General features: G+C 46.1%; 86 protein-coding genes, 2 tRNA genes and 1 pseudogene. 50 read left to right on the forward strand and 39 right to left on the reverse strand.

What is annotated here, in order from left to right; translation table 11 throughout:
• Positions 1–517: 517 nt before the first annotated feature.
• From F0P94_RS06735 to rsmI, 3 genes are read right to left on the reverse strand one after another with little or no spacing between them, the layout of a single operon-like run.
• Positions 518–1,306 (reverse strand): inositol monophosphatase family protein, encoded by a 789-nt coding sequence (locus F0P94_RS06735; protein WP_150903108.1) that lies wholly within the window; start codon positions 1,304–1,306, stop codon positions 518–520.
• Positions 1,303–2,931 (reverse strand): apolipoprotein N-acyltransferase, encoded by a 1,629-nt coding sequence (gene lnt / locus F0P94_RS06740; protein WP_225307140.1) that lies wholly within the window; start codon positions 2,929–2,931, stop codon positions 1,303–1,305. The genes F0P94_RS06735 and lnt overlap by 4 nt, the downstream gene beginning before the upstream one ends.
• Positions 2,909–3,589: a 16S rRNA (cytidine(1402)-2'-O)-methyltransferase gene (rsmI, locus tag F0P94_RS06745; RefSeq protein ID WP_150903110.1), complete on the reverse strand. Its 681-nt coding sequence runs from the start codon at positions 3,587–3,589 to the stop codon at positions 2,909–2,911. The genes lnt and rsmI overlap by 23 nt, the downstream gene beginning before the upstream one ends.
• A gap of 744 nt (positions 3,590–4,333) precedes the next feature.
• Between rsmI and F0P94_RS06750 the strand changes: the two genes are divergently transcribed.
• Together F0P94_RS06750 and F0P94_RS06755 are read left to right on the forward strand one after the other, a co-directional pair.
• A complete protein-coding gene (locus F0P94_RS06750) occupies positions 4,334–5,194 on the forward strand; it encodes an SDR family oxidoreductase (protein ID WP_150903112.1) in 861 nt (286 codons plus the stop codon).
• Positions 5,195–5,281: 87 nt separating this feature from the next.
• Positions 5,282–5,668, forward strand: coding sequence for a hypothetical protein (locus F0P94_RS06755; protein ID WP_150903113.1), 387 nt, complete (start codon positions 5,282–5,284; stop codon positions 5,666–5,668).
• Between the two features lie 68 nt (positions 5,669–5,736).
• Here F0P94_RS06755 and ligD read toward each other — a convergent pair whose 3' ends face one another.
• Positions 5,737–6,645, reverse strand: coding sequence for a non-homologous end-joining DNA ligase (gene ligD, locus F0P94_RS06760; RefSeq protein ID WP_150903115.1), 909 nt, complete (start codon positions 6,643–6,645; stop codon positions 5,737–5,739).
• Positions 6,646–6,843: 198 nt separating this feature from the next.
• Between ligD and F0P94_RS06765 the strand changes: the two genes are divergently transcribed.
• The 7 genes from F0P94_RS06765 to rpiB all read left to right on the forward strand — a co-directional run bounded on the left by F0P94_RS06765 (position 6,844) and on the right by rpiB (position 32,916).
• Positions 6,844–7,080 (forward strand): hypothetical protein, encoded by a 237-nt coding sequence (locus tag F0P94_RS06765; RefSeq protein ID WP_150903117.1) that lies wholly within the window; start codon positions 6,844–6,846, stop codon positions 7,078–7,080.
• A gap of 489 nt (positions 7,081–7,569) precedes the next feature.
• Positions 7,570–10,731, forward strand: coding sequence for a T9SS type A sorting domain-containing protein (locus F0P94_RS06770; RefSeq protein WP_150903119.1), 3,162 nt, complete (start codon positions 7,570–7,572; stop codon positions 10,729–10,731).
• Between the two features lie 645 nt (positions 10,732–11,376).
• Positions 11,377–14,571 carry a T9SS type A sorting domain-containing protein gene (locus tag F0P94_RS06775; protein WP_191906947.1) on the forward strand — a complete coding sequence of 1,065 codons (3,195 nt, stop codon included), beginning with the start codon at positions 11,377–11,379 and terminating at the stop codon, positions 14,569–14,571.
• A gap of 1,794 nt (positions 14,572–16,365) precedes the next feature.
• A complete protein-coding gene (locus tag F0P94_RS06780) occupies positions 16,366–30,129 on the forward strand; it encodes a BNR-repeat neuraminidase N-terminal domain-containing protein (RefSeq protein ID WP_191906948.1) in 13,764 nt (4,587 codons plus the stop codon).
• Positions 30,130–30,335: 206 nt separating this feature from the next.
• Entirely contained in the window at positions 30,336–31,607 is a 1,272-nt protein-coding gene (glyA, locus tag F0P94_RS06785) for a serine hydroxymethyltransferase (protein WP_150903122.1), read from the forward strand.
• A 27-nt stretch (positions 31,608–31,634) separates the two neighbouring features.
• The gene (gene tatC, locus F0P94_RS06790; protein ID WP_225307141.1) at positions 31,635–32,489 is read left to right on the forward strand and encodes a twin-arginine translocase subunit TatC; all 855 of its coding nucleotides are present in this window, start codon (positions 31,635–31,637) and stop codon (positions 32,487–32,489) included.
• Positions 32,482–32,916, forward strand: coding sequence for a ribose 5-phosphate isomerase B (gene rpiB, locus F0P94_RS06795; RefSeq protein WP_150903123.1), 435 nt, complete (start codon positions 32,482–32,484; stop codon positions 32,914–32,916). Before tatC ends, rpiB begins: the two co-directional genes overlap by 8 nt.
• Positions 32,917–33,030: 114 nt before the next feature.
• Here the strand turns inward: rpiB and F0P94_RS06800 are convergent, their stop codons facing one another.
• From F0P94_RS06800 to gpmI, 5 genes are all read right to left on the reverse strand, one after another.
• Positions 33,031–33,585 (reverse strand): O-acetyl-ADP-ribose deacetylase, encoded by a 555-nt coding sequence (locus F0P94_RS06800; RefSeq protein ID WP_150903124.1) that lies wholly within the window; start codon positions 33,583–33,585, stop codon positions 33,031–33,033.
• 49 nt (positions 33,586–33,634) lie between these two features.
• Positions 33,635–35,125 (reverse strand): M43 family zinc metalloprotease, encoded by a 1,491-nt coding sequence (locus tag F0P94_RS06805; protein ID WP_191906949.1) that lies wholly within the window; start codon positions 35,123–35,125, stop codon positions 33,635–33,637.
• 178 nt (positions 35,126–35,303) lie between these two features.
• A complete protein-coding gene (locus F0P94_RS06810) occupies positions 35,304–37,598 on the reverse strand; it encodes a PKD domain-containing protein (RefSeq protein WP_150903126.1) in 2,295 nt (764 codons plus the stop codon).
• A 326-nt stretch (positions 37,599–37,924) separates the two neighbouring features.
• Positions 37,925–38,509 (reverse strand): hypothetical protein, encoded by a 585-nt coding sequence (locus tag F0P94_RS06815; RefSeq protein WP_150903127.1) that lies wholly within the window; start codon positions 38,507–38,509, stop codon positions 37,925–37,927.
• Between the two features lie 160 nt (positions 38,510–38,669).
• The gene (gene gpmI, locus F0P94_RS06820) at positions 38,670–40,202 is read right to left on the reverse strand and encodes a 2,3-bisphosphoglycerate-independent phosphoglycerate mutase (RefSeq protein WP_150903128.1); all 1,533 of its coding nucleotides are present in this window, start codon (positions 40,200–40,202) and stop codon (positions 38,670–38,672) included.
• A 137-nt stretch (positions 40,203–40,339) separates the two neighbouring features.
• Here gpmI and F0P94_RS06825 point away from each other — a divergent pair, with 137 nt between their 5' ends.
• Positions 40,340–40,753, forward strand: coding sequence for a DUF4783 domain-containing protein (locus tag F0P94_RS06825; RefSeq protein ID WP_150903129.1), 414 nt, complete (start codon positions 40,340–40,342; stop codon positions 40,751–40,753).
• A gap of 90 nt (positions 40,754–40,843) precedes the next feature.
• Here F0P94_RS06825 and F0P94_RS06830 read toward each other — a convergent pair whose 3' ends face one another.
• Genes F0P94_RS06830 through F0P94_RS06840 form a run of 3 tightly spaced genes read right to left on the reverse strand, consistent with a single transcriptional unit; the run spans position 40,844 to position 45,438 of the window.
• Positions 40,844–42,412 (reverse strand): T9SS type A sorting domain-containing protein, encoded by a 1,569-nt coding sequence (locus tag F0P94_RS06830; RefSeq protein ID WP_150903130.1) that lies wholly within the window; start codon positions 42,410–42,412, stop codon positions 40,844–40,846.
• Between the two features lie 10 nt (positions 42,413–42,422).
• A complete protein-coding gene (locus F0P94_RS06835; protein ID WP_150903131.1) occupies positions 42,423–43,994 on the reverse strand; it encodes a T9SS type A sorting domain-containing protein in 1,572 nt (523 codons plus the stop codon).
• 10 nt (positions 43,995–44,004) lie between these two features.
• Positions 44,005–45,438: a T9SS type A sorting domain-containing protein gene (locus F0P94_RS06840; protein ID WP_150903132.1), complete on the reverse strand. Its 1,434-nt coding sequence runs from the start codon at positions 45,436–45,438 to the stop codon at positions 44,005–44,007.
• A gap of 177 nt (positions 45,439–45,615) precedes the next feature.
• On the opposite strand from F0P94_RS06840, the gene nadC reads away from it, so the two are divergent.
• From nadC to F0P94_RS06885, 9 genes are all read left to right on the forward strand, one after another.
• Complete coding sequence (gene nadC, locus F0P94_RS06845) at positions 45,616–46,479, forward strand: carboxylating nicotinate-nucleotide diphosphorylase (RefSeq protein ID WP_150903133.1); 864 nt, start codon at positions 45,616–45,618, stop codon at positions 46,477–46,479.
• A 401-nt stretch (positions 46,480–46,880) separates the two neighbouring features.
• Positions 46,881–47,381 (forward strand): YcxB family protein, encoded by a 501-nt coding sequence (locus tag F0P94_RS06850; RefSeq protein ID WP_150903134.1) that lies wholly within the window; start codon positions 46,881–46,883, stop codon positions 47,379–47,381.
• A 35-nt stretch (positions 47,382–47,416) separates the two neighbouring features.
• Entirely contained in the window at positions 47,417–47,755 is a 339-nt protein-coding gene (locus F0P94_RS06855; RefSeq protein WP_150903135.1) for a hypothetical protein, read from the forward strand.
• A gap of 89 nt (positions 47,756–47,844) precedes the next feature.
• The gene (locus F0P94_RS06860; protein WP_150903136.1) at positions 47,845–48,135 is read left to right on the forward strand and encodes a heavy metal-binding domain-containing protein; all 291 of its coding nucleotides are present in this window, start codon (positions 47,845–47,847) and stop codon (positions 48,133–48,135) included.
• A gap of 123 nt (positions 48,136–48,258) precedes the next feature.
• The gene (locus tag F0P94_RS06865) at positions 48,259–48,993 is read left to right on the forward strand and encodes a class I SAM-dependent methyltransferase (RefSeq protein WP_150903137.1); all 735 of its coding nucleotides are present in this window, start codon (positions 48,259–48,261) and stop codon (positions 48,991–48,993) included.
• 101 nt (positions 48,994–49,094) lie between these two features.
• Positions 49,095–49,859 carry a ZIP family metal transporter gene (locus F0P94_RS06870; RefSeq protein WP_150903138.1) on the forward strand — a complete coding sequence of 255 codons (765 nt, stop codon included), beginning with the start codon at positions 49,095–49,097 and terminating at the stop codon, positions 49,857–49,859.
• 479 nt (positions 49,860–50,338) lie between these two features.
• Entirely contained in the window at positions 50,339–50,839 is a 501-nt protein-coding gene (locus F0P94_RS06875; protein ID WP_225307142.1) for an RNA polymerase sigma factor, read from the forward strand.
• Positions 50,823–52,694 (forward strand): outer membrane beta-barrel protein, encoded by a 1,872-nt coding sequence (locus tag F0P94_RS06880; RefSeq protein WP_150903140.1) that lies wholly within the window; start codon positions 50,823–50,825, stop codon positions 52,692–52,694. The genes F0P94_RS06875 and F0P94_RS06880 overlap by 17 nt, the downstream gene beginning before the upstream one ends.
• Positions 52,695–52,926: 232 nt before the next feature.
• Complete coding sequence (locus tag F0P94_RS06885; protein WP_150903141.1) at positions 52,927–53,370, forward strand: hypothetical protein; 444 nt, start codon at positions 52,927–52,929, stop codon at positions 53,368–53,370.
• A 274-nt stretch (positions 53,371–53,644) separates the two neighbouring features.
• Here F0P94_RS06885 and F0P94_RS06890 read toward each other — a convergent pair whose 3' ends face one another.
• The 5 genes from F0P94_RS06890 to F0P94_RS06910 form a co-directional block, all read right to left on the reverse strand.
• Complete coding sequence (locus F0P94_RS06890; protein WP_191906950.1) at positions 53,645–57,184, reverse strand: DUF7948 domain-containing protein; 3,540 nt, start codon at positions 57,182–57,184, stop codon at positions 53,645–53,647.
• 371 nt (positions 57,185–57,555) lie between these two features.
• Positions 57,556–61,083: a DUF7948 domain-containing protein gene (locus tag F0P94_RS06895; RefSeq protein WP_150903143.1), complete on the reverse strand. Its 3,528-nt coding sequence runs from the start codon at positions 61,081–61,083 to the stop codon at positions 57,556–57,558.
• A 184-nt stretch (positions 61,084–61,267) separates the two neighbouring features.
• Positions 61,268–61,633: a hypothetical protein gene (locus F0P94_RS06900; protein WP_150903144.1), complete on the reverse strand. Its 366-nt coding sequence runs from the start codon at positions 61,631–61,633 to the stop codon at positions 61,268–61,270.
• Positions 61,634–61,836: 203 nt separating this feature from the next.
• Positions 61,837–62,208, reverse strand: a complete 372-nt coding sequence (locus tag F0P94_RS06905; RefSeq protein ID WP_150903145.1) for a septal ring lytic transglycosylase RlpA family protein — start codon at positions 62,206–62,208, stop codon at positions 61,837–61,839.
• Between the two features lie 51 nt (positions 62,209–62,259).
• Entirely contained in the window at positions 62,260–62,763 is a 504-nt protein-coding gene (locus tag F0P94_RS06910; protein WP_150903146.1) for a thioredoxin family protein, read from the reverse strand.
• A gap of 552 nt (positions 62,764–63,315) precedes the next feature.
• Here F0P94_RS06910 and F0P94_RS06915 point away from each other — a divergent pair.
• The 4 genes from F0P94_RS06915 (at position 63,316) to F0P94_RS06930 (ending at position 65,395) form a co-directional block, all read left to right on the forward strand.
• The gene (locus tag F0P94_RS06915; protein WP_150903147.1) at positions 63,316–63,600 is read left to right on the forward strand and encodes an SH3 domain-containing protein; all 285 of its coding nucleotides are present in this window, start codon (positions 63,316–63,318) and stop codon (positions 63,598–63,600) included.
• Positions 63,601–64,354: 754 nt separating this feature from the next.
• Complete coding sequence (locus F0P94_RS06920; protein WP_150903148.1) at positions 64,355–64,630, forward strand: hypothetical protein; 276 nt, start codon at positions 64,355–64,357, stop codon at positions 64,628–64,630.
• A 205-nt stretch (positions 64,631–64,835) separates the two neighbouring features.
• Positions 64,836–65,051 (forward strand): hypothetical protein, encoded by a 216-nt coding sequence (locus F0P94_RS06925; protein ID WP_150903149.1) that lies wholly within the window; start codon positions 64,836–64,838, stop codon positions 65,049–65,051.
• 83 nt (positions 65,052–65,134) lie between these two features.
• Positions 65,135–65,395, forward strand: coding sequence for a hypothetical protein (locus F0P94_RS06930; protein ID WP_150903150.1), 261 nt, complete (start codon positions 65,135–65,137; stop codon positions 65,393–65,395).
• On the opposite strand, the gene F0P94_RS06935 is transcribed toward F0P94_RS06930, so the two are convergent.
• The 3 genes from F0P94_RS06935 to F0P94_RS06945 all read right to left on the reverse strand — a co-directional run bounded on the left by F0P94_RS06935 (position 65,392) and on the right by F0P94_RS06945 (position 66,918).
• Complete coding sequence (locus tag F0P94_RS06935; RefSeq protein WP_150903151.1) at positions 65,392–65,793, reverse strand: hypothetical protein; 402 nt, start codon at positions 65,791–65,793, stop codon at positions 65,392–65,394. The two genes, F0P94_RS06930 and F0P94_RS06935, sit on opposite strands and share 4 nt — an antisense overlap.
• Positions 65,766–66,110, reverse strand: coding sequence for a hypothetical protein (locus F0P94_RS06940; protein ID WP_150903152.1), 345 nt, complete (start codon positions 66,108–66,110; stop codon positions 65,766–65,768). Before F0P94_RS06940 ends, F0P94_RS06935 begins: the two co-directional genes overlap by 28 nt.
• Positions 66,111–66,537: 427 nt before the next feature.
• Complete coding sequence (locus tag F0P94_RS06945) at positions 66,538–66,918, reverse strand: Hsp20/alpha crystallin family protein (protein ID WP_150903153.1); 381 nt, start codon at positions 66,916–66,918, stop codon at positions 66,538–66,540.
• 272 nt (positions 66,919–67,190) lie between these two features.
• On the opposite strand from F0P94_RS06945, the gene F0P94_RS06950 reads away from it, so the two are divergent.
• Complete coding sequence (locus F0P94_RS06950; RefSeq protein WP_150903154.1) at positions 67,191–67,397, forward strand: hypothetical protein; 207 nt, start codon at positions 67,191–67,193, stop codon at positions 67,395–67,397.
• 42 nt (positions 67,398–67,439) lie between these two features.
• Here F0P94_RS06950 and F0P94_RS06955 read toward each other — a convergent pair whose 3' ends face one another.
• A complete protein-coding gene (locus tag F0P94_RS06955) occupies positions 67,440–68,723 on the reverse strand; it encodes a T9SS type A sorting domain-containing protein (protein WP_150903155.1) in 1,284 nt (427 codons plus the stop codon).
• A gap of 190 nt (positions 68,724–68,913) precedes the next feature.
• On the opposite strand from F0P94_RS06955, the gene F0P94_RS06960 reads away from it, so the two are divergent.
• The gene (locus F0P94_RS06960; RefSeq protein WP_150903156.1) at positions 68,914–69,393 is read left to right on the forward strand and encodes a thioredoxin family protein; all 480 of its coding nucleotides are present in this window, start codon (positions 68,914–68,916) and stop codon (positions 69,391–69,393) included.
• A 201-nt stretch (positions 69,394–69,594) separates the two neighbouring features.
• On the opposite strand, the gene F0P94_RS06965 is transcribed toward F0P94_RS06960, so the two are convergent.
• Entirely contained in the window at positions 69,595–70,593 is a 999-nt protein-coding gene (locus F0P94_RS06965; RefSeq protein ID WP_150903157.1) for an NADP-dependent oxidoreductase, read from the reverse strand.
• Between the two features lie 214 nt (positions 70,594–70,807).
• Here F0P94_RS06965 and F0P94_RS06970 point away from each other — a divergent pair, with 214 nt between their 5' ends.
• From F0P94_RS06970 to F0P94_RS06995, 6 genes are all read left to right on the forward strand, one after another.
• Positions 70,808–71,215, forward strand: a complete 408-nt coding sequence (locus F0P94_RS06970; protein WP_150903158.1) for an RrF2 family transcriptional regulator — start codon at positions 70,808–70,810, stop codon at positions 71,213–71,215.
• Positions 71,216–71,286: 71 nt separating this feature from the next.
• Positions 71,287–71,940 carry an NAD(P)-dependent oxidoreductase gene (locus F0P94_RS06975; RefSeq protein WP_150903159.1) on the forward strand — a complete coding sequence of 218 codons (654 nt, stop codon included), beginning with the start codon at positions 71,287–71,289 and terminating at the stop codon, positions 71,938–71,940.
• A gap of 319 nt (positions 71,941–72,259) precedes the next feature.
• Positions 72,260–72,937: a response regulator transcription factor gene (locus F0P94_RS06980; RefSeq protein WP_150903160.1), complete on the forward strand. Its 678-nt coding sequence runs from the start codon at positions 72,260–72,262 to the stop codon at positions 72,935–72,937.
• 9 nt (positions 72,938–72,946) lie between these two features.
• Positions 72,947–74,275, forward strand: coding sequence for a sensor histidine kinase (locus F0P94_RS06985; RefSeq protein WP_150903161.1), 1,329 nt, complete (start codon positions 72,947–72,949; stop codon positions 74,273–74,275).
• Between the two features lie 524 nt (positions 74,276–74,799).
• Positions 74,800–75,234, forward strand: coding sequence for a PepSY-like domain-containing protein (locus F0P94_RS06990; protein ID WP_150903162.1), 435 nt, complete (start codon positions 74,800–74,802; stop codon positions 75,232–75,234).
• 89 nt (positions 75,235–75,323) lie between these two features.
• Positions 75,324–76,223, forward strand: a complete 900-nt coding sequence (locus tag F0P94_RS06995; protein WP_150903163.1) for an SdiA-regulated domain-containing protein — start codon at positions 75,324–75,326, stop codon at positions 76,221–76,223.
• A 90-nt stretch (positions 76,224–76,313) separates the two neighbouring features.
• Here the strand turns inward: F0P94_RS06995 and F0P94_RS07000 are convergent, their stop codons facing one another.
• From F0P94_RS07000 to F0P94_RS07040, 11 genes are all read right to left on the reverse strand, one after another.
• On the reverse strand, positions 76,314–77,588 hold the full coding sequence (locus F0P94_RS07000; RefSeq protein ID WP_150903164.1) for a T9SS type A sorting domain-containing protein: 1,275 nt from the start codon (positions 77,586–77,588) through the stop codon (positions 76,314–76,316).
• A gap of 196 nt (positions 77,589–77,784) precedes the next feature.
• On the reverse strand, positions 77,785–79,068 hold the full coding sequence (locus F0P94_RS07005; protein ID WP_191906951.1) for a T9SS type A sorting domain-containing protein: 1,284 nt from the start codon (positions 79,066–79,068) through the stop codon (positions 77,785–77,787).
• 189 nt (positions 79,069–79,257) lie between these two features.
• Entirely contained in the window at positions 79,258–80,565 is a 1,308-nt protein-coding gene (locus F0P94_RS07010; protein WP_191906952.1) for a T9SS type A sorting domain-containing protein, read from the reverse strand.
• Positions 80,566–80,821: 256 nt separating this feature from the next.
• The gene (locus F0P94_RS19620) at positions 80,822–80,971 is read right to left on the reverse strand and encodes a hypothetical protein (protein WP_191906953.1); all 150 of its coding nucleotides are present in this window, start codon (positions 80,969–80,971) and stop codon (positions 80,822–80,824) included.
• A gap of 244 nt (positions 80,972–81,215) precedes the next feature.
• Entirely contained in the window at positions 81,216–81,356 is a 141-nt protein-coding gene (locus F0P94_RS19625; RefSeq protein WP_191906954.1) for a hypothetical protein, read from the reverse strand.
• Between the two features lie 113 nt (positions 81,357–81,469).
• Positions 81,470–82,183, reverse strand: coding sequence for a hypothetical protein (locus F0P94_RS07015; RefSeq protein ID WP_150903167.1), 714 nt, complete (start codon positions 82,181–82,183; stop codon positions 81,470–81,472).
• A gap of 270 nt (positions 82,184–82,453) precedes the next feature.
• The gene (locus tag F0P94_RS07020; protein ID WP_150903168.1) at positions 82,454–82,780 is read right to left on the reverse strand and encodes a hypothetical protein; all 327 of its coding nucleotides are present in this window, start codon (positions 82,778–82,780) and stop codon (positions 82,454–82,456) included.
• Between the two features lie 11 nt (positions 82,781–82,791).
• On the reverse strand, positions 82,792–85,197 hold the full coding sequence (locus F0P94_RS07025) for a ribonucleoside-diphosphate reductase subunit alpha (RefSeq protein WP_150903169.1): 2,406 nt from the start codon (positions 85,195–85,197) through the stop codon (positions 82,792–82,794).
• A 192-nt stretch (positions 85,198–85,389) separates the two neighbouring features.
• Entirely contained in the window at positions 85,390–85,746 is a 357-nt protein-coding gene (locus F0P94_RS07030) for a hypothetical protein (RefSeq protein ID WP_150903170.1), read from the reverse strand.
• A 1-nt stretch (position 85,747) separates the two neighbouring features.
• On the reverse strand, positions 85,748–85,927 hold the full coding sequence (locus F0P94_RS07035) for a hypothetical protein (protein ID WP_150903171.1): 180 nt from the start codon (positions 85,925–85,927) through the stop codon (positions 85,748–85,750).
• Positions 85,928–86,309: 382 nt separating this feature from the next.
• Positions 86,310–87,269, reverse strand: coding sequence for a ribonucleoside-diphosphate reductase small subunit (locus F0P94_RS07040; protein WP_150903172.1), 960 nt, complete (start codon positions 87,267–87,269; stop codon positions 86,310–86,312).
• 402 nt (positions 87,270–87,671) lie between these two features.
• Here F0P94_RS07040 and rplU point away from each other — a divergent pair, with 402 nt between their 5' ends.
• Together rplU and rpmA are read left to right on the forward strand one after the other, a co-directional pair.
• A complete protein-coding gene (gene rplU / locus F0P94_RS07045) occupies positions 87,672–87,977 on the forward strand; it encodes a 50S ribosomal protein L21 (RefSeq protein ID WP_150903173.1) in 306 nt (101 codons plus the stop codon).
• Positions 87,978–88,048: 71 nt separating this feature from the next.
• Positions 88,049–88,321, forward strand: coding sequence for a 50S ribosomal protein L27 (gene rpmA / locus F0P94_RS07050; protein WP_150903174.1), 273 nt, complete (start codon positions 88,049–88,051; stop codon positions 88,319–88,321).
• A gap of 749 nt (positions 88,322–89,070) precedes the next feature.
• On the opposite strand, the gene F0P94_RS07055 is transcribed toward rpmA, so the two are convergent.
• The 4 genes from F0P94_RS07055 to hemW all read right to left on the reverse strand — a co-directional run bounded on the left by F0P94_RS07055 (position 89,071) and on the right by hemW (position 92,796).
• Positions 89,071–89,418, reverse strand: a complete 348-nt coding sequence (locus F0P94_RS07055) for a hypothetical protein (RefSeq protein ID WP_150903175.1) — start codon at positions 89,416–89,418, stop codon at positions 89,071–89,073.
• Positions 89,419–89,425: 7 nt separating this feature from the next.
• The gene (locus F0P94_RS07060) at positions 89,426–89,932 is read right to left on the reverse strand and encodes a hypothetical protein (protein WP_150903176.1); all 507 of its coding nucleotides are present in this window, start codon (positions 89,930–89,932) and stop codon (positions 89,426–89,428) included.
• 738 nt (positions 89,933–90,670) lie between these two features.
• The gene (locus tag F0P94_RS07065; RefSeq protein WP_150903177.1) at positions 90,671–91,438 is read right to left on the reverse strand and encodes a cyclase family protein; all 768 of its coding nucleotides are present in this window, start codon (positions 91,436–91,438) and stop codon (positions 90,671–90,673) included.
• A gap of 227 nt (positions 91,439–91,665) precedes the next feature.
• Positions 91,666–92,796 carry a radical SAM family heme chaperone HemW gene (gene hemW, locus F0P94_RS07070; RefSeq protein WP_150903178.1) on the reverse strand — a complete coding sequence of 377 codons (1,131 nt, stop codon included), beginning with the start codon at positions 92,794–92,796 and terminating at the stop codon, positions 91,666–91,668.
• A 139-nt stretch (positions 92,797–92,935) separates the two neighbouring features.
• Here hemW and F0P94_RS07075 point away from each other — a divergent pair, with 139 nt between their 5' ends.
• The 3 genes from F0P94_RS07075 to F0P94_RS07085 all read left to right on the forward strand — a co-directional run bounded on the left by F0P94_RS07075 (position 92,936) and on the right by F0P94_RS07085 (position 95,150).
• Positions 92,936–94,864 (forward strand): BamA/TamA family outer membrane protein, encoded by a 1,929-nt coding sequence (locus tag F0P94_RS07075; RefSeq protein WP_150903179.1) that lies wholly within the window; start codon positions 92,936–92,938, stop codon positions 94,862–94,864.
• Between the two features lie 71 nt (positions 94,865–94,935).
• Positions 94,936–95,008 (forward strand) — tRNA-Met (locus tag F0P94_RS07080).
• Between the two features lie 70 nt (positions 95,009–95,078).
• Positions 95,079–95,150, forward strand: a tRNA-Glu gene (locus tag F0P94_RS07085).
• 114 nt (positions 95,151–95,264) lie between these two features.
• Here F0P94_RS07085 and F0P94_RS07090 read toward each other — a convergent pair.
• Positions 95,265–95,687: a hypothetical protein gene (locus F0P94_RS07090; RefSeq protein WP_150903180.1), complete on the reverse strand. Its 423-nt coding sequence runs from the start codon at positions 95,685–95,687 to the stop codon at positions 95,265–95,267.
• Between the two features lie 217 nt (positions 95,688–95,904).
• Between F0P94_RS07090 and F0P94_RS07095 the strand changes: the two are divergent.
• From F0P94_RS07095 to F0P94_RS07120, 6 genes and pseudogenes are all read left to right on the forward strand, one after another.
• A pseudogene (locus F0P94_RS07095) lies at positions 95,905–96,375 on the forward strand (tyrosine-type recombinase/integrase); the annotation flags it as partial.
• A gap of 160 nt (positions 96,376–96,535) precedes the next feature.
• Positions 96,536–98,017 (forward strand): P-loop ATPase, Sll1717 family, encoded by a 1,482-nt coding sequence (locus F0P94_RS07100; protein WP_150903181.1) that lies wholly within the window; start codon positions 96,536–96,538, stop codon positions 98,015–98,017.
• Positions 98,018–98,128: 111 nt separating this feature from the next.
• Positions 98,129–98,785: a hypothetical protein gene (locus F0P94_RS07105; protein ID WP_191906955.1), complete on the forward strand. Its 657-nt coding sequence runs from the start codon at positions 98,129–98,131 to the stop codon at positions 98,783–98,785.
• Positions 98,786–98,987: 202 nt separating this feature from the next.
• Positions 98,988–99,503: a hypothetical protein gene (locus tag F0P94_RS07110; RefSeq protein WP_150903183.1), complete on the forward strand. Its 516-nt coding sequence runs from the start codon at positions 98,988–98,990 to the stop codon at positions 99,501–99,503.
• Positions 99,504–99,606: 103 nt separating this feature from the next.
• The gene (locus F0P94_RS07115; RefSeq protein ID WP_150903184.1) at positions 99,607–100,245 is read left to right on the forward strand and encodes a hypothetical protein; all 639 of its coding nucleotides are present in this window, start codon (positions 99,607–99,609) and stop codon (positions 100,243–100,245) included.
• Between the two features lie 319 nt (positions 100,246–100,564).
• Positions 100,565–101,650, forward strand: coding sequence for a hypothetical protein (locus F0P94_RS07120; RefSeq protein WP_150903185.1), 1,086 nt, complete (start codon positions 100,565–100,567; stop codon positions 101,648–101,650).
• A 396-nt stretch (positions 101,651–102,046) separates the two neighbouring features.
• Here the strand turns inward: F0P94_RS07120 and F0P94_RS07125 are convergent.
• Positions 102,047–103,194 (reverse strand): IS3 family transposase gene (locus tag F0P94_RS07125; protein ID WP_317133058.1). Its coding sequence is split into 2 segments (ribosomal slippage): positions 102,047–102,933 and positions 102,933–103,194, totalling 1,149 coding nucleotides; the frame shifts between segments, so codons are not numbered across the junction.
• A gap of 149 nt (positions 103,195–103,343) precedes the next feature.
• On the opposite strand from F0P94_RS07125, the gene F0P94_RS07130 reads away from it, so the two are divergent.
• From F0P94_RS07130 to F0P94_RS07160, 8 genes are all read left to right on the forward strand, one after another.
• On the forward strand, positions 103,344–103,943 hold the full coding sequence (locus F0P94_RS07130; protein WP_191906956.1) for a PH domain-containing protein: 600 nt from the start codon (positions 103,344–103,346) through the stop codon (positions 103,941–103,943).
• A gap of 145 nt (positions 103,944–104,088) precedes the next feature.
• Complete coding sequence (locus tag F0P94_RS07135; protein ID WP_150903187.1) at positions 104,089–104,439, forward strand: cyclic-phosphate processing receiver domain-containing protein; 351 nt, start codon at positions 104,089–104,091, stop codon at positions 104,437–104,439.
• Positions 104,440–105,382: 943 nt separating this feature from the next.
• Positions 105,383–107,245 carry a KAP family P-loop NTPase fold protein gene (locus tag F0P94_RS07140; RefSeq protein WP_150903188.1) on the forward strand — a complete coding sequence of 621 codons (1,863 nt, stop codon included), beginning with the start codon at positions 105,383–105,385 and terminating at the stop codon, positions 107,243–107,245.
• 159 nt (positions 107,246–107,404) lie between these two features.
• The gene (qatB, locus tag F0P94_RS07145; RefSeq protein ID WP_191906957.1) at positions 107,405–108,121 is read left to right on the forward strand and encodes a Qat anti-phage system associated protein QatB; all 717 of its coding nucleotides are present in this window, start codon (positions 107,405–107,407) and stop codon (positions 108,119–108,121) included.
• A gap of 1 nt (position 108,122) precedes the next feature.
• Positions 108,123–109,454 carry a Qat anti-phage system QueC-like protein QatC gene (gene qatC / locus F0P94_RS07150; RefSeq protein ID WP_150903190.1) on the forward strand — a complete coding sequence of 444 codons (1,332 nt, stop codon included), beginning with the start codon at positions 108,123–108,125 and terminating at the stop codon, positions 109,452–109,454.
• Positions 109,455–109,458: 4 nt separating this feature from the next.
• Entirely contained in the window at positions 109,459–110,187 is a 729-nt protein-coding gene (qatD, locus tag F0P94_RS07155; RefSeq protein ID WP_150903191.1) for a Qat anti-phage system TatD family nuclease QatD, read from the forward strand.
• 292 nt (positions 110,188–110,479) lie between these two features.
• Positions 110,480–110,800: a DUF6660 family protein gene (locus F0P94_RS20025; protein ID WP_394349673.1), complete on the forward strand. Its 321-nt coding sequence runs from the start codon at positions 110,480–110,482 to the stop codon at positions 110,798–110,800.
• A gap of 97 nt (positions 110,801–110,897) precedes the next feature.
• Positions 110,898–115,277, forward strand: coding sequence for a CusA/CzcA family heavy metal efflux RND transporter (locus tag F0P94_RS07160; RefSeq protein ID WP_150903192.1), 4,380 nt, complete (start codon positions 110,898–110,900; stop codon positions 115,275–115,277).
• The last annotated feature ends 66 nt before the right edge of the window (positions 115,278–115,343 follow it).

Consider the following 115,343-nt stretch of genomic DNA (forward strand, 5'->3'; position numbering starts at 1 on the left):
TTTTCGTGATGAGGCCTGGCGTATTCAAATTGTAGGGACAGGTCGCGACCTGTCCGCACATTATCCGATCAATTCAATATTTGATTGGAATAGTCTGAATCAGAATTCTCAGAATTATAGAATTAGCAGAATTTCTCTAAATCAGATTTCACGCATATCGCCAGCGCAGCGCCCCTGAAAACCACGTTAGTTGATAAAAACTAAATAAAAAGAAAGCCTGCAACGGAGGAATGCTGACACCAGTTTCTGTGAGAGCGGCCTCCAAGCTTATCGGTGCCGACGCAGGAGGCAGCCCGGTAGGGCAGGTAAGGTTGCAGCCGCGAACGCAGAAACGAAGCCACCCGGCTTGAGGGAGAAGCTAAATTAAAAGCAGAAAGCCGTGAGTTAAGAGTTGAAGCTTGTTTGAAATCGAAATAAAAAAATAGCTATAGCAAACCAGACTACCAACTTGATGGGATCTCTCCTATCGTCGAGATAACCGTGAAAAAATAAAAGGCACCTCTATCAACAAAAAGCTTTACCAATTCTCTCCAATAACCGCCAGCATCTCCGCATGCACCGCCGTATTACTCGCTACAATCTCCCGCCCGAAAACCGGATCACCGCCCTCTTTAAACGTAGTAACCTTCCCGCCCGCTTCCTGCACAATTAAAACCCCGGCCGCTACATCCCAAGCATTCAGATTAAACTCGAAAAAGCTTTCAAAACGTCCGCAAGCCACATATGCCAGATCAACCGCGGCAGAACCCAAACGCCGTACGCCATGCGATTTGGCCATGAAGGCGCCCAGCACTTTCAGGTAATCATTCGTTTTGCCGAAATCGGTGTAAGGAAAGCCGGTGGCAACCAAAGAATTAGCCAGTTTGGGCGCTTTGGAAACAGAGATCTTCTTATCGTTCAGGAAAGCGCCGCCGTTTTTCCAGGCATAGAACGCTTCGTCTTTGTTTATTTCGTAGATCATGCCCAATACCAGTTCCTGCTTTTGCATGAGCGCAATGCTGATGGAAAAAACCGGCAAACCGTGCATGAAATTAGTGGTGCCGTCCAATGGGTCTATGATCCAGTTGAATTCTTCGGCTTTGGTGGAATCGGTACCTTCTTCGGTAATAAAACCCGCCTCCGGCAAGAGCGTTTTCAGGGCATCCACCAACTGCTTTTCGGCTTCCTTATCTACGTAAGAAACCAAGTCGTTAAAGCCTTTGTGCTCGATTTTAGAAGCATCGAATTCCTGGCCTTCCTTCCGGATAAAAGCGCCGGTGCAACGGGCCTCGGCCACTACCTGCTTACAAAGATTCTCTAAATTCATACGGTTCGTTTGCGGTAAATAAGTTTGTGAATAATGAGCGCCAGCAACAGCAGCCCGGCCAGTATTTGCGCCGCCGGACCGATCAGTTCGCCGGTGCGGCTGTAAAGGGTAAGGTCGGTATTCAGGAGCACGGTATCGCGCAAAGCCGCCTGTTTCCACCATTCCGATTTTTGCACGAAGTCGCCGCGCTGGCTTATAAAGCCCGAAATACCGGTATTAGCGGCCCGGGCCACGCTCCGGCGGTTTTCAATGGCGCGAAGCACGGCGTACTGCAAATGCTGCTTGTAGCCCGGCGAATCGCTCCACCAGCCGTCGTTCGTAATAATGCAGATCAGCGAAGCGCCGTTCCGGACATACTCACTTACGTAGCCGCCATAAATTGATTCGTAGCAGATCACGGGGGCGGAAGCCGGTTGTTTATCGCCGCTGTGAAAGAATACCGTACGTTCTTCCTGGGTGCCGTGCGTGCCCACCATGCCGCCTAAGTCAATTGCCAAGGGGCCTAAAAACTTGAAGAACTGTGGATACGGCAATTTTTCCACCCCCGGCACCAGTTTCGATTTATGGTAAAGCTCGATCTGGCCCTGATTGGTCAGGTACATGCCCGTATTGAAAACATCGTAATAACCCAGGTCTTCCCGAAAACGCGCCGAAACGGTAGCTGCTTCTTTATTCGGGTAAAGCTGGTAGGAGTTGATGCCGGTAAGTAAGTCCAGGCCCGGATGCTTCGCTACAAAGGCCTTCAGTTGCGCAATGTCCGGGTAAAGATGAATCTGGTCTTCCTGGTAATTCGAGCCGATCGCCGTTTCCGGCCACACTACCAGTTTGGTTTTCGGCGTGATCTGACTTTCGGAAAGCACCAGTAAACGGGCCAGCTGCTGCTCGATGGGAATGTAATTTTCGCCGTCGCGGAATTTTTCTTTGTACGGATCGATGTTCGGCTGCACCACCACTACTTCCGCCGGCTGGCCTTTTTCCTCATAACTGAAATACATGCCGTAGGAAATTGCTATCGGAATTACGATCAAAAGTACCGGTGCCAGGTAAGGTTTCCAGTTTTTTGTGGGGTTGTCGGCAAGGGCTTTAAAGAACAGGATATTCACCAGAATGAGCCACACGGAGCCGCCCATAAAACCGGTAAATTCATACCACTGCACCCATTCCGGACGTTGGGCAAAACCGTTTCCGAAGGTGAGCCACGGCCAGGTCAGGTCCCAACCCAAATGGAAATGCTCGAAAGCAAGCCAGTAAACCAGGAACGACGGATACCCGATCTTCGGCCCGAAGCGGCGCTTGGTGAAAAAGAACAGCATGGCCGGAATACACATCAGCAGCGCATTGCAAAGCACGGCCGCAATGCCGCCCGGCAAGGTAGAATACGATACCCAGTAGGTGGTAAAAGCATTCCAGAGCAGAAACGTAAAGTAGGAATACTTAAAGAACGTAGCTGCCGGGCGGGTAAATGAAGGGTGCTCGATGATGCGTTCCGTTAAAAACAGCGGCACCAGCCCCACGAACAGAAACAACGGAATGGGTTTGGTCGGCCAACCGAGCCACAGCAGAAACGCCGCAACGATGGCCAGTAACGGTAAATACTTGCGGTTATTTGCGGCCTTCCACAACAAGAACAAATTCTCCTTTTATAGCTTTGGTGGTAAATATTTTAACCAGTTCTTCCAGCGAACCATTAATTGTTTCCTCGAACATTTTGGTTAGTTCCCGCGAAACGGATGCCTGGCGTTCCGGGCCGAAGTATTCGGCAAACTGGGTCAGGGTTTTTAAAATGCGGTGCGGCGATTCGTAAAAGATCATCGTTCGTTCTTCCTCTTTCAGACTTTCCAGGCGCGTTTGCCGGCCTTTTTTTACCGGCAGAAACCCTTCGAACGTAAACCTTTCGGAACTGAACCCGGACTTTACCAAGGCTGGCACAAACGCCGTTGCGCCCGGCAGACATTCCACTTTAATGCCTTCCTGCAAACAAGCCCGCACGAGTAAAAAACCCGGATCGGAAATGCCCGGCGTACCTGCATCGGAAACCAACGCCATTTTCTCGCCGCCTTTTAACCGTTCTACCAGATGCCCCACGGCTTTGTGTTCGTTGTGCAAATGGTGACTGTGCATCCGTTTATCGATGCCCAGGTGGTGCAAAAGTTTGCCGCTGGTGCGCGTATCTTCGGCCAGCACCACATCCACTTCCTTTAAAACGCGGATTGCCCGTAAGGTAATATCCTCGAGGTTGCCGATGGGCGTTGGCACTAAAAAAAGGCTGGTTTCTTCCTGCATAATGGCCAAAGTTACGCAAAATGATTTAACTCCGTTGGGTGGTTTTTATTGCAGGAATTATAGCGTTTGCCGCCTTCTTTAATCCCGTCATTTTATACCATTTTGTCATCCTGAGCGACAGCGAAGGACCTCGTCGGCTCTAAGTAGTTTTTCAGCCTGAATTGCTACTGTTTTAATTGTTTCAAAAGTAAACCCTCTTTTGTTTTAGCTGTAGAAAAGAGCACCACCTTTGCTCCTTTCAAGGTTAGTTCTAACCATCAGTAATTTCTTATTCAAATTTCATTGCCGTCTGGTTTAGCTGACGGAAAAGTGGTTGCTCAAATAGAGGCTTGAGGCAAAGCATCTAATTTAATAAGATAGAAATTTGGCTAAAGCCGGAATACAGGCTGCTTTAAACCGTCAGCTAAAGCAGACGGCAATGAAACCGCATATTTCAAATTTAACCTGTAAGCCAAATTTCGCTACGCTCGCTTTGCCATAGAAGTATGAATAAGTTTCCTCGGCGTTGCTCGGAATGACGCAAATTGTATGGCTGGTTTCCCTAAGTTGACGGCATTGGGGTAAGCCCTGTCCGCACATTTTCATAGAAATCAGAAAAATCAAATAAATCATAGTTCCGACAAATGTCCTGTAAATCCTTAAATCCCGTAAATCCTGATTCTGAAAACACCCTGCCCGAAGCTTCGTATAGCAGAATTCTGATCCGAACAACGATTAATGAACAACGATTAACAAAACAAAATCATGGCCGAAAAACCAAAGAACCTTCCTCCGCAATCCCAGAAAAAGCAGCCAGGCGATGAGCATCGAATGACCCCGGAACCGGAAGTGATTCGCAAGAACTATCGCGGCAGCGGCAAACTGCAAAACAAAGTGGCTTTGATAACGGGCGGCGACAGTGGTATTGGCCGGGCCGTGGCCGTACATTTTGCCCGCGAAGGTGCCGATGTGGCCATTGTGTACCTGAACGAAGACACCGATGCCGAAGATACAAAGCAAATGATCGAGGCGGAAGGCCGGGAGTGTATCCTGATTAAAGGCGATGTAGGCAAGGAGGATTTTTGTAAAAAAGCGGTACAGCGCACCGTAAAAGCCCTTGGCCGGATAAATGTGCTGGTAAACAATGCGGCCGAACAGCACGAGCAGGAAAGCGTGGAAGATATTTCGGAAGAACAGCTGGAAAAAACCTTCCGTACGAATATTTTCGGCTATTTCTTCCTGACCAAAGCCGTAATGGAACACCTCAAAAAAGGCGATTCTATTATCAATACCACATCCGTAACATCTTTTCGGGGCTCCGACCATTTAATGGATTATTCGGCTACTAAAGGCGCCATTACTACGTTTACCCGTTCCCTCTCCCAAAACCTGGCCGAAAAAGGCATTCGCGTAAACGGTGTGGCTCCCGGCCCGATCTGGACGCCCCTGATTCCGGCTTCTTTTGGCCCGCGGCAGGTAAGTAAATTCGGGAAGAGTACGCCCATGAAACGTGCCGGTCAGCCTTCGGAAGTAGCCCCGGCCTATGTATTTCTGGCATGTGAAGACGCTTCTTACATTACCGGACAAATAATTCATGTAAACGGCGGCGAAATGGTGGCCGGTTAAACCTTAACATGCTGAAATCAGTACAAGTGAAGTATACAGTTGCCGGTTGCAGTGCCAGCCGGTAAGGTTTAATTAAAGAATAGCATTATGGCAACCGATAAGAAAAATAATAACCACAACGGCAACGACCGCCCGGTAAGGGTGATCGACAGTACGGGCGAAGATATGACCGAAATGCAGGCCGGACACCTGGTACCGGGCGCTGATCCGCCAAAGAATGAACAGGCCCGCGGCGGCTTTGGCGACCGCGACGGCCGCACCGGCTACGGCAGCGACAGCAGCGAAGGCTCAACCGCCACCACCACGAATGAAAATTCCGAAGAAAGCGGCCACATTATTCCCGACGGGATTCCTACCGCGGCGCACGCCGATATTGTAGACGACCCGATCGTGGAATTGCCTTCTACCGATCACATGCAACAGGATGTATCCCAAATCCCGCCGGAAGCGTTGGAAGAAGATAACGAACGTTAGCAGTAAATTCAAACTAAAAAGGTCTTCCCCCCGGAAGACCTTTTTTGGTGCTTTTTTATCTCTTTTTCCTAGCCTTTTGCCTTTTCCTCCTCCTGAATATTAAGTGCTTTCTTCAGGCTTTTAGCCATTTTCCGGAAATCCGCCCAGGGGTTGCCAACCTCCTGAAGCCGTTTCGGCATGGTTTCGATGGTGTACATTTGTGCTTTCAGGTTTTTGTCTTTTAGTTCTTCCCAGAAAAGCGGTGCGGCAACCGGTGCGCCCGGTAAAGCCCGAACAGCATAAGGCGCCACGGCAGTCTGGGCGTAGGAATTCCGCATATAATCCACGAATAAACGCCCTTTCCGGTCTTCAATGCGCTGCTCGGTGGTAAATTCCTCCGGGTGTTGCACCGATAGTTCCTGCCCTACTGCCAGCGCAAAGGGTCTTACTTCGTCGAAGGTTTGTTCAGCTTTTATGGGAATGGTAACGTGCAACCCGCTGGAGCCCGTAGTCATTACAAAGCAGTTCAGGCCGTATTTTTTCTCCAGTAATTCGCGCAAAAGCAAAGCACCCTTTACCGCCGTTTTAAATTGCCCTTCTGCCGGATCCAGGTCGAAGATCAGTTTATCAGGCTTGTGCAGATCCTCTACCGTGCTGAGCCAGGGATGCAGCACAATGGTATTCTGGTTGATGGTATAAAGCAGCGCCGCCTTGTTGTTTATTACGGCCTGATCGATGGGCTCTTGTTTTTCGCGTTCTACCGAAACCCTGTCGATCCACTCCGGAAAAGAGGCTCCGACATCTTTCTGGTAGAAGCCATGGTGGCCGATGCCTTGCGGGAATCGATGTAGCATCAGTGGCCGGTTTTTCAGGAAAGGTAAAAGGTGGGGAGAAACCTCGCTGTAATAATTTACCAGGTCCTGTTTGGTGTATTGCTGTTCCGGGAAAAGCACTTTCTCCGGATGGGAAATTTCTACTGTTTGCGTACCGATCTTCATAGCTGAATTTTTGCTGCTGTTTACGCACCCTTGTACATTCCGGTTAATAACGCTATAATTTTTGAAGAGAAAAGTATTTCGGCTGAAATATAGAAAACTTAAAATGCAGAGAATGAGTATGTAATAAGCCCTGCGGACAGGTAATGGCCGGAAAACGGGGGTGAAAATAATTATCACTTAAACAAAAAGGAGGTTGTTATGCCGTACAAAAGCAATTCCACCAACAAACAGTCGAGAGGTCATTTAGGCGACCCAGCCGGTAAAGGTATTGGGGGTATGAAAGATGCCAACATCGAAAATTTCGACGATCAGTACAATGAGCTGGAGGCCCGTTATACCGACGATGTGGATGAACCGACAATTGATACCCGTTTGGGAAGTCACCCAAACCGGAACACGAATAAACCAAATATCGATAAACCGAGATACAGCTAATGGCTGAATTGTATAGATAAAAAGGCGCTTTTAAGGCGCCTTTTTTTATGCCTGTCAGCGAAGCTCTTTAAAGCCACAATCATATACAGAACGCTATATAGGAACAGGTAAAAAGTGCATTTTTCACCCACCCCTCTTCGGGTTTAACCCCTTGGTCGGTGCCCTTCACAGATTAATCCGAATACAAGTCCTTGGGGAAGCAACAAAAGCGAATCTTAGCCCTTGTTGCATTGTATCTCTGCTAATAAATCGCTGTAAATAAAAAATGAAAGATCGACCAATATTTACCTGAACACCTGACCATTTTCCTGGCATAAGTAATTTATAACGCCTGATTCAGGGCCCGGACAGGCGTTATGAATTCTCTAAAAAAGGCTTAAAAAATTAGCCCTGGTACCCTATTGCCTATTGCTTTCTGCTTTAGGCCTGAAACCCTGAAAATTTTTCCTGTTTAACCGCTCAGCCAATTACGTTCTAAACTATTGCTAAATGAAAAACATAAACGTGAACCCTATCTCTGAACTTTTGCTAAAATTATGTTGTGTCGTCAGAAGCACTTCGGTTGAAGCTTATAAACCCAGGCCGCTGCCTGTCTTTCTTCTGCTCCTGCTTTTACTTGCCGGAAACCAAAGCTTTGCCGATAGCTTTACTTCAGCTAGTGGCGGTACTTGGAACGGCAGCACCGGAACGGCAACTTGGAGCAAAACGGCTGGCACGAGTATCCGTACTTTTCCGAACTCGACGGATGCCGTTGAAATTGCTGCGGGGCATACTATCACCATCACAACAAGTATAGCCTGGCAATCCGTATCTGTTCCGACAGGCGTATCAAATTCAACATTGGCTGTTAATAGTGGCGTTACGTTAACCGTTGGGACTATTACTGTAACTGGTGCCAGTAATGGGAACAGTGTAACCCAGTTAAAAACGGAGGGGCCCGGAACCATTTCAGCCGGTGCTATTTCTATTACCGGTGGTGGCGGGGGGAGAACAGCTACTCTGCTGCTTAATACAGGTATATTGAATCTGACTGGCGCAATAACGTATGGAGGTACTGTTACCAACGCTTTTTTTACAGTGGAAACCGCTACTTTAGGTGTTAATACTGCTACCCTAACTACTCACGCTTCAAATACTCAAAGATTAACCCTGAATGCCGGAAGCACGGTGAATTTCAACGGGGCAAATCAAACTATTCCGGCTATAACGTACAGTAATTTACGGATAAGCGGTACCGGAATCAAAACTCTGGGCGGCAATGTTACAGCCACTAATATAACGCTTAGCAATACCAGCAGTCTGAATGTGACTTCGGGACAGACAGTGGCCGTTAGCGGAAGCCTGGGTACGGGCATTTTAACGTTGGATCAGGCCAGTACGGTAAACTTTAACGGGGCGGCGCAAACCATTCCGATTTTCAACTATGGAACTTTGCTGGTTAGCAGCTCCGGCACCAAAACCTTAGCCGGCAATGTGGCTGCCAAAGATGTAACGGTAAGCGCCGGTTCTTTAACAGTTACTAGTGGCCAGACGTTGAGCGTAAGCGGCGTTTTAAGCGGAGCCGGAGCAACAAACTTTAATACGGGCAGCACGGTGAATTTCAACGGCACATCTGCGCAAACCATTCCAAACCGGACTTACAGTAATATAAAAATAAACAACGTATCTGCTGCCGGAGCCACCTTCGGAATGAGTGTGACCGCCAGCAACGTTACCGGTAACATAACTGTGGAAAGCGGTACTCTTACACTTAGCAATGCCACCACCCTTACCGGAGCTCCGCTCACGGTCAATAATAATGCTTCGCTGGTGGTAGGCGGCGCTTTCCCGGCATCTGCTGCCACGTTTCAGGCGGGCAGTAATTTGGTTCTGAATGGTACGGCTTTGCAAACGCTGCCTGCCAATACCTACGGAAATATCCGCATAACCAATGCTGCCGGCGCTATTTTATTCGGCCCGGTAACGGTTGCAGGCAATTTGCTGGTTGAAGGAGGAATTCTGAACAACGGCGGGTATACCATTACGGGAAGCACCGGCAAAGTTTTTCAGGTAAATAACGGCGCTTCCTTCAGTTTAACCGGAGCTACTGCTTTCCCAACCGGATTCAGTACCTACACTTTTTCGCCGGGCAGCACGGTTTCTTTCGGGCAAACCATTGCGCCTGCTATTCCGGGCTATACCTTTGGTAATTTAGCGATTAACCTGTCCACCAGCAACCTTACGGCCACTGCTTCCGGCGCCTTAACCTTAGCCGGCGACCTGCTCATTCAAAAAGGAACGTTAGATAATAACGGTTTTGCCATTACCGGTGCGGCCGGCAAAATGCTGCAGATAGGAAACGAGGCGGCGCTGGCCTTAGGCGGAGCTTCTTCATTTCCGGACGGCTTTAGTGCGGTTTCCCTGGCAGGCACCAGTAAAGTCATTTATAAAGGTACCGATCAGGTTATTGCCGCTTTAGATTATCCCCAGTTACAGATTCTAAGCACCGGTACTAAAACGCTGGCAGGTAACGCCAGTATTTCATCGCTGCTCGATCTTTCCGGTGGCAGTATTTCTATTGGGGCTAATGCGCTTACCATTAAATCTACCGGGGTTATAACCAATGCTTCTGCCGGAAACTACATTGTTCAATCGGGAAGCGGCAAGCTGATCGTGGAAAATATCGGTTTGGGCGGATTAACTTCCGAAGTTGCTTTCCCGGTGGGGACGGCTACTTCTTACACCCCGGCTTATATTACCAATTCCGGTGCGGCCAATTCCTTTTCTGTAAACGTAACCGATGGCGTGCGCGATTCCTGGAATAACCCGGTTTTCTCGAACGTAGTAAAGAAAACCTGGAATGTGCATAACGAAACCGCAAACGGAACCCCAATGGTAACGCTACGCTTAAGCTGGAACGCTGCCGACGAAGCTGTTGTGCCGGAAGATGCCACTAAAAACTTCGACCGTTCCCGAAGCACGATCAGCCATTACGAGAACGGCCTCTGGAACCGGACCGGCACCTTTGAAGCAGCAGCCGGCAACGGTCCTTACAGCGTATCCCGTTCCGGAATCAGCAGTTTTTCGCCTTTTGGCGTTGGCGATGCCGGCAGTCCTTTACCGGTAGCGCTGCTGCACTTTACGGTAGCCCGGGAAAGCAAGAGTACCCGTTTGAAATGGGCGACTGCCACCGAAAGAAACAACCAGGGCTTCGATGTGCAGGTTTCCAGGAACGGAAAAACGTTTGAAACCATCAGCCATGTGTCCAGCAAAAATCCTCATTCCAGCACCCGCCTCGATTATGAATTTACCGATACCCAGATCCGCACCGGCGTATGGTACTACCGCCTGAAACAGCTCGATTTCGACGGATCGGTTAATTACAGCAACGTACGGGCTATAAGCCTGGAAAAAGAAAAGGAAGCCTCTGCAACAGCCTGGCCCAATCCGTTTACAAACCATTTTACGGTTTCTATGCAGCCGGAGAAAGGGCAGCAGGCTTTTTATGAACTTACTGATCTTTCCGGGAAAACGGTATGCAAGGGCGCCCTGAAAGAAAACGCAGACGGTAAAACGGTAGCCATAGCCACCGAAAAACTGCCTGAAGGGCTCTATATGCTTAAGGTTAAGGCTGGAGCTGAAGTACAATATTTCAGAATGCTGAAACGGTAACAGATTCCGATAAAAAACACCAACAGGAAAAGGGAGGCAATAGCTTCCCTTTTTTTGTTTACCTGCCTTTTTAAAGCCTCCAGTTATTCCCTGGGTTTAAGGCTCTCCTAACCCATTTTACACCTCCGTTTTTCCCGCCTTACCTGTAAGGATTATTTCTGCCAGCGTGGTTTTTGCCGGAGAAAGAGCGCCGTTCTCTAGTGTTTTAATTGTATGATTCCAATAGTCGCTTTAAGGGTAAAATGAATTCTTGAATTACAGTGGTTTTATATTTCCTTTAAAATGCCAATGTTTAGCCCGGAAAAATACTGTATATCCCAAATTTCATTCTTGATTTAAATTATTTTGCAACTATGTTGAATTATTTGGGTATAAAGTTATAAATAAAGTGGTAAAAATTATAAATATTGTCGCTCTAACCACTTTTCCTAAACTATTATTTCTATTTCTACTCTTCCGGGGCTGTATTTCATCAGGAGATCGGCAGTTATTTGGCTTAAGGTAATCGCTTTCAGGGCCTTCTTATGTATCAATTCCATGCCTACTTTCCCTTTTCTCCCTTCAAAAAATGCTTCTTTCGAAGTCCTCTCGCCCCGTTGGCCAAAAAAACTACCTTCGGGGCTCCTGCTTTGCTGCTTTGTACTTTTGCTGGTTTCTCCAGCCAGGGCCATTACCTATGCCAGCATTGGAAACGGCGACTGGAACAACGCGCTGATCTGGTCGCCGGCGGGCATTCCCGGCCCCGGCGACGATGTAATTATAAACGGGCATGCAATTGGGATTAGCAACGACCTGAACTGCCGGAGCCTGACACTTGCCAGTGCCGTAAATCCTTCGTCGCTGAGTGTGCTGGGAACAAGTAAAATTACTGTAGCCCAAACCGTAACGGTAAACCAGCCTGGGGGTAACTTCCTGAACGTTTTGAATATTGGAAAAGGACAGTTAATTGCCGCCGGCCTGGTAATTAACGGGGGCAACAGTCAAAGGGAAAGCGTGGTTAAAGCCGAAGACGGAATTATTGAAATATCGGGAAGCATAACCCTGAACAATACAAGCGCCAGAATCATCTTCACCGGGCCCGGGAACCTGAAAGTAAGCGGCGCTTTGGGGGTAAACGGATCGCTGGATTTTGGTACTTCCGCAACCATAATTTTTAGCGGGAAAGCCATGCAGACCATGCCGGTTTACACCTACCGCGATATAATTATCGAAAACCCGGTGGGAGTAAAATTAGGCGGAGACCTGAATCCCGTGTATGGGAACGTAACGGTAAAAGGCCTGCTGGACCTGAACGGGTATTCCTTGATTGGAAGCGCCCCAAATACCTTTACCATGGAAAATGGTGCCACCATGCTGGTATCCGGCAACAGCGCCTTTCCGGCCGGTTTTACAACGGTAAATTTAAACCCGATAAGCGAAGTTATTTACCAGGGAAACAACCAGGATATTGCCGGGGTAAATTACAGCCGCTTAACCTTAAAAGGAACCGGAACTACCAAAACCCTGAAAGGGAATTGTGCCATCAGCAGCACCATGAACCTAGACAACGGCGTTACGTTCGATCTGGGCGCTTTTCAGGTGAACGGCATTGGGGCGGCAGCCATTTACGGCTATATTAAAACGGCCATGCCAAACGGCCTGGTAGGTCCGGTAGGAACGTTCAACAATTCCGGTGGGCTTACGCTGGCCGCCTCTTCTACGGTAGAATACAATATGAACGGTAACCAGCTCATCACCTCCCGGAACGATTATAAGAACCTGATCATTTCAAATGGAGGCGAGAAAACCATCCTCGGAAATATCACCATGGGCGGAAAACTCACCATAAACAGCGGTGCGGTCCTGAACACATCTACCTTTCAGATTCTGAGCTCCATCATTCCGAGAGGATCGGTGGCAATAAACGGCACCCTCCGCACCTCCCGCTCCGAAGGCCTGTCCGGCACTACAAGAACCGCCTTGCACCGGGATTTAACCTCCGTAGTGCTTGGGCCGGGATCGACTATTGACTACAATGCTCAAGGGAGCGGCGTGCAGGTAATTACCAGCCGAAACGATTATCAGAACATTGTACTAACCAATAACCGGATGAAAGCCTTGCAGGGAAATATTACTATGGCGGGAAAACTCACGGTTTACGAGGGAGCGCAATTACGGCTGGACGATTATCAGGTACTGGAAGCCAGTGGTACTGCCGCTTCCATAGAAATACTCGGAAACGTAGAACTTACCAATCCGAATGGCCTGTACAGCACTACTAAAACGGCTATTCATTCCAATATTACTTTGCTGCCTTTAGGCATTAATTCCAACATTATTTACGATGCCATGGGAGCCCAGAATGTAACAGCACTGAACTACGGCGGCTTAACCATTAATAATATCGATATCAAAACGGTACTGGGCAACATCACGGTCCGGCACTTTTTGCTGGTAGATGAGGACGCTACGTTCGATATGGACACTTACCAGGTTTTATACCAGCAGGTCTCCGGGGTAGATCCCTACATTGCTATCAACGGCACTTTCCGGACGGCCCGTCCGAAGGGCTTCTGTAACCGGTCTGTTTCTACCATTGTAAAGCAGTTCCGCGATATTTACCTGAATACGAATTCTACTATTGTGTACTATGGCGGCAATGAGGTGGTATCGGGCAGGAAAGATTACGGGAACGTAGTACTGGAAGGCGGGCAGGTACGCACCCTCGACGGCCCTGCGGTGATCAATACCAGCCTCGATCTGGCGGGCAGCAGCCTCGACATCGGCGATTTTTCCATTACCTTCGAAGCTTCCGCCGTATTTTACAATGTATCCAGCGCCACGTATGTTATTCAGAGCGGCGCCGGCCGGCTTTTCCAGAAAAATATCGGTACCGATCCGGACGGAAATAGTGGCCAGGTGCTTTTCCCGGTGGGGACTCCCCTGTCTTACACCCCCCTTTACCTGACCAATAACGGGCCCAATAATAACTTTTCGGTGCTGGTTACCAATGGCGTGAACACCGACTCCACCCGTATCCATCCGGATGGCGCGGTTTCCAGAACCTGGGATCTGGTCTTGGAAACCAACAACGGCGTGCCCAATGTAACCCTTACGCTGCAGTGGAATACCGGTGATGAAGGCCGTATTTTCGACAGAAACAAATCGGCCATTGCTAATAGCGCCCAAAATTCCTGGGTATCGGCTTTTGGGCAGGCAGCGGGCGTAAACCCTTATTTAGCCACTGCCACTGGTATCTCCGGCTCTTCGCCATTCATTGTTGGAAATGCAGTAGTGATGCCTATTTTGCCCGTATCCCTTACTTACTTTAAAGCAACGAAAAACGCTTCAGGAGCTTTGCTGCAGTGGGAAACCGCTTCCGAAAAAAACAACCAGGGTTTCCATATACAGGCCTCCCCTGATGGCCGCAACTTCGAAACGGTAGGTTTTGTAACCAGTGCCAACAGCAATTCCAACACTACCCAGGAATACAAATTTCAGGACAAACAGAATGGCAAAACCGGCTTATGGTACTACCGCCTGAAGCAAACCGATTTCGACGGAACGGTAGCTTTTTACGGTCCGAAAGTGGTTGATTTTGCCGGAATTAAAGAGGAAGCAAATGTTTACCCCAACCCTTTCCACGATCAGTTTACGTTGCAATTAAATGCGACCGCCACAGGTGCAGTAGCGCTAACCCTGGTAGACCTGAGTGGAAAAACCATTTATACTGCTGTAAGGGAAGTGTTGAAAGGTGAAAATTCCGTGCCGGTTACCTTAGGGAAATACCCGGCAGGCATTTATATCCTTACCGCCAGAACCGAAACCCAAACTTATACTATCCGCCTGATCAAGAAATAAGGAACAGATTTATGGTTGTTGTTTACGAATAAGAATGGAAGTACTCCTTCCATTTTTATTTTGTTTATAGGATAACCTATAAGGGCTGGTTTTCAGGTTGGAAACGATAGCCTTTTCAGGGCAAAAACTAATGTTTCCTTGGCTTCCGAAGTATTATTATTCCAACCTGAGAGTAAGAGCATGTTTAAATTTCATTTTTGCTAGCGAAAGTTTTCAGTACCGGGTTCTGAAGAAGGCTTTTTAGAGGAGCCTCGCTGCGCTATGGTGCGGGACAAAAGATGACCTCAGGTTCCGGTAATGGAAGTAGGTAGCCTAACGGATGCATTTTAAACATGCTTTAATACTCCATATAGGTTAAATACCCTTCTGTTCGCCGTTGTTGCGTGTTTTCACCAAAACCGGAAAGCTTAGCCAATTTATTGTGTCATCCCGGGCGCCAGCCGAGGGAGCTTATGGAACTTACTGCTTAAAACAAAGCAGTAAGTCAAATCCTGCTACGATCTCTTTGCCTTAGAAGTATGTATCGGTTTCCTCGGGAGCTACACTCGCTGGTTTTGTGCCTCCGCACTCACTTGTGCCCGGAATAACCTGCTTCCTCTCTTAGCCTGGCGGCTATGGTGAAAACACGCAACAACCATGCTTCAGCCTGCTTTTACCCGACAAATAAAACCTTATGAAGCACCAGGCTCCTGCCGGCAGGAGAACCGGTTAGTACACGATAAGCCTTAAGAATTTGAATATAAGAAAAATTATAAAAAAACGCAACTAAGTTATAATAAGCGAGTATAATTAAAATATAAAACAACAGCAGATAACTTAAAGGAATAACCAGACGGAAGCTTTATCATCATTAGAAATGATCTTTAAAATCAATCCCGTTTTCAGGTTAAATGCCTTAGCAAAGAAAAGCGACCACGAAGATTATGATCTAAAAGCCGATTTTATAAGGTGTAAAAAAGGTCAGATAAACCAAGCAGCAAGTCGATTACCATCCTTGCTCGATAAGAACTAAAACTTCAGTAGTACTTCTATGTAAATTATGGTTTTGAAAAGTGAAGAATGAAAGCCCGGTTTTAAAACAGGTGAAGCGCAAAGCAAATATTTTTCAGGCTTTAAGCTAAACTCGGTAACCAACCAACTATTACCGGACAAATAAAAAATAAAATACTCGGAAGTTTTAGATAAGTAAAGAAGGGAAGCATTGCTTCCCTTTTTTCTTTTAGGACCTAGTAGTAACCGATGACGCACACGGCGGAAGCACTTGCTGCACCTGTTTGGAGAAACACGGTTTTAAATATAATTTAAGTTTGATGCTTAACCCTCAAAAAAGGCATATTTACTAATTTTTAGAAATAATTTATAATTCATTGTATTGTATATTTAATATTAATTTTTAGCTTTGAGATTGTTATGGTGTGTTAAAAAACTTAAATCAAAAAGCGCATTAAAAACCGATAGCCTTCAGGTTCAGGCAAAAGAGAAAAAGCATGTATGGGGAATCTTCAGAAGATAGTCCATAGGTCGTAAAATCCGCTCTCACCAAGGTCTTCTCACCAGACTACTACCTAATCAAACACTTTTTAAAAGAATTCGAGCCTGAAAAATAGCTTGCAGGAATTCTATTGCCCAAACTGAAAATTATTTGTAGCTCATTTTAATTAAATTTTTATGCAAAAACGCTTACCCACTGAGAGATTAAGCAATTGCCGGCATTCGGAGCATCGCTCCGGGGGGCTATTGTCTCGGTCAAGACGGAAACCTTTTCAAAAGTGGCGATCATTGCTACTCTGGTTTATGGTTATGCTTCCGGCTACGGCCGCATTTTCGCAAACCACTGTAACCGTAGGTACAAGTACTACAACCCAACGGTATCCATTCGGGAGCTTTTTTGGGTATGAAAGAAGTGCCGCGTTGTATACGGCTGCTCAGATTGGGCAAACAGGTTCAATAACCCAATTAGCCTGGTATCCAACATCAGCTAAAGCAGCCTCTCCTGTAAAAATTTATTTAAAACAGACCACTGCAACTTCGCCTGCAGCAGATACCTGGGCAAATACTATAAATGGGGCAATTCTGGTTTATGATGGTAGCCCTGCGCTTACCGCTGGTAGCTGGAATACCATAGCCTTAACTAATTCCTTCGATTATTTCGGTGGAACAGAAAACCTGCTTGTATTGGTGGAAACTAACCATGGTGGTTCTGGTAACGGAGCGGGTAGTACTAATCCTGCAGTTCGGTATTCATCTGTAACTTCTACTCATCGTTATTGGCAAACAGATACGAATCCTCCTACCACAGAAACAGGTACCAGTACGAGTAACCGTCCGAATATCCAGGTAACGTTTGTGCCAATGGCCAACATGAGTTATGCTTCCTCAACGGCAACTCAGACAAACCTTACTCCGGTTCTGCCTAATACAGTTAACCAGCAGGTAATCGGGTTTCAGGTGGTAACCAGCGGAGGAGCAAACCCCTTGGCTTTAACGGATATCAACTTAAATACCACGGGGACAACCAATACTGCTGAAATCCAGAATGCTAAAATATTCTATACCGGCTCTTCCAGCACTTTTTCGACTACATCGCAATTTGGTGCAACGGTTGCGGCTCCTGCCGGAGCTTATGCAGTAACCGGTTCTCAGGCATTGAAAAGTGGTGCCAATTACTTCTGGTTAACGTACGATATTGCTGCCGGTGCTACGCCCGGCAATGCCATCGACGCCCAGATTACTTCATTAACCGTTGGGGGCACAGCGTATACGCCTTCCATCACCAATCCAGCAGGTGTCCGTACTATTATGGCGCCTCTTAATGGCAACTACACTATTAATAATACCCAGGCAACAGGCGGAAGAAATTACGCCTCCTTTGCCGACGCAATTTCTGACCTGAACATTCTGGGTATTTCCGGTAATGTTACCTTTAACGTTTCCACCGGGCAGACTTTCAACGAAAGCCCGCTCGTTTTAACAGCCACGGGCACCAACAGTAATGCAATTACCTTCCAGCGTTCAGGAGTAGGGGCAAACCCGAAGATCCAGGGAACGAACGGTGCCGGCTCTGCAGACTATATCTTAACCCTCAGCGGCAGCGATTACATTACCTTCGATGGAATTGATTTTGCCGATAATCCGGCCAATGCTACTGCGGCTACAAAAATGGAGCAGGCTATCAGACTGGCAGGTGCAGCAACCGATGGCTGTAAATACAACACCTTTAAGAACTGCGACATAGCCCTGGATAAAACTAACACGAATACTACCTATGGCATATACTTCTCCAGCGCTGCCACCAGTGCGGCCGGCTCTAACAGCAATAACGAGTTTTTAAACAACGCCGTGCATAATGCCTTGTACGGTTATTATGTTTATGGAAATTCAACTTATTTAGACGATGCTAACCGGATCGGCAACCAGAGTAGCGGGACCAGCAGCATCTACGATCTGGGAAATGGTACCAGTACCGGCTATGGCGTTTATTATGCCTACCAGACCAATTTCAAACTCCATAATACTGCTATTAATAATTTTTCTACCAGTGGTTCCTTGTATGGTATTAATAGCTTTGGAAGCGGAACTACGGCAGAGATATATAATAATACCATCTCGGCCCTTTCAACTTCCGGTACTTCCTACAGCCTTTACGGTATTTATATGAGCAGCGGCGGGGCTACCAGTATCTATTCCAATGCCATATCCAACCTGTCGGCTTCTTCTACCGGAACCTCCGTGTATGGAATTTATGTAGCGGTTACCGGTGCTAACATCTATGGAAATACCGTTGATGACCTCCGGCAGGATGGTGGAAGCAGCTCCAGTATTTACGGAATTAATTTTGCCGGTAGCGGTACGAATAATATTTATAATAATACTGTTTCCAATCTCCTGCACACTGCCGCCACTGGGGCGCCTTCCTTATATGGCCTTTATGTAAGCAGCGGAACCACCAATAATATCTACGGAAACAACATCAGCAATGTAAGCAGCGCTGCCGGTTCTACCGGACCTTCCGTATACGGTATGCAGGTTACCAGCGGAACTACCAATAATGTTTATAATAACACCATTCAGGAGATTATTTCAAGTTCTACGGGTTCCTCTTCTGCGTGGGGTGCGTTGTTTTCCGGCGGAACTACTAATAATATTTCCCGGAATAAGATCTACAACGTAGCTACTGCTACCACTGGCTCCGGCATTGCCTACGGATTAAGTGTTACCTCCGGCGTTGCCAACGTAAGCAACAATGCAATTTATGATATCCGGGCAAATGGCGCTACGGGTACTCCGGGGGTGCGTGCTGTAAATTTCAGCGGTGGTTCCAATCATAAACTCTACTATAATTCGGTTTACCTGAACGGGGTGTCTTCAATTGCCTCCCATCAGTCTGCTGCTGTGTATATTACAAACAGCGTAACTACGGTAGATATGCGGAACAACATGCTGGTAAACAATTATGATGTTGCTACCGGAACCCGGGCCGTGGCTGTTTATCGGAGTGCAGTGGATGTAACTAAGTTTGCAACTACGTCTAATAATAACCTGGTGTATGCTGGAGCTCCTTCAGTAAAAAACCTTTTATTCTATGATGGTACCAACGCGGCTCAGACCTTAGCCGATTACCGGCTCAGAATCGGCAGCCCGCGGGAAACGCTTGCCGTAACGGAAAACCCTCCTTTTGTTTCCGCTACTACGCCGTTTAACCTGAATCTTAAAACGAATGTTTCCACCCAGGCAGAATCCGGCGGGGAAGAAATTGCTTCTTTTGTCGATGACTACAGTGCTGTTAATTCGCGTACCGGTTACCCGAAAGCCGGGCAGGCCAACGGCGGAGGAACTTTGCCGGATATTGGCGCTTACGAGGGAGATTTCACTCCAAAAGATCTGACGCCTCCTACTATTACTTTTACGGCACTTGCAGGTACGCATCTGTTAACCAACCGTACCCTTACGGCCACCATTACCGATGTAAACGGGATAAATACAGGAGCAAATGGCCCGCGTCTCTATTATAGAAAGTCTGGCGAAGCTACTTACCAGGTGGCGGCAAACCCTACCGTAAACGGCGATAACTATACCTTTACAATAGATTATAGCCTGCTTACCGGCGGTGGTGTACAAGCATTGGATAGGATCGAGTATTACGTTGCGGCCGAAGATGCTAATAATAATGCTGCAACCAATCCGCTGGGCGGTTCCGGAGCCACGCCTCCGGGCACCACAGCCCCGGCAACGCCTGCTTCGTATATTATTCAGAAAATTTACAGCGGCAATTATTATGTAGGTACCAGTCGGGCTGTTGATTTTGCAACCATAACCGAAGCAGCTACCAAATTAAGCGAAGGTGCTATCGATGGCGATGTAACCCTGCAATTGATTGATGCCTCCTACTCTACCAATGAAACTTTCCCGATAGACCTTACAGAAACAGGTAAGCTTGATCCGGCATCTAAAATTATCCTAAAGCCTGAGAACGGTGTTGTGGCAACAATTTCAGGATCCAGCACTACAGCTATCTTTAAACTGAATAAGATCAGCAACTTTACCCTCGATGGTTCGAACAATGGCACCAGCACCCGTAACCTGACGATCCGGAATACTTCTACTGCCGCCAATACGGCCGTAATCCAGATCGTTAGTACCGGAACCGGAGCAGGAACCAATAACGCTACTTTAAAGAACCTGATTCTGGAAGCCGGAAGCAATACAATAAATACCACCTTTGGTATTCATGCCGGCGGAACTACAATCTCTACAAGCGGAACAGGTGCCGATAACGATTACCTGACCATTGAGAATAATAAGATAAGCAAAGCTGCTTATGGAATTTATGCGAGAGGTATTGCTGGTGGGGTCTTGAACAATCTGATTATTAAAAATAATGAAATTGGCGGTACGGCTGCAGCAGATTATATCGTTTACCGGGGCATCGACCTGCAACATGCAGCTTCTCCTTTGATAGAGACCAACGTTATTTCCGGGGTTTATGGCTACGCCGGTTCTTCGTTTAGTATAAGTGGTATTGAAATTGGATCTGGTGTTACAAGTGCTCTGATCAACCGAAATAAGGTGTATGATGTTGTTCAGCCTAGCACATCAGAATATGGCGCATATGGGATTAACATAGCAGATGGTACGGATCACCTGGTAGTAAACAATGTGATCTATGGCATGAATGTGTCTAATTACAGTGCAACATCTACTTCTTTTAATCCTTTTGGTATCAGGATTGGGGGTGGTACAGGTCATAAGATTTATTACAACAGTGTAAATCTATATGGTTCTACCCTAGCTACTAAGACGGTTGCCGGTTCGGCCCTGGTAGTTACTTCCACTTCTGTAACCGGATTGGATATTCGCAATAATATTTTTGCGAATACAATGTCGGTAACCGGAACTGCTGGTTATCAATTCGCTGTGTGGTTCCCTGCTTCCTATAACTTTGCCAATGCAACCCTGAATCATAACTCCTACTACGTTACCAGCGATGCCAATCACTTTGTAGGTAAGATCGGTACAACCGCTGCTTCCGGTAATTATACTGACGTACTCGCCTGGCGTGTTGTTTCCCAGGCTAGCAATGCGGGCAACGATGTAGCCTCTCCGGCAGTTAGCGGCACGGCGCCATTTACCTCCGATACCGATCTTTCTATTCCAAACGGTACGGTTACCTCTCTGGAATCCGGTGGGGCTACTGTTACGGATATAAATAAAGATTTTAATGATGTTACCCGTCCGGCCGGAACCGGAACGGCGCCGGATATCGGGGCCTATGAATTTGAAGGGTCAACGAATGATCTGGTTTCTCCGGCTATTGCCAATATTTCGGTAACCCCTGCAGGAAACCAGTGTGAACCAGTTTCCAGAACTATCACCGCTGAGGTGAGCGATAATGTTGCGGTAGCTTCGGTTAAATTGAAATACTCTTTTGCCGGCGTACCTCAAACGGATATTACCATGACGCGCAGCTCGGGCAACGCGGCCAGCGGTACTTATACTGCTACCCTTCCGGTGGCTCCTTCCCGCAATGTTTTGGTGAGCTACAGCATTGAAGCTTCCGATGCTAAACCAAATACAGCTTCTTCAACTGCTGTTACTTATACGGATGGCCAGTTATCGATTAATGCCGGTGCCGACCAAGCGGTAAATCAGGGTTCTCCGGTTACTTTAACGGCTACTTCATCTAATTTCCCGTCAAGCTTAAAAATTACGGAAGTAATTCAGAACAAGAGCGGCACCGGAGTGGGTACTATTCCTGCTTATGCTTCAGCTGGAGCAGACTTCCTGGAAATCACGAACTTAGGGAATACTACGGCTGACCTGACAGGCATGACCCTGACAGTTGTGGGATCTGGAGCACGTAATTATACCTTCGGAACAGTTACACCGGTAACCTTAGGCGCCGGCCAGGTGCTGGTGCTGCACATTGGTGCCGGTACAGACAATGCTGCTAATAACTACTATAATACCGGCGGCACGAATGATGGTATTCTTTCTACTGATCCAAGCGGCTATGTTTTAAAAACTTCCGGTGGTGTAGTGTTGGATGCGGTAGCTACGAACGGCTATACATTCCTAGCTGCATCTGGCGTAACTGCTTCCGACTGGAGCGGCAACATTGCTACCAGCTCTGCCGGCGTTAGAAGAACCAATGCAGCAGACACTAACGATGCCTCTGACTGGACCATTTCTGCCAACTCTACGCTTGATCTGGGAGTTGCCAATGCTGGTCTGAACACGATCAATACGGTTGCCAATGTTACCTGGACATCTGTTCCGGTTACTTCTACCCAAACGGGCAGAGAAGTTACTTATAACGGTCTGGCAACAGGCACCTATACCTTCACGGCTACTTACAACGATGGTACCTGTACTACTACCGATGAAGTGGTAGTGGAAGTGGTTCCGCCGGTAGCACCGGTGGCTGGTTTCACGGCCACTCCTACCATGGTAGCTGCCAATACTACCGTTGCTTTCACCGATACATCCACCAACCTGCCAGCCAGCTGGAACTGGGTTTTCTCGCCTAATACTGTAACGTTTGTAGGCGGCACCACAGCTGCTTCCCAGCATCCGGAAGTTCGTTTTAATGCCGAAGGTAAATACACGGTAACTTTAACTGTAACGAACCCGGGCGGCAACGACGATGAAGTGAAAACGGACTACATAGTAGTAGACGGTACGGCTCCGGTAATCAGCAGTGTTACTGCTTCTCCGGCCGGGGTACAGTGTACGCCAACGGCCCGCACCATTACCGCTACTGTAACCGATGCTTATGCGGGAGTGAATACGGTAACGCTGAAGTACTCTATTGCCGGAGTAGCGCAGTCGGATGTGGTAATGAACCGCACTTCAGGCGATAACCTGAACGGTACTTACCAGGCCACGCTGCCGGCAGCCGGAGCAAACAACGTGAAAGTTGATTACCACATAGTGGCAACAGACAACAAACCGAACACGGCTACTGGTACTACCTCCAGCTTTACCGATGCGTATCCGCTTGCAGTAAATGCAGGAGCCGATCAGACCATTAACTTAGGTTCTCCGGTTACTTTAACCGCTACTTCGCCTAACTTCCCGTCAGGTCTAAAAATCACGGAAGTAATGCAGTATAGTTTAGGCACCGGAGCGGGTACAATCCCAGCGTATGCTTCAGCCGGAGCAGACTTCCTGGAGATCACCAATTTGAGTACTTCCACCGCTGACCTGACAGGCATGACCCTGACTGTTGTAGGAGTTGGAGCACGTAATTATACCTTCGGAGCAATAACTCCGGTAACCTTAGGTGCCGGACAGGTGCTGGTGCTGCACATTGGTACCGGAACGGATGATGCTGCCAATAACTACTACAACACTGGTGGAACCAGAGATGCAATATCCTCTACATCTTTAACCGGTTATATCCTGAAGAAAGCTTCCGGCGAAATAGTAGATGCAGTAGCTACGAATGGTTATACATTCCTGGCTGCATCAGGAGTAACTTCTTCCGACTGGAGCGACAACATTGCTACCAGCTCTGGCGGGGTTAGAAGAACCAATGCAGCAGACACTAACGATGCTTCTGACTGGACCATTTCCACCAACTCCACGCTTGATCTGGGAGTTGCCAATGCTGGTCTGAACACGATCAATACGGTTGTTGACATAACCTGGACATCTGTTCCAGTTACCTCTACCCAGACGGGTGCGGAAGTTACTTACAACGGTCTGGCAACAGGCACCTATACCTTCACGGCTACTTACAACGATGGTACCTGTACTACTACCGATGAAGTGGTAGTGGAAGTGGTTCCGCCGGTAGCACCGGTGGCTGGTTTCACGGCCACTCCTACCATGGTAGCTGCCAATACTACCGTTGCTTTCACCGATACATCCACCAACCTGCCAGCCAGCTGGAACTGGGTTTTCTCGCCTAATACTGTAACGTTTGTAGGCGGCACCACAGCTGCTTCCCAGCATCCGGAAGTTCGTTTTAATGCCGAAGGTAAATACACGGTAACTTTAACTGTAACGAACCCGGGCGGCAACGACGATGAAGTGAAAACGGACTACATAGTAGTAGACGGTACGGCTCCGGTAATCAGCAGTGTTACTGCTTCTCCGGCCGGGGTACAGTGTACGCCAACGGCCCGCACCATTACCGCTACTGTAACCGATGCTTATGCGGGAGTGAATACGGTAACGCTGAAGTACTCTATTGCCGGAGTAGCGCAGTCGGATGTGGTAATGAACCGCACTTCAGGCGATAACCTGAACGGTACTTACCAGGCCACGCTGCCGGCAGCCGGAGCAAACAACGTGAAAGTTGATTACCACATAGTGGCAACAGACAACAAACCGAACACGGCTACTGGTACTACCTCCAGCTTTACCGATGCGTATCCGCTTGCAGTAAATGCAGGAGCCGATCAGACCATTAACTTAGGCTCGCCGGTTACTTTAACCGCTACTTCACCTAACATGATCCCAGGCTTAAGAATTACGGAAGTTATTCAGAACAAGAGCGGCACCGGAGTGGGTACTATTCCTGCTTATGCTTCAGCCGGTTCGGACTTCCTGGAGATCACGAACTTAGGGACTACTACGGCTGACCTGACAGGCATGACCCTGACAGTTGTGGGATCTGGAGCACGTAATTATACCTTCGGAACAGTTACACCGGTAACCTTAGGCGCCGGCCAGGTGCTGGTGCTGCACATTGGTGCCGGTACAGACAATGCTGCTAATAACTACTATAATACCGGCGGCACGAATGATGGTATTCTTTCTACTGATCCAAGCGGCTATGTTTTAAAAACTTCCGGTGGTGTAGTGTTGGATGCGGTAGCCACGAACGGCTATACATTCCTTGCTGCTTCGGGTGTAACTGCTTCCGACTGGAGCGGCAACATTGCCACCAGTACTGCCGGCGTTAGAAGAACCAATGCCACAGACACCAACGTTGCTACGGACTGGGCCATTTCTGCCAACTCGACGCTTGACTTAGGAGTTTCTAATGCAGGTCTGAACACGATCAATACGGTTGCCAACGTTACCTGGGCATCTGTTCCGGTTACTTCTACCCAGACGGGCAGAGAAGTTACTTACAACGGTTTAGCAGTGGGTACTTATACCTTCACCGCTTCTTACAACGATGGCACCTGTACTACTACCGATGAAGTGGTAGTGGAAGTAGTGCCGCCGGTAGCACCAGTGGCAGCCTTTACAGCTTCAGCCACAACTGTTACAAACCTGCAAACGGTGACATTTACCGATCAGTCTACGAACGTGCCGGATACCTGGAATTGGGTTTTCTCGCCAAATACGGTAACGTTTGTTGGTGGTACTTCTGCAACTTCACAGCATCCGCAGGTGAAGTTCAATATGGCCGGCTCTTATACGGTTACTTTAACGGCTTCGAATCCTGGAGGTACGGATGATGAAGAGAAAGTTGGTTATATTAATGTGTCGCTGGATTACTGCACTCCGTTGTACGGTACCGGCACAGGCTCCGGGGACTTTATAAACGGGGTTGAATTAGGTACTATTAATAACCAAAACTCAGGTGCGGCTTCCGGACCAGTCTACAACAATTATACTGCTCAAAGCACAGATTTGAATATGCTTAACCAGTATACCCTGAAAGTGACGAATGGAAATGCGGGTTCCGGTGTTGTTGCAGCATGGATTGACTATAACCAGAACGGTGTCTTCGAAGGTACTGAAAAGCTGGGCGAAGTAACTGGCCTGGCTGCAGGAGCCCTTGCTTCTATAAACTTTACGGTTCCGCTTACTGCTTTAAATGGCAGTACCCGGATAAGAGTTCGGGAAGTTTGGAGCAACACGAACATTGATCCATGTAACCTATATACTTACGGTGAAACCGAAGATTATACGGTGAATATTCTGAACCCGATCCCGATGACTTATGTAAGCAGCGTGGTGAAACAGCCGCACGGTGGTGTGGTGGGTATTGGAACTTCCGGCCGCCAGATGATCGATATCGAGGTGGTAACTTCCGGAATTCATCCGGTAAGCCAGATCAGCAGCTTCACTTTAAATACCAATGGTTCTGATAATGCCGCTACCGATATTGCTGCCGCTCATTTATATACTACCGCAACCGCTACTTTCAATGCAGCTACAGCTACCCTGGTAGGAACGGCAACCAATCCGAACGGTTCGTTTACCATTACGCCTGCCACGCCGGTTGATCTGGTTACCGGAACTAACTACTTCTGGCTGACTTACGATCTGGCAACCACCGGTGTACCGGGTAATAAAATAGATGCAGAAGTAACGCATATAACCATCGATGGCGTTGACAGAGTACCTACGGATAATGCACCAGCCGGCTTCCGTCAGCTGGAAGGCGCGCTGGCTGGTCCATATGAGGTAGGTACAGGCTTTACCGTGCCTGGCTTTGCTACCCTGGAAGAAGCGGTGACTGCTTTGAATACCCGGGGAGTTTCTGCCGCAGTAGATTTCAACCTGATTAATACTTCCTACACCGTTACTAATCCACTGGTGATTAACCGGATTCCGGGCAGCAGCAGTAATAACGTTGTTACCTTTAAACCGGCACCGGCTACCGTAGTTAGCATTACCAACTCGGGTACCGGCCGTTTATTCGATCTTTCGGAAGCGGACTATGTAACCTTCGATGGTTCGAATAACGGTACAACCAGCCGCAACCTGACCCTTACAACGGCTGCTACCGCTAACCCGGTTATTGCCTTCAGTAATGATGCAACCAATAATATTGTGAAAAACTGTATTGTAGAAAGCGCCAACACTGGTACCAGCAGCGGTGCAATTCTGATTGGAACTGCAGCAACCGGTGCTACCGGTAACGATAATATTACCCTTCAGAACAATACTATCCGAAACAGAACAGGAGCCAACTATGCCAATGCCATTTACGCATCCGGTACAGCTACTATTGCCAACAGTGCAATAACTATTGCCGGTAACGAGATCGCAAACTTTACGGCAAACGGGGTTTCAGTAACCAGCACCGGAAACGGCGATACCTGGAGCATTACCGGTAATAAATTCTATAATAACCTGACGCCAAATACCTCTCAAACGGCCATTAACTTTGTGCCGGGCACAACTGCGAACGGCAACGTTATTTCCGATAACGCAATTGGCGGCCAAAGCGCTAATGCCGGCGGCAGCCCGTGGTTAAACAGTGGAGCGGTTGCATTCAGAGGTATTACTATTAATGCAGGTACCGTGGCTGGAACGTCGGTTCAGAACAACGTAATTAGCAATATCAGAATGAGCAGCACCAGTTCTTCTTCTTTTATTGGTATAAACGTAACTGCCGGAAAAGTTTCTGTTGGCGAGTTAACGGCTAACCAGATCGGTAGCGCAACTGCAAACAGCATTACGCTGAATGGTACTAGTACATCAAGCGGTATTACCGTTGCCTCTACCGAACCTGCTGTTATCAAGAATAACCTGGTTCGTAATTTCAGCCTTACTTCGTCCGGTGCCTTTACTGGTATTGGCACGAGCGGTTCGGGTTCCGGTACAATTGAAAGCAATACCGTTTCCCAGATCGCTTCTACCAGTACTTCTACTGTTGCAGGTATCAGCAACGGCTTCTCGGGGGCAACTACCATCGAAGCAAACCAGATCGTTAACTTAGCAAAAACCGGAGCAAACGGTGGTGTAATGAAAGGTATTGTTCATACCGGTTCAAGTGCCGCTAACCAGGTGCTGATCAGGAACAACACGGTTAATGCTTTGACTACTACTTCTACAGCTACTGGTACTACCACCACTGCTTCCTTGGTAGGTATTTCGATGGAAAGTTCAGGTACTGCTTTGGTTATTGAAGGTAATTCCCTGAATGAATTGTGGAATACCGGTACAAGTGGAAGTACAAGTGTTTACGGTATTCTAAACAATGGCAGCGGCAGCAACCTGACCATTAAACGTAACCGGATCTTTGACCTGAGAAACGCTTCAACAAGCGGCACTCCAATTATTTATGGTATCTACTATAATTTTGGTATTTCAACCATTGAAACGAATATGATCTCGATCACCAATGGCGCTAATACCAATGCGGTTCAGATCAGAGGATACTTTGAGAATTCCGGAGCGCTTGTTTCTAATGTGTATTACAATACCATATACGTTGGAGGAACTTCAACGGCAGGATCGTTAACTTCAGCAGCCTATTACAGAGGACAGAACACTACGCTTACAGCGAAGAACAACATCTTCTATAATGCCCGTACAGGTGGAACCGGTGTTCATACAGCTATTACAAATACTGTAACCACTAACTGGACTGCTGCAAATGTGGACAACAACCTGATGTATGCTGCTAACCCAACTACGGTAGGTCAGTGGGGTGGTACAGCAGCTACAAACAATCGTACATTGGCCACCTGGAAGACCTCCAGCGCCGCCGATGCCAACTCCTTCTATTCTCCGGTAGTATTTGTGAACACTACTAACGACCTGCGCTTAGCTACGAACGACAACTGTAACCTGGATGGACGCGGAACGGCTATTGCTACGATTGATAAAGACATCAATAATGCAAACCGCCCTACTACGCAAGGTTCTACCCTGGCTACCCGTCCGGATGTTGGTTTCAGCGAGTTTACTCCGGATGCTGCTTTAGCAGGTACCTGGACCGGATCTGAATCTGCCGTTTGGGGAACTGGTCTGAACTGGTGCCGTGAAAGCTTGCCTACGGCTACCTCCAACATTGTAGTTCCACAGTATGTGTCGAACTATCCGAATGTAACTACCGGCACGGCCCAGGTAAATAACCTGACCGTAAGCACAGGCGCTACCATGACGGTAAGCGGCGGTACCCTGGAAGTAAATGGCAACCTGACCAATAACGGAACCTTCAGCCATAGCAACGGTTGGGTAGAATTCAAAGGCGGTGCCGCTCAGGTAATTCCTGGCGTAACCTTCGCCAATCTGCGGATCAATGGCTCGGGTACCAAGTCGCTGGGTGACAATGTAACGGTAAATAATGCGCTGGATATGGCTTCAGGCATTCTGTATACTACCAGCTACAAAGTTACTTTAAGCCCTGCTGCTACTATAGCTGAAACTGGTACAAGCCACGTAATCGGGGTAGTACAAAGCTCCGCTGATATGAACGCGGCCGGTGCCTTCACCTTCGGTGGCTTGGGAATTAAGCTGGAGCCGCAGGCCGGATCTGCTAATTTCCCTGGCGTAACAAACGTGATCCGTCATACCGGTATAACTGTTTCCGGTCCGAATGGCTCGAAGAGTATTTCCCGGATCTACGATATTGTTCCGGTTGATGCCGCTAAAAATGCGAACCTGAACGTGAAGATGACCATGGATTACATGATGCACGAATTAGGCACTATTCAGGAAGAAAACCTGGTGATGTTTAAATCGAAAACCATGAACGGCCCTTGGGAGCCAAAAGGTTACCTGACCCGCGACAACGTTACCAAGCAGCTTTCCATCAATGGTATCACGGACTTCTCGTTCTGGACCATGGGCGATGCTACCAATCCGCTTCCGGTTGAGCTGATCTCGTTCACAGCCGTGAAGAAAGGAAACAATGCGCTGCTGAACTGGGCAACTGCCATGGAGAAAAACAACCAGGGCTTTGAAGTTCAGGTTTCTGAAGATGGCCGCGAGTTCCGCGCACTTGGTTTCGTGGAAGGCAAGGGTGGCAACAGCATGCAGCAGTACAGCTTCACCGATACCGAAGAAGGTAAATTCGGGACCCGGTACTACCGTCTGAAGCAGCTTGACCTGGATGGCACCGCAGCTTACTATGGACCAAGAGCAGTTCAGTTCGAAACCCTGAAACTGACGGTAAGCGCTCATCCGAACCCATTTGTTGGCGAAGTGAACCTGACTATCCAGTCTGCTAAAGCCGAAGTCGCTACGGTAAGCATTACCGATATGGCCGGTAAAACGGTATACCAGAAACAGGTAAAAGTAGCCAAAGGACTGAATACGGTAAAAGTGGAACTGAATAACAACCACGCAACCGGCATTTACCTGATGACTACCCAGATGGGCAGCGAAAGACTGCATACCAAACTGATCAAACAATAATTAACGGTATCGTTTAGACCAGAAAAAGGGGAAGCAATGCTTCCCCTTTTTTGTTTTGTAAATGATCCTGGTTCAATAAACCCGCCCGGCAAAAGATCAGATTCGTTCCACGTGAAGCCGGAACGCTATTCCGGAGGGGGTAAAAAGTAGGTTAGCAAATTCCGCAACTTTCCCGTAATTTTGGGAAAATTGTGTACCCACAGATCATGCAAAAAGATACCGCCATATTCGATTTAATTCAGAAAGAAAAAGAGCGCCAGATGCACGGCCTCGAACTTATTGCTTCCGAGAACTTCGTTTCCGACCAGGTTATGCAGGCCCAGGGCAGCATTATGACGAATAAATACGCCGAAGGCCTGCCCGGAAAGCGTTATTATGGCGGTTGCGAGATCGTGGACCAGTCGGAGCAGTTGGCTATTGACCGGGCAAAAGAACTTTTCGGCGCCGCATGGGCCAACGTGCAGCCGCACTCCGGGGCACAGGCCAACGCCGCTGTTATGCTGGGCGTGCTGAATCCGGGCGATAAGATCCTGGGTTTCGACCTGTCGCACGGCGGGCATTTAACGCACGGTTCTCCGGTAAACTACTCCGGTAAATTATACCAGCCGAGCTTTTACGGCGTGGAAGAAGAAACCGGCCTGATCGACTGGGAAAAAATTGCCGAAACAGCTGAACGCGAAAAACCAAAACTGATCATCTGCGGCGCTTCGGCTTATTCAAGAGACTGGAACTACAAAGCCCTGCGCGAGGCCGCCGATCAGGTTGGCGCGCTGCTGATGGCCGATATTTCGCACCCGGCGGGTTTAATTGCCAAAGGCATGCTGAACAACCCGTTCGACCATTGTCATATTGTAACCACTACCACGCACAAAACCCTGCGCGGGCCCCGCGGCGGCATGATCATGATGCCGAAAGATTTCGAGAACCCGTACGGCTTCAAAACCCCGAAAGGCGAACTGAAAATGATGTCGGCGGTGTTGGATGGCGCTGTTTTCCCGGGTTCTCAGGGCGGTCCGCTGGAGCACGTAATCGCGGCCAAAGCCGTAGCGTTCTTCGAAGCACTTACGCCGGAATACAAAACCTACATCGAGCAGGTGCAGAAAAACGCCCAGGTTATGGCCAAAGCATTTGTAGAGAAAGGCTATAAGATCATTTCCGGCGGCACCGATAACCATTTAATGCTGATCGACCTGCGTTCGAAAGGAATTACCGGTAAAGTTGCCGAAAATACGCTCGTAAAAGCCGACATCACCATCAATAAAAACATGGTACCGTTCGACGATAAATCGCCATTCGTGACTTCCGGTATGCGCGTGGGTACGGCTGCGTTAACAACCCGCGGTTTGAAAGAGGCTGATATGGAACGCATTGTAGGCCTGATCGACGAAGTATTGACCAATGTGGACAACGAAGCCAAAATTTCGGCCGTGAAACAGGAGATCAATACTTGGATGGAACAATATCCGTTATTCAGCTAAAATTATTAAGAAGGATATAAAGAGGAAGTGGAAACAAAGCGTATAGGAAAAGGAGCGGACGAACAGCAGGAAATGACCTTTGTAGACCACCTGGAGGCCCTCAGGTGGCACCTGATCCGGGCGGCAGCTTCTATATTTGTTTTTGCACTTGCAGCTTTCTTTTCAAAGGAATTCGTTTTTCATGATCTGATCCTCGGCCCTTCGCGCGTGGATTTCTGGACCTACCGCCAGATCTGTGCCTTGGGCGAATTGGTGAACAACGAAGACCTTTGCATTCAGAAAATAAACTTTATTATTCAGGCGCGCCAGATGAGCTCCCAGTTCACCACCCACATGAGCGTTTCGTTCATGATCGGTCTGGTGCTGGCTTTTCCGTATGCGTTCTGGGAAATATGGAGTTTCATTAAACCGGGGCTTTATCCGCGCGAACGCAAGAATTCGCAGGGCGCGGTTTTCTTTGTAACGATCCTGTTTATTCTGGGCCTGCTGTTCGGCTATTATTTTGCCGCGCCGATCTCGATAAACTTCCTGGCCTCTTACCAGGTAGATCCGAGCATCGAAAACCAGATCGACCTGCAATCTTACATCTCCACGTTAACCACCATGGTTTTCTCCTGCGCGTTGATGTTCGAGCTGCCCATGGTCATTTATTTCCTGGCAAAAGCCGGGGTAATTTCGGCGGAGCTGCTTACCATGTACCGCCGGCACGCGTTTGTGCTCGTGCTGATCATTTCGGCCGTGGTTACCCCGCCGGATGTGCTGAGCATGACTATTTTTGCCATTCCGCTTTACCTGCTCTACGAGGCCAGTGCGGTTATTGCCCGGGTGGTGCGCAAAAGAGATATAGAACGTTTAAATAAAGAGCTGAAAGACAATGCTTAAAATTGCCATAGGCGGCGATCACGCCGGATTCGAGTACAAGAAATTGCTAACCAGCTTGCTGGAAGAAAAAGGGCATTCGGTAAAAGATTTCGGGCCATTCTCCGATGCTTCGGTAGATTACCCGGACCACGTGCACCCGCTGGCCAAAGCCATAAACGAGAAGGAATTCGATTTCGGCATTCTGATCTGCGGCAGTGGCAACGGCGTAGCCATGACGGCCAATAAATACCCTCAGGTACGCGCTGCTTTGTGCTGGCTGCCGGAACTGGCCAAACTAGCCCGCGAACACAACAATGCCAATATTCTTTGCATACCTGCCCGTTTCGTGAGCGAAGAAACTGCTGCCGAAATGGTGAAGCTATTCCTGGAAACTGCCTTTGAAGGCGGCCGCCACGCCAACCGGGTAAACAAGATTGCCTGCCAGTAAATAATTTAGATTGGAATATTTGAAACCGGAACATCTGAAAAGGTGCTCCGGTTTTTTTATGCTGCCGCTGCCCGAATGCTTTTGAAATGAAATCCAGGCAGCTGGAGTTATGCGCTAAAAGGATTTCGGAGTCCCTGAAGCTTGTGTTAGTTCCTGATAAAGTCTCAGATTCTCTTCATCAAAGCAAACAAAAGTAACTTCTTCCGGTAGCGGGTTTTTCTGCAGAAATGCTACTGTTTCGGAGAGGGCAATGTGGGCTGCTTCCGGTTTTGGGTAGCCGTAAACGCCCGTGCTGATATTCGAAAAAGCCACCGTCTGGCAGTTGTTTTCCTGCGCCAGTTTCAGGCTGTTTCGATAGCAATTTGCCAGCTTTTCGGGTTCGTCCTGGGTGCCGCCGTACCATATCGGCCCAACCGTATGGATCACGTAACGGGCCGGTAGTTTGCCCGCCGTCGTGATAACAGCCTCCCCGATCTGGCAACCGCCTTGCCGCGCCGCGATTTTCCGGCATTCTTCCAGAATTTCCGGACCGCCGGCCCGGTGAATGGCTCCATCTACCCCGCCGCCGCCTAAAAGCGAACTGTTAGCTGCGTTTACAATGGCATCGGCTTCTATTTTGGTAATATCGGCCTGAATAACTTTAATGCGGTCTTTAACAGGAACGTTCATGGCTGAAAGTAGCAGGTTAGAAATGGTAGGGAAAAGCCGGTAAAAAGTCTTAATGCTGAATTACCAGCCGGCGGGTAAGAAATTTATTTTCGGCCGTGCGGCCCCGGATAATGTACAGACCGCTTTGCAAGCCGGAGGTATTTACGGTAGTGGCCCTTTCATTTAACGTAACTTCCCGCATCAGTTGCCCGATCGAACTAAATATCTCTACCCGACGCAAGGTCTGGCCAGCCGGAGCGCCAACAGAGATTTCGCGGTTAGCCGGATTGGGGAAAAGCTGCAGATCCAGGGTGGTGACTTTTATATAGCCGCGTTTCACCTCTGTATCGGTGCCTCTACTGTCTGATACGGTAAGGGTAACGGTATAGGCTCCCGGCTGATCGTAGCGGATATTCTGGGGCGTAGAATCGTTGGAGGTAGCAGGAGTTCCGCCTTCAAAGATCCAGAAGAATTTTGTTGGGCGCCGGCCATTCGAGTAATAAAAAAAGTCGGTCGTTTCTCCCGGTAAAATAGCATCAGGCAAAGCCCGGAAATCAGCATTTAGTACGTTCGTGCACACATTGGAATTCAGAATAGAACGGCGGGAGGTTTGCAGCACGGCGTTCATCCTGGCCGACTGGTCTTTGGTGAACAGGTTCATGCAGGCGTCGTTGGTATAATCCATGAAGTTCATGAACATGTCACCGTTCGGGCCATTGTTGCAGGATATCTTCGGAAAGGAAGGGCAGCCGGAAGAACTTACGAATTGGTTTGGGGTATCGTTAATAAAATCGGAATCGGTGCAGGAACTGTCGGCATCGCCCCAGATGTGGCGCAGCCCCAGCCAGTGGCCAATTTCGTGCGTGGCAGTACGGCCGCGGTTATAAGGCGCCGGAAAGGGGTTTAACGGCGTACGGCCTACGCTGGTATGCTTTAGCACAATGCCATCTGTTTCGGGTGGCCCACCGGGAAATTGCGCATAGCCCAGAATGTTGTCGGCCAGGTTGCAGATCCAGATATTCAGGTAAAGTTCAGTATTCCAGGCATCGCGGCCGCCCCGACTGGTAAATTTTACTTCGTTTTCAGTGTATTTAAAACTGGTTTTCGGGGTGAACGTGCGGGTAATTCCGGCGGTGGGCTTTCCATGCGGATCGAGGCTGGCCAGGCAGAAATAGAGCTGCGGGCTTCCGGCTACCGGCTTAAAGGGCGGCGGCGTGTTGGTAGTATCTGCGTTGCGGCGGTTAAAATCTTCGTTTAAAACCGTAAGCTGCGAAAGCAACTGCGCATCCGATACATTTTGCAAAGCACTGTTGTACACCACATGAAACACTACCGGTATGGTATCGCTTTGCTGCTTGCTGCGGTGCGTTGCCCGGCTCTTCAGATAAGCCTGTACTTCTTTTTCTACCAGTAGCAATTGTTTCCGGTAGGCTGGGTTTTGTTTTAGAAGCAGGGCATTGGCCTGGTTTGTAGCGCAGCCCCGGTCCGGCTGGCCCTGGCCAAAACAAGTAAGTTGCAGGGTGAAAATGGTAGCAAAAAGCAACCAGAAAGTCTTCGTCATTGCAGGCTGTATAAAACAGGAAGGAAATGGTAACGTTGTTAAGCCTGATACGCGGAAAATAGAAAAAATATCAGCCATTCGTTGGGAAATTCTGCAGAGGGAGCTAATGCGGCTGCTTAGCAGGTAAATAAAAAAAGGCAGCTGATGGGCTGCCTTTTTGTGTAATGTAAAGTTTAGCTTATGGAATTACGCTTACTTTCCGGGTAATGCTGCCTTCCGCGTTAATTATTTTCACGAAGTAGATGCCGCCTGCTGCCTGGTTTAGCGTTAACCGCACTTGGCCGGCTGCCGGTTTTTGGCGGGCTACCACCTGCCCGATAGTATTAATAAGCTGTACTTCGGTCACTTTTTCGGTTTCCGGTACTTCCACCCGCAGGTAATCCTTAGCCGGATTCGGATAGATCTTAATATTGCCGGCATCGAAGGCTTTTTGCAGCCCGCTTACCGTGTTTACCTGAATTACAAACGTTTTGGTGTTGCTGCAATTGCCGGTAACACTGTTGCTGGTGGCTATTAACGTAACCGTATAAGAGCCTGCCTGGGTGTAAGTATGGGTCGGGTTCTTTAAAGTTGACGTGTTGTTGGTTTGGCCGCTTTGCGGATCGCCAAAGTTCCAGTTATGAAATAGCGCATTGGAACTGGAGGTGTTGGTAAAAGTAACCAGACCGTTGGAGGCCGGCAGGTTCACCACGGCCGGATTGGCAGTGAAATTGGCCTGAACCACGGTTACATTTACCGGAATAATTACCGGATCGGAAGCGCAGCCGTTGGTAGTGCCAATTACCGTATAATTGGTGCTTACGCTTGGGTTGGCAGTAACCGTTGAGCCGGTGGTGGTATTCAGGCCGGTGGCCGGCGACCAGCTATAAGAAGTGGCGCCGCTGGCAGTAAGCGTTACCGGCCCCGGCGTGCATCTGGAAGAGATAGTAGGCGTTACGCTTACGGTTGGCATGGCGGTTATGGTAACGGCTTTGTTTAGAGTGGCCGGCGTGCCGCAACCAGAAGTTGCTTTAAGCGTGACGTTATGGGTGCCCGGCGTGTTATAAATAACCGTAGGGTTTGCTGCTGTTGAAGTAGCCGGCGTGCCTCCCGTAAAGGTCCACTGGAAGGTTGTGGCGCCGGTGGTTGCAGAACTGTTATAGGTAATCGTGTCGCCCTGGCAAACAGAAGTGCTTGTCTGGGTAAAGCTAACAGCCGGAGGAGCACAGGTGCTCGACGGGTTAACTGTAATATAGTTCGGAATGGTGCGGGTATTGCTTACGCCGCCTTTGGTAACCGTTAAAGTAACCGGATAAACGCCAACCGTGTTGTAAACAATATTGCCCGGGTTTTGAACCGTGGAAGTAGCCGGCGTGCCGCCCGGGAAAGACCAGGACCAGGCTGTTGCCCCGCCCGTTGAAAGATCTGTGAAATTGATGGAAGTGCCAACCTGAATGCTGGTGCTGCTGGCCAGGAAATTTGCCATTAAGGTATTCTGGCAGGCCGTTGATGCAAGAAGAGAAGCACGGGAGGTGGAAATGGCCGCATTCATCCGGGAGCCCTGGCCTTGGGTAAAGAGGTTCATACAGTTGTCATCTACATAATCCATGTAATTCATGAACATAGAACCCGTAGGGGCGGCGGTGCATAATCCTCCGGTGCCGGTGGTTACCGGATAAGTAGGGCAGCCCCAGTTCTCTTCTACTTGCTGCGGGGTATCGGCAACCAGGTCATCGTCGGTGCAGCCTGGTGCCTGGCCCCAGATATGGCTCAGGTTCAGCCAGTGGCCTACTTCGTGGGTAGCGGTTCTGCCGGCATTGTAAGGCGCCGGAAACGGGTTAGCCGGTGCTGCTCCTACAGTGGTGTAGCGTAATACTACCCCATCAATATTGGCCGGAGCGCCGGGTTTATAGGCATACCCTAAGGTAGTGCCCGACAAATTACAAACCCAGATATTCAGGTACTGGTCGCGCGGCCAGGCTGCTATGCCCCCGGTGGCGGCCGCTTTCATATCGTCGTTGGTAGTAAAAGAGTTGGCCGTAGTCAGGGTGCGGGTAATACCGGTGGTAGGCGCCCCGTTAGGATCTACACTGGCCAGGCAGAATTCAATGCCGGTATCGGCAGACACACTGCGAAAAGCCTGTGGCGTGTTGGTAGTGTCGGCATTAAAACGGCGAAAATCCCGGTTTAGCACTTCCAGCTGCGAGAGGATCTGAGCATCGGAGATGTTTTCGGCCGCAGTTTTATAAACCACGTGAAATACCACCGGAATGGTTTTGGTAGCCTGCATCTGCCGCTTATTGGCCGGATTGGCAAGGAAGCGGGCAATGGCAGCTTCGTTTTCCTGCCGGCGGGCCTGGTAGCCGGGATCGGCTTGCAGGAGCCGGGCTTCCACTTCGTCGGTAGCGCATTTGGGGCGGGCGGGCGTCTGTGCTATCGCAGCGCCGGTAAACATGGAGCCGATAACAGCCCAGAGAGTAAAGGTTTTCCTCATATAGTATTGGGTGTGATAAATGAATTCTTTCTTAGTGTTCCGTTAAAAGCCAATGCTCTAAAATTGGAATAAATCATTTCTGTTTTTAAGGGAATGAAAAGCCGGACGCTTATCAGGCACAGGTATCAGGAGCCGGTATCAAAGCCGAAGCATTTAAAAGGACGGTACCTGAATGGTTTAAGTACCGGTGCGTTTTTAAATTATTCGGGGTGTTGTTTATGTTACCTGTCTGATAGCCTGTAATATAGCTAAAATACTATTGAGAATAAAAAAGTAATTGACAGAATAAAGATTTTCTTTAGCGAAAAGGAAAATAAGGCCGCCTTTTAGTTTATAACTTTGGCTTCCACCTGGTAACGCAACGAGTCGGAGAGGATCACTTTTTGAACGCCGGAGATCTGAAAACTGCTTAGCCGGCTATTTTCGTTACAGGTTAATTGCCGAAGCTCCCGGCTGTAGAACAAGGCGTTCTTTTCTTCATAAAGGGCTCGTAAGGTTTTTACCTGACCGCCTTCATCGGTAATTATTTCCAGCATTTTAATCGGGGCTTCTGCTTCCGGATTCCGGGTGTAAAGGGTTTGCTTTCCTTCCGGAAGCTGGGTTTCGGAAACCAGGTAAGTGCCGGCCAGGGCCTTTTTATTCAGATCTATTTCCTGAAAATATTGTAACTCTTCGGCCCAGTCTACCTCTTTCAGCGTTGCAGATTCCGGTTTTTCCGGCCTAAGCTGTAGCGTTTTCTGTAAACCTGCATGCTGGCCTGCAAGTGCATTTGCCTGTTTCTGAATAAAACCCGGAACATCGAAGTAGAGCTGTTGCGTTTTCGGGGTGGCTGGTTGCTCCGGTGCGCTGCAGCTCATCAGACCCAGAAACGGTACTAAAATGCCGGTAAAAAGCAGCTTCTTCAGGTTCATGGTTTTTATTTCTAGCGTGAGCGCCGGTGTTAAAAATGGTAAATGCGATAATCGGAGAATGGGCCAAGGGAAAGATTAAAAACTAACCGGCTTATTTTCTGATTATCGCATTTAAATAATTATGGCTTAAGGCCAATGTTTTCAGTCTGGCATTCCTTTATTAAACGGCCGGAACCAACAGCGATTTGCCGGTCATTTCTTCCGGTTGTGGTATGCTCATCAGTTCCAGTACTGTTGGGGCGATGTCGCCGAGTTTGCCATCGTGCAGCGTACCTTTAAAATCGTTGTCGGCTAAAATTACCGGTACCAGGTTGGTGGTGTGGGCGGTATTCGGCGTTCCGTCAGGGTTTAGCATGCAGTCGGCGTTGCCGTGGTCGGCTATGATAATGCAGGAATAATTGTGCTCCAGGGCCGTGTTTACCACTTTTTCGGCGGCCTGATCTACCGTTTCGCAGGCTTTTACGGCCGCTTCGAACACGCCGGTATGGCCTACCATGTCCGGATTGGCAAAGTTCAATACCACAAAATCGGGTTCTTCCGCTTTCAGTTCCGGCACCAGGGCATCGCGCAGTTCGAAGGCGCTCATTTCTGGTTGCAGGTCGTAAGTAGCCACTTTCGGCGAAGCCCTTAATATGCGTTTCTCTCCATCAAAAGGGGTTTCACGGCCGCCGGAGAAGAAGAAGGTTACGTGCGGGTATTTCTCGGTTTCGGCAATGCGGATCTGCTTTTTACCGGCATTGGCCAGCACTTCGCCAAGGGTATTGTTCAGGTTATCTTTGTCGAAGATCGGTTTTACGCCTGTAAACGTATCGTCGTAATTGGTGAGGGTAACGTAATACAGGTTCAGCTTGTGCATGTTCTGCTCGGGGAAATCGCGTTGCGTGAGGGCCTGCGTAATTTCCCGGCCGCGGTCGGTACGGTAGTTAAAGCAGATCACCACATCCCCTTCCTGAATGGTAGCAATCGGGTTACCGTTATCGTCTACCTTTACAATGGGCAGAATAAATTCATCGGTAACGCCTTCTTTGTACGATTTCAGCACCGCATTCATTAAGCTCTGCGTAGGCGTGCCGATGCCGTGTACCAGCAGGTCGTAAGCTACTTTTATGCGTTCCCAGCGGTTATCGCGGTCCATGGCGTAGTAGCGGCCTACTACGGAAGCAATGCGGCCGGAAGCTTTATCCAAGTGTTCCTCCAGTTCATGCATGTATTTGGCTCCCCCCTTCGGATCGGTGTCGCGGCCATCGGTAAAGGCATGAATATATACGTTATGCACGCCTTCGTCGTGGGCAATGGTGCAAAGCGCCTTCAGGTGGTCGATGTGCGAGTGCACGCCGCCGTCGGAAAGCAAACCGATCAGGTGCAGTTTCTTTTTATTGGTTTTTGCGTATTGCAGCGCCTCCAGCAGTACCGGGTTTTTATTTAACTGCCGGTCGCGGATCGATTTGTTTATTTTTACCAGGTCCTGGTACACCACCCGGCCGGCGCCGATGTTCATGTGGCCTACTTCCGAATTTCCCATCTGGCCTTCCGGCAAACCAACGGCCTCGCCGGAAGCCTGCAGCCGCGCGTGCGGATATTTGGTATAAAGAGAATCGATGAAAGGGGTCTGCGCTTTATCTACCGCCGATACATTTGCATCCGGGGCAATTCCCCAGCCATCCAGTATAACGAGCAATACTTTTTTATTCATAAAACAAAGATACGTAAAATCGGAAATTCTCTGAATTATTATTAGCTTGGGGCTACAATTGAGCACCTGTGGCCGGGGCAGAACAAAAGACTGGCACTGTTTTAGCTCTAACCCGCTTATTATCATTGACTACAGAAATGAAAGCGTTTAAATTTTTACTTTTCACCGGTTTATTTGCCTTTTTTGCTACCGTTTTTGCCGGCCAGGCGCTTGCCCAAAGCGGCGACGATGCCCTGAATGGCGTGAAGGCAGCCATAAAAGCAGGCTCCGCCAAAGAAGTGGCCCGTTATTTTAAAAGCTCCGTAGAAATTGGCCTGAACGGCGAAAAAGCCAGCTACAGCCAGGCGCAAGCCGAGTTCGTGCTTCGCGACTTTTTCAGCAAAAACCCGGCAACCGGTTTCGAATACCTGCACCAGGGTTCTTCGAACGAAGGCCAGAAATATGCTATCGGGAAATACACCTCCAAAACCGGCAGCTACCGCGTTTTTGTAGTAGTGAAACAGGCCGGCGGAAGCTATAAGATCGATACCATCGATTTTACAAAGGAATAAGTACCGTTTCCAGACCATAAAAAAGCCATAAAATAAAAGCCATCCTGAAAGATATTCGGGATGGCTTTTTTGTTGGTTTTTAGTAGCGTTTTAATGCGTTACCAGTAGCTTCTCTACTCGCGTATTTCCTTCGGAAGTTATTTTTACCAGGTACATGCCGGCCGGCCAATCTTCAACATTCAGTTTTGTTCCAGCAATGAGTTTCGCTTCATAAACTTTCTGACCGGTCAGGCTGACAATTTCTAACGTTCCGGGTTTCAGGTGGCCGGTTATGGTTACTCCAGAAGTTGCCGCGTTCGGGTAAAGCTGAAAATGGGTTTTTGTTCCGGCTTCAGGCACTCCGAGCGTGCCGGCAGAAAGTTTTGCCAGGAAGAAAGTATTGTTGTTGCCGGGCGAAGGAGGGAAATTTATGCTGCCGAAACTGGCCCCGACTACCGGGTCAAAACGGCCTGAAATGTAGCACTCGCCATTGGCAAGCGGGGCAATGCCTTTGCCGTAATCTGAGCCGGTGCCGCCGGCCTGTACCGCCCATTCTGGCTGCCCCAGCTCCGAAAATTCCGCCACAAAAATATCCGGGTCGTTGCCCGTTGCAGTTAAAGTCGGCAGGGAGCCGAACGCGGCATAACTGCTGAAGGCCCCGGTTACAAATACGCGGCCCGTTTCGTCGGCTACTACCTGTTCGCCGAAGCAGCTTCCAGCGGCCAGGTTTTGGTTTTGTAGCGCCCATTCCAGCACTCCTGCATTGCTGTACTTTGCCAGAAACATATTGCTTGAGCCTGTTTTCTGGAGGGTAGCGCCGCTGAAGGTAGTATTGCCGGTTATAGCTCCGGTAATATAGCAATCTCCGGTTTTGTTTACGCTAATGCTGGTGCTGAAGTCCTGGATGATGCCGCTGGTGTTCCTGAACCATGCCCGCGCACCACTGGCGTGGTATTTCTCTGTGAAAATGCCATTGGGGTAATTGCCACCGGTAATATAGTAACTTCCCTTGGGGCCGCAGCCGATGCTTAAGGGCTCTCCCATTGTTACGCTTCGCACCCACAGCACTTGTCCGGTGGCGTTGTATTTAGCGGCAAAGAAGAAGTAATCTCCGGTGTTGTTGCCGGGGATGGTTATATGATCGAACACCGGATTTTGGTTATAAGCATAGCACTGTCCTGTAATGTAGCAGTTTCCGGCAGCGTCTATTGCAATGCCGGAGGCAATATCGGTTACAGCGGGAGGTTGCGGGCTGGATGGTGGCCCTGGGGTGCCCGCCTTGCTGGCCCAGATCACCTGGCCGTTGGTATTAAATTTGGCTATAAAAATATCGCTGTGGCCAAAATAGTTCAGGGTAATGGTATCGAAATTAAGGGCACCGCTAAATGTTCCGGCTATGTAAATGTTACCCGCTGAGTCAGAAACTAACCCATGTACTGTAGCCGTAAAAGCAGATGTTTGCAGGGGTTTAGACCAAAGCAGCATGCCTGCCGGAGACCGTTTGGTCAGTGCTGTACCGGCAACGTAAATGTTACCGGCGGCATCTGTAGTCAGGCATCTGGATTGATGAAAACTATCCGGGCTATTTACGACCCATTGCCAGGCTGGGGTTTGGGCGCTTCCATTTATAAAGATAAAAAATGCACCAAGAAATGAGAAGAAATACAACGCGTTCTTCATGGCAACACTTTTAATGCGTTACCAGCAGTTTCTGTATTTGCGCTTTTCCTTCGGCAGTTATTTTTACCAGGTACATGCTGGCCGGCCAGGCGGTAACGTTTATTTCCAGTTTGCCCTTTGCTGAAAGCGAATCGGTGTAGATCTTTTGGCCGGCAACATTGAAAACCAAAACTTTCGCGTTTTCAAAGTCCGGCATGTTGATCCTGATTTCTGAATTAGCCGGGTTCGGATAAAATTGGGCGGTAATTGAAGGTTCAGGTGCAGGTTCCGGTTCCGTTACAGGTTCCAAAGGCTGCGTAGTACCGGTAGAGAGTTTTGCTAAAAAGAGGTTCCTGTTGTAACCGGAAGCATAATTTAAATTTATATTATCGAAACTGCAGCCTGGCGACTGAAAGAAGCCGGCCGTTACAGATTCCCCATCCGGCAGATCTGCTATAGACGATTGGTATAAAAATCCGCTGGTTTGCTTTTGCCAGTAAGGTGCTCCGTCTGTTGAAGAAAGTTTCGAAACGAATGCCGGGGCCTGATTTGCCTGAGCTGTTAATGCCGGCAAGCTATTGTCGAAGGTGATGCTGTCGGTAAAATTGCCGGTTATATATACCCGGCCATTAGGACCTGCTTTTATGGCGGTAATCTCCGGCTGACTCGATGCAGAAAGCGCCTGGCTTGTTTTTGCCCAAAGCAAAGTGCCGGCAGGGTTGAATTTAACTAAAAGTGCATTTCTGAAACCTGAATTCTGCAGGGTAATACCATCGATAGTAACGCTGCCGGACAAGCTTCCTGCCACAAAGCAATTTCCTGATTCGTCTGTTTCCAGGCAGGTAATCTGCGCATTACTGTTGTTCGATGAAGTAGTAAAGCTTTTCTGCCAGAGTAAGGCCCCGTTTTCATTGTAATTGCTTAGGGTAGAACCATCGTGAAGAAAGTAGTTGTCGTTCGTTCCGATTACAGCTTCCTGAATATAAGGATAGCTCCTCGCCCATTTTACTTGTCCTTGCTGATCGTACTTTGCTGCAAAATAAATTGGCTGGGTAACCGAGGAGTTGGGTATTAGCGAGACCGAATCGAAGTCAGCGTTCCCCCAGCAGAAACCGGTAAAAAGACTGTTGCCGGCAGAATCGGTAGAAATGCCGTTTATTTTAATGGAGGCGCCATCGTTAGGCGCAATTTCCCAGCTGGAAGGCCCCTTTTTTGCCCAGATAGTATTGCCTGCCTGGTCGAACTTGGCTAAAAATACGGTAATGTTCAGCGGCGGGGCCGTAAGCGTAGTGTTGCCAAGGTAAACGCTGCCCTGAAAAGTGCCAACTACGTACAGATTACCGGCCGCATCTTTCGAAAGACCCATAGCCTTAATATCTTTAGACCAAAGCAGCTTTCCTTCCGGTGAATATTTCGATAAGCCGGCCCCGGCAACATAACTATTGCCGAGAGTGTCTGTTTCCAGGCTGGTTTTAGCAGATAGAAGATTCTGGCTGATGCCTTTTCCGACTGCCCACTGCCATGCCGGCATTTGAGCCATTCCTTGCAGGGCGACAAAAAAGACTAATGTAATGGTGAGAGCGTGGAGAGATATGTTTTTCATAGGGTGAATTCTATCGCGTTACCAGCAGTTTCTGTATTTGGGTTTTACCTTCGGAAGTTATTTTTACCAGGTACATGCCGGCGGGCCAGTCTGCAACCTTCAGTTTCATTTCGGGAGTTAAACTTGTTTCATAAACTTTCTGACCGGTCAGGCTGTAGACCTCCAAAGTTCCGGGTTTCAGGTGGCCGGTTAGGGTTACTTCGGAAGTTGCCGGGTTCGGGTACACCTGAAGATTGGTTTTTGTTCCGCCTTCATGAACTCCGAGTACGCCGGCAGAAAGTTTAGCAGTAAAAACGCCTTTACCCGTAAGGGAGAGTTGGTCGAAGGCGCTGTTTGCCTTAAAGTTGCCGGCTATTACACAACTTCCGTTGGGTAAAGAAACGATGGCTTCGCCGGTACAATAATCGGAAGTGCTGTTTTGTTTTGCCCAAAGAGCATTGCTGGTAGCTCCGGAAAACCCGGCAACAAAAAGGGGCGATCCTGTTGTGTCGCCAATAAGATTCGGTACGCCATTTCCTAAAGATACTGTTCCGCTAAAGCTGCCGGTTACTAAAAGGTTGCCCGAACTGTTCAGCGCGAAATCCTTGCCTTTAAATGTTCCGCCGGGAGGAGTCTGGTTAGCTTTTATCCAGGCTAAGGTGCCATTGCTGTTATATTTTGCCAGTTGGCTGCCAAGTACATACAAGTTATCCTGGGCATCGGCTATAAATTTGTTTGAATAAATTAAGAATATTGAAGGATCGAAGGTGCCGGAAAAGTTTTGTTGCCAGATGAGGGTGCCGTTTGCTGCGTATTTCTGAAAATGGGTTCCGCATTCTATAAAATAACTGCCTTGCGAACCACAGGCAATACTATAAACCGGATCGTTGAAAAACCTGAGCCACTGAATTTTTCCGGCGCTGTTATATTTGGCTAAAAAGTAATTGATCGGGGCCAGGTTGCTTAAAGCAATGGTGTCAAATTGCGTCAGGTTCCTGAATTCGCCGGACATGTAGGTGTTACCGGCAGCATCTGTGGCGCCGGTGTAAACATAACCGGAGGGAAGATCGTTTGGTAAAGGCGGGACAGGATTTCCTTTGGTCCACAGGCGATTACCGGCACTATCCAACTTGGCAGTAACCAGAGAACTGTTGAAAGGAGAAAAAGAATCCGTTCCCACGGTGTATAAATGGCCGGTGGCATCAATAGAAAGCTTCAGAACAAGTGCGCCGGGATTTCTTTTAGACCAGATTTTTACCCCGTTAGGTTTGTATTTAGTCAATACAAAGCCAGCTTTATCGACCATGCTGGTATAGGTATAACCATTCTGGTCGGCGACTATATTTATGAAGTCGCTGTTGTCCGGATTATTATGGCTGACCCAGTTCCAGGTTTGGGCGTATCCATGTATACCTGTAAAGCACAGCAAAACCAGAAGCAATATTCTATAATGGTAGGTTCCCATAGTTAAAAAGTAAAGCGTTCAAATACAAGTCGGCAAAAGGATGTTGCACCGTTGCCTGTTACCGTTAATATTCCCGAAATCTTTCTGCCCGCGGATTCCGTTTAGGTTTAGGTATAAATTTTTAGGTTATATTTCCGGCCTGAACCGAAACTGTAAGCTCTTAATAGATTTTTTCCTGTGAAAGCACCTTATCTGACCGACCAAAGCATTGCTGAATTTATAAAACTGGCCCTGAAAGAAGACGTGGGCGACGGCGATCATTCTTCACTGGCCTCCATTCCGGCCGATGCCCAAAACAAAGCCAACCTGTTGGTAAAAGGCGATGGCATTTTAGCTGGGGTGGAACTCTCAGAAAAGATTTTTCATGCCGTAGATCCGGACCTGAAAGTGGAATATTTTCTGCAGGACGGCGCAAAAGTTAAAGTAGGCGATGTGGCCTTTACGGTTACCGGCAAGGCGCAATCCATCCTTACTTCGGAGCGCCTGGTGCTGAACTGCATGCAGCGCATGAGCAGCATTGCCACTTACACCAACCGTTTAGTGGAAATGCTGGCCGGTACCAATACCAGACTATTAGATACCCGCAAAACCACCCCTAACTTCCGGATCTGTGAGAAATGGGCTGTTCTGATTGGCGGCGGCCAGAACCATCGCTTTGGTTTGTACGACATGGTAATGCTTAAAGACAACCACATCGACTATGCCGGCGGCATTGAAAAAGCCGTAAAAGCAACGCGGGAGTACCTGAAACGCTTAGGCAAAGACCTGAAGATTGAAGTGGAAACCCGCAATTTAGACGAAGTAAAACAAGCGCTGGAAGTAGGCGGAATCCATAGGATCATGCTCGACAACATGACGCCGGCCACCATGAAAGAAGCCGTGCAACTCATCGGCGGCCGTTTCGAAACCGAAGCTTCCGGGGGCATCACGGAGCAAACCATCCGGGAAGTAGCCGAAACCGGCGTAGATTTTATTTCCGTTGGCGCCCTCACCCATTCGGTAAAAAGCATGGATCTGAGTTTGAAAGCCGTGAAAGTTTAAGCGGAAGCAAGATTTTAAAGTCCCCCTTTGGAGGGGGTAGGGGGAGGATTTTTACATTATTTGATCAAAATAAATTCAGATAATTCTCCTGTCCTCCCCCTGCCCCCTCCAAAGGGGGACTTTTTCCCTTCTTGCGTAACGTTAGGGTTAAACTGCTGCAAGGTCTTATAAAAACCTTCACCTGGAATAAACAAGAGGGATTTTGTTTGCCGCAAATGGTTTTTTTAACAGAAGCTTTGTGAAAACGATAGGTTTTTTGCCGAAAAGCCTGCCATTTTTATCTTCCGGAAAAGTCAGAGCTCATCGCCTTTTTCCTTCTCTTAATCATATTTTTATTCACTCAAATTTTTGCCTACTTTTGTGCGCCGTTCATGCGGCAAACCTTTTAGCGTATTACTTTCGTGCTGATCAAAACCAAAAAATATAAATTAGAGCCTTCGCTTTACATTAAAACGGCCATGCTGGAATTGCTGCGCAAGCAGTGGTGGTACATTGTTGGTCCGGTTGCTTTAGCCTGTTTAGCTTTTATCTGGCCAAGCTGGTGGTTTATTTCCATTGCCATTTTAATTGTAGTGCTGTACCTGCTTTTCTGGGCGGTGCAGTTTGCCGGCGTAACCCAGGTAGAGCAAAATAAAATGCTTTTCGAAAGAATGTCTTACGAAATAGACGGCCGCCAGATCCTGATGAAACTCAACGAGCGCCAGGGCATGCCCGTAAGCTGGGACATGATAAAATCGGCGAAGAAAACCAAAGACCTTTATCTGTTAAGCCTTTCAAAAGCCCAGTTTATTTTTCTGCCGTACACCATTTTTCAGAACCCGAACGACCTGAAAATGATGGATACGTACCTGAAACGCAAAAACCTGATTCCGGCCGACGGTGCAAAACCGGTAGCCGGCTAAATTAAACCCGAAAAAACGTTATAAAACATATTGCCATGAATAAATCGCTTTTAGTAGCGCTTGCTTTAGGTGCTGTTCTTACTTCCTGCGACCATCGTTCCGATCTTCGCGCTTCTGAAAAAGTATCTGTAGACCAGGTGCCGCCGGGATCCCGCGAAACCGACATCGATAACCTGGGCGGCGGCAATCCGGATGCAACCCACGAAAGCGGCTACGGCGAACACGGCCACGAAGGCGGTAAAGCCACGGATGCTACCCGCCCCGATGTAATGCCTAACCACGACGAGCACAGCAGCCAGCTGGGCGGCAAAAGCGAGCAGGTACCGCAAGGCGAGAAAACCAATACCGCCGATTCGGTAGAAAGCCATAAATAATTTGCCCGAAGCATTTTTAGCCTGAAGGCAGGAAAACGTATTGGAAACGTGTGGAATTTAGTGTTGGATTGAATACGGAAATAATAAATATGAAAATCAAGAATATTGCAGCTGCCTTGTTTCTGGCAGCCAGCCTTGCCGGTTTTACCGGCTGCGGTCAGCAAACCGCCAAAGAAGAAACTACTGAAACTACAGAGAAGGCCAAAATAACCGACAAGGCTTATATTTGCCCGATGTATTGCGAAAACAGCGCCAGCGACCAGCCCGGCAAATGCCCGGTTTGCGAAATGGACCTGGAGAAAAACCCGGATTACGTAGCGCCGGCATCGGCTTCGGCAGATACTACCGGAGCAGTAGCCGACACAGCTGCTGCCAACTAAGTTATCTCAAAACAGTACCCGAAAAGGCAGAAAAACCATTCTGCCTTTTTTTATGACCTTTGCGTAAAGCCTTTCTGCCCTTAGAAATTCGCTTAATTTTGCACTTCAACAAACCGCTTGCCTATGTCCCAGCCGGAAGAATGGTTCAGTACCTGGTTCGATTCGCCTTATTACCATATTCTGTACAGCAACCGCGATGCCCGCGAAGCCCAGGTTTTCCTGGATAACCTTCTCGATCACCTGCACCCGAAACCCGATGCTAAAATCTTGGACCTGGCCTGCGGCAAAGGCCGGCACGCCATTTACCTGAACCAGAAAGGCTACCACGTAACCGGCATCGATCTTTCGCCGCAAAGCATTGCCGTGGCCAAAGAATCGGAAAACGAGCGGCTTCATTTTGCGGTGCACGACATGCGCGAAGTTTTCCGGCCGAACGAATTCGATTTTGTGCTGAACTTATTTACCAGCTACGGCTATTTTGCTTCCGAAACCGAAAACGTGGTAGCCCTGAAAGCCATTGCCGAATCGGTAAAGCCCGGCGGCAAACTGGTGATCGATTTCCTGAATGCCGAGAAAGTAGTGGCCCACCTGGTAAAAGAAGAAACCAAAACCATCGAGGGCGTTACGTTCCACATCACGCGCCACATGGAAGGCAAACTCATCGTGAAAACCATCGATTTCGAAGCCGAAGGAAAACGGTATCATTTTCAGGAAAAAGTCTGGGCCTTAACCGAAGAAGATTTCCGGGAATACTTTAAAATGACCGGTCTGCGCCTGCACGAATGCTTTGGCAATTACAAGCTTGAACCGTACGATGCCAAAACCAGCGACCGCCTTATTTTTATATTGAAGAAGTAAAACAGGTTTTTCTCCACAGAAGTGCTTTGTGGCTTTTATTCGTTTATTTTTGTCCTGATACTGGTGTCCTGATAATTGATACCTGTGTCTAAATTATTGCCATGATTATTGCCATACTGATCCTGTTTTTTACGGTGCTTTTTGCGGGTTGGCTTGTACGCTTTCTGCCGAAAGATAACCAGTACTTCCTGAAGATCCTGCTGGCTTTCAGTGGCGCCTACCTGTTTACCATTACCATCATCCACATCCTGCCCGATGTGCTGCTGAGTACCGACGATCCGCATCAGGTTGGTTATTACGTGCTGGCTGGTTTCTTTCTGCAGCTGTTGCTGGAGCTTTTTTCCGAAGGCATCGAACACGGGCACGTGCACAAACATGCCCACGACCAGAATAGCGGCTTCGTACCGTTCATGCTGCTTTTCTCCCTGATCATGCACTCCTTCCTGGAAGGCAGTATTCTGGTAGAAAACGGCCACGGGCACGGTCATGATCATGGCCACGCTTCCTACCTGGGAAATAATTTTTACAGCGTACTGGCCGGTATTGCCATTCACCACATTCCGGCGGCCGTAGCGCTTATGTCGGTGCTGATGTTCCGGCTGAATAACTTTAAGAAAGCTTTTGGCTACCTTTTTCTGTTTGCCATTGCTTCGCCGCTGGGCATTTTGTTCAGCAATTATATTATTCTGGAAGAACTCAAAAGCACCAACCTGTTCATGATCTTGTCGGGGCTGGTAGCCGGTAACTTTCTGCACATCTCTACTACCATTCTTTTCGAAACCAGCCCCGACCACCGTTTCCACAAAAACAAGATCATCGCAACCATCGCCGGTACCCTCATCGCCCTGGCCAGTGATTTTTTGTAGGGGTAATTTCCTGAATCAGGATTTTCAGGATTCATGGATTTTCAGGACTTTAGAGTTTTACTTGTTTTTTGAGCTATCTCCCTTTTCCAAAGCTAAGTAGGTGAAAATTTATTCGCTCATCTCGACGTCAGGAGAGATCTCATCCGGTTGGTAATACCTTTTATTCTGCCTTTTCTACTTTACTCTTGATCTATTTCCCTTTGGTCGAAATGACTGAAACGGTAAAGTATGGACGTGAAAAAGCAGCGTTATTCAAAAGAGGCAAGAAAAAAACGAACTGGAATTCTATTTTCTATCTCCGAAAAACAAGTATTATCACAAAAACAAAAATAAATTCTGAAATAACTGCAACGTTCTGTAACTTCCGGTAGTCATGCTTTTATAACGGACAATTAGACCCTGGCTGCTTGAAGATCTTCAGGAAAAAATCGGTTACGGAATCAGAGATGATCCAAGGCTGCGTGGCTGGAAAGCGAGACATGCAACAACTGCTTTATGAGCGCTTTGCCGCCGCCATGAAGGGAGTTTGCATGCGTTACGCTAAAACCAGCTTCGAAGCCGAAGACATTATGCACGACGCTTTCCTGAAGGTGTTCAGGCACATTCATACCTTTAAAGGCGATAGCCCCCTGGAAGCCTGGGTGAGGCGGATCGTCGTAAACACGGCGCTTTCGCATCTGCGGAGCCGCCTGCACAAAACCGAAGCCAGCGAAACCGAAGAACTGCTGACCATTGCCGAGCCGGAAGTAACCTTTACCGGTTTTGCGGCCGAAGAACTGATGGAACTTGTCAGAAGCCTGCCGTCTAAATACCAGGCGGTTTTCAACCTGTTTGCCATAGAAGGCTATTCCTACAAAGAGATTTCAGAAATGCTGGGTGTGCCGGAAGTTACCTGCCGTTCGCATTATTTGCGTGCCCGGACCATGTTGCGTGAGATGGTAATAAAATCAGATCAAATTTATCATGAGAAAATCAGCTGAACCTAATTCCGATCGTCTGAAAGCGGAGTTCCGGCAAAAGCTGGAAAAATATGAAGTAGCCCCCTCGGAAAGCCTGTGGGAGCGTTTGGACCTGAGCCTGGAAAAGGAAGCAGCAGCGGCCTATAAAAACCGCATGCGCATTTATGCTAGGCTGGCAGCGGCCTGCCTGTTGCTGCTGGTTGCCTTTTCTCTGGTGTTTGTTTCCGGTAGTTTACAACCCTATAGCGAACAGGATCCAAGGGTGGTCATTTTCGGAAATATAACGGATCAGGAGCAGGCACCGATGGTAGCAGAGAACGCAACGCCAGCAGATAACCGGCTGCCGAAGAACGCTATTGCTTCCGGTAAAAAAGTGCAGCCCTCCGCTCCCGGAAAAGAAATGACGGAGCCGGATTTAGAACAGCAGGGAATAGGAACAACAGGAACTGAAACCGGGGAACTTAGGCTACAGGCAGAAGAACCCCTTTCCGCTTTAACTGACAATGAGGCCCGGCATGAAGCGCGGGATCAGGAACATGGGGTTGCAAGTAAGAATAGCGTGCCTCTTATTGCTGCTGCCACGTCTGCTGTAAAAAGCACCGCACCAGAACTCAACACGCTATCCGGATCAAATACTTCGACTGTATCTGCCGGAAAGCTAAATACGGGTAGCGCTTATTCCCCGGAAATCAAAACAGGTATTACCGCAAGCGCAGCAAAAATGGCCATAGCCTCCACCGAAGGCGCCGATGGCAATAATATTGGAAAGCAAACGGCAGATTCAGAGCAAGCATCAGAATCTGCCGGCAGTCTGGCAAGGGAAACAAAGGGGCAGCCTCAGGAAATTGCTTCGGCTTTAGTAAGTGAGAATAACCCATTGGAAGGCACCGGAGATAGTCCGGGTGAAAGCAGGGAGGATGCATTTGCAGCAATAAAAGATCCGGCAATTTTCGAAGAAGTAATAAAACTGCCGGCGCTTATATCTCTAACCAGGCTGGATTCGGTTTTAGCTGGCACTCAGCAAGAGGAAACCAAAAAAGACAAGCCGCTTAAAAATGTTTCCCGGTGGGCTGTTAAGGTAGCCTATGCCGGCTCTAGTTTCGATCCCGGAATGAGATTAGCGAGCCAGGTAGATGAAGTGCCTCCTGTAAAAGATAATTTTGGAAGCAGCCTGATATTGCCTAGTCCGCACGCCAGAAAAATGCAGAGCGTTCAGCAATACCATGCTGCCATCGATGAATTTAATCACAATACCAAAGCTGTTTACTCTTTCCGGGTAAGTGTACTGGCAGATTATAAGTTAACCGAGTATTTCAGCCTGCAGAGCGGCCTGCATATTTCTCAAAACCGTGCTGTAACTTCTTCCACCTACCTGTTTCAGGGAAGGGGCACAGCCTCAGGTGCTCTCACCACTTTAACAGCCGGGCCGGAACAGGAAACGATCCTGCAAACCGTTATGGGGCAGGAATACGAGCCGTTTACCCGCTATATTCAGACTGAGGCTTTTGAAGTGGAATATCGCTATTATTATGTCGGCGTTCCGCTTAACCTGCGTTTTCAGTTAGGTAATAAAGCTTTCCGCTACTTTGCCGCAACCGGTATTTCGTTAAACCAGTTAATGCGGGCCGAAACCCGGAACAAGCATGCTGAATTCGGTAACGTGGCAGTGGAAAAGGGATTCTACCGGCAAATGATGCCCACAGCTATGTTGCAGCTCGGAATCGGCTATAAAGTGGCGGAACGCCTGCAGCTGGAAACAGCCCTGGAAGGTACGCGAAATTTAAGGTCGCTTATAGAAGATGTGCAGGTGGCCGGAAGAAAACAACATTACGGGAAAGGCCTTGGAGCATCTGTTGGATTAAGCTATAGTTTTTAAGTGCTTCCATTTAGTACTTCCATTTACCGTTTTCCGGGATATTATTGGTCCTGCAATGGTTTATTTAGTTTTAAGTTTTATTTTGTTTCCTTACTATCATTCTGAAAGAAACTTGTAATTTTTGTGCTTTGAACTCACCGGTTCCTTTCAGAATGACAATCGTAGCAGTCTAATGTAAATTCGTCCAAATACTTGGCTGTCAGTACTCAATTCAACTTCAAACATTCAGCTTATGAGAAAAGGAATGCTGCTGCGCTTCCACGCGGCCCGGCTGCGTGCGTTTAGCAAAACGTTTGTTGCCTTTTTAATGGTAGCGGGTTTGGTATCCTGCGAACAGCGTGGCTGCGATAATCCGGTACCGCAAGCTGCCTGCAATACGTTTGTAACTGTGGAAATTGATCCCTGCTGGAATTCTTTCCTGGGCAACACGCTTTTACGCACCGATAACGGGGAGCTGCTGCTGCCGCAAAACAGCCTGATGGATTTGCCTGAACTGCAACAGGGGCAACGGGTAAAAATAGCGTATCTCGTAGAAAAGGCCGATCCGGTTTATGCAAACAGCTGTACGTATGTACAGGCCCCGGAGGAAACCATTCCGGTAACCATTACGTGTTTCGAAGAACCGGTCTTTTTCTGCGGTACAGGCACTGATGCGGAGACCTTCAGCGGTCATTAATTGTCTTGTTCCGGTGCCGGTAATCTTGGTTAAGCTGTAGCTTCTGAAAAGCAGAAAACCGGTCTGTTTAAGGATATTATAATTCTTATTTGCCTGGTCTGAGGCCTACTCCTACGGAGCTCATTGCCGTCTGCTTTAGCTGACGGTAAAAGGCTGCAATTCGGCTTTAGCCAAACAATTCCTTCAGAAAAAAAAGATTAGGCTAAGCCATGGCTCTATTTCGAGAACCGTCAGCTAAAGCAGAAGGTAATGCTTTTTTGAGTTTTCCGGACGTTTACTTTATAATTTCCAGCCAGCCTTTCCAGTTTTTGCCTTCAGTATCGCGGAGGTGGTAATAATAAACGCCGCTGCTCAGGTTATCGCTGTTAAATTCATCTTGGTAGTTCTCGCGTTCGTAAACCAGGTGGCCCCAGCGGCTGTAGATTTTTAGCGTTTGCGGCAGGCAGGTTACTTTCGGTACAAAGGTGTCATTCTTACCGTCGCCGTTTGGCGTAATAATATTCGGGATAATCGATTTGACCACCCTCAGCTGAGAAACCGAATAAGAACGAACGCATTCCCGGCCGAAATCGGTAGTCAGCTGAACGGAATAAGTGCCCTCTTCGGTATAAACGTGTTCCGGGTTCTCTTCGGTAGAAATGGTGCCATCGCCAAAATCCCAGTGGTAGTTTTTTCCGAGCGGGAAGTTGTTTTTAAAGTTTATTTTCAGGGGCGTGTAACCGGCAATCAGGCTGTCTGCGGAATTGCAGTTTGGGTAGGGTAAAACGGTCTGAATTTCGGCCGTTGGCTCAATTTCTATGATCTTTGTTGCTTTATACGTGCAGTTGCCGGTAACCACCGAGTAAGTTAAAGTATGCCGCCCTACGCCAACCGAGGCCGGGGCAAATACGCCATTGCTCGTTACGCCATCCCCGCTCCAGGTGCCGCCTGTCGGGCTCATCCCTGCCAGCGTAAAGGGTGCAGTTCCGGCACAAACGCCCTCGTTAGGCCCTGCCGAAACCGGAATGGGTGTTTCCACTTCCACCGTATCGGTGGCGGTGGCGGTACAGGAATTCTTATCGGTAAAACTGTAGGTAATAACGTGGCGGCCCGGCCCGGCAGCCTCCGGAGACCACAGGTTGCCGGTTTGTATGCCGGGGCCGTTGAACGTGCCGCCAGGCGTGGAGGGTACCAGTAGCACCGGTTTGTCGGAGAGGCAGTATTTGTCATTCTTCAGTCCGGAAAAATTTACTGCCGGCTGGGTTACTACGGTAATTACCTTGTTTGCGGTGCTCTGGCAGGTACCCACCACCACCGTATACGTTAAAGCGTGCGAACCAAGGCCAGCAACCGCCGGATCGAAAACCCCGCCGGAAGTTACCCCGGGGCCGCTCCAGGTGCCGCCGGAAGGGGTGCCGGCAATGGTGAAAGGGGCCGCGTTTAAGCACGCCTGTTGGGTGGTGCCGGTTACGGCAGCGCTTACGGCGAAATCGAATTTTACGGCCGCGTTGTTGCAGTTACGGCGGTTGCGATCAGGGTTATTGGCAGTGCCGTTGGTAGTAGACCAGGCGTTGGGCGTGGTAGGGAAGGCGTTGTTGCCGCCGCAGCCGGCGCAAACGGCCTGGTAAACAAAACCGCGCTTATCGAACCTGGAAGTGCCGCCATCTACGTGTTCCGGTACGCTTCCTCCTAAAAAAGAAGCATAATCAAGCTGGGTAGCATTCTGCGAAAGCTGCATCAGGTAAAAGTCGGAACCATCGGTGCTCGGTTTTATGGCGTTGGCGGTTACCGGCAATCCGGCCGTGCTGCCCTGTACATAATCCGGCTCCTGGTGGTTGATTTCGCCCCCCCAGCCACAAACAAATATCCGTTCGCAGTTATCTACCAGAAAGGCTGTTGGGGAAATGTTGAACTGGCCATCGGCAGAACCAAAGCGGGTAGAAAAGATGCCGGTGGTAAGATTGCTGTTCAGTTTCTGAATAAATTGCCGGCCCACAGGAGTGGAAAAAACACCCGGGGTGGCGGGATAATTACCAGCTGTCTGCCCCAGCAGGTAAACGTTATTTTGCCCATCTAACTGCAGAAAGTAAGCCTGGTCGTAGCTACCGCTTGCTCCGATATACGTTGTCCGGACCAGGTTGCCGTTCATATCAATTTTAGACGCAAAGCCGTCAGGTTCATTCTGCCCGGCCGAATAAGCTGGCTTAAAAGCGCCGGCAGTTTGTGGAAGGTTATTGCTGGTGGTGCCCCCGCAGATGAATACGTTGAACTGGGTATCTATCTGAACTGAATAAGCAGCATCGTGGCCGTTTCCTCCCAAATAGCTGCTCCAGACCAGGGAGCTCAGGTCCGGGGAAAGCTTACATACAACGGCATCGGTAGCCGAGCCGGCATGGTTTACCTGAAAAGGCTTGCTTAGCGGGAAATCCTGGGAGTTGGTGGAAGAAGCAATATAAACGTTATCATTTACATCTATCTGAATATCGCCCCGGAATTGATCGCCGTAGTTGCGGGTAAGCGGCGAACTTAACCGCAATAGGCCGTCGTTGCCGGAGCCACCCAGGTAGGTTGAACTTAGGAGAGCATCTCCTCCGGCCGATAATTTGCTGATCACCAGGTCGGAGCCCGGATTATACCCGAAAAAGCCGAAATTGATGCTGCTTGCCGCGGTATTGTTGTAAGGATTAACGGGAGTGCCGCCGTTATAAGATCGGTCAAAAGCATTGGTAGTGGTCGGGTAATTATTGGAACTGGTGGAACCTAGCACCAGGAGTTCGTTCCGGTTATTCACCACAATGCTGTGAGGCGCATCTATCCGGCTGCCGCCCAGGTAGGTGGCCCAAACCCGGGAAGTCGGGCCGCTGGCATTCGGGTTGAACTTCATAATGGCCATGTTTATAATGCCGGTGAAGCTGGTTTTAAAAGCACCGGGCGTTACCGGAAAAGTTCCGGGCCACACGTTCCGTACCAGACCGCCGGAATAAATATTCCCATCTTCGTCGTAAGTAGCCGTGCAACCCCAGTTGTCGAGAATTGAACCGGTGTAAGACGAAAATACCAGCGTAGGGTCTATTACCAGGGGAAGGTTGCGGCGGTAGCCTTTCGGAAATTCAAAAGAGAGCATGTTGCCTTTCAGTTTAAAGCGGCAGGGCACTTCGGTCTTTTTTCCGGCAATAACCTGGTAGGCGTAGGGCTTCTGCTCGGTAACGGTATTCACCGAGGTTTTAATTACCAGGTTACCCTGGTCCAGGCGTACGTTTTCGGCGCCCATGTATTCCATTTTAATTAAACCCGGATCGGCTTTGGGCTGCAGGATGAAGTCGTATTTAAGCTTTTGGCGGTTTTCGTACAGCTGCGCATCTATGCCCGGGTAAAGGTTCTGATAATGCACCACCTCGAAAGCAGGTACACTAGAGGCCCATTGTTTCGGATCATCGCCCAGAAAGTAATTCCGGTAACCGGGCGTCTGCTTATTTCCTTTTACTTCAGTTTGCGGATTAGCCCCTAAAAAAGAAACGGTATACGTGTGGCCATGTAAAACCTCGGAAGTTACCCCGCCTTCAAAATGGTTGTGCGGGTCGCTTTTAGAAAAATCGGCCTGATCGAGGAAGCTGAAAACCCACTGATTTGACTTTAAGTAAAGCTGCCCGGCAGGTAATGTAGCATTGAATTTTACGGCCGGGTCCAGCTGGTTACGGTTCTGAATAAATTCGAGGCTTTTTTCGTAAACGGGCTCAGTTTTGGGAGGCGTATGCGCCCGGGTAGCAGAAATAAAGAATACCGCTAAAAGCAGGCTTAGAACCGAACGGCTTAAAAACGTAAAAATACAAGGCATAATCGAACAGTTTATACTAAGTATCAGGACAAAATAAAGCTTAAAAACCCTGAGCCACACCATAGAACTTTATTGCGGCCCGCAACCTGCTTTAACGCATTTCGGCAAGCAAGGCTGTTCATTCTTTCAGCAGAAACAACAAATTGCTCCGTTGTTTAAACCAAACTTATCCAGACAGTTAAAGGTAGCAAATTTACAGGGATTCGGCTTAAAGCCTTCCGCAAATCCGGAAAGTACCGGCTACCATTTTAAGTTTCGTTTTTTGTTTCTGGGTTAAGCAGCCCGAGTTAGTGGTTATAAAACAAAAATACCGGCGCTTTGTCCGGTACTTTTGTTTGCCTGTGGGTTTTTCAGGTTAAATTCCTATGGTTTTACTTTACTACTTCCAGCCAGCCTTTCCAGGTTTTGCCTTGCGGGTCTTTCAACAGGTAGTAATAAATTCCGGCGCTTAGGTCTTTGCCGTCGAAATTGCCGGTGTAGTTTTTCTGGGTATAAACCCGCTGGCCCCAGCGGCTGAATAGTTCAAACGAAACCGGCTGGCAGCTTACCATCGGCATAAACGTTTCGTTCTTGTCGTCGTTGTTCGGCGTAATAATGTTGGGAATAAAAATATCGGAAACCGTAATGGTAGCCACGTTGGAAGTTTCGTTGCAGGTTCCGCCAAAAGTACTGCTCAGCCTGACGGTATAAGTACCGGGTTTCTGGAACGTATGCGTAGGGTTGGGTTCGGTGGAGATGCTGTTGTCGCCAAAGTCCCATTGGTAGCTGGCGCCGTTCTGGGCATTGTTCCGGAAGCTTACGGTAAGCGGGGCAAATCCGAAAGGAGCGGCCTGGTTCTCGCAGGTTCCCGCTTGAATGCCGGCGCTGATCACCGGGGGCGGCGTTATGGTAATAGTTTTTTCGGCAGCGTAGGTGCAATTGCCAATGGTGGCGGTGTAGGTGAGTTTCTGAGGACCTGTTAAGTTTCGGGAAGGTGTAAACAAGCCATCCGGGCTTACGCCGTTTCCGCTCCAAGTGCCGCCTGTATGGCTTGTGCCGGTCAATTGAAAAGGAGCGTTTAACGCGCAAACAGATTCATCCGGACCGGCCAGCAAAGTTGCGACCTCTACGAAAGCCGTATCTGCCCGGGATGCGATGCAGCCGTTAGGATCCGAAAAAGTGTACCGGATTACATGACTACCGGGGCCTGCTGCCCTGGGAGACCATTTATCTCCATTAATGATCCCGTTACCGCTGAAGGCCCCGCCGGGAATAGAAGGCGTTAAAAGGACGGCGGAATCGGAGAGGCAGTAGCTGTTCCGGCTAAGGCCGGTAAAGCTTACTTGTGGCAGCGGATTTACGGTAATGGTTTTGGTTGCCCTGGTTACACAATTACCAATGGTAACGGTATACGTTAAGGTTTGCGTACCGATCAAGGTAGCGGAAGGCGTGAACGTGTTGCCGTTTACGCCCGGACCGCTCCAGGTACCTCCGGCGGGGCTGGCGCCGATCAGCTGAAAGGGAGCGCTGTTCTCGCAAACCGATTGCGCGGTGCCGGCTACCGGATTTGTTACGGCAAAATCGTAAATGAAGGAGGCCACGTTGCAGTTGCTGCTGTTGTTTACCGAAGACCAGGCATTGGGTGTGGAAGGGAAAGCATTGGTGCCGCCGCAACCGCCACAAAGGGCCTGGTAAACGTACCCTCTTTTATCGAGCCGGGAGGTGCCGCCATCTACGTGTTCATTCCCGCTTCCGCCAAAATACGTGGCATAATCCAGGGTAGTAGCATTCTGGGAAAGCTGCATCAGGTAAAAATCGGTACCGTCGGTATTACTCTTGGTGGCATTAGGCGTAACGGGCATGCCAAAGGTGTTGCCACCTACGTAATTGTTGGGGTTAATAGCTGATGAAGCATTGACTGAGCCGCCCCAACCTACTACATAGATCCGTTCGCAGTTATCGACCAAAAAGGCGGTAGGAGAAATATTATACGTGTTGCTGGTAGCTCCCGAACCAAAGCTCAGAGAAAAGTATCCGGTCCTAAGGTTATTGCTCAGTTTCTGAATGAACTGGCGACCTTGCAAAGCCGGGTTGGCGGCCGAGAAAACGCCCGGTGATGACGGATAGTTCGTGCCGGACTGCCCTAAAAGGTACACATCGTTCACCGCATCGAGTTGCAGGAAATAAGTTTGATCGTAATTGCTGCTGGCGCCGGCGCCTATGTAAGTGGTTTGCAACAGCGTGTTGCCGCTGCTGCCGATCTTGCAGGCAAAACCATCTACCTGGCCGGCGGTATGGGTAGGCTTAAAGCCGCCGGTTGTCTGGGGCAGGTTACCGCTGGCCGTGCCGCCGCAGATGTAAACATTGGCCTGGTTGTCTACCTGAATGGAATAAGCGGCATCGTCTGCGGTGCCGCCCATATAACTGCTCCAAACCAAGGTGCTCAGGTCGGGGGAAAGCTTGCAAACCACGGCATCGGTAGAGGTAGTAAGGCCGCCGCCGTGCGTATTCTGAAAGGCATTTACGGTTGGAAAATCGCGGGAGGTGGTGGAGGAAGCAATGTAAATGTTATTGGCCGCATCGGTTACCACATCGCCCCGGAACTGATCTCCGTAGTTGCGGGTAAGCAAAGAGCTGAAGCCTAAAATGCCATCGTTATTCGTGCCGCCCAGAAAAGTGGAAGCCAGTAACGTGTTCCCGTTCGGGCTTAGCCTGCTAATGATCAGGTCCGAGCCATCGATGTAAGTGGTTACGTTGAAGTTAAGCGGATCTACGGAAGGAACGCTTGCCGGATTGTTGAAGCTCCGGTCGTATGCATTGGTAGTGGTAGGGTAAGTAGAAGAGCCTGTAGTGCCAAAGATTATGAGTTCGTCGTTGCTGTTTACCACCAGGCTATGCGGTATATCGGTTTGGGGGCCTCCCAAATATGTGGCATAGAGTCTGCTGGCCGGACCCGTAGCCGCTGTCGGGTTGTATTTCATAATGGCAATATCTACCAAACCGCGGAAAGAGATCTGATAAGCGCCGGTAGTAACCGGAAACCCGGTGCCAAATACAATACCACCGGAGTACATATTGCCCTGGCTGTCGTAAGTTGCGGTAAAACCCCAGTTATCTGCCGTGGAAGCTGTAAAGGTGGAATAAATAAGCGTCGGGTCCAGAATTAAGGGGAGGTCTTTGCGGTAACCCTTTGGAAAAAGAAAGGAAACTTTCTGGCCTTCCAGCCGGAATTTGCAGGGGATTTCCACTTCGCGGCCTTTTATGATCTGGTAGGCATACGGTTTTTGTTCGGTAACGGTATTAACGGAAGTTTCAATTACTAGATTGCCGGCTTCCAGGTACATTTTATCGGCGCCTTTGTATTGCATCTGAATCACATCCGGATTGGCGCCAGCCTGTAAGATAAAGTCGTATTTCAGTTTCTTTTTATGCTCGTAGAATTTCAGGTCAATGCCCGGGTAGAGTTCCTGGTAGGTTATTTCCTGGTAGGCCGGCACGTCCGAAGCCCAGGAATCCGGATCGTTGCCCAGAAAGTAATTCCGGTAGCCTTCGGTTTTGCCGGTGCCGCTTAATAAAGCCTTTGGGTTGGCCTGCAGGAAATCTACGGTATAGGCATGGGCTTTTACTTTTTCTTCGCCTTTTGCTACGGTTTTTTCCTGGTGGTTGTGGTTGGGAATTCCGGCCGGATCGATGAAGTTATAAACCAGCCCGGTTTGCTTTAGATAAAGTTGCCCGGCCGGCAGTTCGGCTCGGAACTTTATTTGCTTGTTCCATTGGTTGCGGTTCTGAATAAATTCCAGGCTTTTTTCCCGGTTGGCTTCTGCATTGGGCGGTGTATGCCCGTAAGTGGTATAGCTGAAAGCCAACAGGCAGAAGAGCACGCTAAGGAAGCGGCGGTAAAAAGTATAAGTTTTAGACATGGCGACGAATGTTTGTAACAAGCGAAAGATATTAAATTTCTGGTAATTTGCCTGTTATTAAACCAGTCGGGAAAAAAGAGGTTTGCGTTGCCTGCCGGAAAGGGTAGTTCCCGAAGAAAAAAACATAAAAAAACCTGCCCCAAAAGGACAGGTTTTTTTGAACTTAGATTATGAAAACGGTAGCTTATTCGGCCAGGAAACTGGTAAGCGATTCGTTGGAGGTACGTTCCCAGGCCAGGTATTTTTCATATTGGTTTCTATTGAGTAACTGGGTAAGTTCCTGGTCATAGGACTGCTCCAGTTCTGCAAATTTTCTTTCCTGCATTTCCGGGTCATTCTGGTAGGCATTGCGGGCTTCGAATAAAGCGGCAAGCTTTTCAGTATTCAACGCTTTTACTTTAATGTATTCCAGCTCGTTCAGTTGCAGTTCGCGGGCCATGGTGCGGGTTAGCGCGGTGGCTTTCTCGTTGATCTTGGCCGGCGTTTGCTCGTCGGCTTTTGCTACTGCCAGGGTGCCCGCCATAAATAAAAATATAATTAGTTTTTTCATGAGGCTTTACTTTTAATACTATTCTTAAAAGGTAAAACAGCCTGTTTTAGTTTCCTGAAAAACAGATATATTTATAAAACAGCCCTGGCTGGCTTGTAAGCGGGAAAGGCTTGAGAGTAGCTGCCCCAGACTTTGCTAAGCGAAAGCCATTTTGTTGTAAGTATTTGTAAATTAATATTTTAAATATTAAATGAAAGTTGGGTTTATTTTTTGCGGCGCGTAGCTTTAAGCTTTACGGGTGCTACGCCTGCATCAATAATATCCAGTTTTCGGGCGGCTTTGCGCGAAAGGTCAATAACCCGGCCGGGAGCGAAAGGGCCGCGGTCGGTAATGGTTACTTTTACCGAGCGGTTCGTTTTCGGATTCGTAACTTTTACTTTGGTGCCGAAGGGTAGGGTTTTATGGGCGGCAGTTAGTTTTCCGGGTCGGTATTTTTCGCCATTGGCCATTTTCCGGCCGGCCAGCTTATCGCTGTAGTAAGAGGCTTTCCCTTCTTCGGTAAAACGATTAGCCGCACAGGAACTTAGAAAAATAAGGGCAATTAAAACAAGACAGTTAAAAACAGGAAACTTCATTCGGAAATTTTAAACTACTCTATAAGGGAATGGAAAGCTAAAAGGAAAGCGCTACTGCTTTTTCCGGTAAAGCGCAGGATTAAGCGCCGGACGCGACCAGTGGTTCAGGAATTCCAGCACTTTCTTTTTGCTGTAACCTTTGTCTTCTTCCAGATAAGCGGAGTTTTGGGTGTGCAGTCTATTCCCTTCCTGGTTCAGCACCACAAATACCGGGAAACCGAAGCGTTGCGGATAATCGAGTTGTTCAAGCAAGGCCAGGTTCTGGTTTTCTTTGCTGTAATTCACTTTCAGAACCACATAGTTGGCCTTTAGTACGGAGTCGAGCTGGGCATCGGTGGTTGTAAAATTATGAAACTTTATGCACCAGGAGCACCAGTTCCCGCCGATCTGCAGCAGGACGTGCTTGTTTTCCGCTTTCGCTTTTCGGGTGGCAGCTTTCAGTTCGGCGGCGGCATCGGCAAGCGGGTTGTAAATGGTGGGTTTAGCGCTTTGGGCGAAACTAAGACCAGCGGTAATAAAAAATGCCAGGAAGAAAACGGTAAGAAAGCGGGCCATGGGCGGGTAAAGGTTTGGAAAAGTAAACGTACCGCCGCAAAATTAAGTATGTTTCCGGCAAAGCCTTTCTAATTCCTGGAGTTTTAGTTTTCAGACGGTAGCATTTTAAGCTATAAAACTGCCTTGCGCTGCATCCGGTTTTTCAGGCACAGGCCCGCGCCCGACTTTTTCCTTTTCCAGATTTTTTCTTTTCCCCGAAAAAGTTGATCCGGATGGCTGTTGTTGAACGGTAGCGGACAATCGGCTGTCCGTTTATAATACACTATAAATTTATTGTTTATTCGTTGTTTCTGCCAAGGCGCTGATATATAGTGGTTTGTAATTTCTGGCACAGTGGTTGAAAAACAGGAAATGGTTGCGCTTCTTATTAAAGGAAAAGTAAATCAGATTTAAATGCAGTGATGCTCGGTTTAATGCCAGAAAATTAAAAGCCGAAAAATAAAAAAGTATGCAGGCAACCAGGTATTTCGGAACAGCATCTTCCCTGCAGTGCGCACATTCAGGGGAAACCATTAAAACAGAAAAAACTAAACAATATAAAAAAATAAAATTATGAAAAAGTCATTATTAGCAGTTGCCTTCTTAGCCCAGGTTTTATTTGTATCCGCCCAGGTTCCAGGCCGGGTAAAATCCGATAACGTAAACCTTTACCGCCAGCCAGGCAAGCAGGCCGAGGTAGTGAGAGTCTTAAACACCGCCGACGAGGTAATGGTAGTCAGAAAATTTAACAGCCAGTGGAGCATTGTGCAGATAGGCACCGAAACCGGGTACATCCATAATGCCAATCTGGCCAAAATGAAGAAACAACAGATTACAGAAAGCACCGCCAAAAATTAGGCGCTTTCTTAATCAGTTTGTAGTGGGTGAAGTAAAGGCCGGGCAGCATGCTCCGGCCTTTCTCTTTTTCAGCCTGCCTTGTGCCGGTGTAACTAAGGGTACAGATTTAGTGCACACATCTGTATGCTTACATTTTCTGTCATTCTGGAAGAAACTTGTGAGTTTAGAGCACGGAAGTAACAAGCTTCTTCCAGAATGGCAATCTTAGCAGTTAAAGTTTATTTTGGACCGTTACTTAAGGGGTTCTCTCCGCTTAAGAATATAGAATTTCCTATAAGGAGATCCTGCTGAAAATAGCCGCCTTCGGTAAGTTGATTATCGGTTTTCATGCTGGCTTTCTTTGGCCTCAAGATTAATATTCTTAAAAGTGAATTTGTGTGATTCCGGACAAGTTGGTGTCTGTTTTTAATACAGGTTTTACAAGCCTATTCTAAGGTAATGTTTGTAATGCGTTGATTTGTAGGTTGCAAGGTGTTGGCATGCTGCTTGCTGAGCAAAATGCGTAAGCTCCAGTGGAGGTGGATGACTTGTTTTAGATTTGGATTCCTAAAAGATGTGAAACGGTGCTCCGGTCTGTTTAAATTGACGCCCGCTCCAGGTTTGCAGCAAGTTGTGTAAGTGAAAAAGTATACAAAAGAATATGAATAATATAGGAGGAAGGCAACCAGAAGGCAGCCGGCAGCATCTGTTCATTAAGATCCGGATATGAAGAGCATACAAGAATTCAGTTTTTAAACCTTTAAAATTTTAAGCTATGAAAAAGTACTTATTTACCTTATTAAGCCTGCTGCAGGCAACGCTGTTAATGGCCGGTACCTCCAAAGTAAAAGGAACCACCAATAATCAACAGGCGGCAATTAAAACGGCCGTCCGGTGCTTGGGCAGAACTGCCGAAGGCAATGCTGCTGTAATGCAGGTGAAACCCTTTGTAATAGTTTCTGCCTTAGAAGAAGGTTATTTGCCGCAGGGGAAATTACCGAATCTAAGCGGAGATATGGTTGCCCTGAAAAAAGAGGCCCCGAAAAAGTGATTTCCTGTTTTGGGTGTGTTAAAGCTGAAAAGCCTGCTTCAAAGAGCAGGCTTTTTCTGTTTACGGAGTGCCATTTAGCAGGTAGGTATCTTTAATTAGTAATATTTAAAGGAAATAGTTGCATACACCCGGAAAATGAAACAATAGCCTGACAAGTAGGCGTTTAAGCCGTATAAAAGAACACAGCAGCAATGAAAGGGACGAAATGCCAGAAAAAAAGAATTTAAAAACCACGATTCCCCGGCTGAGCGATAAGGCTAAACGTATCTTTAATATCAGCTACGAAGACCTTTCTGCCCAGATTTATTATGACGTTAAAAACACCTTTAAACTTACAATTGTCCGGAACAATAAGCAGATACTGCCGGCACGCGAAATTTCCCGCGCCGAGGCCTTCCGGATCATGAACACCAGGCTATAAGCAGAGCGGCTGCTTTTTCTGCTGCCCTGCTACGTAGATTTGTTATATTTTTTTGTTAATCAGCATACTGTTACTTTTTACCCATGACTACAATTCCGGACAAAAGCATCGATGAAAATGAAATTCAGCACATGTTTCTGCAGGTAGAAAGCAGCGATTCTATCTGCATGCTGAACGTTGCCGGCCATCCCTTGCGCATTCGGGAAGTGATCTTTTTGATGATCGAGAACGGCTGCCGGGTAATGAAGTCGAATGCCGATGACTATAACGTTTTCCTTTTCGACAAAGAGGTGATAGAAGTGTACGATTACCTTTCCACCATTATAAAAGCCCGTTTTATTTAAGCTTTCTGCACTAACCTGTAAGCGCCGGAATTACCGAAAAGGTAAAAAAGCAGGCCGCCAGAACAGTAGCAAATCACATCCCAAAAGTCGGCCGTGTACCGTTGGTTAAAAAGCGGGATCACGGCTTCGAACATCACTGAAAAATAAACCGCCGCAATGCCTACCTGGTAAACCGTTAAGCGGTAAGCCGGCTTCCGGAACAGCGTGCGCTGCAGAAATACCGTTACAAAAAGCACCAGCGGCAGGCAAAGCAGATCGTTGAGGTAGTTTTGCAGAAACCAGAAACGGTAGGTTTTCTGCAGAAAAAGTACATTCAGGCCGTAGAGCAGGGCGCAGCTTATGAAAAGCGGGTTCCGGAAGGTGTTTAAATTTAACCGGCCAAGATCGTAACCAGCCATATTATAAAAGAAAGAATAGCAAAAAACGTAAGCTGAAATCCCTGAATAATGCGCTTGTAAAATTTTGTAAAAGGCGGGTCGGAAGGAAAAATTTCTATCAACGAAAGGTTGATCTTACCTTTCTGGCGGAGTGCTTCTGCTTCGGATTCCTGTTGGGCTTTCAGGCCTTGCGGATCCAGAATAGCCTGGCAGTGCTCGCATTTGTCGTCCGGGCGCTGGTGCCAGCCGGACCATTGGCCGCAACTAGGGCATTTTCTGGAACTGGTTAATGTTGTCATGGCATTGTAGCTGATTGGTAGCTCAAAAGTAAACGCCATTCTTTAAATAAAAGTGCTTTTTCTCTTTTTCAGCTCCAGCAAAATAAAAATGGCGCCACCAAGCGCCATTTTTAACCTTCGGAAGTTTTAGATCGGATAATGATATTTATAAAGCAGTTCTAATTCTAATAAATGTAAGGGTTTCCTGTCCGGAATTGGAATTTATACTTTGCCGGCAACAGAAGGTTACAGCCGTAGCAATTTGTTGTGGTGCTCGCCACCGGACTGTTGGTAAACAACGCATTCTTATGAGTAAACCAGCAGGCTGTTTTTTAAACCCTGAAGCTAAGTACTTGGCCGGTATCCCGGAATTTTAAGCCAAATGGCTAAGAGTGGCCTGAATCGCTTACCGGTGCCTACTCGGAGCAAAAAAAAAGAAGGACTGCTTTGCAGTCCCCCTTTCCCTTTAACAATTAAACTTTAAACATTACTCAAATTCAATATCTATCTGCCGGATGTTGGTTTCGAAGAACGGCGCCCGGATCTGGAGCTCATTGCCTTCATAAACTGCTTTGATCTTATCCAGCGCCACATTAAGTGGCAACAGGAATTCCTGATGAAACAGCGGGGTTTGGGCCTCGGTATTTTCCTGGCCCGGCAGCATAGCAAAAACGGTTAACTGGTTTCTGTTCAGCAGCAATTGAAAGGCTTCCGGATTTACCGATGGCGCCGATACCCGGATAATAAGTCCTTTCTTCCGCTTTTCTACTCCTACGTGCGTCTGCACCACACCGCCGCCCAGGGTGTTCCAATGATCGATCTGCCGGGCAATGGTTTGTAGAAATTTTTTATCTTTTATAAGTTTCATGGCTCTTATTCCTTTCTATTTGGTAGCCATTATGCAAAGCCCATACCAAACCATTTGTATGCATGCTGTACTATTTTTTTAAAAGGTTTAAGACAGATAGTCAGGTTGTTGGGCGCAGGAATCTCTGAAAAAGAGCCATTATGTCTGTAAGTAACCGTGGCAACACCGGTCTACGGGCGGGTAAATAATAATTTCACCAGCTTTAGTAACAGATACACTAAAAAACCGGTATATAAAATAAATATAATTTACAGAAAACTAAATTTAACGCCATGACCATACTTTTTGGAATCATTATAGGGGCACTATTAATAGTGGTAAGTTTATATCTTATTAAAAACTCGGTTGGCCGAAATGCTACTGGAATTGGACACCACCCGGTAGCAACGCCTAACCCAAACCCCGGCAGCATCCCCGACGGCCGCGACGACAATAAAAGCAGCGGCCACGCGGCAATGAGCAGCGGTAAGCAGGGGTAAGCCGCAAACGAATACAGAATAAAGCAAACAGGAAAGCTGGTTTTATTGCAAAATCAGCTTTCTTAGTTTTGTCTGGCTGCTACTGGTAATTCTTACCACGTAAATACCTTTTGGCTGCCGCGTCAGATCTACTTCGAGGCTTGTTGCTGCGTTGGTTTGGGCATAAAAAATGCTTCGGCCGGCCAGGTTAAAGACCTCAATGGCAGCAGGCTGTGCATTTTCAAGGGTAAGGTATACGGTGCCGGCATTGGGATTAGGGTATAATCCAAAAGATGGCGGGGTTCCGGTGTTTAAAGCATCGCCTTGGTACCTGGAAACAAACCCGTCGTTTACGCTGTAGCCGATTTTATTATTTACAAAGGCAATATCCTGATTCGCGTTCAGGCTATCGATCGGGAGCCAGGTAAGGCCATTGTCGGTTGAATAGGAGGAGCCTTTTCTCCCTGCGCTTACATAGACGCCGTTGCTGCCGGATAGTACCTTAAGCATTTCGGAGTGAAGCGACCCGGTATATGGTACATCTACCCAGGTTTGTCCCCCATTAAAGGTTTTTTTCAGCGAATTTCCGGAGCAAGCCAATCCATTATGTGAGTCTTTAAAAGCTAAAGCCGATACAGTTTCATAGCCTGCAAACCCGGTGTGACTGATCGTCCAACTGCGCCCCTGGTCGCTGGATTTCAGAATTCTTTTCCCTTTAACAGCTATCCAGATGTTACTCCCGAAGGCTGCAAAATTATGTCCTGGCTCGGCATAATCTAAGGAGGCATCCGGGGCCGGAAATTGTCGGGGCGTTACTTTTTGCCAGGTATTTCCGCCATCGCCGGTGGTGTATATCTCGAAGTAACCGGTGGCGCTTTCCCGGCTGGCCAGGGTTACGCCGTTAAATTTATCGAAGAAATAAAGCAGGCAGGCGCGGCTCGAAGCATACGTGATCTGGGTTGGGTAGGCTTCCGGCAACCAGGACCAGATTTTTCCACCATCGGTGGTTTTGTACACCCGGTTCAGGAAATGGTGGGTCCAGTAATTTTCAGCCAGCAAATAAGCGGTATCTGCTCCAGCGGCATAAATGGAATTTATCTGGCTGATCCGGAACTGCGGGTCGTTTATTACGGGAGTAACGTTTTGCCAGGAATTGCCGCTATCGGTAGTCCTGAAAGCATACTTGCCCGCACTTACCCATACTGCTTTTTCGTTTATAGCCGTAATGTTATGCAAGGCCTGAATTAAATAACTTCCCGGAGGAGCAGGAAGCGGTTGCGATACCCATTGCGCCTGCGCCGGCAAATACCGGAACAAAACTGCTGCCAGAAGGAAATATTTTTTCATACAATCCTATTTAATTCCCTGGGCCTGAAGAGCCTTGTTTTCTAAATGCGAAGATAATTATTGCCCCTATACCTTTCTCCCGGTAGTAATACAAGGGCAAATAATATTTCGTTGCCTGCGTTTAAAGACCAGTACCCTGAACTGTTAGCTGCCTCCGGCCGTTTCCTTCCAAAAACCGTATCTTTACCTCATGAAAAACCTGCTGACGTTATTCTTCACCTTTATAACTTTTGCTGCTATGGCTCAACAAACTGCTGCTCCCGTGTTAACCGGTAAAACTGAAATTCAGAAAATAAAAGATGCCAAAACCTGCCCTTGGTACCAGCCTGCCTACGACAGCTACAAACCCGATGCAACGGTAGTGGCTAGTCTGAAAAAAGCCCTTCCGGCCAACGCCACGTTCCTGGTTTTTGGCGGTACCTGGTGCTCCGATACGCAAAACCTGTTTCCGAAATTCTTTAAGGTGCTGGCCGAAACCGGTATTCCGGAAAAGCAGGTGCAGCTGTACCTGGTAGATGAGCAGAAAAATTCGCCGGAAAAACTGGAAAAACAGTACGGCGTAAACAACGTGCCTACTTTCATTATTTTGCACAACGGCGAAGAAAAAGGCCGCGTGGTGGAAACCGTACGCCAGAGCATTGAAGCAGATTTGCTGCAGTTATTGCAATAAAAATGCTATCATTTCAGTCAGAAAACCAAAGCCCTGCTCAGGAATCCTGGCAGGGCTATTTGTTGGAATTGAGTTGAAATTCCTGCACGGTGCAATGCTGCCGGTAATCCTGAAGGCGCTATAAACAAACCTGCCTTTTTATCCGGAAATGCTACCGTTAACGCAAAACATCGCTGGAACTATTTCCCTCGGTAAATTTACCTAAACCTTCACCAGCATTTTACCTTTGTTTTCTCCGGTAAAAAGACCCAGAAAAGCCTCCGGTAGTTTCTCAAAACCCTCTATCACCGTTTCCTGGTAATGCAGTTTGCCTTCTTTTACCCAGTTTGCCAGTTGTTGCATGCCTTCGGGAAAACGTTTGCTGAAATTGCTCACAATAAACCCTTGGATCAGGGCGCTTCGGGTAAGAATTATGGGCAGAAAACGCGGACCGGGAGCTGGCTCTGCTTCGTTGTAAAGCGCGATCTGGCCACATAAAACAATGCGGGCATGAAAGTTTATATTTCGGATCACGGCATCGGTAATTTCGCCGCCTACGTTGTCGAAATAAACATCTACCCCGTCCGGGCAGGCAGCTTTCAGGGCTGCATCGAGGTTGCCGGCCGTTTTGTAATTGATTACTTCGTTGTAGCCGAACTCTTTTTTCAGCAGGCTTACCTTTTCATCGGAACCGGCTAATCCAACTACCCGGCAGCCTTGTATCTTTGCGAGCTGGCCTACTACCAAACCCACCGCCCCGGCTGCCCCCGACACCACTACCGTTTCGCCGGCTTTTGGCTTGCCAATATCCAGCAAACCAAAATAAGCCGTTAAGCCCGGCATACCCAGAATTCCGAGATAATAGCTGGCCGGCGCCAGATCGGTATCTATTTTCTGTAGCTGGTCCGCTGGTGCAATGCTTTGGCTAGCCCAGGGTAATAGCCCTAAAACCATGTCGTCGGGCTGTAGCAAAGGGCTTTTGCTTTCTTTCACTTTTGCCACCACGGCGCCTGCTATCGGAGCATCTACCTGATAAGGCGGCACATAAGACTTGGCGTCGTTCATCCGGCCGCGCATGTAGGGATCTACGGAGAAGTAAACCGGCTCCAGCAGCACCTGACCGTCCTGCAATGCCGGCAAGGTGGTTTTTTCGAAGCGGAAATTCTCCTGGGTTGGGGTGCCTTTGGGCCGGCTGGCCAATACGATCTGGGTTGCTTCCATATCAGGGTGTAGATTTTAAGTTCTTTGTTCAGAAATTCCTTACAATTTATAGTTGCTGTTCCTCGCTTCAATAACTCCACAGGCTCTTACTTGTTTCGGCGGAAAAGGGTATCGGTTTTGCCATAAAATCAAGCTTCCCTTATCTGAAAAGAAATAGTTTGCCCCTGAACCAATTATTTACTTTCTTTGTACTGTAATAAATAATATTACAGTTATGAATAACCTCCGGTTTGCTACAGCCCTGCACATTCTTACCCTGCTCAGTCAGCAGCCGGAAGAGTTGTTGCCTTCGGAATACCTGGCCGGCAGCATTAACGTAAACGCGGCGGTGGTCCGGAAAGAGATCAGCAATTTGCGCAACCACGGCTTTATTCAGAGCAAGGAAGGCAAAGGCGGCGGCAGCATGCTGGCTAAACCAGCTTCGGAAATTCTGCTTTCAGATATTTACCAGGCCGTGCGACAAGCCGCTATTTTAGGGCGAAACAATGCGCCGAACCCGGCCTGTCCGGTTGGGAAGCAAATCAACGCGCACCTGGAAGACCTTTATTCCGAAGCCGAAGCAAACCTGATCCGGAGCTTAAGCAAAAAGACGCTGGCTGATTTTGCCCGGCAATTCAGCTAAATTTTTTTACTCATAACTGTAACTAAATTTATTACAGAAATAAAATCTTTGAACTCATAAAACCAAAAAACATGAACGTAGCATTAATTGGAGCCTCCGGCTTCGTAGGCACTGCCTTATTGAATGAATTACTGGAACGTGGCCACCACGTAACCGCCCTTACCCGCGATACGGCCAACATTAAAAAGCAGCACCCGAACTTAACCGTAGTACAAGCCACGGTAACGGATCCAAAGGACTTAGCCGAAAAAGTTAAAGGTCACGAGGCCGTGATCAGCGCCTTTAACGCCGGCTGGACGAACCCGAACTTGTACGATGATTTCCTGAACGGTGCGAAAGCCATTCAGGAAGGTGTGAAAAGATCGGGCGTGAAGCGGTTTATCTTTGTGGGTGGCGCCGGTAGCTTGTATGCCGCCGAAAACCTGCAATTTGTAGATACGCCCGAGTTTCCTGAACAGATCAAGCCCGGCGCTACGGCAGCCCGCGATTATTTGAATATCCTGAAAGAAGAAAAAGACCTCGACTGGACGTTCCTCAGCCCGGCTTTGGAAATGCATCAGGGGACTTCCGGCGAACGCAAAGGCGCCTACCGCAAAGGTTTGGAAACCCCGGTATTCGACGAAAGCGGCCGTAGCGTAGCCTCGGTAGAAGACACGGCGCTGGCTATAGTAGACGAACTGGAGAACCCGCAACATATCCGCGAGCGGTTTACGGTGGCGTATTAAGCAACTGCCAATGCCGATTGGGTTCTGTTGAACCAAACGGTATGAATTAAAGCAAAAAATTAAAAAGCCCGTTCTGCACCTTCCCGGCAGACTGGGCTTTTTTATGTCTGAAACCTACTACACTGTTAAGTTAGTTAATAGCATTTGCTTGACGGGATTTGTAATCCCACTGTCTAAAAATTAACTTGACTATGTACTACCCTTTTATAGCATTGAATCTTGATACTTGTGTCCTGATACTTATGTCTAAAAAAGAAAATTCCCACATCTTTCCCGATTTCTGCGTTTACTTTACCCGAATAAACAACCCGAAACCGAAATGAAGATCCTGGTAATTGAAGACGAACCGGAAATGCTGGAAAACATGGTAACTTCCTTACAGAAAGAGAAATACCTGGTAGAAACCGCCACCACTTTCGACGATGCCCTGGATAAAGTAAGCATTTACGAATACGACTGCATCCTGCTCGATATTTCGCTGCCCGGCGGCAACGGCCTGGAAATTCTGGACCAGCTGAAGAAACTGCATAAAACCGAAGGAGTAATTATAGTGTCGGCTAAAAACTCCCTCGACGATAAAGTAGCCGGCTTAAACCTGGGCGCCGACGATTATTTAGCAAAGCCCTTTCATATGGCCGAATTGCACGCGCGGGTAAAATCGGTGTTGCGGCGCAAAAAGTTTGAAGGCAGTAACGAAGTAGTTCTAAACAATGTAACCATCGATCCGGAAAGCCATACGGTAAAAGTTAACGGAAAAGACCTGCCGCTGAACCGGAAGGAATTCGATGTGCTGCTGTACCTGGTTACGAATAAAAGCCGGTTGGTAAGTAAAACCGCGCTGGCCGAACACGTGTGGGGCGACCAGATCGACGAGGCCGACAACTTCGAATTCATTTATTCCCAGATCAAGAACCTGCGCAAGAAACTGAAAGACAGTCAGGCCGATATTGAAATTCAGGCCATTTACGGCATCGGGTATAAACTAATAGCCGAATAAATTATTTAAATGAAACTGCTCAATTACACCTCGGCGTATTTTGCGGGCATCCTGCTCATTATTATTTCCATCTGGGCGGGTTTGTTCTACTTTTCCATGCTCGACGAAATCTACGACAGCATGGACGACGGCCTGGAAAACCAGAAACTGCTCGTGATCCGGAAAGCCGCCGCCGATACTACCATCCTGAATCAGCCTGAATTCGAAGCCGGTTATTTTACTATCAAAGAAATTCCAGCCGCAAAAGCCAGAACCTACACCGATATTTATCAGGACACGCTCATGTACATGGAAAACGAGGAAGATTACGAACCCGTGCGCCTGCTCCGGACGGCCTTCCGGCACCCGAATAACCGCTATTACGAGCTACAGCTCATTACCTCCATGGTAGAAGAAGACGACCTGATCGCGGACCTGCTATATTCCCTGGTGTGGCTGTATCTGGGTTTGGTAGCCACCATTTTGCTGCTGAATAATTTTCTGATGCGCAGGATCTGGAAACCGTTTTACCGCCTGCTGGAACGTCTGCAAAAATTCCGCCTCGAAAACCCCAAAGAATTCAGGGTAAGCAAAACCAACATCGAAGAATTTAGGCTCCTGAACGAAACGGTACAAAAGCTCATTCAAAGTAACGTGAACGCCTTCAACAGCCAGAAACAATTCATCGAGAATGCTTCGCACGAATTGCAAACGCCCCTGGCCATAAGCCTGAATAAACTGGAGCTGCTCATCGAAAACAATAACTTAAACGAAGAACAACTCCAGATCTTAGCATCGGTCATCAGCAATCTGGAACGTTCGGCCCGCCTGAATAAATCGCTTTCCCAGCTTTCGAAAATAGAAAACCGCCAGTTCCCGGAGGTAACCGACACCGACCTGAATGATTTGGTAAAAAACCTACTGGAAGATTTCAGCGAACTGGCCACCCACCGGAATATTACCCTGAAACTGGAAGAACAAGCTGTTTTAAGGGCTCAGATGAATCCGGACTTGGCAACCATCTTACTCACGAACCTGCTGAAGAACGCTATAAATCATAACCACAGCGGCGGCTTTGTAAACGTGATCATTCAGGAAAACAGCCTTGCAATCGAGAACACTGGCGCCGGAAAACCCTTGGATAGAGAACAGATCTTCTCCCGGTTCTACAAAGGCGAACAAAGCAGCCAAAGCACCGGCCTCGGTCTAGCCATCGTAAAAGCCATTGCCAACCTCTACGATTTCCGGGTGGAATATAGTTTTCAGGAAGGTTTGCACCGGTTTGTGGTTTACCCCACCCCGGCCCTCCCCTCCCCTAAAAACAGGGGAGGGAGCTTTGGCTGTTGTGCAGTTAGGTAAATGGTCAACTACCCTTGGCTTCTCTTGTGCAGGCGGGAGCTTATAAAATTGTCTGAATCAGGATTTTCAGGATTGACAGAATTTTCAGGATTTGAATTTTGAAATTTCACGCATATCGCCAGCGCAGCGCCCCTGAAAGCCACGTTATTCTAAAACTATACTAAAAAGAAAGCTCAATCGGAGGAAAACTGACACCAGTTTCTGTGAGAGCGGCCTCCAAGCTTACCGGTGCCGAGGAACGAGGCAGCCCGATAGGGCAGGTTAGGTTGCAGCCGCGAACGCAGAAACGAAGCCACCCGGCTTGAGGGGAAAAGGTAATTAGAAGTTAAAAGTTAGGAGTTTAGAGTTAAAGCTAACCTGGAAACGCTACCCTTTTTAAGAAAAAGCTACTTAAAGCCAACAGGATCCTTCCCTTTCGCCAAAGAAGAAAAAAAATATCAAAATTCCCGTTTCTTCCCAATTCTTTCCGGAATCCCTCCCGACCTTTGAATCAGAAATTAGTTAAACCCTTAAAATTTACCCTTATGAAAGCATTAACCTTAGCCTTGTTTTTAAGCGCTTCCTCTTTTTTCTCCTTCGCGCAGGACATCAAAGAAACGGAAGTGCCTTCGGTAGTAATGAACAGTTTTAAAGGCCAGTTTGCCGATGCGCTGAAGCCGGAATGGGAAAAGAAAGGCAGCAACTACGAAGTGGAATTCAATTCCGGAACGATAGAACGTAAGGTGATTTTAGACGCCTCCGGAAAAGTGCTGATGCAGAAACAGGAAATTGCTCTGACCGAATTACCGGCTTCCATTGCCAGCGCTCTTAAGCAAAACTACGGCAGCTACGAACTGGAAGAAGCCGAGAAGATAGAATTCGACGGAAAAACGTATTACGAAGTAGAACTGGAACGTTTTTTCCTGGGCAAGGAACTCGTTCTGACCGCCGAAGGCAAGGAAACCAAACTGCCCTATTAAGCCGTAAAAGCAGCCTTCGGGCAAATGCGGAACTAAATAGAAATGGTCCGGAAAGTATTTCTGAGGACTTCACTTAAAGAGGAATAAAGATGAAAAAGATAGCAGCAAGTATTCTAGGATTAAGTTTGTCGGCATTTTTTCTGGTAAGCGAAGCTTCCGAAACCTGGAAAGCGGAGATCGTGAAGGAAATTGGTACGGATAAAGGAAAAAAAAGTAAAGCTGCCAAAGAAGCCGTTTCCAAAGAAGTGCAGGTGGTTTCGAAGTGGGAAGTGCCCGATATTTTGCGGGAAGTTTCCGGCATTGCTTACCTTGGCCCGAACCGTTTTGCCTGCATTCAGGACGAACAGGGCACCATTTTTATTTACAATACCGCCGCCGCTAAAATTGAAAAAGAGATCGACTTTGCCGGACCCGGCGATTACGAAGGCATCGCGCTGGTAGGCAAAACGGCCTACGTGGTGCGAGCCGACGGCCGTTTGTTCGAGGTAAATAATATAGAAAGCGCCAAACCCCAGGTAACCGAATATGGCACGCCTTTTACTGCCGAAAACAACATCGAGGGCCTGGGTTACGATGCCCGGAATAACCGCCTGCTGCTGGCCGTAAAAGACCGTGACAGCAACAGCAACGCCTATAAAGGCATCTACAGCTTCGACCTGGAAACTAAAAAGCTGGCCGCCACGCCGGTGTATAAGATCGATTTTGGGCACCCGGTTTTTGCAACTGTGCAGGACAATGAAAAGACTATGATGCCATCGGAAGTGCAGGTGCACCCGGTAACCGGAAACGTGTACGTAACCGACGCTAAAAACGCCCAGATCGTTGTGATGGATGCGCAGGGCAACATTAAGAACCGCTACAAGATCAGCAAAGGCGATTTCTACAAAGCCGAAGGCATCACCTTTAGCCCGGCCGGCGAACTCTTCATCTCCAACGAAGGCAAGAAAACCAAAGCCAATATCCTGAAAGTGAACATCGCCGGGTTGTAATACCGGAAAATAGTAGGGCTCAGGCCATAAAAAGTAAAAGCCCGGTGCGGATGCATCGGGCTTTTACTTTTTATGGTATTTATAATTGAGTTATTGAAGTACAACCTTCTTAACAAATCGTTGATTGCCAGTAATGATGTGTAGCATATATATGCCTTTTTTTTCTTTGCCCAGATCAAGTTGAGTTTTACCAAAACGATTGCCTGTTTGCCGGTTTATTCTATTGCCTGTTACATCGTACACTTCTATAGTATAAGGCTTATCAGAAGCGGGTAATACCTGGAGGGTGCCCGGACTTGGGTTTGGAAAAATAGCGTAAGAACCGGCCATGCTGAGCTCCTTTTTAATGCCTGAAATGTTGCTGCCAAACTTACGCATAACCGCAAAACCAGCCGAATAGCCAGTAGTAGCGTCAGCAAATTCCATATCGAGGTGGCTCATGGTGTTTTCCAGCAAAATCCAGGTGTTGCCATGATCGTGAGAAATGGAAGAACCAGGATTGTTGCGGTCTCGGTTAGAGCTAATGTAACTTGAGGTGCCGGGAATTGCTATTATTCTAAAAGGGAAGAAAGGCCCCGTTGGGGTAACGGTCATCCAGGTCGCGCCGCCATCTGTAGTCCGTCTTAATTGGCCATTTAACCCGGCAAGGCCGTTATTGGCGTCGGTAAAAGCTAATGAGCCTTCAAGGTTAGAAAAAGTAAGTCCGGAACTTGCCGAAGTCCAGGTTAATCCTTTGTCTACCGATTTCAGAATATTAAAATCAAAATCCATTACCCAGACCGTATTGCCAACGGTTGCCAGTGTATTGTACAAAACATCTGCTGAAGGTGCAGCAGGCATATTTGCTGCAGGAACCTGGCTCCAGGTGGTACCACCGTCAGAAGTAGTAAGAATTTCGGTTTTAGTTGTGTTGCCGGGAGCTGAGGCAAAACCTATGGCCAGGCCATTGTTGGGGTCAAAGAAGTGAATGTACTCACCATAGCTGCCCGGATTAGTATAGGCCGTTGGCTGGTGCTGCCAGGTGGTACCTCCATCAGTTGTACGGTAAATCCTCGAGAAATTAGTTTGCCCCATTTCGGCTACAACGATCCAGGCTGTATTTGCATTTAAAGCAGTAACGGAAGTGATGCTTGCGCTGGTAAAAACGGGATCAACCACGGGATAGGATTTCCAGGTTAGCCCACCATCAGTAGTTTTCACAACCTCCATAAATGGCGATGCAGCCCAGGTTACATTGGCATCAACAGCTTCTACCTCATAGAGCATGGTATTTGGCAGATTTGGAGAGTTTTGGCTCACCCATTGTGCCTGTGCCGTACTAACCGCAACAATAGCAGTAAGAAGAATTGATAAGGTCTTTTTCATAATAAAGGCTATTTTAAGATAAGTCGGATTATTAAAGGTAAAGGTTGCTTCTATTGTAGTGGGAAAATAAAGAAAGTTGTTATAAAACAAAAGTTATAACTTGAAATAATAGGGATTCAGTCTGAAAAAGTAAAAAGCCCGGTGCGGAAGCATCGGGCTTTTTTTGTCAAAATATTCAAGTGCTTTTTAGGCAAAACTAATGAAGTGCAATCTTTTCTACCAGCCGTTCTTCACCCCTTAAAATATGGAGCAGGTAAATTCCTTTTTTCTGCCCGGAAAGATCGACCATGGTTTTACCAAAACTGTTACCTTGCTGCAACTTCACTTTATTTCCGACCAGGTCATAAACCTCAATATCAAATGGCTTGGAAAAGGCCGGTAAAATGGTAAATATGCCCTGGCTCGGATTCGGATAAATTACAAAGCTGTTAGCGAAAGCTACTTCTTCTGAAGTGTTTAATGCATTGCCATTCAGTTTATAAATAACCCCATTTCCACCGCTCCAGCCAAGGCGGTTGGTAATAAAAGCGGCACTATGATGCGCATTATTAGTTAACTGGGTCCAGGATAAACCACCATCTTGCGAAATAGAAAGGCCGGGGTTGGTGCCGGATCCGCTATAACTTACATAACTGTTTGGAGTACCGGGAATATGCGTAAGGCCATGTTCAAAAAAACTGCCTGAATAGTTTACAGCTGTCCAGGTTAATCCTCCGTCCGTTGTGCGGCTTAAAGCGGAACCTTTACTTATCAGGCCATTCATGGCATCCTGAAAAGCAATGCCCGCTAACGACTGTCCGGGTATATTAGGGATGTTGGTAGCTGAAACAGTCCAGCTCAAGCCTTTATCCGTAGACTTATACACCCGCATACTGCCTGCCGGCACCCAGATGGTGTTGCCTATTACAACCCGATGGTCAAAGGAAAAGTCATCCCGGTGTGCCGGTGGTAAATTACTTGCAGGTACTCTAGTCCAGGTAGTGCCGCCATCGCTGGTAGTATAAAATTCCAGCATATCACCCACAATTACCCCGTTGTTTGCATCAAAGAACTCTACCTGATTTACAAAAGAGTTTGTAGTGGTAAACATATTCGGGATATGAGACCAGGTTAGGCCGGCATCTGTCGTTTTATACACCCTGGTGTTTGCCCCGGACGCGATATAATATATATAAACTGTAATGTAAGCGGTGCTGGCATTTACTGCTTTCAGGGAAAATATATTGAAGGGATCCGTAATGCCTGGCAACGATACATTTACATCCGACCAGGTAAGGCCGCCGTTAGTAGTGCGTAGAATTTTATCGGGTCCATTGGTTGCGTTAAAGCTAAAGGCCTGGGCCCAGATTACGTTCTGATCTACAATAGCAACATGCCTAACCGTTTTTATATGCGACGGGACTGGCTGGGAAACCCATTGTGCCCGTACAGCTGAGATCGTGGTAATAAAGCTAACTAGAATTGCTAAAAATGCTTTCATACGGTATTTAAACAGGTTGGGATTATTTAAACAAAGGTTACCCAAATATAATGAGATTAGGTGGCATAACATTTCTAAAAGTAAAATCTGCTACAATTATGCTGCTAATTACCCGAAGTGCTATGGTTCAGACCTGAAAAAGTAAAAAGCCCGGTGCGGAAGCATCGGGCTTTTTGACTTTTAGAATGATTATTGAATTATTATCCTCTTTGTGATTATTTGCCCCCGGCTATAAATTCTTACAAGATACATTCCTTTTGGCTGGGCGGTAAGATCTAGGCGGGTACTGCCAAATCTGCTGCCTTGCTGCTGTAACACGCTTACTCCAAAAGAGCTGAACACTTCCAGGCGGAAAGGTTGATTGGTCGGATTGGTAATTGTGAAAACGCCAGTGCTTGGATTAGGTGAAATAAAGAAACTGTTAACCCTGGAAAAATCGTTTAACCCAAGTACGGTGCTGGAAAACTTATACAACGTATTTACACCGCCGGTCCACCCTGAGGTTGGGCTATAGAATCTTGGAAGTCTGTGCTGGATGGTATTTTCCAGGCTTATCCAGGTGTTGCCTCCATCATTTGAGTAAGAGGAACCAACAGGACGTGTTCCACCCGGACCCGTGCTGATGTAGGTATTGGTTGCACCAGGCACGTTGGAGAGGTAAAATTTTACTGGCCCGGTATAATTTACTGTAGTCCAGGTTTGACCGCCATCTGTAGTCCGCTTTAACTGAGAATTTGCTAATACTAAACCGTTATTTATATCGCTAAATGCTAAGCCCAGAGGTAAATTGTTTGGACCTGCCTGCGTTAATCCTGTATTGGCTACGGTCCAATGTAAACCTTTATCGTTCGACTTTAATACCCGCATCCCCAGTACGCTTATCCAGATAGTATTTCCAGATACTGCATAAAGATCCCCGCCGGTACCTACATCATTGTTGCCGTCTGGCGCAGGCAGATTAGAAAGCGGAACCCGGCTCCAGGTGCTTCCCCCATTACTTGTGGTATAGATCTCAAAATAGCCGCCATTGGTATCGCCCATCGTTACCCCGTCATTGCTATTAAAAAAGTGGATCATATTTGGCCAGCTGTTTCCGTTGTAGCCAATTGTTTGCTGAGTCCAGGTCTGGCCGCCATCCGTAGTTTTAAAAACTCCGGATATTGAAGCGGAAGGAAACCCAGCTTCTACTGTCGTAATCCAGGCGGTTGAAGCATCCAAAGCCGTTATGCAATTCACTTCTATCATAGGAAAGCCGGTAGCAGCAATCAGCGAAGAAACGGTCCAGGTTGCCCCTCCATTTGTGGTTCGAAGCAATTCGTTAGCTGAAGTTATAGCCCATACCACATTATTATTTACCGGCGAAATTGAGAGAACCTGGCTGTTCGAGACCTGCCCGGTTGTTTGACTTGCCCATTGGGCCCTGGCGGAAATACTGAAGCAGATGATGATTAGGAGTAGTAGAGTTCTTTTCAAGGCGGTCGATTTTAGTTTTAACAATCAATTGAAAAACAAATCTACTAACTAAAAATAACAAAGCCTTGTATATTAAGTATTCCCCGGATAGAGAAGCTGTGTCAGGCTACCCGGCTGGGAGGTGTGGCAGTCTTGGCCATACTCCGGCTGCCGGGAGAAAAGCAATCTGACTGAAGGAGCCATTTCAGTTCTTAGTACCGGCAATGGTAGACGTCCTGCCGGTAGGGTAAAATAAAAGCCCGGTGCGGATGCATCGGGCTTTTAAAAATGTTAGTAGTAATTATTTCTTTTTACCACCCGTGGACTTATTAGGAGCTTGGCTTAAAACTGAACCAGCTAAAGATTTAGCATTTGCTGAATAGCGGTTATCATTTAAGACTTTGCTTGCCAGTGCTGCTAATTTTTTTGAGGATTCACCGGATTTGGTCATAATCAAAAAATAAAGTTCCTACCAAAGTGGTAGTCCACCGGGATTTCCTATTTTCGAAAACAACTAGTATCTTTGCGCTCCGTTAAGAAAGCTATCTCTACTGTTGAAAAGGCGAACGGTATCCCAACTATTCTCCTTTTTAAGAAGTTATTAAGTCTCTAATTGCGTGCGAAACAATTAAAAGCTTAATAAACAACTTCAGTTTTAGCAATACTTAGTCCTTGACTAACTAATGCTTAGGAACTTAGGCCTGTTTTTTAACTGGTGCACAAAATCTGAAGAATTGCCCTTTTTTAGGGTAGATTTTTTTGCCGCCCTTCACAATGTAACGGCAGAAAACTTCTACATAGCCTTCAGTACATGCACCTTGTTCATCGTTTTTCATAGTAGATGAATAAGGTTAATAAACCGGCCAACACAAAGCCAAGGCCGACCTTGGCTAGATCTAAACCTGATTGTAATAAGCAATCAGGTTTTTTTATTGTAATTTCAATGGCTTTATATTTTTTTTCGGATACTATCTAATATTAGGGTGATGATTTCTAGATCATGCTTATCCTTAATAGTAATTTTCGTATCAATTTCGGGGCCTGTAATCTGTATCGAATAATATTTAGGTTGTTTAATAAATTGCTGGAAGTAGTTAATAATTTCAGAGTTTTTAGGCCCTGCTCCTGAGAGGTGTTTTTGACTTTCTACTTGTAAATCGATTTCAGGAAATAATGACCTTTGACCAATCTCATCTAAGTCAAGTAATTTGTTCTCTTCATTTATTAATTTAACAAGTTTTCCCCCATCTATAAAATACTTCGTAATTCTGCTAGTACTTTCCCCAGGAACATGGAATTCGTTGACTAATAAACCCTCGATTAGAGGAACCCTTAATCTCTGCCCTTTAATCTTTTCATAAAGATCATTGAAGAGTTTAAGCGACAAGAAAGATCTTCGTAAAAATGAAATTCTACTTTCTTCATCACCCGCATCTCTGATTTTTATGTATAAATCTGTTAGATGCAAAAAGCCTCTTGACGAATCTATTAGATTAAATTTTTCAGCTGTACTAATTACTGCACGAAAGGCTCCTCCTTGGCTCATTCCCATTCTATACCCACTTGCTTCATGAGTAGCCTTACCTCCTAAAGCATCGACAGCCTTTGCTAGATCATATGACCTTTTGAAAGATGCTTTTGGTAATTCTACAAGTTTAGGCATTAGACAGTCTTTAAATAACAATGCAATTTAATAAGGAATTATTGAAAAGCAATAACATGACTGAAATAATTCCGTTGTTTTTGGTCAATAAATGAAACATAAAATAAATTAGTCCTTGTTAATGCGTTTTTGAGTTATATTTTTTATTTTTAAAATTATAATTGGTCAAATTTTATTGTTTTTGCCTAAAAAAGGTGTGGATAATGCCTAGGGGTTTATTATAAAAAAAGGAGCCCATTTCTGAGCTCCCTTTTTATTTTAATCAGTTATTTACTTCTCGAAAACATACCGTTTGTGCATATCTCCTCCATTTGAAGAAACTAGTATCCAGCCTTCTGAATAAAGATCCCGAAAAGTTTTGGCTACCAGATCAAGGCGCATTGTATAAACTTTCTCATCTGGCGACTTATGATCAAATTTGATATACTTCGTTTCTTTCCCTGCTTCACTAATGTAAATCCCTTTACCAAGTGCATTGGAATTAAAGGGCTCAAAAACATCAACAACTAAAATTTGCTTTTGTGCTTTAGTTTGTTGGCTAAAGCCTAAGTAGCAAATGGAACAGAGAAAAATCGTTAGAATAACCTTTTTCAGCATATCAATCCCAATTATGATCCACAAGCCTCACAAGCATCCGGATTATCCAGGCTGCATTGCATGTCGGAATACCCTTGTTGCGCGTTAACAGTGGCGTTCTGCTTGGCGTTTACCATTGGCTCCAGCGTTTCGGCGGCTTGTTTTTCTACCGTGAACTTAATGGCGTCGGCGGCGGCTTTGGTGCGCAGGTAGTACATACCGGTTTTCAGGCCGCGTTTCCAGGCGTGGAAGTGCATAGAGGTAAGCTTACCGAAGTTCGGGTTCTGCACGTGCAGGTTCAGGCTCTGGCTCTGGCAGATGTAGGCCCCGCGGTCAGCACTCATATCGATAATGGTTTTCTGCTTGATCTCCCATACCGTTTTGTACAGATCCTTAATGTTCTGTGGAATGTTCGGAATGTTCTGGATCGAGCCGTTGGCCGCGATGATCTGGTTCTTCATGTTGTCGTTCCAGATGCCCAGCTTGATCAGGTCTTTCAGCAGGTGCTTGTTTACCACCATGAACTCCCCGCTCAGTACGCGACGCACGTAAATGTTAGAAGTATATGGCTCGAAGCTTTCGTTGTTGCCCAGGATCTGAGCCGTAGAAGCCGTAGGCATCGGTGCTACTAATAAAGAGTTGCGCACGCCGTGCTCAACTACTTCGTTGCGCAGCGCTTCCCAATCCCAACGACCGCTTTCCGGCTTCACGCCCCACATATCGAACTGGAAGATACCGCGGGAGATCGGCGAACCTTCGAAGGTAGAATACGGACCATCTTTCTTGGCCAGGTCTTTCGAAGCCGTCATGGCCGCGAAGTAAATGGTTTCGAAGATCTCTTTGTTCAGGCGCGCGGCCTCGTCGCTTTCGAACGGCATGCGCAGGTGAATAAAGGTATCGGCTAAGCCCTGCACACCTAAACCGATCGGACGGTGACGCAGGTTCGAGTTTTTCGCTTCTTCTACCGGGTAATAGTTAATATCGATAACCTTGTTCAGGTTCTTGGTAGCGTGGTAGGTTACTTCGTACAGTTTCTGGTGGTCGAAGAACTTCTTGCCGTTCGCATCTTCGGCAACGTAACGCGGCAGGGCTAAAGATGCCAGGTTACAAACCGCAATTTCGTCCGGCGCAGTGTACTCGATGATCTCGGTGCACAGGTTCGAAGACTTGATGGTACCCAAGTTCTGCTGGTTCGATTTAGCGTTTGCGTGATCTTTGAACAGCATGTACGGCGTACCGGTTTCGGTCTGGCTTTCCAGAATAGCAAACCACAGTTCCTGTGCTTTAATGGTTTTGCGGCCACGGCCTTCACGCTCGTATTTTTCATACAAACGTTCGAATTCTTTGCTGTGCGACGTTTCCAGTCCCGGGCATTCGTGCGGACACATTAAGGTCCAGTCGCCGTTCGCTTCCACGCGCTTCATGAAAAGATCCGGGATCCAGAGGGCATAGAACAAGTCGCGGGCGCGCATTTCTTCTTTGCCGTGGTTTTTCCGCAGATCCAGGAAATCGAACACATCGGCGTGCCAAGGCTCCAGGTAAACCGCAAAGGCGCCTTTACGCTTGCCGCCGCCCTGGTCTACGTAGCGGGCTGTGTCGTTAAACACTTTCAGCATAGGAACCAGACCGTTGGAAGTACCATTGGTGCCTTTAATGTAAGAACCCGTTGCCCGGATAGAACTTGCGCTTAAACCGATACCACCCGCGCTTTGCGAGATCATGGCGCAGTTTTTCAGCGTGTCGTAAATACCGGCAATGCTGTCCTCTTTCATGGTAAGCAGGAAGCAGGAAGAAAGCTGTGGTTTCGGCGTACCGGCGTTAAATAACGTTGGCGTAGCGTGCGTAAACCAGCGCTCCGACATCAGGTTATAGGTTTCGATGGCCGAATCGATATCGTCTTTGTGAATGCCGATGGCCACGCGCATAAGCATGTGTTGCGGACGCTCTACAATTTTGCCGTTCAGGCGCAGCAGATACGAACGCTCCAGGGTTTTGTAACCGAAATAATCGTAGGAATAATCGCGGTCGTAGAGGATAGAGGAATCCAGCACGGCGGCGTGTTTCTTAATTACTTCGTACACCTCGCGGGAAAGCAAGGCGGCGTTCTCACCCGTCTTCGGATCTACGTAGGTGTAGAGCTGCTTCATGGTGTTGAAGAACGACTTGCTGGTTACCTTGTGCAGGTTGGAAACCGCAATGCGGGCAGCCAGAATGGCGTAATCGGGGTGTTTGGTGGTGAGGGAGGCGGCGGTTTCGGCGGCCAGGTTATCGAGTTCTACCGTGGTAACGCCGTCGTAAATACCGTCGATCACTTTCTTGGCCACCTCGATCGGCGACACATAGATCATATTCAGGCCGTAGCAGAGTTTTTCTACCCGGGCTGTTACCTTATCGAACTTTACCGACTCACGTCTGCCGTCTCTTTTTACTACTAACATATTCTTCGTTCCTTTAAAATTCCACGGGGTCGAAAATCCCGCTTACGCATACATATTTTTATTCTGACTAATGGGAAAGCACCTTCTTCTTTTTACGAAAAAATGCCCTCTTAGGCTGGCTTGCTTTTCTATTCTAAAACCCTACCCTTTTACTGCAGTTTTTAAGCTGAAACGGTAGCGTTCCGGGGTTGGTTATTTGGTTAGGATGTAGGTGGTTACATTATAAGTGTTATTCATGCTAATAGGTACAGCAGTTATATTTCCAATTGTGTAACCTGACTTGGTATATTGATTTAACAAATTTGAAATAGTTTCTAAGTTTTTGTTTGACTCTGGTGAGTCAAAACCATTAACTAAGCTAATTTCCTTTACCATGTCTCCTTCGGCTATAAGAATTCTAGCTTTGTACTTGCTAAAATCTTTATGCGCTTCATATACTTTAATCGTCACCACACTTCCTTCTCCACCAACTGCATTAGTAAAAGAAAGCAGCGAAAAAAGCAGCGGTGCTACCAATCCAAGCAAAGCCAACTTCTTCAGAGACTTCATCTTAGTTCAGGGAAATAGCAATGCTTTTAATTACTTCTGCTACCGGAAGCACTTTTCCGGCTGCCACCTCCTGCCTGGCGTTTTCCACCTTCTCCAGGAATAAAAGCTTTTCTACCAGTTCCTCGGTTTTGAATTCCTCCGGCAGGCTGTTCAGGGTTTCTATTACTTTGGCTTTATTCATGGCTTTATACTTAAAATTAAGTTGAAAGTGGTTTGCTTTTTCAGCTGAAATGATAGCGTTTCTAACCACTTTGTGCGCTCTTTACGCTCTAGTGCTCTTCCTGGTGCTCTTCCGGATTTGTAATCCGGAAGTAAGTAGCTGCGGATTTGTAATCCGCCTTGCACTGCTGCTTGCTACAAAGTGCTAGGCTTTTCAGCTAAAAAGTCGGATTACAAATCCGAACCTCAAAACTTCCGGATTACAAATCCGGAAGAGCGGCATTTATATTTTCATGCTTCACTACTGTTCGCCGACAAGTTCCTTCGCTGGCGCTCAGGATGACAAAAGAGAGAAAGCTGAAAAACAGTCGAACATACGAATCTCGAAAATTCTAAAGTTCGAATTAAAAATCTTCATCCAAAGAGAAAACGTTATCGCTCCGTTCGGTCATTACGCCGGCTTTCTGGTACTCACCTACCCGCTTCTCGAAGAAGTTGGTTTTGCCCTGCAGCGAGATCATTTCCATGAAATCGAACGGGTTGGTGGAATTGTAGATCTTAGACGCACCTAATGCAACCAGTAAACGGTCGGCTACGAACTCGATGTACTGGTTCATTAAGGTGGCGTTCATACCAATTAAGGAAACCGGCAGCGCATCGGTCACGAATTCCTGCTCAATGGTTACTGCGTCTTTAATAATAGCGTGCAGACGGCTTTCAGGCAACTTGTTTTCCAGCATGGAGTAAAGCAGGCAGGCGAAATCGCAGTGCAGGCCTTCGTCGCGGGAAATAAGCTCGTTGCTGAAGGTTAACCCTGGCATTAAACCGCGTTTCTTCAGCCAGAAAATAGAGCAGAACGAACCGGAAAAGAAAATGCCTTCTACGGCGGCAAAAGCAATTAAACGCTCGGTAAAGTTTTCGGAATTGATCCATTTCAGCGCCCACTCGCCTTTTTTCTTCACGCAGGGTACCGTTTCCAGCGCGTTAAATAAATGGTCTTTCTCTTTCGGGTCTTTAATGTAAGTATCGATCAGGAGCGAGTAAGTTTCGGAGTGAATGTTCTCCATCATGATCTGGAAACCATAGAAACAACGTGCCTCCGGGATTTGCACTTCCTGCATGAAATTCACGGCCAGGTTTTCGTTTACAATGCCATCGGAAGCGGCAAAGAAAGCCAGTACGTGGCTGATGAAATGGCGCTCGCCATCGTTCAGGTTTTCCCAATCTTTGGTGTCCGCAGAAAGGTCGATCTCTTCGGCGGTCCAGAAGCTGGCCTGAGCCTGTTTATACATCTTCCACACGTTGTCGTACTGAATAGGCAGCAGCACAAAGCGGTTCGGGTTTTCTTTTAGAATTGGTTCCATAGCAGGTAAAGCTTTAAAATTCAACAACTTGCAACATTATAAAACAACTGTGCCCGCAGGGTGGTTCAGGTTTTATGGCTTTTCGCATGCGTCTGCCGCCGGAAGCGGGCGACGTAAAACGAGTTCAAATATAGGGAGGAATACGGGAGAAAGGGGCTGAAATTTATCCACAAAAAACAGTATTTCTCCACAGCTTTCAGGAGCTTGTTTTTCAATTGTTTAGGCACTGATTTTCCGGAACACGGGTGATTTCCACCGGTTAATTGTGGATAGCGGATTAACATACCAATATAGCGATAGGTAAATATTGGGACGGAAACAAAAATATGAGCGGCAAGGGTTTGGTAATCTGAAAAATAGGAGGTACTTTTGCAGACTTAAAACAAATTTACATAGAAGCTGATGTACGCAATTGTAGAAATCGCAGGTCGACAGACCAAAGTAGAGAGCGGCAAGTTCATCTACACTAACAAGCTTTCCGGCAATGAAGGGGACGCCGTTGAGTTCGCCAATGTATTACTTACTGACAATGATGGTAAACTGAGCATCGGTGCGCCATTCCTGAATCTGAAAGTTACTGGCAAAATCTTAGGTCACGTGAAAGGTGACAAGGTTATCGTTTTCAAGAAGAAACGCCGTAAAGGTTACAAGAAGAAAAACGGTCACCGTCAGGATTATACCAAAGTTCTGATCAACTCGATCGGTTAATTCCCTGGTTATTTTTCAGTTAAAAAAGTTTAAAACACATCTGGTTTCGGCCGGATAAATTATAAAAGAAAATGGCACACAAAAAAGGAGCTGGTAGTTCGAACAACGGCCGTGAGTCGCATTCCAAACGCTTAGGCGTAAAAATTTACGGTGGTCAGCCGCTTATCGCTGGTAACATCATCGTTCGTCAGCGCGGTACTGCGCACCACCCGGGCCTGAACGTAGGCATGGGCAAAGACCATACATTATTTGCGATGGTTGATGGCGTAGTTGAATTCAAAAAAGGAAGAAAAGATCGTTCTTACGTTTCTGTAATTCCGTTTGAAACTGAAGCGCAGGCATAACGTATAAAGTATTGTAAGTAACTTAAACCGGTTTTCTAGCTGATTAGGTTACTTTAGAAAAGGGAAGCGGTTAGCTTCCCTTTTTGTTTTATAAGGGTTTTCTGCTTTAGTTCTGCTTTGATTGTTGTTGTCTGCTGAATCAATGGCTTGCAGCTTTTAGTTAGCTTTCTCCCTCAAGCCGGGTGGCTTCGTTTCTACGTTCGCGTCTTCTATTCAAACTGGCCTAGCGGCCTGCCTCCGGCACCGTATGAATAGGAGGCCGCGCACGTAGAAACTGGGATCAGTTTTCCTCCGTGGCTGGCTTTCTTTTATTTAGTTTTTATCAGTTAATGTGGTTTTCAGGGGCGCTGCGCTGGCGATATGCGTGAGATAAAAAAAAGAAAATTCTGAAAATTCTGTTAATCCTGAAAATCCTGATTCAGACAAAAAAAGCTGCTCATCTTTCAATTAAATCCTGAAAACGCTAACTTCTGCAACAAAAAAAGGCTGGCTGTCGTATAAACAGGTATAGGCGAAGCCTGTGAGATAAAAGTAATTCGTTTCTGCCGTAAGTGGCAGGATAGATAGAAAAAGGGGAGCAGAAATGCTTCCCTTTTTTGTTTTACCAGTAAATTCAAATTGGCGAAAAGCTTATAGCTAAAAACAAACCTATAGCTAGTTTAAAATAAAAGCGCTTCCCAAAGATTTGGGAAGCGCTTTTGGTGGAAAACAGGAAGCTTTGGAGATGCCTGGCTTCAGGAAACCGGGTTCTAGTTTGAAGAAAAATAGGTGTAGCTTTCGCCTGGATCCTGTCTGGTTGGGTACGGGCTTTTCGGCCGGATGGCTACCAGGGTAAAGTGTCCTTCGCAAATGCGGGCAATTTTGCCTTTCGGGGTTTCGTGCTCGGCGGTAACTTTAAAATCGATGGTATTTTTTCTCAGACGCGTCATTTTAGAACGAATGGCTACCATGGTACCGGCAATGCCGGCAATAAAGTAAACCTGCTCGGCATCGTTCGATAATAGGGTGCCGTAGTTGATGGTCGGTAAAACCCGGGTGGCCGTATTGGTGACTGCCCGATCCATTTCGGTTAAGATATTTTTAAGTAAGATGTCCATGGTCTGGTTAAATTAATTGTTTCCGAAGGGCGAAATCTCCGAAGGTTTCATTGGTTCTCCTGGTTATCTTAAAAGCAGCCAGAAGAGTACTTAGTTCATTTAAAAGCGCTGATTCTGAAAGGTTTAGCTTAAAGACCTTGTTCAGGCGGCTGCCGCTTGGGTTGCCGCCTAGGTGCAGGTTGTAAAAGCCCGGCATGGTGCCTACCAGACCGATCTCCGCCAGGTAAGACCGGGCGCTGCTGCCGTCGTAACCCGCCAGGCCGATGCTGATCTCCTGCTCGCTGAAGCCATATCTGGCCAAAAGCTGCAGCAGACTGGCGTAAGGTTCGGGTGGTTTGCCTGGGTGCGTTTCCAGTGCTGCAACCTTTGTTTTAAACGGCTTGGTTACCTTCACCTGATCCTCCGGCTTAAAATTAACGGGAGAAATGACCTTAAAATTATTTTCGGCGACCTGTAAAGCCAGAATTTCGGTATGAGTTCGGTGCATGGGGTTGGTGGCAATTGCGTTTTTCATGATAATTGGTTTTTAAAGGTTTAGTAATTGGTTTTAAGGATTTCAGAAGCGTTTGCTTTCTGGTTGGTTTAAATAGTTTTGCTTTAAATAAAAAGCCCTTCGGGCGGCGGCTCGAAGGGCTTGGGTGGTTTTATCGCTTGTAATGCTTAAGTACGGATAGGCCAGCTTTGCTCCTTCGATGGGTATAGCGCTTCATCATGCAAGGTTTATGATTGCAGTTAAAGCAGAAAGAGACAATAATGAGATTCTTAATCATGTCAGTTTATATAGTAGACACAGGTTTCAGAATGCCGGCATCTATGTTTTTTTATTAATCGGCTTGGCGAAGAATTCTTCTGGCTATCCTTTAAAATTTGTTTATCCGGCTTGTGCCGGAACTTTATTTAATCTGGTTTAAAATAAAAAAAGCCCTCCGGTTCTCCGAAGGGCTTTGTATGTTTCTTGATAAAATCCTCTGATCCTTATCCAATAGCATTCCCTTCGGCGGCCGGCAAGTGGCGCTTCATGCAGTTAAAAGGAAGGACAATATTCTGGATGCTGTTTTTCATTACGCTACAAAGGTAAGACTTAACCGGGCAAACTTCCAAATTTATTTTTTATTTACCGGGCGATGCTTGTATTTTGTTAAGTTTAAAAGCCTTTTGTTTAAATCCTAAAGCGGCTTTTTCAGGAGGGAAATTCGTAAAATATTTCCTGTAAATGCTTGATTTTCTGAAAAATAACAGTGTAAAACTGTAGTTATTGAGGCTGTATCTCGTCTAAGACATACAATACCGGCTTGCTCGGACTGGCATCCAGGGTCAGGCTGGTGATCTGAATATTCAGCAAATACAAGCCGTCTTTTATTTCATCAGGAACGAAAATAAGCTCGGTAATGGTGGCGTTTTTCCGGGTGTTTTCCGGGTACTGCCAGAAGGCATGATGCGCCAGCAACTCGCCGCCATCTTCTTCCCGGTCAACCGACGGAAGGTCGACGAGTAAATGTTTCACTTCACTTTGCACCAGAAATTCGGCTAAAGCAGCTTCCAGGTACGTGGGATTGGTACCGGAATATTGGGCCGTTTTTTTCGATTCCGCATTTTCCAGGGTCCGGATGATGATAGCTTCCGGTTGCTCCGCGCTGAACTTTGGCTTTACGTCTTCCAGCATTACTACCAGGTCGCCGTTTTCCTGCTTCTTTGGCACTACCGAAATAACCTGAGCCACAAATAAAAACTGCTTCAGGCAATTGTAAATGGTGGCTTCCGGATCGGGGGAAATATGCCCGTAGCATTCGGTATGCGTGCCGTTGCCGTGCGGCGTAACGTGCACGCGCTGGTAATTGGTGCAACCGCCTTCGGCCACGCTGCCCACAAAACTCCCGATCCGGATCGTATCGAACTGCACGGGTTCCGCCCAGAAACAATTCACGGTATCTGCTCCGGGTTTTAATGGCAGAGAAATATCGAGCGGGTTTTCCGGGCTGAAGCGGTACTGTTTCCCGGCGTGCGTGATGGTGGCTTGCATTGTTTTAAATGGGGGGATTTTACAATGTGGAAATTTGGAAATGAGGAAATGTGAAGATGGGGAGGAAATCTGAGATTCGGAAACTGGCTGAATCAGGATTTGCAGAATTTCAGAATTTGCAGAATTCCGTACGGACAGGGCTTGACCTGTCCCCGGGCATTCCCGATCAAACATTCCTGATCAAATATGCCTAATCAGATACTGTGCGGACAGGTCGCGACCTGTCCCTACTTCATCACAAACAAATCCAGCGCAATCTGATCGGCCAGCAACTTTCCGGCATCCGTTAATTTTAATTTGTTTCCGGAAATTTCGGCCAGGTTACGCTGCTGCAATTCGGCTAAATATTCCTTTTGCGAAACCAGCAGATCGAGGTTGAACTGGTTCTTGAGGTAGGCTAGATCGGTTCCCCAGATGGTGCGCAACGTGGTAAGCATGTATTCGTTGGCCTGGTCTTCCAGCGAAAGGTTTTCCAGCGTAAAAGGCAGTTCGTCTTTCTCCAGTGCCGTGATATACTGGTGGTTGTGCGCTATGTTGAACTGCCGCGAAACACCGTTAAAGGAATGCGCACTCGGGCCAATGCCCAGGTATTTCACCCCTTGCCAATAGCTGCTGTTGTGCTTCGATTCGAAACCGGGCTTGCAGAAGTTGGAAATCTCGTATTGAATAAACCCGTGCTTTTTCATTTCCTCCAGTAAAATTTCGAATTGTTGCGCGGTGAATTCGTCTTCGGCGGGTTTGAATTTGCCTTTCTTCGTCCAGTTGCCTAAAACGGTTTGCGGCTCCACGGTTAAAGCGTAGCAGGAAACGTGCTGCACATCGAGCGCAAACAGTTCTTCCAGGTCCTTGCGCCAGATAGTATGGTCCGTTGCCGGAACGCCGTAGATCAAATCGATGGAAATGTTCTGGAAGCCGGCCTGCTTTGCGCCGCGGATGCTGTTGCGGGCTTCCAGGGCATTGTGGGCGCGGTTCATAAAACTCAGATGTTCCCCGTGAAAACTCTGGGTGCCAATGCTCAAACGGTTTATGGGCAAGCTCCGTAATTCCCGGATCTTAATCGGTGTCAGGTCATCGGGGTTGGCTTCAAGGGTGATTTCGGCATTGGGATCTACATTGTAAAGGCGGTAAACAGTATCGAGAAGGCGCTGCAAACTGCTTACCGGCAACAGCGAAGGCGTGCCGCCGCCAAAGTAAATCGTCTTGATCTCTTCGCCGCCCAGGTAATCTTTGCGCAATTCCAGTTCCCGCTTCAGCGCATCAACCATCGGGATAAGCGTAGTTGTGTTCGTGCTGAAATGAAAATCGCAATAATGGCAGGCTTGTTTGCAGAAAGGAATATGAAAATAAAGTCCGGCCATGGGTAGATTTGAAGATTTGAAAATGTGGAAATTTGAAAATGGGTTTTGGGAATAATTCTGATACGGTTTTAAATTCAGGTTATTCGAACGAAAACAGGTTTCTTTGTCGTTAAAGTGCTTTAGGTTCCTTTATTCTAACATGCAGGCTTTCGTTTCGTTCAGCAAATACTTTGCAGCTTTCCTCCGGAAGTCTAAAGCCGCATTCCCGAGCCCGAACAACGAACAACGAACAACGAAAAACGACCCTCCCAGCAACGAACAACCAGCAACCAACGACCAAACAGTGCAAAGGTACAAACTTGCCCTGTGGTTTCTTGCCTTTTGCCTGGGGCTGAATGTTGCCGCTGCTCAGGATACGCTTACGAGGGTTGCTCCTGATAAAGTCCCGCTCCGTTTCCGTACCACCGAAGCAGATAAAGCGGTTTTACGCAAATACAAGTTCAAACGGGAAGCGCCGGATTCTTTAAGCGCCGTGCAGGTGGTGCGTAACCTGGTGCTTGCCTTGCAGAAAGATGCCTACCTCACGGCTTCGGCCGATAGTTTTTTTCTGAAAAAAGATACCCTTTTCGTGGACCTCTACATTGGGCAGCCTTTTAAATGGGTAGCGCTGAAGAACGGAAATTTAAGCGAAGGCTTGCTGCAGAAGTCCGGCTTCCGCGAACGTTTTTACCGGAACAAGCCCTTCAACCCCGACGATTTTGTAAAGCTGCAAAAGCGGGTGGTGGAATACACCGAAAACAGCGGTTATCCGTTTGCCTCCCTGAAACTCGATTCAGTGCAGATAACCGGGAACGGCGAAGTACAGGCTATTGCCCGCCTTACCCGCGGCCCGCTTATTACTTTCGATTCGGTGGTGGTACAAGGCCGGACAAAGACCCAATCGCGGTTTTTGTCACGCTACCTACAGATCCGCCCCGGACAGCCTTACGAACACCGGAAAGTGGAAAATTCCTTGCAATTACTGAAACAGTTGCCCTATTTACAGGTTTCGCGTGCGCCGCAAGTACGCTTTGCCGAAAATAAAGCCCGTTTGTACTACTTTATCGAAGACCGGAACGCGAACCAGATCGATGCCCTGATTGGGGTGTTGCCACCGGACGAAAACGCCGAAGATAAAAAAGTAATGCTGATCTGGGAAGGCAACCTGAATATCCGGAATATTAAAGGCACCGGAATTCAGCTTGGTTTGCAGGCGCGGAAAGTGGACCGGAATTCCCAGGTGCTCGATGCCAATTACCTGCAACCTAACATTCTGGGTTCGCCCCTGGAAATGAGCGTGAACTTTAACCTCTACAAGCAGGACACCACCTTCATGACCATTAAGCCCCGGCTGGAGTTCGGCTACTATACTACCCGCTACGGGAAGGTCAGTTTCTTTACCCAGTCGCGGAGCTCCCGTTTGCTTTCCACGGCCAACCTGAAAAACCTGACTTCCATGCCGGAATACGCCGACGTAAAATATACGTCCTTCGGCGCGGCCTACCTCTGGAACAACCTCGATGATTTTTACTTTCCCCGGAAGGGTTTGCTGATCAGCGGGCAGCTGGCGCTTGGCAACAAGACTATTGTGCGCAACCTGGCCCTGGAGCCGCAAAGCATTTACGATACCCTGAAACTGAAAACCACCCAGTTCACCGGCAGCCTTCGAGTAGAAAATTATGCTCCCATCGGGAAGAATGGGGTTTTACTGGCTCGTTTGCGTGGCGAAAACCTGGTAAACGAGCAGATCTTCCTGAACGATATGTTCCGGTTAGGAGGTTTGAATTTATTGCGCGGCTTCAACGATTATGAGTTCTATGCGTCCTCTTACCTTTTAAGCACGCTGGAGTACCGTTTTTTTACCGCCGAAGATTCGTACCTGCTGCTTTTCTACGACCAGGCGTATTACCAGAGCAAGCTGCCGGGGGCCTTCAACGAAGATATGCCTTTGGGAATTGGCGCCGGCGTGAGCTTCAGTACCCCGGCCGGGGTGTTTCAGTTCGTTTATTCGGTAGGGCGTTCGGAGTTGCAAAAGCAGCTTAGCTTAACCAATTCGCGGGTTCATTTCGGTTTGGCGAGTAAATTTTAACTTTTTTTGAAAATTTTTCGTAAAATATTTGCAGAGTCAGGAATCTTTCCTACTTTTGCATCACCAAACAGTGCGGGATGGAGCAGTTGGTAGCTCGTTGGGCTCATAACCCAAAGGTCACAGGTTCGAGTCCTGTTCCCGCTACCTAAAGGGCCTTACAGGAAGTGTAAGGCTTTTCTTTGAAAAAGTAACGTTGCCGCCTTGCACGTTCAATGGTCCATTCGTCTAGGGGTTAGGACACCAGATTTTCATTCTGGTAACAGGGGTTCGATTCCCCTATGGACTACTTCAAAGGCCTTCAGTTAATCCTGAGGGCCTTTTTTCTTTATACTGCGTACACATTTGCGTACTAATATTTAGATTGGCTTTATTTCAATACTTAAATAAAGCAGGGCTTCCACTAAAAGAAATCAAACTTAAGAGCGAGCTTTCTGAAAGGAATAAGTTTCATTAGCTCCAGCACTTCTGGCTCTATTGGAAAAGCAAAATCATCCTGAAACCAGACGATAGCTAAGGCAGCATAATCAGCATCCTGGATTGCATAATCCTCTACCCTGGCAACACAGGTAATCCTGGGAAGCCTTACTGCCTCTTCCCCTTCAGAAAATAGTGGTGCAATTTCTAGTGGAGTAAGCTTTGGTTCTACTATATAAACTGCTTCCAGGTAACATACCCTTTTAGCAACTGCTACAGCATTCTCTATTTCTATTCTATTCATTCTGGCACTTGGAACCCCTTCCATCTGGCTTTCATACGTACGCCATTGCAGGAGCTTATTTATTTTGACTTTTCCTTTCCCTTCAACTATTATCTCCTGGTTCATTCTTTCATTTGTCTTAGTTAATCACAAAGCGTTGTTGGTTTACGATCAAAACCTTATCTTCTGATAAGAGCAAGTAACCATAGTCGTAGCTGGGGTGCTGTTCCGGCATTCCCTGCAGCTAAGCTAAGTGGAAAGGCGGGAGAAGGCCCGTACTCTGCCCCAGGTTCTTAGCAAAGCAGAAGTAGCAGCTTTGCTCTAGGCTACTGATAACCTAAAGTACCGCTGTTTGATGCAGCTGCTTTATTCTGAAGGCTTGAGAATAAGTGAAGTAATAAACTTGAGGCTCACCGATGTGCAAAGTAAAAGAATTTTACGTCTGATCCGGGGAGCCAAGGGCAAAAAGGGCCGCACTACCCTACTATCGCAAAAACTTCTACAGAGTTTAAGAGAGAATTACAGGGTATACCGGCCATAGCTATGACTCTTCGAAGCTCAAGGTGGCGGTCAGTACACTACCGAAAGTATCAGGAATGTGTTTAATGCTAGTAAAGAAAAGGCCCGGATCAAAACCATAGCTACTCCTCATACCTTAAGACACTCTTTTGCTACTCATTTACTGGAGCAGGGAACAGATTTCAAGTACATTCAGGCAATGCTGGGTCAAAGGAGTAGTAAGACAACTGAGATCTACCCCCATATAACCACTCATGTGCTGGAGAAAATAACCAGCCGGCTGGACAATCTGTAACATTTTACTATATTAGCCCAACGATGTTACTGCAACTGCTATTTACCGGTCACAATTGCTTGAAGCTTACAAAAACTGGGCTCAAAACCTACGGACATAATTCAGATAACCGAAGTAGTTTTGTTAATCTAGTAGTTGGCAGAAATTTAATAAAATAGAAATGAATGCAATAAAAGCTTTACTTGAAACTGATTTTGGAAACCCAGATGGATTATATGATCCTCATTTGGAAGAATATTTCTTAGACCAAAACTACTGGGAAAATATAGTAAAAAGCAAAACCTACTTTGTTATAGGTAGAAAAGGCACGGGGAAATCAGCAATTTATAATTGGATTAAGAATAGGGAATCAGAAAAAGGAATAATTATAAGCAATCTATCATTTAGAAGTTTTCCTTTTGAAAAACTTCTAAGGCTTTCTGATGATGATTTCACCAGACCAAACCAATACCAAAGCATTTGGAAGTATATTATCCTTAGTGAATTTGCTAAGCAAATTGTGCTTGACCAACATACTTCTAAAAATACTGATGACTTTAAAGAACTTGTTAATTTCGTAGAGTTCCGGTTCGGAAAGAATTTACAGGATTTACATTCTAAAATTACCACAAGAACTGATAAAACGGAAGTAGGACTTCAATTTAGAGGAATAGGGCCTAAAACAACAAGTGAAAGAGCTGTTCAGCTAGGAGATGAAATTGAAAATATTTCCGAAATTAATATAAGACTTGAAGATTTAGTTCTTTCAAATTTAAATAATAGTCAAAGAAGCTATATTGTTCAATTTGACCAGCTTGATGATAATTACACACTGTATATAGATAATAAGAAATACTTCGAATCTCTTATAAGTTTATTTAAAATTATTTACTCCTTAAATTCAGTTATTGCTTCTTACAATCCAAATGCGAAAGTAATAGCTTATATCCGTTCAGATATTTTTTATCAATTTAGTAGTCATGACCCAGATAGTGCAAAATTCGACTTCCATACATATTATTTAAATTGGGCTATAGTTAATAAAAATGACTGGATTAACCCACCATTACTCCAATTAATAAACAATAGGATTGAAAATAGTATTGATGAATTATCGGGTAAAGATTCATTTAGTTTTATTTTTAATAAAACATTCATCAGGCTTTATGAAAATGGAAAGCTAATTGAGCCATTTAAATATATTATTCATAGAACATTTCACAGACCAAGGGATTTAGTTCAATTCTGCATAAAAACAAAGGAACAAGCAGAAAAAATGAATAAGTTAGATTATCAAACCATTAAAGCAGCAGAGAAAGAATATTCAGCTTGGTTAATTGATGAACTTAAAAATGAAATTTCTCCTGTTATTCCAAGTACAGAAACTTTATTTACACTTCTTCGGACCCTCGGAACAAGAAAGTTTTCATCAAATGAATTCAAAGAGATGTTTTTATTAGGAAGGAATAAAAATATCAACAAGAGCCCAGAAGCCCTTTTGAGATATTTATATGAACTTGGAATTATTCAAAATATCAATACTATAGATAACCGAACGGAACTATATTCAATAATAAGGAATGAAAAATCCAGCTATGAGCCTAGAATGAAGGCAATTTTACATTCTGGTTTAGTTAAAGGATTACATACATTTAGAGAATAAAAACTATTGCCAACAACGCATATGCAAAACCCTTGCTCCGCTGCGGGCTTTGCATATACTAACCGTTATGGGTAATTCAAAAGTAATAAAAGGATGTTAAGAATAGAGAATGTGGAAGAATATATGCAAGCCTTTGACATATATACTTTCATTGATTCAATAAAAGTTGTTCCATATGCTTGGAACCAGTCAAGAGTAGGAAAGGATGATTATTGGGGAGTTAATATTGGCTTTGAAAATAAAATTATTGAGGACCCATATTTTATAATTAATAGAAGTCTATCACATCCTAAACTTGGCCAAGTTTGGAGAGATTCAGGATATACCTCTGGTTCTAGGCAAGAAGAGCAAATTAAAAAAGATGGAATGAAGGACGAATGGAAAATTGCAGAAGAAGTTGAAAAAGAAATTAGAAATAACCTCCTTAATAGTTATTGCAGAAACGAACATAAACAAGTCCTTGAGACTTTCTCTAAATTAAATGAAAAAGAATTAAAGACATACCATTTTTTCATTTTTAGAGGAATAACGAATTTCATAATTGTTCCTGATATAAGCCGTTGTGCAGGCTGTTCAAATTCTCATATTATTGATGAAGGATTTGATATAGAAAGTATTATTGGGCTTGTACAAAAAGATTTTCTCCAAGAAATAATTTTTAATTTGTTTTTAAAAGATGAAAAAAAAGAGTCTATTCAATTATCCTTCAATCAAAAACAATTTAAAGAGTTCTTAATAAATAATGCTAATGTTTTACTCAAAAAATAGGATTTAAAAGATTAGAAAAAAGGCCTCAGCATTAAAAGCAAATTAAGAAATAGAACACCCCCACAACAAAAACTAAAGCACATTAAAACTTACCTTAGCCCAACCGTTGGTGGGCATTTAGGATATACGATCTATAATTATTTGTTTTTTTTAAAAAGCATTACAATAAATATTAATAATCACTGAATTAACCTAAACACAAATGACTAGGATATTAATGTTAATTTTTGCCTTATTTCTTACTACTGATTTAATAGCGCAGAACTGCAAATTCGAAAAGAATGAAGTAGATAAATTTACGCATAAAAAAGTTATAATTACTGAACCCTATATGATTTGGAGGGATTCATGGAGCGGTAGCAATATGACTGTTCAAGGTTATAAATCAGATTCTTTAAAATGGATTAGATTCAGGTATAGTTCAACTTCTATCTTTTCAATTCATCAGAAAAGTAAATTGATATTACTTTTTGAAGATGGTTCAACCGTAGATTTATTTAATATTGAAAGTATTGTTGCAGATCCCATTCATGCAGGTTCAATGACTCGATGGGTTGCCTTTGTTTCCTACGGTTTTACAGATGATATAGAGAAAAAAATTTTATCAAAGAAAATAACTTCCATAAGATTATACACAGCAGATGGTTATATTGACAAAGAAGTAAAAGGGAAAGACAGCAATAGCTTTAAAGACGCCATTAATTGTATTCAAAATTAAAAAATATTAAATAAAGAAAAACGTCGGCCAACAAGGTTTAAAAACCAAACTTCAGCTTCGCCTTGTTCCCCTTTTATACTAACCGTTAGAGCACATTTAATTTATGGCAATACATATTATCGATCACCTTGAAACTACAGAATGTGGACCAGAGGCGAATAATGGAGAGGATTACTTGCAAGAAGTATTTCTTAACCAAGGATCGATTGATGGTGCTTGTGGGCCCTACAGTATTTTCATGGGACTTTTAACATTAGGGTTAGCGGACAGAACTGAAGTAGTTGCTTACAATACAGATGGACGAAAAAGATTAGGCAAACTTATAAATAGATTAAATAATGATTACGATAGCCTATTCAAACACGGAACCCACCTGGACGATTTGGAAAAAATACTTCAAGACAATTATGGTAGTTTAATTCACACAGAAACGAGAGAAACTAAGAATAAGGACTTAATTAATTTTACAATTCATCATTTAAGAGAAAATCACCCTGTTATTGTTGGAATTAACTTTTCAGGTGGTGGGCATTGGATGCTTGCGGTTGGATTTGAAGAAAATAATGAAAAAGGAATTTCAAGATTGTTATTTCTCGACCCTTCTGGCGATAAACCTATAGTTTTATCATGGAATTCAATTATTGATCTTAATGTGACACAAAAAGGAAGATACCCGTTCAAATGGTGGACGAATTCATGCCATGTGCAATTTGACCAAGCTATTGCTATTTGGTGTAGATAGAAAAGATAAAAATAAAATGGTATAATTTGTGGCTTAAAAAGTCAGAAAACAGTCTGAAATAAAACACAAGCTCTAACCAAAGCTTCACGCCAGTCAGGTTATCGTGCCATTTGAAATTTTGTTAACCTTCAATAACTAAAAACCAATAGGTCACTAATCTTCAGGCAAGTTTCCCGCCCGTCGCAAAGCCCAACCGTTAGCGGTCAGTTTAGGGCGACACCTAAAAACTAAAATTTCACATACGGAAACTAAACAATGACAAGACAGAAACACAAAAGAATTTAACCTAATGAGGGGGAAGAATAAACTGCTACTAACAATGGAAATTCCAGCATTTCGTCGATACTACGCAACCGAGCGAGATATGACCTCAGCTCAACTTGTGTTTTACAAAGAGGTAAAGAAAAGCCTATCCAAAGGAACATACATTAATGTGGACGGCAACATTAGTTATGTGTTTGCTTACACATCGGAATTATTAGCTAATTGGGGAGAAAAAGGTTTTGAAAATCTTAGTGAGTTCTTGTTATACTTGTCTGAATTATATTTTCACGAAAAAGATTTATCAGACTATTGCAAGTATTGGGCATATGATTGTTTGCTTGGGTTAGGAAAATATGAAGAATACTTAGAAAAAACCGAACCTCAAGAAGCGTACGGCACATTAACTCACATGTCTAATTTACGCCTAAATATTCAACGCCACATAAACGTAGAGGCTAATCCTTTAGACCTTTTACTTATGGCTGGTGGACGGAAAACAAAAATCATTAAGTCTAATCACATTTTATACAAAGACAAAGTGAGAAAAGTTTTTTCAGAGTATGGAAGCAATAATGGAGGTTGGTTTAAGATATTTGAAAAATGGCAGACTAATTTTCATTTGTATGAACATTCACTTTTTAATGGTGCGCCTATTTGGAATTCGCCCAAAATAAATTTGAAAACAGAATGCTTTTACAGTATAAATGAATACCTAAATCTTTCAAAAGAACTTTCTAAGACAGCCGAAAACCAAACAAGAGAGGATTTAGGAATTCCATTGATTGGCGAAGGATGGGTATCTGAAACAGAATTATTCAGAAAGTTAGAAACTCACTTTGCTCAAACCAAAGTAATGCAACACGGACAACCAATTTGGTTAGGAAGACAACATTATGACATTTGGTTTCTTATTTGGAAGATTGCAATCGAATATCACGGGAAGCAACACTTCGAACCTGTTGAATTCTTTGGAGGCGAAGTAGCCTATTTGAAAAATGTTGAGAGAGATGAGAGGAAAATAAAACTATCAAAAAAGAATGGGATAAAGTTTATTGTTGTTACAGAAGGTTATCATTTATCAGACGTGATTACTGAAATAGAAACGCATATTTCTAAAAGAAACATCACAAGTCCCAACTGAAAAATGGCATTTTTTTCGGCATTATATTTAAGGCTGTATAAGTTGTGTTTTGCGGTGTAGTATGCCCAAAAATGAGCAGAAAAAACGGCATTGACGAAAGGATAAAATCCAAACCACTAACTGCGGCTTAGCGCAAGTGGGTTGACGTTCTCCGTTTGACAGATACTCGTAAATTTAAACATACGGCTTCGCAGAAAGTTGGGTGGTAAAATCCCTGCCTGCGCCAAGCCGCAAACCGTTAGCACACATTTAAAAAATAGAAAAAATATGAGCAGTTGTATTTTATGTTCAATAGAGTTGAAATTTATGAATACTCCAACCTTCGGCGCAGGTGTAAGTACCCCATTTTCAGGACAGTTCAAAAGTAGACTTTTTAAAAATCAACTACTACCACTACTATGAAGTGGGAATGTGGTAAACCTTTTGGTCTGGCCTTGCGAGGCTGGTCAGGTTTTCCATATTTCCACTTCCTTTTTTTAGCGGCCATTCTTTTGGCGTGTGGTTTGCCAGCGCTTCGTGCGGCCTCTGGGTATTGTAATGCTCTATCCAATCATTTGTCAGCTGCCGGACCTCATCCAAGTCAAAGAAAAGGTAACTATCGAGTATCTCCCGGCGATAACTGCCGTTGAAGCGTTCGATAAAGCCATTCTGCATCGGCTTGCCCGGCTGGGTAAACTGTATGCCGATCCTTTCTTTTTCACACCATAAGGTAAAGTCTGCGCTGGTAAACTCCGGACCGTTGTCTACTCTGATAGTTTTGGGCTTTCCCCGCCAGTCTATAAGCTGCTCCAGCGTGCGGACAACGCTTTTAGCTCCGATAGAGGTAGCTACTTCAATGGCCAGCGCTTCCCGGTTACAATCATCAATCACGTTCAGGGTCCGGAACTTATTGCCCGAAGCCAGTGAATCGCTCATAAAGTCCATGCTCCAGCTGCTATTCAGTTCCTGCTGCTGCACCAAAGGCTGTTTTACCCGGGTCGGCAGCCGGCGCTTACCTCTTCTCTTCTTATTTAGCTTCAGCAGCTTATAGACCCGGTACACGCGCTTGTGGTTCCAGGCATTGCCCTTCCTTCGCAGGCAAGAGAGCAGCTTTCTGAAGCCATAGGCCGGATGCGCAGTAGCCAGTTCCTGCAAGGCGGTGATTACTTCTGAATCATCCCGGCAGCTTTTATAATAGTACTTCGAGCGAGATAGCCCGCTTAAGCTGCAGGCCCTGGTAACCGATAAGCTATGCTCGGAGACAAGTTCATCCGCTAAAGCTTTTTGCTGCCAGGGCCCCAGCCTTTTTTTGTGATCACTTCCTTGAGAATAGCATGATCCAGGCTCAGGTCATCGAACATCTTCTTGAGCCGCTGGTTTTCTTCCTCCAGTTCTTTGAGCCGCTGCACATCCGAGGCTTCCATACCTCCGTAACGGCTCTTCCACTTGTAAAAGGCCGCACGGCTGATCTCAAGCTCACGGCAAATGTCCTCGGCCTTACGGCCTGCTTCGTGCTCCTTTAAAGCCTTTACGATCTGGCTTTCGGTAAATCTTGTCTTTTTCATCTTAACAGTTTAAAATTAAACATTTCTGTCTACTTTTAAACTGTCTCAGTTTTAGGGATACTTACACAGGAAAACTAAGTGACGGAGGAGTAGTATGTATGTCCTGTTACAAGAGAATTAACAAAGCTAATCCAAGTGTAGCATTTAAGTTGAAAAAGCATTCACTTGTCGACATTCAAAATCTTTTACAAGAAAAAGTAGTTGAGGACAGATCAAAGAATTCAAGATTAGAAGAAATCAAAGCTGAAATAAAAAGTCTAAACTTAGACAATATTTCAACTTTTTTTGGGAGAAAAGAAATTAATGAATTGCCGAATATATTAGCTCATAACGAAAAAATAGACAATATTATACAAGGGACTTATAATAAGGGACAAGGAATTCTAGTATCAACTAATAGACGTTTAATATTTATTGACAAAGGATTATTATATGGTCTAAAAGTAGAGGATTTTCCACTTGACAAGATAAGTTCTATTCTATATGAAACAGGATTAATTTTTGGAACTGTAAAAATCCATACTACAGGCAATATTGCGACTATTGAGAATGTGGAAAAGTCTTCAGCAAGAAAATTCGCTGAATTCGTAAGAGATAAATCATCTAGGCCCAAAGATCCAGCAACTCAGATTAAGCCAGAACCAAGCATACTTGACCAGCTTGAGAAGCTTGGTAAACTAAAAGAAAATGGAATATTGACAGACTTAGAGTTTAGCGAGCAAAAGAAAAAATTGCTTGAAAAATTATAAAACGCACACTAACAATGACTATACAGTAGTTTGGTTTTAATCCGGTAGTTACTGCATTACTTTTTGCAAGCGGTCATCAGGTAGTTATGTCCTGCGGACTGCCTCCCAGCCGACCGCATAGCGAACCCGTTAGGCACCAATTAACATGAAATACAAACTTTTTCTTGACGATATAAGGACTGTAGAAATGGTATATTCCAACCTAACTGACGAAGACTTTATTATTGTTAGGAATTTTGAGGATTTTAAATCTACAATCCTGCAAAAGGGGTTGCCAGGTTACATTAGCTTTGACAATGACCTAGGGTTAGACACAAATGGCAATATTGCACCAGACGGATATGCAGCTGCAAAATGGTTAGTATATGACTCAGGATTAGACCTGTCCGAACTTAAGTTTTATGTGCATTCCGCAAATCCGGTTGCAGCCAGTCAAATACAAGGGCTTCTAGATAATTACATAATATTTTTAAAGAATGAAAACAACGATGATTAGCAAAACCTTTACTTTAACAAGGTTGTATTCCTTCCATAAAACCAATACTTTTCTACAACTGTCTAAATAATTGACCAGGATCAACAAGTAAATCTCCCGGCAGCAGCTTACCCAGGATTGTTAATCTAATAAATAAATTCCCTAATTGAAGCTAAATCCAAGTGGATAAAGTTCGGTATTTCACTCCTTCGGTCTACTGAAAAGGCCTTTACTTCGCTGTAAAGGCCTTATTTATTTATAAAGCGACACATTTGCGTACAGCGATTTAATTTCGCTCTTCCACAGCTAACTGCAATATCCGTACTTCTGTAAAGGTCTTCCTTTGTAGTTTATGCATTTCTTTGCCAGCCTGCCAAACACAATTTTCTTCCTTTGGGCCATCAACAATGAATAAATTGGGAGTGCAAAGTTTTATTAAAAAATGCCACAACCAAGATTGCATTAAAGGCACCTAGCCAGTCAATATCATTTAAGATAGCTATACAAGCTACCTTGAGAAATGTAAAAGGGCCTTATTACTAACCAGCCCTTCATACTGAATAGACACTTACAAGGGATCGAGGATAGGCACGATTCCCATATTAAAAAAACGTTTGCCTCTTCAGTAGCCTGTTCCCTAAAACTGCTTATAGATTTCCTTAATAGGTATTCCTTCAAGCATTCTTTTGTAAATACCCAGTTGTATAATCAAAGTCACTCCAAATGCTTTGGACATTTCAACTATTACATTGCAATCATATTTCATGTAGAGTAATAATTTACAATCACAAACAAAATGCAAAAAACACGGTCACTATTCTCCTAAGTATGGGCTCTTACTTGGTATTACAATAGTGTTTCAGATCAAATTCGAAAATTTAAAAAATGTTAAGTTTGGCAAATATGATTTCTATTCTTTACCTTTCCCTTTTAACACAATATAAGAAAATCTTTAGAACACATTATGTGGAGTGATAACGATACTTCAATAGATTTTATTGATTACAAACATTTGGTTGACGGTGTAGAAGCAATCGTAAAAAATGACGATTTAACCCCTTGCACTATAGGGCTATATGGTGACTGGGGCAGCGGCAAATCAAGCCTACTACGTATGATTGAATCTAGGCTGGACCAAGATAATAATATCCTTACCATCAAATTTAATGGGTGGTTGTTTGAGGGTTATGAAGATGCTAAAGTAGTTTTAATGTCCACTATTTTAGAAGAAATTATTTCTAAACGCACTTTTACAGCTGAGGCGAAAAAATTAGCCATTAAGCTCTTCAAGCGAATAGATAAAATGAAAATGTTAAAGCTTGGGTTAAAAGGGGGAATGGCTTTTGCTACTATGGGGCCCGCTGGAGTTGCTGCTTTAGGTGCGACAGAAATTTATAAAGGCCTTGCCGAAACCGATTATGAAGGCCTTTTTAGGGAAGACGAGGAAAAGGATGAATCAGCAACAATGGGCATTCGCCAATTTCACTTGGAATTTGAACAATTATTACAAGATACTAAAATTAAGCGGCTAGTAGTTTGTATTGATGATCTTGATCGCTGCCTTCCTGATACCATTATAGCAACCTTAGAAGCAATAAAACTTTTCCTTTTCACTAAAAACTCGGCATTTATTATATGTGCGGATGAAAGGATCATTGAATATGCCGTCCGTAAACGATTCCCTGAAATTCCAGGAGGAGAACGATTAGATGTAGGTCGGGACTATTTGGAAAAACTAATCCAATTCCCTATCAGAATCCCACATATGAGTGCTTCCGAACTTGAAACATATGTAAACCTCCTCTTTTCAAAATTATATATTAGAGATGAACAAAAATTTCAAAAATTGAGGGATACAGTTTTAGCCAATAAAGCGACCTCGATTTTCGGAAGTAGTTACAATTTTGATGTTGCCCAGAAGATACTGACCAACGTCCCTGTCGAATTAAATCACGCTTTGGTTTTGTCTCAACAAATAACTCCAGTACTTGCTGCCAACCTTCATGGTAATCCTCGACAAAGTAAACGGTTTCTGAATATGCTTCTAATGCGGGCTGCAATGGCAAAGTCAAAGGAAGTTGCAATTGACAACCGCATCTTAGCTAAATTAATGCTTTTAGAATACTTTAGAAAAGAAAGTTTTACCAAACTCTATGCGCTTCAAGTTACCCAAGATGGTGTTCCCAATGAAATTAAAACACTTGAAATCGCTTGTCTAACCCCGGATCAAACAAGCCAGGATCCGGAATTATCCGCTGAACCAGATATTTCTCCAGAGCTGGAACTTTGGGTAAAAGACCCATGGCTGCATTCTTGGCTTAAATCCGAACCCAAACTATCAAGTATTGATTTAAGGTCTTATTTCTACTTCTCGCGGGATCAATTAAGTGCCTCTATTATCGTTTCTCGAAGAATGAGCTCATTGGCTCAAACTATTTTAGGAAAATTAATGCATAGCAGTGAGGCAATTCAACGACAGGCAATTAGTGACTCGGGACAATTAAATGCGGGTGATGCCTCTGCAATATTCGATTCACTTACACAGAAAATAAAACAAGAGGGTGATAAGGTCTATCGAGAAGCCTTAGTAACAACATTATTTGGTTACATTGAAAGTCGAAAGGAACTTACCTCTCAGTTGTTAGAGTTTCTAGCCAGTATGGCTCCAGAGAATTTAACTCCAACTGCTATACCTCAGTTACTCAAAGCAATCAAAGGATCCCCATTCGAAAAAACTGGATCCAGCATTCTTAAAAAATGGAGTGAAAACACAACTAATACTTCTCTTGCTAAAATCGCCAAAAGTAGAATTACTAAAATAAATTAAGTTATGGGTACGTCAAGTTCCTACAAGGGGCCCAAAAACAGGTCCCCATTGCTCCCACCCTGGGCGCCTCCGGTACAACCAGAAGAAGAACCTACCTCTCCTAATGAACCGGCCTCTACTCCCAATCCTAGTGATGAAATGGAGCAGGCCCCTACCACAATGCCCATTTCTCCATCAATTAATCCCCAAAACCCTGAAGAAACCGGAAATTGGGGAGGAGCAAAAGGCTACATGGCTAAAACGGCTTCCGGTAGTTCCGGGTATACCATTTCAAAAGGTGCTAAAGCATATGTAAAGGCCATGGGTGGGGCACGTAAAGCTTCAAGGGCTGCCCGTGTAGGTAAAACATCTACTGCCCGATTAGGTAATTTCCTCCGGAGCATTTCTGAAAATGGTTTTGAAGAAACCCTAAGAAGGTATGGATTAGCCGATCTTATTGGTCAGCCGGCCGCAAAAGTATTTGCAAGTATTGCAGACTTAATTGCTCCTTCCGGTGCTACAAACGAGGATGCAAATACTCGGGCTGCTGTACTGGATGCCTTAGAAAATTTGTATGTACAGTTTGAGTTGGAGAATGATGATTTAACTAAGCTTGAAGCACTTGGCGAACAAGACATCCGTATAGCCATTCTGGATTGTTGTAAAGCTTATATTTATGAGAAGTGGTTGCAACAGTTAGGTTTAGCCATTGAGCGAAAAGCAATTACCGCCAATGAGGCTCTTGCTAAAGAGCAGGAAGCAAAAAACTTCATTAAAGAAGCTGTTAATTATGATTTTGAGAATAAATCATTACTAAACATGGATTTTTCAAGGGGTGAAGGTAAATTACTGATTAATAATATTTTTACTGAGGCTTACTTAATTTTAGAACAATAATATGGTTACCTGGAATATTATTCAGAGAGACGGCAATGAAGATACTTTTGGAATAGTGGAAGATGCTGCTAATCAGGTAATGCTTATACCAGCGCTTGAACCAGATACCGAAGTAAAGACAATATCACATGATATAATTAAGAAATTTACTAAGAATAAACTACTCCTTACGAACGTAAGGCGGGAAGTAATAAATCTTGGACTTGCAGTTTATACCAGTGATCAACTTGTGGCAAGAAACCGACATGGTTATGATGCCTGGAGTAGAAGCTTTAAGCTTTATTTACCGGTACAAGATCTTTCAAAATGGGAGGCTATTAAGGAAAATTTAGCTGAAATGCTATCCTTTTTAAGCGGAGACCATTGGGAATTGTACTTCCGCCAATCCGAGCGAGGGGAAGTACAATTTCCAGACCAAGGCACTTTGGAATTTTCTCGAATTAATGCCGTAACCTTATTTTCCGGGGGGCTAGATTCTTTTATCGGTGCTTCTGATTTATTAAAAGACAATAAAAATATAGCTTTAGTTGGTCACCATAAAAGTCAAGGCTATGAAAATAAAACGCAACAGGCATTAACCATTACTCTTCAAAAACAATACCCAGGTAGAACGATCGAAAGTTTCTTCTTTTTCGCTCAACCTAACCAAAGGGCTAATATTGGCGGAAAGGAAAGATCTTCCCGTGCTAGGTCGATTTTGTTTATTACTTTAGGTCTGACCGTTGCAAATGCTTATGGAGAGGACGTCCCTTTGTATATTCCAGAAAACGGCCTCATTTCGTTGAATGTGCCCTTAACCAATACCCGGATGGGGAGTTCAAGCACCCGCACTACCCATCCTTATTTTTTATCTCTCATTAGGGAAATGGCTGTAGCATTGGGAATGAAAAATGAAATTATCAACCCTTACAAATATCTAACGAAAGGGGAAATGATAAACAAATCCAAGGATCTAGCTTTTGTAAAAGCCCAAGCCCAAAACACAATCTCCTGTGCCAAGCCAGGCTATCATAAACAATGGCATAAATCTTTTGAGCTACATTGTGGCTATTGTACGCCTTGTTTAATACGGCGGGCAGCTATGAAAGCCGGTGGTATTGACGATCCTCAAAATTATGTATATAAAGTAGATCGAGAAATTCCGGATTATAAAGAAGATATAGGGAGAGATCCGCGAGCTTTTCAAATGGGCATAAATAAGATGAAAAATTATTCTAAGCCTTTATTTTTTAAGCTATTAACCTCTGGTCCAATTCCTAAAACTGAAAATTTACAATCTTATACTGATGTTTACCGGCGTGGCCTTTTAGAAGTTGACCGGTTACTTTCCTAATCTTATGCACCTTATAGATACCCATTTCCACTTAGATCTTTATCCAAAACCAGAAGCTCTAGTATTAGAAATAGAGGCGTTAAAAATTTATACTATTGCTGTTACTAATACTCCTAGCGTTTTTGATTTTACCTATCAAGTTACTAAAAATCTAAAATATGTGCGTGCAGCAATTGGACTACATCCCGAACTTGCTTTGCAGCGGAAGTCTGAATTACCTCTATTTAAAGAACATTTAGGTAAGACTCGGTTTGTTGGTGAAATCGGTTTGGACTATGGTAATTTAAATGATTTAGAAAAAAGACAACAAAGAAATATATTTGAATCCATACTCGATTCTTGTGCCACTTCAAAAGACAAAATTTTAACGGTTCATTCTCGAGGCACCGCTTCGGATGTAATTTCTACCATCGGGAATAATTTTCCCGGGAAAATTATTTTGCATTGGTTCAGTGGTAGCATTAGGGAGTTAGAGCAAGCAGTAGAGTTTGGGTTTTACTTCTCTATTAACAGTGCCATGGCATCTTCAGTCAAAGGCAAAAGGTTAATATTAAATATACCTTCCGATAAATTATTAACTGAAACAGATGGTCCTTTTATAGAAGTTGAAAGAAAGCCAGCGCTTCCTTCTGACGTTGTCCTAACTCTTGAAAAGTTAGCCACAATGCGGGATATAAGTATTGATTCACAAAGGTCTATAATATTTAACAATTTTAAATCTTTACTAGAATAATAGATTTTCAGTATAAAATATAACTAAGGCATAACTCGGCTGATGAATGATTAAAATGGTTATAGAAATTTCTAAATCAGACTAATCCTAGCAAATGAACCTCCTGTTTTTCACTCTTCGATCTACTAATTGGCCTTTTTATTATGATAGTTATACATTTGCGTATATCTTCAGCTGAAAACCACTTTAACTCAGTATGTCAAGTTTAATCTATCATTGGATCCACTTGAATAAATACACCTCGTTTTGAAATACCATATAATTTAAACAAAACTGAGTATCTTTGTATTGAATGAAGTGGTTCAACTACATATTGAGCATCTACCTGATAATTATATCCTGCATGCCCTGCACGGATCAGGAACCGGCTACTTCATTCTCGTCCGTTATCACTGCCAATACACATGTCGATGCTCAACATCCGACTCACGCAGAAGATGCCTGTTCTCCTCTGTGCATTTGTACTTGTTGCAGTGGTTTTACCATTCAGGCGAATACCTTTCATAATTTCCAAACCCTAACTGTGGGATTCAAAACCGAATTTCCGATTTACCCGCAATCAAACTGGTTAGACCTTTCCTTTTCAATCTGGCAACCGCCTAAATTAAGTTAATAGCCTTTTTTCCATATCAGCAATTGCTGATGTATTGCGCTGGTACTGCCTTTAGTATTCCAGAGCAATGATCTGTCTATTAATTTAATTTAAGAGAATGCTCGATAAAGTAATTCATTTTTCGATCCATAATAAGCTGATCGTAGGGCTTTTTACGCTCGCTTTGATCGCTTGGGGAGCCTTTTCGGTAACGCAGCTCCCCGTAGATGCCGTGCCTGATATTACCAATAACCAGGTTCTGGTAATCACCTCCAGCCCCTCTTTGGCTACCCAGGAAGTAGAACGATTAATCACGTTCCCTATAGAAGTTACCATGGCTACTATCCCGGAAATAGAAGAGATCAGGTCTTTTTCCCGGTTTGGCCTATCGGTAGTAACCATCGTTTTCCAAGAAAACACAGATGTATATTGGGCCAGGCAACAGGTCAATGAGCGGCTTTCTGAAGCTGAAAAACAAATCCCGGCAGGCGTAGGCTCGCCAGAACTGGCTCCGGTTTCTACGGGCTTAGGGGAAATTTACCAATACCTATTGCATCCGAAAAAGGGTTTTGAGAAAAAATACGATGCCGCAGAATTAAGAACCATTCAGGACTGGATCGTAAGGCGGCAGTTGCTGGGTACGCCTGGTGTAGCGGATGTAAGCAGTTTTGGCGGGTTTCTGAAGCAGTATGAAGTAGCGGTAAACCCGCAGCAGCTCAGAAGCATGGGCGTAAGCATCAGCGAAATTTTCACAGCTCTGGAACGAAACAACCAGAATACCGGCGGTGCCTATATCGACAAAAGACCCAACGCTTATTTTATCCGGACGCAAGGCTTAATTACTGACCTGGATGAAATTGGAAAGATCGTTGTCAAGAATAACGCATCTGGCTTACCAGTGCTGATCCGGGACGTAGCCAACGTGCAATTCGGCCATGCTACCCGCTATGGGGCTATGACCAGGAATGCAGAAGGCGAAGTAGTTGGCGGTATCGTGATGATGCTGAAAGATGCCAATGCCTCCAAAGTAATTAAAGAAGTAAAAGAACGGATCGAAACCATCAATAAATCCTTACCAGAGGGGGTAGAGATCGAACCCTTCCTGGATCGTACCAAGCTGGTAAAAAACGCCATTAATACGGTTACCAAAAACTTAGCTGAAGGTGCGCTCATTGTGATCTTCGTATTGGTGCTGTTCCTCGGAAATTTGCGGGCAGGGTTGGTAGTGGCATCCGTAATTCCGCTGGCCATGCTCTTTGCTATCAGCATGATGAACCTGTTTAATGTCTCAGGAAATTTAATGAGCCTGGGAGCTATAGATTTCGGCCTTATTGTAGACGGAGCGGTTATTATCGTGGAAAGCATTGTACACCGGATCGCCACCATTACCGGCCAAAACCGCTTAACCCAGCAGCAGATGGATAAGGAGGTTTACGGTGCTGCTTCCAAGATCAGGAGTTCAGCCGCTTTCGGGGAAATTATAATCCTGATCGTTTACCTGCCAATACTGGCATTAGTAGGAACGGAAGGTAAAATGTTCCGACCGATGGCCCAAACGGTAGGTTTTGCCATTTTAGGTGCATTCATCCTATCGCTTACTTATGTGCCTATGATGTCGGCTCTATTCTTGAGCAAGAATACCCACCATAAACGGAATATTTCTGACCGGATGATGGATTTCTTTCAGCGGGTATACGACCCAATGATAAAATTTGCCCTCCGCAGCAAAGCAATCATATTGTTTATTGCGGGAGCCTTATTTGCCATCAGCTTATTAATTTTCAGCCGGATGGGTGGAGAATTTATTCCTACGTTAAGCGAAGGCGACTTTGCGGTAGAAACCCGGGTTCTGACCGGTAGTTCCATGCAGGAAACTATAGATGCGTCTCAAAAAGCAGCTGCTATTTTGTTAAAAGAATTTCCGGAGGTAGTTGAGGTAGTAAGTAAAATTGGTTCAAGTGAAATCCCGACCGATCCAATGCCGGTTGAAGCTGCTGATATGATGGTGATCCTGAAAGATCAGGATGAATGGACAACGGCCGATAACCGGGAAGAATTAGCCACTAAAATGGCAGAAGCATTAGAAGATATTCCGGGCGTTTCGTTCGGCTTTCAGCAACCCATCCAAATGCGGTTTAACGAACTGATGTCCGGTGCTAAGCAAGATGTGGTGGTAAAAATCTATGGCGAAGACCTAGAAACGCTATCCCGTGAGGCTGAAAAAGTCGGCAAACTGGCTCAATCGGTTGAAGGTGCAGAAGATGTGTACGTAGAAACAGTAACCGGTTTGCCCCAAATTGTGGTTGATTATAACCGGAACCAGCTGGCAAAATTTGGAATAGCTGTTGAAGACGTAAACCAAGTTGTACAAACGGCCTTTGCCGGGCAATCTACGGGTCAGGTTTTCGAAGGCGAAAAAAGATTTGACCTGGTAGTAAGGTTAAGTAAAGAAAGTCGCCAGGGAATTGAAGATGTGCAGAATTTATTTGTTTCCACGCCAAACGGCCAGCAGATTCCGCTCATCCAGGTAGCCACGGTTAGTTTTCAGCCAGGGCCTTACCAGATTCAACGGGATGATACCAAACGTCGCATTACCGTAGCCTTTAACGTGCGAAACCGGGACGTAGAAAGCCTGGTGGAAGAACTTAAAAGTAAAGTTGAAAGCCAGATCAAATTGCCAGCTGGTTATTATGTAACCTACGGCGGCCAGTTCGAAAACCTGATCGAAGCCCGCCAACGCTTAAGTATTGCCGTTCCGGTAGCGTTAGGATTGATCTTTATTCTCCTGTTTTTCACCTTCAATTCTGTAAAGCAATCCCTGCTCATTTTTACCGCCATTCCGCTATCGGCCATTGGCGGCATCTTTGCGCTTACGTTACGGGGTATGCCTTTTAGTATTTCGGCGGGAATTGGTTTTATTGCCCTTTTTGGGGTGGCGGTATTAAATGGTATTGTGTTGATCGGTGAATTTAACCATCTGAAAGCTGAGGGAATTACGGATATTTATCAGCGGGTTATAGAAGGCACCAAACACCGTTTAAGGCCGGTTTTAATGACCGCCAGCGTGGCCTCCCTGGGATTTTTACCGATGGCCTTATCCGGTTCGGCAGGTGCTGAAGTGCAACGTCCGTTGGCTACCGTAGTGATCGGCGGGCTAATTACGGCTACCCTTCTTACGCTCTTAGTTTTACCGGTACTCTATATTTATTTCGAAAGAGGTATGAAAAACAAACCTGGCAACCAGGGTGGATTGGCAGCAATAACCTTGCTTCTGGTTTTTGGGTTTCCACTAATTAGCAATGCTCAGAATCAGCCAGCGAAGCAGGTAACCTTACAGGAAGCCATTTCTATAGGTCTCCAAAATAACGGTACCATCCGTACGGCCAATTATGAAATAGAGCTGCAACAGGCACTGAAACGAACTGCCACAGGTATAAACAAGACCGATATTTCTCTAACCTACGGCCAGTATAACAGCAGCGCCAACGATAATAATATTACGGTATCCCAAACTATTCCTTTCCCAACGGTATGGAGTGCCAAAGCAAAACTGGGCCAGGCCAATATCAAAGGCAGCGAATTACAAAAGAATGTTACGGCCAATGAACTGGTGCGCAGCATCAAGGAAACCTATTACCAGTTAGTTTTCCTGAAAGCCCAACGCCGCATTTTCCTCCACCAGGATAGCCTCCTGAATACCTTCGTAAAAGCTGCCCAGGTGCGCTACCGAACCGGCGAAACCACTTACCTGGAACAGGTTACAGCCGAAGCGGAAGGTGCCAGAGCCAAAGCTACCCTGATCCAGAACGAAGCTGATCTTAAAGCCTACCAGCTTAATTTGCAATACCTGCTTAACAGCAAAGAACCGGTAGATGCAGCCGAAACCAGGTTAGTAAGAAAAGACCTGGTTATCGCTGCCGATAGCGGTGCACTGGCCAACAATCCGAATTTAAGTTACCTGAAACAGCAGATCGAAATTGCCAGGCAAAGTACCAGCCTCCAAAAAGCAGAACTTCTGCCCGATCTCCGGTTAGGATATTTTAACCAGACGCTTATTGGAAGCATCGAAGAACAAAACGGCGTAGTGAAGCGGTTTGGACCGTCGGATCGCTTTTCAGGAATTGAAGTAGGCGTATCGGTTCCCCTTTGGATTGGCCCAGGCAAAGCCAATGTACAGGCAGCCAGGATCAGGGAGAAAATTGCGGAATCTACTCTCCGGCAAAATCAAACCGTTTTACAAGGGCAGTACGTGCAATTGGTGCAGCAATTCCTGAAATACCAGAATAGTCTGGCTTATTACGAAGAAACTGCCTTGCGCCAGGCCGATCTGATCCTGAGCAATTCCACGAAAGCCTTCCGGGCTGGCGAGATCGGTTACTTAGAATATGTACAGGCCCTGACCAGGGCTTTAACCATTAAACAGGAACATCTCGAAATCGTGAACCAGTACAACCAATCCGTGGTAGACCTGGAGTTTTTTACAGGAAATCAATATTAATTTTTGAATGAAGACCATATGCGTTTTATCCATATAAATAAACGAACCACCCTTGACTTGCTCCTT

Source organism: Adhaeribacter soli, assembly GCF_008727925.1.
In the GTDB taxonomy this organism is placed as follows: domain Bacteria; phylum Bacteroidota; class Bacteroidia; order Cytophagales; family Hymenobacteraceae; genus Adhaeribacter_A; species Adhaeribacter_A soli.

Excerpts from the sequence above, each read along its gene's own strand:
- F0P94_RS06735 (WP_150903108.1), bottom strand. The coding sequence starts at position 1,306 with ATGAATTTAGAGAATCTTTGTAAGCAGGTAGTGGCCGAGGCCCGTTGC.
- rsmI (WP_150903110.1), bottom strand. The coding sequence starts at position 3,589 with ATGCAGGAAGAAACCAGCCTTTTTTTAGTGCCAACGCCCATCGGCAAC.
- F0P94_RS06750 (WP_150903112.1), top strand. The coding sequence starts at position 4,334 with ATGGCCGAAAAACCAAAGAACCTTCCTCCGCAATCCCAGAAAAAGCAG.
- F0P94_RS06755 (WP_150903113.1), top strand. The coding sequence starts at position 5,282 with ATGGCAACCGATAAGAAAAATAATAACCACAACGGCAACGACCGCCCG.
- ligD (WP_150903115.1), bottom strand. The coding sequence starts at position 6,645 with ATGAAGATCGGTACGCAAACAGTAGAAATTTCCCATCCGGAGAAAGTG.
- F0P94_RS06765 (WP_150903117.1), top strand. The coding sequence starts at position 6,844 with ATGCCGTACAAAAGCAATTCCACCAACAAACAGTCGAGAGGTCATTTA.
- F0P94_RS06770 (WP_150903119.1), top strand. The coding sequence starts at position 7,570 with ATGAAAAACATAAACGTGAACCCTATCTCTGAACTTTTGCTAAAATTA.
- F0P94_RS06780 (WP_191906948.1), top strand. The coding sequence starts at position 16,366 with ATGGTTATGCTTCCGGCTACGGCCGCATTTTCGCAAACCACTGTAACC.
- glyA (WP_150903122.1), top strand. The coding sequence starts at position 30,336 with ATGCAAAAAGATACCGCCATATTCGATTTAATTCAGAAAGAAAAAGAG.
- rpiB (WP_150903123.1), top strand. The coding sequence starts at position 32,482 with ATGCTTAAAATTGCCATAGGCGGCGATCACGCCGGATTCGAGTACAAG.
- F0P94_RS06800 (WP_150903124.1), bottom strand. The coding sequence starts at position 33,585 with ATGAACGTTCCTGTTAAAGACCGCATTAAAGTTATTCAGGCCGATATT.
- F0P94_RS06805 (WP_191906949.1), bottom strand. The coding sequence starts at position 35,125 with ATGACGAAGACTTTCTGGTTGCTTTTTGCTACCATTTTCACCCTGCAA.
- F0P94_RS06810 (WP_150903126.1), bottom strand. The coding sequence starts at position 37,598 with ATGAGGAAAACCTTTACTCTCTGGGCTGTTATCGGCTCCATGTTTACC.
- F0P94_RS06815 (WP_150903127.1), bottom strand. The coding sequence starts at position 38,509 with ATGAACCTGAAGAAGCTGCTTTTTACCGGCATTTTAGTACCGTTTCTG.
- gpmI (WP_150903128.1), bottom strand. The coding sequence starts at position 40,202 with ATGAATAAAAAAGTATTGCTCGTTATACTGGATGGCTGGGGAATTGCC.
- F0P94_RS06825 (WP_150903129.1), top strand. The coding sequence starts at position 40,340 with ATGAAAGCGTTTAAATTTTTACTTTTCACCGGTTTATTTGCCTTTTTT.
- F0P94_RS06830 (WP_150903130.1), bottom strand. The coding sequence starts at position 42,412 with ATGAAGAACGCGTTGTATTTCTTCTCATTTCTTGGTGCATTTTTTATC.
- F0P94_RS06835 (WP_150903131.1), bottom strand. The coding sequence starts at position 43,994 with ATGAAAAACATATCTCTCCACGCTCTCACCATTACATTAGTCTTTTTT.
- F0P94_RS06840 (WP_150903132.1), bottom strand. The coding sequence starts at position 45,438 with ATGGGAACCTACCATTATAGAATATTGCTTCTGGTTTTGCTGTGCTTT.
- F0P94_RS06855 (WP_150903135.1), top strand. The coding sequence starts at position 47,417 with ATGAATAAATCGCTTTTAGTAGCGCTTGCTTTAGGTGCTGTTCTTACT.
- F0P94_RS06860 (WP_150903136.1), top strand. The coding sequence starts at position 47,845 with ATGAAAATCAAGAATATTGCAGCTGCCTTGTTTCTGGCAGCCAGCCTT.
- F0P94_RS06865 (WP_150903137.1), top strand. The coding sequence starts at position 48,259 with ATGTCCCAGCCGGAAGAATGGTTCAGTACCTGGTTCGATTCGCCTTAT.
- F0P94_RS06870 (WP_150903138.1), top strand. The coding sequence starts at position 49,095 with ATGATTATTGCCATACTGATCCTGTTTTTTACGGTGCTTTTTGCGGGT.
- F0P94_RS06875 (WP_225307142.1), top strand. The coding sequence starts at position 50,339 with ATGCAACAACTGCTTTATGAGCGCTTTGCCGCCGCCATGAAGGGAGTT.
- F0P94_RS06880 (WP_150903140.1), top strand. The coding sequence starts at position 50,823 with ATGAGAAAATCAGCTGAACCTAATTCCGATCGTCTGAAAGCGGAGTTC.
- F0P94_RS06885 (WP_150903141.1), top strand. The coding sequence starts at position 52,927 with ATGAGAAAAGGAATGCTGCTGCGCTTCCACGCGGCCCGGCTGCGTGCG.
- F0P94_RS06890 (WP_191906950.1), bottom strand. The coding sequence starts at position 57,184 with ATGCCTTGTATTTTTACGTTTTTAAGCCGTTCGGTTCTAAGCCTGCTT.
- F0P94_RS06895 (WP_150903143.1), bottom strand. The coding sequence starts at position 61,083 with ATGTCTAAAACTTATACTTTTTACCGCCGCTTCCTTAGCGTGCTCTTC.
- F0P94_RS06900 (WP_150903144.1), bottom strand. The coding sequence starts at position 61,633 with ATGAAAAAACTAATTATATTTTTATTTATGGCGGGCACCCTGGCAGTA.
- F0P94_RS06905 (WP_150903145.1), bottom strand. The coding sequence starts at position 62,208 with ATGAAGTTTCCTGTTTTTAACTGTCTTGTTTTAATTGCCCTTATTTTT.
- F0P94_RS06910 (WP_150903146.1), bottom strand. The coding sequence starts at position 62,763 with ATGGCCCGCTTTCTTACCGTTTTCTTCCTGGCATTTTTTATTACCGCT.
- F0P94_RS06915 (WP_150903147.1), top strand. The coding sequence starts at position 63,316 with ATGAAAAAGTCATTATTAGCAGTTGCCTTCTTAGCCCAGGTTTTATTT.
- F0P94_RS06920 (WP_150903148.1), top strand. The coding sequence starts at position 64,355 with ATGAAAAAGTACTTATTTACCTTATTAAGCCTGCTGCAGGCAACGCTG.
- F0P94_RS06925 (WP_150903149.1), top strand. The coding sequence starts at position 64,836 with ATGCCAGAAAAAAAGAATTTAAAAACCACGATTCCCCGGCTGAGCGAT.
- F0P94_RS06930 (WP_150903150.1), top strand. The coding sequence starts at position 65,135 with ATGACTACAATTCCGGACAAAAGCATCGATGAAAATGAAATTCAGCAC.
- F0P94_RS06935 (WP_150903151.1), bottom strand. The coding sequence starts at position 65,793 with ATGGCTGGTTACGATCTTGGCCGGTTAAATTTAAACACCTTCCGGAAC.
- F0P94_RS06940 (WP_150903152.1), bottom strand. The coding sequence starts at position 66,110 with ATGGCGTTTACTTTTGAGCTACCAATCAGCTACAATGCCATGACAACA.
- F0P94_RS06945 (WP_150903153.1), bottom strand. The coding sequence starts at position 66,918 with ATGAAACTTATAAAAGATAAAAAATTTCTACAAACCATTGCCCGGCAG.
- F0P94_RS06950 (WP_150903154.1), top strand. The coding sequence starts at position 67,191 with ATGACCATACTTTTTGGAATCATTATAGGGGCACTATTAATAGTGGTA.
- F0P94_RS06955 (WP_150903155.1), bottom strand. The coding sequence starts at position 68,723 with ATGAAAAAATATTTCCTTCTGGCAGCAGTTTTGTTCCGGTATTTGCCG.
- F0P94_RS06960 (WP_150903156.1), top strand. The coding sequence starts at position 68,914 with ATGAAAAACCTGCTGACGTTATTCTTCACCTTTATAACTTTTGCTGCT.
- F0P94_RS06965 (WP_150903157.1), bottom strand. The coding sequence starts at position 70,593 with ATGGAAGCAACCCAGATCGTATTGGCCAGCCGGCCCAAAGGCACCCCA.
- F0P94_RS06970 (WP_150903158.1), top strand. The coding sequence starts at position 70,808 with ATGAATAACCTCCGGTTTGCTACAGCCCTGCACATTCTTACCCTGCTC.
- F0P94_RS06975 (WP_150903159.1), top strand. The coding sequence starts at position 71,287 with ATGAACGTAGCATTAATTGGAGCCTCCGGCTTCGTAGGCACTGCCTTA.
- F0P94_RS06980 (WP_150903160.1), top strand. The coding sequence starts at position 72,260 with ATGAAGATCCTGGTAATTGAAGACGAACCGGAAATGCTGGAAAACATG.
- F0P94_RS06985 (WP_150903161.1), top strand. The coding sequence starts at position 72,947 with ATGAAACTGCTCAATTACACCTCGGCGTATTTTGCGGGCATCCTGCTC.
- F0P94_RS06990 (WP_150903162.1), top strand. The coding sequence starts at position 74,800 with ATGAAAGCATTAACCTTAGCCTTGTTTTTAAGCGCTTCCTCTTTTTTC.
- F0P94_RS06995 (WP_150903163.1), top strand. The coding sequence starts at position 75,324 with ATGAAAAAGATAGCAGCAAGTATTCTAGGATTAAGTTTGTCGGCATTT.
- F0P94_RS07000 (WP_150903164.1), bottom strand. The coding sequence starts at position 77,588 with ATGAAAAAGACCTTATCAATTCTTCTTACTGCTATTGTTGCGGTTAGT.
- F0P94_RS07005 (WP_191906951.1), bottom strand. The coding sequence starts at position 79,068 with ATGAAAGCATTTTTAGCAATTCTAGTTAGCTTTATTACCACGATCTCA.
- F0P94_RS19620 (WP_191906953.1), bottom strand. The coding sequence starts at position 80,971 with ATGACCAAATCCGGTGAATCCTCAAAAAAATTAGCAGCACTGGCAAGC.
- F0P94_RS19625 (WP_191906954.1), bottom strand. The coding sequence starts at position 81,356 with ATGAAAAACGATGAACAAGGTGCATGTACTGAAGGCTATGTAGAAGTT.
- F0P94_RS07015 (WP_150903167.1), bottom strand. The coding sequence starts at position 82,183 with ATGCCTAAACTTGTAGAATTACCAAAAGCATCTTTCAAAAGGTCATAT.
- F0P94_RS07020 (WP_150903168.1), bottom strand. The coding sequence starts at position 82,780 with ATGCTGAAAAAGGTTATTCTAACGATTTTTCTCTGTTCCATTTGCTAC.
- F0P94_RS07025 (WP_150903169.1), bottom strand. The coding sequence starts at position 85,197 with ATGTTAGTAGTAAAAAGAGACGGCAGACGTGAGTCGGTAAAGTTCGAT.
- F0P94_RS07030 (WP_150903170.1), bottom strand. The coding sequence starts at position 85,746 with ATGAAGTCTCTGAAGAAGTTGGCTTTGCTTGGATTGGTAGCACCGCTG.
- F0P94_RS07035 (WP_150903171.1), bottom strand. The coding sequence starts at position 85,927 with ATGAATAAAGCCAAAGTAATAGAAACCCTGAACAGCCTGCCGGAGGAA.
- F0P94_RS07040 (WP_150903172.1), bottom strand. The coding sequence starts at position 87,269 with ATGGAACCAATTCTAAAAGAAAACCCGAACCGCTTTGTGCTGCTGCCT.
- rplU (WP_150903173.1), top strand. The coding sequence starts at position 87,672 with ATGTACGCAATTGTAGAAATCGCAGGTCGACAGACCAAAGTAGAGAGC.
- rpmA (WP_150903174.1), top strand. The coding sequence starts at position 88,049 with ATGGCACACAAAAAAGGAGCTGGTAGTTCGAACAACGGCCGTGAGTCG.
- F0P94_RS07055 (WP_150903175.1), bottom strand. The coding sequence starts at position 89,418 with ATGGACATCTTACTTAAAAATATCTTAACCGAAATGGATCGGGCAGTC.
- F0P94_RS07060 (WP_150903176.1), bottom strand. The coding sequence starts at position 89,932 with ATGAAAAACGCAATTGCCACCAACCCCATGCACCGAACTCATACCGAA.
- F0P94_RS07065 (WP_150903177.1), bottom strand. The coding sequence starts at position 91,438 with ATGCAAGCCACCATCACGCACGCCGGGAAACAGTACCGCTTCAGCCCG.
- hemW (WP_150903178.1), bottom strand. The coding sequence starts at position 92,796 with ATGGCCGGACTTTATTTTCATATTCCTTTCTGCAAACAAGCCTGCCAT.
- F0P94_RS07075 (WP_150903179.1), top strand. The coding sequence starts at position 92,936 with ATGCAGGCTTTCGTTTCGTTCAGCAAATACTTTGCAGCTTTCCTCCGG.
- F0P94_RS07090 (WP_150903180.1), bottom strand. The coding sequence starts at position 95,687 with ATGAACCAGGAGATAATAGTTGAAGGGAAAGGAAAAGTCAAAATAAAT.
- F0P94_RS07100 (WP_150903181.1), top strand. The coding sequence starts at position 96,536 with ATGAATGCAATAAAAGCTTTACTTGAAACTGATTTTGGAAACCCAGAT.
- F0P94_RS07110 (WP_150903183.1), top strand. The coding sequence starts at position 98,988 with ATGACTAGGATATTAATGTTAATTTTTGCCTTATTTCTTACTACTGAT.
- F0P94_RS07115 (WP_150903184.1), top strand. The coding sequence starts at position 99,607 with ATGGCAATACATATTATCGATCACCTTGAAACTACAGAATGTGGACCA.
- F0P94_RS07120 (WP_150903185.1), top strand. The coding sequence starts at position 100,565 with ATGGAAATTCCAGCATTTCGTCGATACTACGCAACCGAGCGAGATATG.
- F0P94_RS07135 (WP_150903187.1), top strand. The coding sequence starts at position 104,089 with ATGAAATACAAACTTTTTCTTGACGATATAAGGACTGTAGAAATGGTA.
- F0P94_RS07140 (WP_150903188.1), top strand. The coding sequence starts at position 105,383 with ATGTGGAGTGATAACGATACTTCAATAGATTTTATTGATTACAAACAT.
- qatB (WP_191906957.1), top strand. The coding sequence starts at position 107,405 with ATGCCCATTTCTCCATCAATTAATCCCCAAAACCCTGAAGAAACCGGA.
- qatC (WP_150903190.1), top strand. The coding sequence starts at position 108,123 with ATGGTTACCTGGAATATTATTCAGAGAGACGGCAATGAAGATACTTTT.
- qatD (WP_150903191.1), top strand. The coding sequence starts at position 109,459 with ATGCACCTTATAGATACCCATTTCCACTTAGATCTTTATCCAAAACCA.
- F0P94_RS20025 (WP_394349673.1), top strand. The coding sequence starts at position 110,480 with ATGAAGTGGTTCAACTACATATTGAGCATCTACCTGATAATTATATCC.
- F0P94_RS07160 (WP_150903192.1), top strand. The coding sequence starts at position 110,898 with ATGCTCGATAAAGTAATTCATTTTTCGATCCATAATAAGCTGATCGTA.